Here is a 115,343-nt window from a genome sequence, read left to right on the forward strand (position 1 = left end):
GGTTGGAGCGGTGTAGAATATATTCACGCCGTATTTTTCGACCACATCCCACAAACAACCGGGGTTGGACGGACGAGGAACGCCTTCGTACATTAATGTTGTTGCCCCGTTGGATAGCGGCCCGTAAACAATATAACTGTGTCCGGTGATCCAGCCCACATCGGCGGTACACCAATAGACATCGGTTTCTTGCAAGTCAAACGCCCATTTTAGGGTAATATGACTGTAGAGGTTATAACCGCCTGTGGTGTGAACGACGCCCTTGGGTTTGCCGGTGGTGCCGCTGGTGTAGAGGATGAATAGCATATCTTCGCTATCCATCGGTTCTGCGGGACATTTGCCGGAAGCGCCCTGTTGAAGATCGTGCCACCAGTGATCGCGTCCGGGTTCCATGTGGATATCTTGGGCGGTGCGTTTGACGACTAAAACGTTATCGACGCTGGATGCACCGGCTTGTAAGGCTTTATCGACCTGTTCTTTTAAGGGGACAATGGCATCTTTTCGCCATCCTCCGTCTGCGGTAATGACAAGTTTGGCTTCGGCGTCTTCTAAACGATCTTTTAACGCTTCTGCACTAAACCCGCCAAAGACAACGGTATGGGGGGCGCCAATTCTCGCGCAAGCCAACATCGCGATCGCCGCTTCCGGTATCATGGGCATATAGATTCCCACGCGATCGCCTTTTTGAACCCCCAACTGTTTGATCACGTTCGCCATCTGACAAACTTCGCGATGCAGTTCCGCATAGGTCAAAGTTCGAGAGTCTCCCGGTTCGCCTTCCCAAATTAAAGCGGCTTTGTTGCGGCGCCAGGTCGTTAAATGGCGATCGAGGCAGTTGTAGGATATGTTGATCTTACCCCCGACAAACCATTTTGCAAAGGGGGGTTGCCAGTCCAGGACTTGATGCCATTTTTCAAACCAGTGTAGCTCTTTTTCGGCGAGTTCTGCCCAAAATCCTTCGGGGTCGGCTTGGGCTTTTTCATAGAGTTGTTTATACTCGTCTAAGCTTTTAATGTGGGCATTTTGGGAAAATTCCGCCGGGGGATGAAAGAGGCGTTTTTCCTGTAATATCGATTCAATCGTGGGTTGTGACATTTTAAATAACTGTAACTCTGGTTACGGTTCCTATTCTATTGTCTGCCCAGAGGGGTACAAATGACGCGATCGCTTTATAATTTTCTAAAGATCGGGTGTCAGAAACCGGGTTTCTTGCTGGTGCTATCAGTTGTAGCCGATATTTTTAGTTGAGAAACCGGGTTTCTCAAATGCTATTGTTTTGGGGTTTGATGCTCCTTACAAACGAAAGTATACCGATTTTGCGGTAGAATAACTGGAGGGGCATAATTATCGTTGCAGTTAAGAAAGTTTGTGGTCTTAGTCCTTATTTTTTGCGCGTGCATCGCAACGACGGCTAACATATGAACAATTCAATGCTGGTCATTTACCCCTATCGCTATCAACAAACCTGGGTGTTTGATGATGAGACAGTCGGACTGGTACGGGAACCTTTTGTTAGTGGAGTACCGGAAATGATTGATCAATTGGTTGAAAATATTCCCAATGCCGAATTTGGTTTTCGATTATTATTTTCAGCCAACCCGTTTCCCGGATATCAAGCGGAGTTGTTGTGGTTGCGAGAAGAATATGGGGGAAATTGGTATTTTTGGCAGGAAACCGCTCAAGAAGGGTGGTTATGTCCGGCATTGTTTCAATATTCTAGTGTAGCGCCTCATAAGATTTATTGTAAAGCCGAAGGGTTCAATCGTTCCGAATAAAAAAACATTCTACCCGGGTTTAAATTGGGTAGAATGAGGGGTGATAATCAAGATATTTTGCAAAATAGTGACAGCCACAATGAAAAAGTTTCTAAATTAAAAACGATTCCATAATTGTTCCTGTTTTGAAGAAATCGGCTGTTGTTTAAGAGGTGTAAACGTTCTATATACGATTTTTTTTGATTTGGCTTGTAAGATGAATTTAACTTGTTTTAAGATTTCATTGACAATTGCGAAAACTAAGATGCCGACCAGAACTAGAGCAACAGCTACCATATAAATGAATGTAACTGTAACCAGGTAGATGTGTTTGAAGATACTTTTAAAATTCACCAGTTTTTCCTTAACGAAGGGTTAGCGTCCATTCTAAATGCTCCAGAAGTTGTGATAGTTTCCCCCCCTGCATAAAGTTTAACCTTATAGCAAGGCAAAACTCAGTGAAGATATACAAAGTTAATACTAAAAATGTTAAACGAGGTCGAAGAAGTGCAGCAACACATTCCGGACAACTTTACAAAAGCTTTACAATTATAGCATCCTCAACCTGTTTCATCTTTACATAAAGGGGGTGTAGGTAAAGCAATCAAGAAAATTTGGTATCGGCTTCAAGCGCTTTAGGAGAGGATTTGGTGGTCGGTTTGGGTTGGTTTTGCTTACACGATGAAAGGAGAAAAGTCAATGGAACCCCAATCCTAACACTAGAGGTTTATTATACGAGGACAATTCAATTGAAATTGTTAAGTATTTGACAAAATTTTATCTCGGTTTGCTTTTTTTTTAGAATTGAACCCGTATTCGCAGCAGCAAAAGCCAGTTAACCTAAAATAAAGGGCGGTTCAGCAATACTAATTTTGGGAGGGATATAGGATACGGATTGATACACATTTCGAGAATTCTTTAAATATCATTAAAATAGGGTAAGCGCTGCCTACCCTAGTGATAACTTGTAATATCCAAGCGATAAACAAGTAATTTGCGATCGCCAAAATTCAGCTTTAATGGAGTAAACTGATGAGATGATCTCCGACCCGTAACGCATTAGCAATCACGGTTAAAGCGGGCATAACCCCGGAACTCGACGGGAAGAAACTGCTATCAACCACATACAAATTTTGAACATCGTGGGCGCGACAATTAACATCCAAAACCGAAGTATTCGGGTCTTCCCCAAAGCGACAAGTTCCCGACTGAATTGCCACAACTTGAACCGGAACTTCACCCCGAGGATAAACACTAGCCCGTTGTTTATCAATCGATTTTAACACATCCAACCATTTATAAACCAACCGGTCGTGAGCCTCAACATTATTGGGAGTGTAATCGAGATAAATCTTATTATCCGACACCCGCACTCTATTATTTGTATCCGGTAAAGTCTCCGTTTGCGCCCACCAACCAATCGAACGCATCGCCAATTGTTTCAATCCAAATTGCGGCATTGTTTTCGCCAAAACCGAAAAAATCGGGGGAGATTCGGCAAAAATAACATCCTGCAAAAGTCCGCCCGTATTTTGAATATGACCCATCGGATAGGCGTAATTCTCATCACCCCAATAGAAATCATTTACACTAACAGACCGGGAAAACTTACCGGAATTAGAGGCAATATCCAATTGAACAATTGCCGTCATTTGTTGTTTCATTAAATTGCGCCCAACCTGACCGGAACGGTTGGCGAGTCCGTCGGGATGTTTTTCATTGGCGGACTGCAATAATATCACCGCCGAATTAATCGCGCCGCAAGCTAAAACAACAATATCAGCAAACATCAAAAAAGATTGTCCGTTAATTTCCGCTTCCACCGCTTTAACTTCCGTTCCGGTAGAATTGGTATGCAAACAAAGCACCTTAGCAGATGTTTTTAAAGAGACATTGGGATGTTTTAGCGCCGGATTAATTCCGTAAATTTCAGAATCACTGGTCGGGTCATCATCTTGGCGCGTCCATCCCATCGGTAAAGAAGTCGGATGCAAACCTTTTTCTGCTATTGCATCAACAACTTTTTGAATACAAGGTTCGTGATTAAAAGGCGGATAAGGATATTCTGCACTGCGAGAGGGTTCGGTGGGGTCTTCACCGGCTAAACCGTGAACCTGATAAAGCTTTTCTGCTTCTGCATAATAAGGTTCAAAATCCTTGTATTTGACCGACCATTCGGGAGAAACACCATCTTGATGTTCAACCTTTTCAAAATCCCGTTCGCGCATTCGTTGTAAAGTGGCACCGTAAATTTTAGTATTGCCACCCACCGCATAGTTATTGAGGGGTGAAAAAGACTCACCATGCGGGTCATACCAGCGCTCAGGCGAACGATAGCGTTCTTTTTTGAAAATATCAACCTCAGCCCTGTTTTGATCCTTTAGCTCCATAAAGTCGCCCCGTTCAAGGAGCAGAATTTTCTTTCCGGTCGGTGCAAGTTTTTGGGCAAGTGTACCGCCACCCGCACCGGTACCAATGATAATAATGTCGTAGTGTTGGTCGTCGATAATCATAGCAGTAATTAGAACAGAAGTTCAGGAGTTCAGAAGTAAGCGCATTCGCGCTCGTTTCGCGTACAGAAGTTCAGAAATTAGGGAACAGGGAACAGGAAATTGTTTTGTAGGGGCGGGTTCCCCGTTGATATATGTTACTTACTAACAACCTTTATGAACCCGCCCCCTCGCAGTCACCAGTTCCGAGTTTTTTTCTGACTTTTAACTGTTGACTTTTGCCTCTTGCCTATTCCCTATTGCCTTTTTATTGCCAGATGTAGATAAGGATAAATAAGACAATCCAAATCACATCAACAAAGTGCCAAAATAAGGAAGTTGCTTCAAAACCGAAGTGACCTTTATCGTAGTTACCGGGAATGAAAGACCGTCCTAACATAATCCCTTGTAACAAAACACCGGTTAAAACGTGTAAGCCGTGAAAACCGGTTAACAGGTAAAACATTCCGCCATAAACACCACTGGTAAAGCCAAATTCTAAGGCGCTCCATTCAATCGCTTGTCCGGCTAAAAAGTAACTTCCCATCGCCATTGTTGCGGCGAGAAACAGGCGAAAGAAAGTTAAATTGTGGCGTTTGAGGGCGAGTTCGGCAAAGTAAATGACAAAACTGCTGGAAACCAGAATCACCGTATTAATTGCGGGTTCTCGAACTTCCAACCCTTCAACTCCGGGAGGAAGCCAGTTAACCGCAGTGGTTTTGTAGGCGATATAAGCCGCAAAGAAACTGATGAAAATTACACTTTCCGACAGCAGAAATATCACAAAGCCAAACATACTGTTGGCTTCTTCGTCGTGAACGTGTTCGCTAACGGCTTCGTGTAAATATTCTTCGATTTGTTCTGAAGTTAAAGAACTATTTGTGGTCATCTTTCTTCCTCGGTAGGGGTTGGTGGGATACACCTTTGTTATGGCGTCATTATTGTTTGTAGGGGCGTATGGCATACGCCCAAACCCGTTCAGTCAAACATACACAAATTGAGTTGAGTTTAGGGCGGGTTTATGTAAGCTATTTCTGAGAAACATATATTTTTCACAGAACCCGCCCCTACATTATTTAATGTTCAACGGGTTTCGATGCCGGGTGAGGTAATTTAACGTTGGGGTCATTGGCGGTTAAAGGTTCGGTTTTTCCATAACCGTAGGGTTCACTAATCACCACCGGAATTGACTCAAAATTTTCAACCGGAGGCGGAGAAGGTACCAACCATTCTAACCCTATCGCCCGCCAAGGATTAGCAGGAGCGGGTTTACCATGACTCCAAGAACTGACCATGTTAAGAATAAACGGTAGCGTTGACATTCCCAACAAAAATGCCCCCAAACTAGCTACAACATTCCAAAATGTAAACTCTGGGTCGTAGGAAGCAACCCGACGCAACATTCCATTTAATCCTAACGGGTGCATCGGTAAAAAGTTGAGGTTTGTACCAATAAACGTTAACCAAAAATGCAACTGACCCAACCCTTCGTAATACATACGCCCGGTCATTTTCGGGAACCAGTGATAGATGCCAGCGTACAGCCCCATCGTTACGGTACCGTAGAGAACATAATGAAAATGTCCAACAACGAAGTAAGTATTGTTCACGTGAATATCAACAGGAACCGATGACAACATAATTCCTGTAATTCCCGCAAACACAAACAAAACTAACGCACCCAAAGCAAACAACATCGGCGTATTTAAACGCAATTTACCGCCCCAAATTGTTGCCACCCAAGCAAACACTTTAATTCCCGTCGGAACAGAAACACACATGGTTGATAACATAAAAATCAACCGCATCCAGCCAGGAGTTCCACTGGCATACATATGATGCACCCAAACCAAACCGCTAACTCCGGCAATAATCATCGAAGAAATTGCAACGACTTTATAACCGAATAACGGCTTGCGAGAATAAACGGGAAAAATCTCCGAAAAAATACCAAAAATCGGCAGAATAATCACATAAACCGCCGGGTGAGAATAGAACCAAAACAGGTGTTGAAAGATAATCGGATTTCCGCCATCAGCGGGGTCAAAAAAGCTGGTTCCAACGGTGACATCAAACAACAACATTACCGCCCCTGCGGTTAAAGCAGGTAGTCCAAAAAGCTGAATAATTTGTGCAGCCCAAACCGTCCAAACATAGGCAGGCATCCGAAAATAAGTCATTCCCGGTGCCCGCATTTTCACAATCGTTGTGACAATATTAAGGGCGCCCATAATCGAAGAAACCCCGGAAATCGCCACCGCTAAAATCCAAACGGATTGACCGTTTATCCAAAATCCCAAAGGAACTTGAGTGCTAGCGGGAGGATAAGACCACCAACCGGACTGGGCAGAACCCGAAGGGAGGAAAAAACTCGCCATCGTTAACACACCGACAACGGGAATCATCCAAAATGCCGCCGCATTTAACCGGGGAAACGCCATATCTCGCGCCCCAATCATCAACGGAACGAGATAATTTGCCATTCCCGCCAAAGCCGGAAACGTCCACAAAAATAGCATCACGGTGCCGTGCATTGTGAACATTCCGTTATAGAAAGTTCGTTCGATTAAATCGGATTCCGGGGTCATTAATTCTCCCCGAATAATCATGGCAAAGATGCCACCAATTAAAAAGAAGAAAAACGACGTGACCAAGTATTGAATGCCAATAACTTTATGGTCGGTACTAAAGCTAAAGTACGTTTTCCAAGTTGTTACCGTTTCCGCGTGTGAATGACTCACAGCAGGTTTATTTTCTAGGGGAGTGCTACTCATTGATGAAATTTCCTAATGTTTATTCTCAGGAGTTCAGGAGTTCAGGAGTTCAGGAGTTCAGGAGTTAGAAGATGCGTAGGGGCGGGTTCCGAATGAATCTATGCTTCCCAGCAATAACTGATATAAACCCGCCCCGAAGTCAGAAGTCAGAAGCCACTAATAACTGATAATTCTAAAAACTGGTGACTGGTGACTGTAAACCTTTTGCCTGTTGCCTCTGTTGCCTTTTGCCTATTGCCTCTATTTGTGATAATTAACAACCGGAGGTTGAGCCGGTTTAACAGTTGGCCAGCCTAATTTAATGGTTTCGTGCTGTTCTTCGGCGTATTCGGCTGCTGCTTGGTTGGGCGCCGCCGTCGGGGTTTGAGTTGCCGCATTTGCCAACCATTCCTGATAGTTTTTGGGAGATTCTACAACCACATCCGCTATCATTGTCGCGAAATAAGTTCCGCTAAATTGAGAGTCGGTGAGTTGATAAGTTCCCTCGCGAATCGGCGTAAATTCAAAGTTGATGTTTTCGCCTGGGATAATATCTTGTTTGAGACGAAAAGCGGGAATATAAAACCCGTGCAGAACATCTTCGGATTTTAACGCCAATCGAATTCGTTTATTTGTTGGCAGATGAAGTTCGGTACTGGTAACATTTTGTTCGGGATAACGAAACACCCAAGCCCACTGTTTACCAATCACTTCGATATCTTCTGTGGGTTCTCCCATCGAGGCGATAGATTCTGCTGCATAAGCGGGTTGCATTCCCATCTGAATATGATGCAAATGAACCACTTCCATCGGCCCTTTGATTGCCATTTTCTGATAGACTTGATAACTGTATCCAGCAATCCAAAATACCAATAAAATCGGTATCGCCGTCCAAATCACTTCTAACATGACATTCCCTTCAATATGGGGGCCGTCACTCATGTCATATTTAGCCGCACGATGGAAAATAACCGAATAGGTTAACGTTCCCGTTACTCCCAAAAAGATAAACGCGCCCAACGTGACCAAAAAGCTAAATAAATCATCAATTAAGATAGATTCCGCCGCCGCCTGTGGGGGTAGCCAGGAATAGGAAAGTTTTCCAATTCCAATACTAACGACAGCCAAAACAATCGCTATTGTTGTTAGGATTAACCATTTTCGGTATTGTTTTTGAGGGGTTGACCCTCCCGTTAATTCACCAGACATAAGAAAAAACCTCTTTTACAGTAATCAGTAATCAGTAATCAGTCACCAGTTTTTTCAGTTTTCAGTTCACTGTTAGGGCGAGTTCTGTAGGGGCGGGTTCTGTAGGGGCGGGTTCGAGTTAAGTTGTAATTCCCAGGAAAAATTCTTATAAACCCGCCCCATCTTTAATTCCCAGAAAAAATTATTGTAAACCCGCCCCATCTTTAATTCTCACAAACAAGAATTATAAACCCGCCCCATCCCCACAATTCAACCCAAAAATTAGCCAACAGGCGGGTTTTTCAAGGTGATTTGTGAGAAACATACATTTGTTCGGAGGCGCGCCCCTACACTTTTCCCTGTTCCCTAATGACCAAATTTATCTCAAGACAATATTGGGATTTTCACCCATTCTTAATAATTGGTCGGCGGTGTTGTGAATTCCGAATTCTGCGGCGAGTTGGGCACCGAGTGTGCCGTGAACAAACATGATAAATAAAATCGCCATGCCTGCCATTAGATAACTCCACTGCACTTGGCGGGTTCTATCTTTTCGCCAAGAAAACCGTTGAAATGCTCTCCAAATTGTCATTCCAATCATTAGCGAAAACAGGAATACACCGCCGACTCCATGCCAAAGCATGGTTTCCATTGCTTCCATTCCCCAAGCGCTTTTAACGTTTGTGTAGGGGTTCGCCAACATAATTTCATAAAAACCCGCAGCGACGGTAAACACGGTAATAATTGCCGACGCCAACATATTGTACCAACCCACATCAAAAAAGTTGGCACGGGCTGCCGGAATCGCAAAAAATTTGAAGACGTGTTTTTCAAAGGGAAATAACACCCCAATAAAATCAAAAGCGATCGCCAGAATAAACAAACCCAAGGTAAGATGAACTAAGTTGGGATGAATGGGAATCGCATAGGGTAAGCCGTTCGCCCCGAGCGACTGTAATTGGTTCATCAGTTCAGCATCCATTACAGAATACCCTCCTTAATAGCTTCAACGACGGGAACGGTGTGCAGTCCGTAGACCCAAACCAGTTCATCGCCGAGATAAACCTGAAAGCCGACTAATACACATAGCGACAGTCCGACAGCCAGATAAGATATTGGTAATTTTTGGGGATTTTTTAGACGAATAACATACCGCCAGCCCGTAATTGCGGCGAGAATTCCCGCCAACGACCAGCCAATTAATGTATGTAAATTTAGAGTTTGTTCGACGGCGTTATAGGGTAAGGCCAGCCCCGCTTCCGCCTGACCAAAAATAATGGCGATAAAGATGGAAATTGTAGCGAAAACCAGATTCCACCAACTCACCTCGTAGAGGCGGGTATTGCGCGTGAAATAGCCAATCACATCGCACAAAACCGCAAACAATACCATTGCAATCACAAAATGCACGACGATGGGGTGCATCGTGTCGGGATAGGGTAAATTGTGATCGTTCAATGGGGGAAGTAGAGACTCGAACATGGAATTCTCCTCGGCATACCTACTCAACCTCGGTCACACCTCACAAGTAAAGGCTTGCAATAATGTATCGAGACACAACTTAATGTTGAACATTCCTCTTACAAATTTTTAATGATTATCTACAGTTTTGACAGTATCAAGATTAACATTCTGAAAAGATTGACAAACCGTCAAAGTTTACCGATAAAAATTTGTAAATTGTAGCCGATTAAACAGAATTTTGAGCCGGAAAGTTTCACCCTAATTTAATATTTTTTTCGGGATCTAGAAGAAACTGGTTTTCCCATTTTACCGCAAAATTTTTTTCTTTCCTCAAATAAAATTTAACCCGATCATTCTTAATTTTTTCTTCAAAAGTAAAATACCAAAAACCCGGTTTCTGTGAGAAACCGGGTTTTTAAAATCTCAAAAAACTATTCGCCGTAATGGGGGTTTGTGACCTTTCCTCGAAACACAAAATACTGGTAAATATTGTAAAACAACATCACCGGAATTAAAGCGCCGATAAAAATCAGCATAAACACCAACGAACTCGGGTCAGCCGCCGCCTCATAAATCGTGATTTGAGTGGGGATAATATAAGGAAATACCACCAAACCCAATCCAAAAAATGTGAGAACAAACAGCAAAATAGTCCAAATAAACGGCGTTCTTTCCGCTTCATTGTTCAGACTGCGAATTAACTGCCAAATCAATAGCACAGCCAACACCGGAATCACGGCAAAAAGATAAACCATCGGCTTAGAAAACAACCGTTCTCGGGCAAAAATAGAGAAAATCGGAGTGCCAATGGTAATAATCACCGCGCCAATTAAAGTTGTCACGGCTGCCAATTTAGCGGTTGCATAATGGGTTTTTTGCAGTTCTCCTTCTGTCTTCCAAATCAGATAGGTTGAACCAATCAAAACATATCCTTGAATTAACGTTAACGCCACTAACATCGTTTGCCAGGTTAACCAATCAAAATGACCGCCAATAAAATGACCCGCCGCATCAACTTTTATCCCTTTTAACACCCCTCCCAGGGCAAATCCTTGACCCAAAGCGGCGAGAAAACTTCCTACTCCAAAAGACACATTCCAGATAAACTTATTACGGGCTTGTTCGCGAAACTCAAACGCCACACCCCGAAAAACAAACCCAAAAATCATCATAAAAATCGGGATATACAACGCACTCAAAATCGTCGCATAAGCCAACGGAAACGCCCCAAATAACGCCCCACCCATCAAAACCAACCAAGTCTCATTCGCGTCCCAAATATTACTCAAACTGGTCATTAAAATCCCGCGACGTTCTTCGGTTGATGAGGTCAAAGACAAAATTCCGACGCCTAAATCAAAGCCATCTAACATCACATAAAGCAATAGAAACAGGGCTAAAATTCCAAACCAAACTTGAGGCAAGAAATACGTTAAAGTGTTCATGCACTCTCCTTTATTGTTGCGCTTCTACAGGACGTTCATCGGGGATAAATTCTCCGGGTTCAGTATTTAATGGGGGTTGTTCTTCCATCCCCGGAATTGGCAGGTTAAAATCAGGCCCTTTTTGAATAATTCGACTGCCAAAATAAAACGCCGCAAATAATAGAACCGCGTAGACACTGGCAAAGAGTGTTAATGTTGTTAAGACGTCTCCGGGCGGCAAATTGGAAACCGCATCTTCTGTGCGAATATAGTTATAAACCGTCCAGGGTTGACGTCCGACACAACGCACCGTCCAGCCACATTCTACCGCAACATATCCCAACGGTGCCGCTAAAATCCAACCCCACATTAACCAAGATTGTTGAGTAATCTTTTCGGCCGAAAATTGACCCCGTAGCCATTGAATTAAACTGACAAACATTAAGCCCGCAAAATAGAACCCAATGGCAATCATTATGCGGAAACTGTAATAAATTAGTCCCAACAAATGGGGGCGATTTTCTGGGGCCCATTCTTTCAAGCCTTGCACGGGTTCAGAGAGTTCTTTTTTGAATTCAAGAATGTAGCCCAAAGCATTGGGTACTTTGATTTCCCAGTCATTTTGTTGCGTCTTTTCATTGGGAATAGCAATCATACTCCAGTCGGCTGAAACCCCGGCGGGAATCGTTTCCCATTGGGCTTCCATTGCCGCTAATTTGGTCGGTTGAAAATGATAAACCTGTTCACCGCTAAGGTGTCCGATATAGAGTTGTAGAGGGGCGATAATAATCGCTGCGGCTAAGGCAATTTTGAGGGAAGTGGCGAAGAAAGCTTCATGGCGTTTTTGTAGAATATACCAAGCACTAATTCCCCCAATCACAAATAATGTGGTTTCCCAAGTTGCAAAAACCATGTGTAAAACACTATTGGGCATATAGGGGTTAAAAATGGCTTGAAAATAATCTTTGACGATAAATTCACCCTCGATCAATTCAACCCCTGTGGGATTTTGTAACCAAGAATTTGCAACTAATATCCAAAAACTGGATAAATTTGCCCCAAACGCCACAAGAATGGTTGACAGATAGTGAATGTAGGGGTTAACTCGTTGCCAACCAAACACCATAATCCCTAAAAAAGCGGCTTCTAACATAAACGCCATTGACGCTTCAAAACCGATAATACTCCCAAAAAAGTTGCCAATGGCTTCAGAAAGCGGCGCCCAGTTAGTCCCGAATTGAAACTCCATCGGAATTCCACTGGCGACACCAATACCAAAATTGAGAATGTAGAGTTTTGCCCAAAAACGGGCATGATAGTAATATTGAGGATTGCGGGTTTTCAGCCAAAGTCCTTCGACAATAACCAGATAAACTCCCATTCCTGTAGTCAAGATAGGCCACAGCATATGGAAAATCGCAGTTAATGCAAACTGCATTCGTGAAAGAACCAGTGTATTCGACAAAAATTCCATAATGACCTTTGTACATCGTGACCGAATAACAATTGTAGGGTAGACACAACCTACCCTGTTTGTGAACTCCAGTGACCGAAATAGCAAGAGTGGTCAGAAACAAGCCATGAATTGTTAAGTTCTTGCTGTGAACGTGATGACTTGCTTTCTTGATTAACTTTAGTTTCTCTTCAGCTTTTGTGGCGCTTAACCTGAGTACGGCGAGTGCAAACTACCCCAACACCAGAAACGACAAACAGCGCCAACACAGAACCCGGTTCGGGAACCGACTGAAGTTTCCCAAAAAGTCCGTCATTGCTGCCATCTTCCGGGCCGGCGGCAAAATAGAGATGATTCGCCTCACCCAGACTCGCCCCATTCCCAAAAGTTAATCCCCACAAACCAGGAATCACAATGGGATTACCTTGAGAATCTTCAAGATAACCTAAAGGCTGGCGAGTGTTCGGATCAAAACCCACAATCGTGCCATCACCAAAGTTAGCAACTAATAAGCTATTACTAAATTCACCAAAATCCGAAGGGGCGATGGCTAAACCCGCCGGAACATTCAGCAATCCCCCATCTTCCCAAGTGTTAATTAAGTTCCCGTTAAAGTCAAATTGAGCAATACGACCCAATCCGGTTCCGATTTTTTCGGAACCTAATGACTCGGTTGATTGTTGAGCATAGGTGACATACAACGATCCGTCAAAGGTTTGGATGTTATAAGCAGCATAACCTTCCGACTCAAAAGGATTAGCAAAAACCACATTTGAGGTAATCTCATTGAAAACCCGATCAAAAACTTCAATGCCTGGAGTTTCCCCAAAATCAACGGCATAAATCCGATTGTCTGAAGCCAAATCACTAACAGTTACACCGTAGTAAATCGACTCTTGAAAACGATCAACTACAATCGTTGAGACAATCGGCCAGTCATTTGTACCATCAGGCCGTTTGCGATCCGTCCAACCCGAAATCGTCCCATCGAGTGAGGCAAATAAAAATTTACTGGGAGCGGTGACTGCGCCATTGGGATGATCTAGGGTAATCACAAAGTCCTGAGAATCAATAAATACCTGCCCAGTGGGACTCGACATTCCGGAAGGATTATTCGGTGAGGCGGGAATGGTAACTACGGTTAAACCATCTTGAAATAAGGGAATATTGCCCACATCCCCAACATATTCGGTGACGGTTCCGGTATCGATATTGTTAATCCAAAAGTGTCCGCCAAACCCCGCAGTACGAATGGCAATACTACGTGAACCTTGCAAATATGGATCAAGAAATTGGGGGTTGTAAGCGGGGTTGTTGGAAACGAGGTTGGTCTGAAAGTAAGCCGCCTTGGCATCAGAAGCAATATCAAGGCAGAAAATAGCTGTTAATGCCGCTATTTTGCCTAAATTCAAAAGAGTTAATTTCATTTTTGAACCTCTGATTGACGACGAGTCGCAATCCCCAGAATTCCTATCGCCATAAACAGCAGGCCACTCGTTGCCGGTTCTGGTACGGGCGCCGTCGTTAGGGTTGCGCTATAGCCGTGGAATCCAACAATGCTAGGATCTTCAGGGGGATTACCTCCAATTGAGAGGCTGTACAGTCCGGCAGGTAAAGTCAAAGACTCAAAAACTGATATAGCGAGGTTTTCATTGGCTGCATGGGCTAGATAGGAAATTTCATCTATCCAGTCGGTATTACCTACTGTGTTGTATTGATGATCTTCTTCGCCGCTGTTTTGCCATCCTTTATAGAGTGAAAAGGCAGGATAGAGTTGATCGCCTGCAATGTCTGTTGCGGTCGGAACTCCGGGTTGTCGATCAATTTGGATGTTGAGTTGTGTCGGTTCTAGTAGTTCTAAGGCTACCCAATTCGAGGTATGAGTCCAACCCTTTAATCCCACTGGATTTGCAGGTTCATTCCAACTTTTTGCACCAACATAGTAGCTAAACTCAGCAGTGTCGTCACTATCGAGTTGGACTGTCCATTCATAACTTAAGCCTTCTTCTGGAACGGGATCGCTAAAAGAGACCGTTGCAGCCTGCACAGAGTTAGATGTTAAACTTAATGAAGCACTGAGTAGAGAAATCAGTGTCATTATTTTGCTATTGACCTTCATCGCTTTCTTCCTTGTAAAGGTTAATTGGCAGCACGATTGATTGACAACTTTATCCACAAGATTTAAGAATTATCTTGGAATTGAAAGTTGGGTCAAAAAAATGAACTGTGCATCGTACTTTATGACAGGTTTCTTCAAGTGTCAAAAGACAACAGGTCAAACTAGAATGGGTTGGATTTTCCCTCAAGAATTTATGAGTTTGGATTCAGAGCAGATTTCAGTACGATTTCCGGTAAAGTTAAAGTTAAAATGAGAAAAAAACTCCGTTCAACACCCACTTTCTTAAGCAAAATTTTAGATTGTTGTTCTGAGGTTGAACTTGAATGATGAACCCTGACCTCAGAGGTGTTGCTACTTTTTGACCAATCACTTAGATATCTTCTGTGGGTTCTCCCATTGAGGCGATAGGTTCTGCATAAGCTGGTTGCATTTGCATTATTGGCGAAGTGTAGGGATGCAAGTAGCAAGAATCATCAAAAACAGGTGATGAATTGTCAATTTCTCGTCATTGACCCGAAAACTCGCTTTTCGGATGAACTTTATTTTCTCTTCAGATTTTATTGAGCTTAACCGCTTTTCAAGGGCTGAAAAACACCGCTCAAGAAGGGGAATAGACAACTGTACCTGTACAGAATCCCTTTTTGTAGACTGAAGTGCATTTACAGCCCTTTTTGACTCACAAACTTTTTTCAAGTTGCGATAGGTTTGTTACAGTTTTTTTCAGTTACTTGAGTTTAGGAGTTTGCCATAAGTAACTCGGCTTTTTTGATGTAATCCCAACCTCTTTGATTCCAGACGTTCTTGATTCCCGTTTCTTTTTCTATCCAACGCGCCACTTGTGGGCCGCTCAACGTTTCTCCCTTTGATAATTTCGATTCTAATTCTTTCCCTAAATTTTCCAGTTGCTCTTGGGTTAACAGGGCTTTTTTCCCTCTCATGTGCTTGCTTTTTATATGCTGTACTCCCGGTTCTCCTAAATCATTATATTTCTTGACTATTTCTTTGGCATAATCATAATTAATACCGACAGCAATTGCACTCTCTTTTATGGTCCAACCCTCTGATATTTTCCACAAAAGATGCCATCTTCTTGACTCGATTATCTCTTTACTTTTCAGGTACTTTTGCTTCAGTTCGTCAGAGGTATAATGGTTTGCTAGACTGGCTTTTCGGGTCATCAATCTTTTCTCCGTTAACTTTTGGGTGCTATGCCTGGGTTTTGATAACCTGGACGGTATAAGATGAATGAAGTGTGTCGAACTCGAAATCGGACAGTTTTAACTATTCCACAGGTTTTTAAAGCAAGTATGAAGCTTTGATGAAGCTTTGATGAATTTGATGAATTTTTGATGAAGCCTTGGTCTCTCGGTTCTAGGTGCTACCCATGTCAACCGGGCTAAAATCGTCAAATTCTGCTTGGGTTGTGTCAGAACCGCATCGGCTGAAACTTAATCCCCACAGGAGTTTCAACCCTTGTTACCCCCTCAAACCCCTTCAAAAACCTCGAAAATTTCATGTCGTCGGGTCGGGCTTTTGACTCGGGAGAAGTTCGGCTAAAATATCCATACATTAAATTTGCTTTATTTTTAATAGAAAAGGTGCGAGTTGTAAACATCAGGGGGAGTGGGAATTCGTGTCAATCAATAGCGAGGGAAAAAGTTCATCAAGCAACAAGTTAAGCTTCAGTTTAAAAAACGGGTTGAGTCAGGGTTTATTTGGAGAAACTCGAACCCGAATTCTTGCTTGGTATGCGATTCTAACGGGTTCCTGCGTGGGATTGTCTATTCCCCTTTTTACTCATTTAGTGATTTGGCAAGTTGATCGAAGAGTTTCTAAAGACTTGCAGGAGGAAATACGGAATTTTAAAAACTGTGTAAACCATCACGTTTTTGTCGAAAAAAAAACCGACCCCCAAAACATATTCGATCATTTTTTATCCAAACAGATTCCCGCCAATAGAACCTTTTTGATTGCGACGATTAACGGTGAATTTTATCGCTCCAGTCCGCTGAGTTTGCCGGAGTCAATCTCTGAAACTTCTCCCCTGATTCGAGAACTTTCCCAAACCACTCAACCGATTGAAGGGCATATTTTTGATGCAAAACATCGAGAGGTTCTCTATCAGACAAAGCCTCTAATTATTAACGAAAATGTAACGGGTGTGTTGATTATTGCCAATATTTTAGGCGGAGAACGACAAGAAGCTCTAGATACATTTTATATTGTGATTAAAGCTTTATTTGTTTTGGTGATTTTTGCTTTAATCTTAGCCTGGTTTATTTCCGGACGGCTTCTGCGTCCCATTCAATCTTTGATTAAAACGGCTCATACTATTAGTGAAACTGACCTTTCTCAACGAATTTCTGTATCCGGACGAGGAGAAATGGCGGAATTAGCAAAAACATTTAATCAGATGATGGATCGTCTAGAAAAAGCCTTTGTAACTCACCGACAACTTGTCAATGATGTTAGCCACGAACTGCGAACGCCGATAGCCATTATTCAAGGAAATTTGGAGTTGATTAATTATTACGAGCCAGAAGAAAGACCAGAAATTATTAAATTGGCTCTCGATGAACTGAACCGAATGACTCGTTTAGTCGAAGATTTATTACTACTCGCTCGCTCAGAACAGCAAGATTTTTTGAGCTTAGAAACGGTAGAATTAGCCGAACTGACTCAGGAAATATACCTGAAAATTCAGAAATTAGCCAACCGAAACTGGATATTAGACGCTCAAGGAACAGGTTCAATTTATGTCGATCCTCAACGTCTGACTCAAGCCACAATCAATTTAGTTCAAAATGCCGTTCAACATACCCAAGAAAACGATACCATTGCCATCGGTTCTATTGTTGAGAAAACCTCAAAAAAACAGCAATTTCGCCTTTGGGTGAGAGATACTGGCGTTGGCATTTCTCAAGTCGATCAACATCGAATTTTTCAACGATTTGTAAGAGCAGAAAATAGTCGGAGTTCTTATGAAGGTACCGGTTTGGGTCTATCCATTGTTAGAGCTATTGCAGAAAGTCACGGTGGCCATGTAGAATTATACAGTCAACTCGGTGAAGGCGCGACTTTCACTTTGGTTTTACCGATGAAAATCAGCAATCATCAATCGATACATCAAAATTTTTTTGAAACTCCCTACTTGAGGAAGGAAACCGATTGAAGCTTAAATCAAGGATGGGATTGTAAACCTTGCTAGAATGGTAAAGTCGTGGTACTGTTCTATCAGCAAAACGAGCGATTATAACTGATACCAGATAACGGTTGTATTCAGGCCAGGTAAAGCCTTTTAACTAGCCTGGAAACGTTCATCTGTACTCAGGTAAGTCTTTCGCTTCGGGGGAACTTCTACTCTAATATCAAATCGCAAACCAGCTTCATTTTTGAGAGACAAGCTGTGAATTCAAACAGCAGGAGGAGTTGAAATAAGTGTCAACCGCTAGCGATCGCAAAAATTCACCGGGGAAGACCTTAAGTTCGGGTTCAAAAAACGGGGTGAGTCATGGTTTTTTTGGAGAAGCTCGCACCCGCATTCTGGGTTGGTATGTGATTATAACGGGCTGCTTTGTGGGATTGTCTATTCCCATTTTTACTCATTTAGTCATTCTGCAAGTTGATCGAAGAGTTGCCGAAGATTTAGAGGAAGAAATTGAGGTTTTTGAACAATCTATAAACTATCATGTTTCCGCCGAAAAACAAACCGATCCTCAAAAACTGTTCGATCATTTTTTATACGAAAAACTTCCCAGTGATAAAACCTTTTTGATAGCCACAATTGGGGGTAAATTTTATCGTTCCAGTCCGCTGAGTTTGCCGGAGTCAATCTCTCGAAATTCGGCTATAATTCAAGAACTTTCCCAAATTACTCAAACGATACGAGGGAAGATTTTCGATAAAGAAGCTGGAGAAATTCTCTATCATACAGAGCCGCTAACGATTAACGGAAAAGTAGCGGGGGTGTTAATTATTGCGAATATTCTAGCTGGAGAACGAGAAGAAGTTCTAGATACCGTTTTTATTGTTGTTACCGTTTTATTAGTTTTGGTTGTTTTCGCTTTAATCTTAGCCTGGTTTGTTTCCGGACGGGTTTTGCGTCCCATTCAAACCCTGATTCAAGCGGCTCATGCTATTAGTGAAACTGACCTTTCTCAACGAATTTCTGTATCCGGACAAGGAGAAATGGCTCAATTAGCAACAACCTTTAATCAGATGATGGATCGTCTAGAAAAAGCATTTTTGGCTCACCAACAGCTTTTGAATGATGTTAGCCACGAACTGCGAACGCCGATAGCCATTGTTCAAGGTAATTTAGAATCTCTTGATTATTACGATCCCGAAGAAAGACCGGAAATTATTAAATTGGCTCTCGATGAACTGAAGCGAATGACTCGTTTAGTCGAAGATTTATTACTGCTCGCTCGCTCAGAACAGCAAGATTTTTTGAGCTTAGAAACGGTAGAATTAGCCGAACTTACCCAGGAAATATACTTAAAAATTCAGGGATTAGCTAACCGAAATTGGATATTAGACGCTCAAGGAACAGGTTCAATTTATGTCGATCCTCAACGCCTGACTCAAGCGATAATCAATTTAGTTCAAAATGCCGTTCAACATACCCAAGAAAACGATACCATTGCCATCGGTTCTATTGTTGAGAAAACCTCAAAAAAGCAGCAATTTCGACTTTGGGTAAGAGATACTGGCGTTGGCATTTCTCAAGTCGATCAACATCGAATTTTTCAACGGTTTGTCAAAGCAGAAAATAGTCAGAGTTCTTCTGAGGGTACGGGTTTGGGTCTATCCATCGTTAGCGCTATTGCAGAAAGTCACGGAGGCTCTGTAGAATTATACAGTCAACTCGGTGAAGGCGCGACGTTCACTTTAGTTTTACCGATTAAAATCAGCAGTAATCAATCGATTTTTCCCAAGGATAAGTAAGGACTATGAACCGGATTTTAATTGTTGAAGATGAACCTCGAATTGTGATTTTTTTAGAAAAAGGATTGCGAGCCAATGGTTTTGCAACCACTTCTACATCCGATGTCAAAGAAGTCACAAATCTGGCTTTAACAGGGAATTTTGATCTGATTCTTTTAGACTTGGGTTTACCCAAAAAAGACGGGTTAACTGTACTGGAAGAACTGCGGGGTCAAGGGGTAACAATTCCGATTATTATTCTCACCGCACGAGATGATATTCGCGACAAAGTAAAAGGGTTAAGTCAAGGCGCCGATGATTACATTACCAAACCCTTTCATTTTGAAGAACTTTTAGCCCGAATTCGCTTAAGATTAAGATCCCAAAACCGCAATACCAACACCCTCAACACCAGTCCAGCAAAAACCACTTTACAAGTCGGTGAACTGGTGGTTGACTTACGCACCCGTTCAGTCAAATTAAACGAACAAGAAATTGAATTACCCGCCAAAGAATTTAACCTCTTAGAAGTCTTCATGCGTCACCCCGGACAAGTAATCACACGCCAACAAATTCTAGATCGAGTCTGGGGTTATAATTACGATCCGGGTTCTAATATTGTTGATGTTTACGTCGGACTACTTCGCAAAAAATTACCAGGTGAACTCATTGAAACCGTTCGCGGAGTTGGCTACCGTTTACGCATCTAGAAAAAGCGTTTTTGTAGCCGTCAGAAATCCCGTAGAGGCGGGTTCTGCAATTATAGATGTTACCCAGAAATAACGGATATAAACCCGCCCCGGAGTCACCGAAAAAACCCTTAACGGTCATGGGGGGTTTGTATAGGTTGTTAGAAGGATGATTTGACTTTTTGATCGGATTTTAATAGCAGCGATTTGATTAACGAGTTTAACAAAATTCAAGATTTTTCACAAATTGGGGGCGAGGGGTCGGTTAAATCCCTCCGGTGGGAATTTATAGCTAAACTTGGTCGCCGATCCGGATTCTGTGCCACAATTAACTTAAACGCTCTGTTTGTCATCGCAGAGTCCGTCTGTTGTACTGACTTCCAGTGACCCTTAACGGGGTTCGGTGAACAATCAGCCTAATTTTTTAGAGGTTGCATCAACGGTATGGTCAGGGGAAAAACTAACAAAAAACAATTAATAATTTCTCCTTAGACTCTCAATTCCCTGATTTTTTATTCCCTGAAATCTCACGATTTTTGAATTCTGAGGAAAATTCCCTTAAACAAAAAAGTGAGTTTAAAAGTAAAATAGAATCACCATTGACTGCTATTGAATTGCATAAATGCCGATTTTTTTTTAGACGCTAAACCCTCCTATGCAAATGATTGGTCAACTTTTAGATAGACGGTATCGCATCGTTCAAATCCTTAGTTCTGGGGCCTTTGGACAAACCTATTTGGCCGCTGATACTCGTCGTCCGGGTCATCCTCAATGTGTGGTTAAACAGCTTCGTCCTCCCAATAATAATTCTAAAATTTTAAAAACGGCGTTGCGATTATTTGAAAAAGAAGCGGAAATTTTAGAAAGATTGGGGCGTCACGATCAAATTCCCCTGCTTTTAGCATACTTTAAAGAAAACAATCATTTCTACTTGGTTGAAGAATATATCGAAGGGCATTCCCTAACAAAAGAATTGGTTCCCGGTACGCCTTGGCCGGAAGAACGGGTGATAAAATTATTAGAAGAAATCTTAGAAATTCTTCTATTTGTTCACGAACAAGGCGTGATTCATCGAGATGTGAATCCCTCCAATATTATTCGCCGCAGAAGTGATAAAAAATTGGTGTTAATTGACTTTGGTTCCGTCAAAGAAGTCAGCCATCAATTCTTAAATGGTAACAGTCAATCCATGCGAACGATTGCAACTGGAACCCCGTCTTATATGCCCATTGAACAGTTCCAAGGGAATCCCCAATATAATAGCGATATTTATGCGGCGGGGATGATTGCCATTCAAGCTATTACCGGGTTAGAAGCCTCAGATTTACCCAAACTTCAAGACCCAAATCTTTCTAATCCCGACGATATTACCTGGCGAAATCGCGCTCGGGTGAGTGCAGGTTTGGCGAAAATTATTGATAAAATGGTGCATCATTACCACGTCAAACGTTATCCCAGTGCGAGCGATGTCATATCGGATTTAAGAAAAATAACCGGGCGATCTGATTTTACCCACGTTCCGAATCAACAAGTCGCTTCCAACAAGGCTACAAGAATAATAAATTGGGGAAAAATAGCCGGATTAACCGCCACAGGATTGGTTGGATTATTGGTCATTTTTGGATTGATAAAAGTCTTGAATCGACCCGATCCCGTCAAAGCCGAAGCCGCTTTTTCTCAAGGGGTAGAAAAGCTGGAAAAAGGCAATCCAAAATCGGCGGTTAGAACCCTAACTCAAGCGATTAACTATAATCCGAATAATCCCCAAGCCTATCATCAACGGGGAAATGCTTACTACGATCTCGAAGAATATCAAAAGGCAATCGAAGATTATACAAAAGCCATTCAACTCAATCCCAACTACATTAATGCCTATTTTAATCGGGGATTAGCCCGTTACGATGCCGAAGATTTTTCCGGGGCGATCGCAGACTATTCCAAAGTGCTAGAATTGCAACCCCAAGATGCCGATGCCTATTATAAACGGGGATTGGCTGAATACGACCTGCAAAATTATCCGCAAGCAGTAGAAGACTTTAGCGCCGTAATTCGCTTACAATCGGATAATTCCCTCGCCTATCGCTCCCGAGGACTCTCCCGAGTCAAAGCCGGAGATTTACAAGGGGGACTCGCCGATTATACCGAAGCCATTCGACTCGATCCCAAATATGTTTTAGCCTATTACGATCGCGGTAGAACCCGGTTTCATCTGGGAGACTATCAAGGCGCCCTGACCGATTACGATCGCGTGATAGCATTAGAACCGGATAACCGTTACGTTTATGGAAATCGCTGTAGCACCCAAATCAACTTGGGTAAACATCAAGCCGCGATCGCCGACTGTACCCAAGCGATCCAACTCGAACCCAACGCCGTCGCCTACAACAATCGCTGTGTCGCCTATTTGAACCTACAAGACCTGGAAAACGCCTTAGACGATTGTAGCAAAGCCATAGAACTCAGCCCCAAAGATTACAAAGCCTACAGCAATCGGGGAATGGTTCAAGTCGCCCGTCAAGACTTGTCCGAGGCGATCGCCGACTATACCAAAGCCATAGAAATCAACCCCAATGATGCTCAATCTTACAGCAATCGGGCCGTTGCTTACTACGAACTTCAAGATTATAATCAAGCGATCGCCGATTACGTGCAAGCCATTCGCCTCAAACCCGATTATGCCACCGCCTACTACGGACGGGGAATGGTGCGAGTCGCCTTAGGGGATAAAAGCGGTGCAATTAACGATTTTCAGCAAGCCGGACAACTGTATTTAGAACAGGGATTAACGGGAGGATATCGGGACGCTCAATATCAAATTCAACAGTTGCAATAAACCCATGAAATCATATGATATCCGCTTGATTAATGCGTGTTATGGGATGTGGGGCGAGTTTAACTCAATCTCGGAGTGGTTGCCCTCGATCTTCGGCGTAACCCGCCCCTACATGACGCTCATTGATTAGTCGAACATAATATCACCGCTATTTTAAACCTTCGGTTCGCTCAAAAACCAAGCCCGTAAAACCTCCGCCACCGTCCAAGCTTGGGCGGGACATCCACAGGGACGCATGGGAGCATTTCCCTCAAAAATCTCGCTCATATTCCCGACACCCGCAGCCCACAAATGATCGGTGAGGGGTTCTAAAAACTGTCTGGCTCGGGCAGAATCTTTATAAACCCGCAAATGCGCCAAAACAAACGGCCCGATCAACCAACCCCAAACCGTCCCCTGATGGTAAGCGCCATCGCGTTGAACCAGATCGCCGGTGTAGCGTCCTTGATACTGAGGATCGTCGGCGGCCAAACTGCGGAGTCCATAAGAGGTTAACAGTTCTTGAGCGCAGATCTCAACCACTTGACGCTGACGTTTGGCATTTAACAGACAGGGATAGGAATTTTTTTCGCCAAAAGGCGGCAGAGAAACCGCTAAAATTTGATTCGGACGCAAACTGGCATCATTGCCCTCGGGCGTATCGAGAACATCGTAACAGTATTCCGCCTCTTCATTCCAAAACCGAGCAAAACCTTTCGCCGTTTGTTGGGCGAGTTGCTGGTATTCGTCGTAGGGTTTACCCAATTGTTGAGCAAAACGGATCATCATCTGGAGGGCGTGATACCAGAGTGCGTTAACTTCGACCGGTTTTCCCATACGCGGAGTAACCACCCAATCTCCGACTTTCGCATCCATCCAAGTCAGTTGAACACCCGGTTCACCGGCGTAGATCAAACCATCTTCGCGATCGAGGTGAATGTTATAACGAGTTCCCCGCTTGTACCAGTCGATAATATCGGCCAAAATCGGGAAAAGTTCCTGCACCAAGCTTTCATCGCCGCTGGCGTCTACATAAGTGCGAATCGCTTCAAAATACCACAGTGTCGCATCAACGGCGTTATAGTCGGGAATATCTCCGCGATCGGGAAAACGGTTGGGAAGCATTCCTTGATCGACGTATTGGGCAAAAGTTCGTAAAATCGAACGGGCCACATCCAAGCGTCCGGTATAGAGGGTTAAACCGGGAAGGCTAATCATGGTATCTCGCCCCCAATCCCCAAACCAGGGATAACCGGCCATAATCGTTTTGCCTTCCGGTTCATCGGCAGTGGGACGATCAACAATAAATTGATCGGCCGCCAGAACTAATTGATGAATCCATTGGGGAGTTTGTTCGCTAACGGGGGAATTTTGTAGCAGTTGTTGTTCGTAATGGCGGCGAGACTCCAAGGCAATTTCACCGTTGAGTTGGGGATCGGGTTTGGTACTGGCGACAAAGGTGATCGATTGTCCGGCTTCTAGGGTGGTGTAGAAGGTTGCCCCGTGTAAATGATCTTCGCTATCATCTAAGCCCCGTTCCCGTTCGACAGACAGATCGAAACCGTAATACCAGGGATGGGTGGCGATGGAGGTGGCAACTTTTGCCCCATCGGTGAGTAAATATAAAGGAGTTGCCAATTGAAAGGCTTTGATGCACACTCCATGTTCGATGGTATCGACTTGAATCGGCCATTGATTGGCGTGGGTGTTGTGGTGGTAGTCTCGATGATTGACTAAGGCTTTCAACGTCAGCGTCATCGGTTGGGTGGCACGGTGGAGCCTATACTGAACATAGGTGGTATTTTCTCCCTGTTGCATCCAGACTCGTTTTTCCAGCAGAGCGTCTGCACAGGCATATTTCCACGTCGGAATTGTGCCATCTAAATAAAATCGTTCCAGATGTTTAAAGCCTTCGGGATCAACTTTGCCGTCTGCCCAACGATTCGTGTAAATTGGAAACAATCGATTATCGTAGCTGACCGTCTCATCTAACTTGGCTAAGAGTAATGTCCGACCTAAAGGTGGATTGAGAGCGGCCAATAGTAATCCGTGATATCGACGGGTTAATACACCTGCAATTGTGCCTGAAGCGTAACCACCTATCCCATTGGTGACTAGCCATTCTCGCGATTCAGCAGATGCCAGATCACAACAGATTTCTCGTCCAAATGTAATAATCATGCTTGATCTCCTAACTTACACTCAGTTTATCTATCGGGTGCTGTGTCAACTTTCTGACTGTTTAGATTCATTTATAGAGACTGAGTGTTTATTGTAAATCCCACCTTAGCCTTAAAAGAGATTCTCTTTTTTCTTTTAAGAGTTGTCGGGGATGCAATAATTTTTTAAAATGCGTATTTTCAGAGAAGTGGTGAAATCACCGAATCTAAAATTAATAAAATTTCATTATTAATGAGTTTATCGAGTATGGTAATGAACCCCAAAAAAATTAAAAGAGCGATTGTGATTGGGGCCGCCAGTGGACTGTTGGTGATTAGTACAACGGTGGCTCTGATTAGTTTGCTTCCCCTTTATAGCCGGATTAAACAACAAGAAGAACAGAATTTGGTCTCGCAAACCGAAAAAAGTGCTGTCGCTCTCGATAAGATTTTAAGAACGGCTCAGGAACAGGCCGTACAGTTTTCTCAAAATCCTCAAGTTCAACAACTTTTATCTAACTCCAACCCCGTTCCGAATTCCGCCAAGCTTTTAGAAGATATTAAAGCCGATCTTCAAAATAAATTAAATCAATTTGTGGTCGGGATTGTTTATCTGAATTCTCAAAAACAGAAACAGATCGAACTGGGTCAACCTATACCCGAACCCGTTTTTGAAGATTTAATTGCTGAGGAAAACTCATCCAAGCTGAAGCTATTTTGGCTCGATAAAGACTTTTATTTTGCCGTGAGTTATCCGGTTGTTGGTTCCCGAAAATTGGGCGAAAGTATTGTTTTGTTTAAATTTACTCAGCTTGATGAATTAAAAGTTTGCAGTCAATATATAAAAGCCTGTCACGGGATTTTAGGAATTCAACAACCGGAAGGAATTCAAGCTTTTTTTCCTTTAATTCGTCCCGATTCTCCCTTTGATGACCTCTTGCTTCAAGATGAGTCAATTCGGATTGCGATTGATAAATCTATTCGCGAACAAACCGGCGCCTTATGGTGTAAAGAGTGCGACTATTTTATCGCCTACAGTCCGGTTCCAACGGTTAATGGCGGTCTGTTAATCGCCACCGGAAAAGTTAAACTTTACGCTTCGATTTATCGGCAATTTTTAACCGTTTCCGGGGCGATTGTTATTTTAATTGGGTTGGGAACGGTTGGGGTGATCTTAATTTTACGTCCCCTGACAAATCAAATGCAAACGGAAATTATCGAACGTCAAAAAGCCGAAATCGAACTGCGTAAAGAAAAAGATTTTAATCAAACTTTGTTTCATGCAAATCCGGCTTTTTTGATTGTAGTTGACCCCGAAGGAAAAGTCAAATTAATGAATGATTCGATGCTGATCGCTTTGGGATATACCCTCGAAGAAGTTGTCGGGACGGATTATTTAGCGACCTTTATTCCTCGCAAACATCAAGATTCTTTACCCTGGGTATCTGAGTTGATGATTCATCGCCGACTTCCAATTAGAACCGAAGAAAAACTATTAACAAAACAGGGAAAAGAAATTATAGTAGAATGGTACGGTCGGGCGGTTTTTAACTCCGAAACTGACGAATATGAATACTTTTTAGGCGCCGGATTGGATATTACCGAACGCAAGCAGGTAGAAGAAGAATTGCAACTCCTCCAACGCATTACAAAAGCGGTGAGTGTGGCTTCCGATTTTGACTCAGCTATTGATGTCGCCTTGCGTTTGGTTTGTGAAACAACCGGCTGGGAATTTGGCGAAGCTTGGCTTCCAAATGCCGAACAAACCTATTTAGAATATAGTTCAGTTGGTTATGATTCTAACGACCGTGCTACCGCATTTCGACAGGAGAGTTTTAGTTTCCGATTTGCACCCAATGAAGGACTACCCGGACGAGTTTGGTCTTCACAAAAACCCGAATGGATTCCCGATATTTCTCAAGAACCCCAACATCAATTTCCTCGCTCGTTAATGGCGACCCAATCGGAATTTAAAGCCGGGTTTGGCGTACCGATTTTAGCAAAAAACCAAGTGTTAGCCGTGCTGGTTTTTTTAATGTCTGTTCCTAAAACCGAAGATAAACGTTTAGTTGAACTCATTTCTTCGGTGGCGATGCAACTCGGCGCCGTTTTTGAACGCAAACAAGCCGAAGCCAGGTATCGAAATATCTTTAAAAATGCCGTTGAAGGTATATTTCAAATTAATCTAGACGGTCAATATACCAGTGTTAATCCAGCCCTGGCTACTATTTTAGGTTACGATTCTCCCGAAAACTTATTAGAAACAAAAACCAAAATTCAAGATATTTATTTAAACTCCGAGCAATATAAAAAGTTAATTAAAAGTTTGCATGAACGGGGAGAAGTTTCTAATTTTGAATCCCAAGTTTATCGTCGCGATGGACGTTTAATCTGGATTTTACAAAATGCCAGAGCCATTCGTTCGCCCAAAGGAAAGCAAGTTATCTATTATGAAGGCTCGGTGATTGATATTACCAACTTGAAAAAAACAGAAGAAAAATTGCGTTACAGTGCGACTCACGATGCTTTAACCCATTTGTGGAATCGAACCTTTTTTCTCGAAAAACTGAAAAAATCTATCGCCCACCTTCACCACAAACCTCATGTTAAATTTGCCGTCTTATTTTTAGATTTAGATGGCTTTAAATTTATCAACGATAGTTTGGGTCATGCGGTGGGAGATTTGCTATTAATTGAAATTAGTAAACGTTTGAAAACTTGTATTCGGAATCGGGACATACTCTGTCGATTGGGTGGGGATGAATTTACAATCTTATTACAAAATATTACCGAAATCCACGACGCTCAAGAAATTGCTTCCCAGGTGCTAAAATCACTGAATCAACCTTTTAATATTCAAGGTCATCAAGTCTTTATTGGGACGAGTATTGGTATTGTTCAAGGAACCCGAGAATATCATCTTCCCCCCGAGATTTTAAGAGATGCAGACACGGCGATGTATCGGGCGAAAAAACAAGGAAAAGGCTGTGCTGTTCTGTTTGATGCGGCGATGCGAACCGATGCGTTAAGACGTTTACAAATTCAAACCGATTTACGATGGGCGATGGAACGAGAAGAATTTCAACTCTACTATCAACCCATTATCGAATTATCGACGGGTAAAATTGCCGGCTTTGAAGCTTTATTGCGGTGGGAACATCCCCAAAAAGGCTTTATTTCTCCGGCTGAATTTATACCGGTTGCCGAAGAAACGGGTATAATAGTAGCACTGGGAGAATGGGTATTACGAGAAGCTTGTCGTCAGCTGCACGTCTGGAAAGAAAAATTTATCTCCCATTCCTCTTTAATGATGAGCGTCAATTTATCCAGCCAACAGTTTACCGCAGATTTGAGCCAACGCATCGATCAGATTCTCCGAGAAACTCACGTTTTAGGACGAGAATTAAAGCTAGAAATCACCGAAACCGCTATCATGGCCGATCCCCAACTGGCGATCGCCACTTTAAATGAATTAAAACGGCGAGAAATTAAAATCTGTATTGATGATTTTGGAACCGGTTATTGTTCCTTAGGCTACTTACATCAATTTCCCGTTGATATTCTCAAAATCGACCGTTCTTTTGTCAACCAAATGCAAGCATCCGACAAACGAGAAATTGTCAGAGTTATCGTTGAACTCGCTGAAAGTTTGAGAATGGATGCGATCGCCGAAGGAATAGAAACAAAAGAACAATATTTTCTCTTAGCCCAACTCAACTGCAAATATGGTCAAGGCTACTTTTTCTCCAAACCCCTCCACCCCAACGAAGCCGAACAATGGTTGATCGGAACTCGAAAAGTAGGTTGATAGAGGGAACAGGGAACAGGGAACAGGCAACAGGGAATGGGGGAAAGGGGTAAGGGGTAAAGGGTAAGGGGCAAGGGGTAAGGGGCAAGGGGTAAGGGGTAAGGGGAAAGGCAGTTGATCGAAGGCAGAGGGCAGAGGGCAGAGGGCAGAGGGCAGAGGGCAGAGGGCAGGGGGCAGAGGGCAGAAGGCAACAGGTAAAAGGGAATGGGGGAAAGGGGAAAGGGGTAAGGGGTAAGGGGAAAGGCAGTTGATCGAAGGCAGAGGGCAGAGGGCAGAGGGCAGAGGGCAGAGGGCAGAGGGCAGGGGGCAGAGGGCAGAAGGCAACAGGTAAAAGGGAATGGGGGAAAGGGGAAAGGGGTAAGGGGTAAGGGGAAAGGCAGTTTACAGTTTACAGTTATCAGTTATCACTTACCACTGGTGACTGGTGACAGGTGTTGCAGCGCGGTAAGCGCGGGTTTCCCCCATGAGCGCGAACTCGCGGCCCCGGCGGTTTCCGCCGAGAGCGAAGTTCGCAAGAGAGCGACTGCTGAACCCGAAGGGTGACTGGTGACTGTAAACCCTATTTCTTTTGATTTCCAAAATAAGCTTGAAACATCTGCTTGGCGACGGGGGCGGCGGCGACCGAACCATAACCGCCATTTTCAATCACCACAGCAATAGCAATTTCGGGATTATTCGCCGGCCCAAACCCAACAAACAGAGAATGCGATCGCTGTCCCAACACCTCAGAAGTACCCGTTTTACCGCCGGTGAGGGGAAGTGTCTCATCCTTCATTCCCTGACCGGTACCGTACTCAACCACAGCAACCAACCCCTCTTTAATCTTATTAATCGCAGCCGGATCTAACCCCGTCGGCACCGGCTTAGTTTCGGGAGTATTGGTCATCTCGGCCAATAAATGGGGTTTAACGCGATAACCGCCATTCGCCGCCGCCGCCACCATCACCGCCAATTCTAACGGAGTGACCAAAACGGCGCCCTGACCGATAGACATGGTAATGGTATCCCCCAAATACCAGGGTTCGCCGAAAATTTCTTCTTTGTTATCGGGAGTCGGAACAAAACCCCTAGACCCTTCGGTTAGCTTCAACAACTTCAAGTCTGTAGTCCCAACGCCGAAACGCTCGGCCCATTTAGCAATTTCTTCGGCACCAATTGCCATACCCAAACGGTAAAAAAACGTATTGCTACTAAACGCCAAAGCATCTCTAAAGCCAATCACGCCGTAACTGCCACTGTGTTCGTGAAAGGTAATTCCGCCGACGGTGATCGCCGCAGAGGTGGCTATCATCGAACCCGGAGTATACTTACCGCTCCCCATACCGGCGGCCGATGAGATAATTTTAAACGTGCTACCGGGAGGATATCCCTGTAGAGTGCGGTTGAGAAACGGGTTATCTTCCCCTTGCAGACGTTCCCATTTTTCGGCTGAAATGGGTTTGGTAAATAAATTGGGATCGAAGCGGGGACTGCTGGCCATCGCCAAAACTGCCCCGGTTTTTGCATTCAAAGCGACTGCGGCGCCGCGTCTGTATCCAATCCCGTTTTCTGCGGCTTTTTGGACGGCCAGATCGAGAGTGAGCTTAATACCTTTTCCGCCAATAGAGGGTTTTTCTCCCAACAGTCGCAATTCTTCGTTTCGGGCGTTAACTTCGATCAAACGCGCCCCCCAAACTCCGGCGAGTTTGTCATTAATTCCTGCTTCTAAGCCCAATTTACCGACGATCATTCCCATCGGATATTCGGGGTTTGCTTTTAAATCTTCTAGGGTGGCTTCCCCGATATAACCAATCACATGAGCGGCTAAATCGCCGTGAGGATAGTAACGGTTAGAATCGCTGCGAATTTCGACACCGGGTAACTGTAGGGCGTTTTCTCCGATCCATACAAAAGCTTCTGGGGTGACGGACGATGTAATCCGAACCGGAGCGGCTGAGTTATAGTTAACTCTTTCTAATTTAGCCAGAATTTGCTCTGCGGGTACGTTGACAATTTTGCTCAGTTTGGGAACGGTTTTTTGCCATTGTTCTTTTGTTTGTTCTTTCGGCCATAAATACACCGCCCGAGTCAGATGATTGTCAGCCAGGGGTTCATCGTTACGATCAAAAATTCTGCCGCGATTGGAGGGTATGGGTAACAGACGAATCCGATTTTCTTCGGCTCGGAGTCGATTTTGTTTGCCTTCTATCAGTTGTAATTGTACCAAACGATAGACGCTTATCCCCATGAGTGCGGTTGTCAATAGTATAAACGCTACGGCTCGATAGAGATAGCGTGAGTCCCGTTTATCCTTTTTCGGATCGGGTTGAAAGAAATTGACAGAAGACGTTTGAGTAGAAGTTTCAGAGGTGTATGACAATTGACGCACCATAGCCCTGCCGTGTCAATATTATTTAAGCGGATCTGTTCTGTGTTGCCTGCGCCTCAATTTTGAGCAAACGCTCGCGATCGCCGATTACAGGTTACTTTTGATTGAACTTTTGATTGCTCAATCAATGGTCATTTGAACACAAATCAAAGCCAATTGTAAACTAGGTTGTCTCAATTTTCCGCAAAAGATCCCAACGATCGCCCGATCGCCTGGGTTAACAGCCAGTGTCATTCTCCCATCAGCCAAGATAGCAGCAATCCCAACACCAGTAAAGCGGTCCACTGGGGCAGGTGTAACCAATGAAAAGCGTAACTCGGCCAGACGATAAACACCACACAAAAGCTAGAACTGAGGAAGACGATGAGGAGGGCGAGTAGAGTTGACATGGCTGTTGTTGTTCGCTGGCGCTTTTGGTTGCCCTATTTATTTTATACGAATTCCGCCAAAATATAGCGATCGCGTCCTTGTTGTTTGGCGCTGTACAAGGCTTCATCGGCTTGTTTAATCAGTCTGTCGGGTTGGGTTTCTGATGTGGGAATAGTGGTGCTAATTCCGATGCTGACCGTCACTCTATCGCTCACTTCGGAAGCTTGGTGAGGTATGTTTAAATTCTGGATTTCTCTGCGGATCTTTTCGGCGAGATGAACGGCTCCTTTTTCGTCGGTATTGACTAAAATAATCACAAATTCTTCCCCTCCGTAACGGGCTACCAAATCGGCTGGACGTTGGACGGATTTTTTCAGACTTTGGGCTATTTGTTTTAAACAATAATCTCCGGCCGGATGACCGTAGGTATCGTTATAACGTTTGAAATAGTCTACATCTAATAATATCACAGAAAGGGGATATTTTTCTCGAATAGAACGTTGCCATTCTTGCTGTAAATAGGTTTCAAAATAGCCCCGGTTGGCAATTTGAGTTAAGGGATCGGTGCGGCTGAGTTGTTTGAGTTGTTGGTTGACTTGGCGAAGTTCGATTTCTCGCTGACGCAGGGCGATTTCTATCCGTTTGCGATCGCTAATATCTAATATAATTCCAGACCAACAAATCTCCCCATTTTCTCGGCGTTGGGGTTGGGAATTAACTTGCAGCCATTTCTGTTGACCGGAAGGGGTGGTCATTCGCCATTCATAGCTAAATTTTTCTAAAGTTTCGGCTGATTTCATCAGGGCTTGTTCGTAGCCAATCGCATCTTCTGGAGAGATATACGCCCACAGATAATCATCGGAATTTTCTAAAAAATCCGCCACTTTTACTTCGTAAATTTTTTCTATTTCTCGACTAACAAACTCAAAATTTAGCCCCCCTTCTTTCTTAAGAACGCAAGAAAAAATAACTCCGGGTATCGCATCACATAGCGAGTTAAATCGCTCCTGATTTGCTCGTAAATCGGCTTCTATTTTATGTCGTTCTTCGATTTCTTGCTGAAGTTTTTGAGTGCGCTTTTCGATTTCATCTTCCAGTTCTTGATTATAGTTGATGAGGACTTTTTCGGCTTCTCGACGCAAAGTAATATCCTGAAAAACAACGAGGGCATGGGTAATTTCTTGTTCCGAGTTAAAAATAGGAGTTGAGCGAACTTCCAAATAGATATTAACTCCATTTCGTTTAAGCATTATATTATCCCTAATTGCCGGCTCACCCCGCAAAGCATATAAAACGGGCAATTCTTCGCTAGGATAAGGTTTATCTGTATCCGCAATGTAGATTTGATAGGCTGGAATTAACTCCGCTTCTGTTGTATGAGGAACAATATCATCACCCAAAAGTCGCTTTGCTTCTTGGTTGAGATAAATCAGTTTTCCCACGCTATTATGAATCCCCACACCCACCGGAACCGCATTTAAAAAGTCAGCCGTATTCCTCTCACTTTCGGCAAGTTGTTTATTCAATTCTTGAGCTTCATCAAAAGAAAGATTTAACTGATTCGCCATTTCTAAAAAGGAGGTCTTTAGCTGTTTCACTTCAAGGACTGGGGTTAATGGGATATTAATATCTAGTTGTAGACTGCGACTAAATTTATCCATTGCATCCCGTAAATTTAAAATGGGATTTGTCATTAATTTAGTCACAAAAATACAGATAAAAATAGAGCAAATTAACGCCAATCCCGCCCCGGCAATTGTTCTGTAAATAATAGCATTAATTTCTCCCATGTAGTCCGTTTCTGGAATGACAACTGCAATTAACCAATCCAACCCGTACTCATCTTGATAGGGGACAACCCGAACAAAATATTTCGGACTAAATAACCGGGGACGAATGGAGAATAAACTGCTTTTGTTTAACTTGATTTCTTGAATCTTAGGGGGCGTTTTAGAACGGGGTAAATGATTGATTTTATGATAATTTTGCCGGGTTTGAAAAGCGATAAACTTCTGCTCTTGAATTGAGCTAAGATTATTCCATTTTTGTTCTAGTTTTTGGGCAACGGTACGGGTTAACCAGTCTTTACTTTGGGTGGCTTCCAGACGAATTAATACTTCTCCGTCAATATTTTCAACAAAGGGTTGCTCTTGGGTGGAAGTCGCCACAATATTACCCAAACGGTCAATAATAAACGCTTGTCCGTTGGCAGAAAAATCCAACTCGGCTAAAAATAAACTAATATCCGATAATAGCATCTCCGAACATAAAACCCCTTGAAATTCTCCCTGAGAATAGACCGGAGTGACGGCCGCTAAACTCGCCAGAGGTAGCCCTGCAATTGGATAAATTGTAGCCCAAGTTTGTTTATTCAATTTGACCGCTTCTTGATACCAAGGTCGTTTTCGCACATCCCAATTTGGGAAATATTTAATCAAAGTCGTTCGATTCCCTGATTCGTCCAATAAATAATAATTTCGATTTCCGGGTGCAGTCCCTTTGAGTTCTCCTAAAAAATATTGACCTTTGGAAATCATTATTCCGTTTTTATCCTGTACGATGTCAATAAATTCTCCCTCGGGACTTGAAAAGCTAATCGCAGACGGAGAGAGAGTAAAAATCTGAAGTTGTTGCCAAAATTGTCTTTCTAATTGAGTATGATTTGCCGGGTCTACTTCGCCAGTTTCTATAGCAGCTTTATTTAAAGCAAGAACTTGATGGGGGAGTGTAAGATAGTGATTGAGGTGGGTACTGACTTGAGTTGCAACTTCTTCGGTGAGTTGATGGGCTGTCTGTTCAATGGTTTGGCGTTGACTGCGATAATATAAATAACTGACCAGACTGACCACACCCGTAACCTGTACAACAAACAGAACAGTTAACAGCGTTCGCAGGCGAATATTAATATTTAGGTTTGTTAGTTTTTGTTTGAGGTAATTTAAGAACATAACAAGGTGTGACTTTCAGAGGGTTTTGTTGCAAAAATTCGCGGGGGTGGGAGGGGTCGGCATAAAATAGACTGAGATAGTTTGATTTTTGAGAAGCGTATAAAATCTTTCAGCCCCCGAGTTATTGTACTACGTTTTACTTGATTATTTCAAGGTATAATCTGGGGTCATAAAAGTTTGTAAAGTAATTGATTAACGGCGATTCTATTCAGATTGATCATTGATCAAATAATCAGTCTAAAATAAATCAATTTTTTTTTGTATTCTTAAGACACCTATAAAAGTTTCTAAAACTTTTCAATTCCATTAGCTCAACTCATACAACCGATCAAACCTTTAGAAGATTAAAGGCCATTGTAGCAGTTGAGCTTGATTTGACCTGTCAAGACCGACGTCCGATGGAAACCCGGTCTAAAAAATTCGGATTTTCTCCCTTTTTGAGGAACGATTCCCAGACCAATATCGATTACTATAGAAACGTGATCTGTTAGACAAGAAATTAGAATCGTGTTCAAAAGCCTTCGAGCAGACTTCCGCATAATATTCGAGCGAGATCCTGCGGCTCGCAACTGGCTTGAAGTTCTATTTTGCTACCCTGGTCTTCAAGCGCTATTGTTTCATCGTCTCGCCCATTGGCTATATATTCTGGGAATGCCTTTTATCCCCCGTCTGATCTCCCATGTGGCTCGCTTTCTCACCGGAATAGAAATTCATCCCGGCGCCACCATTGGCACGGGGGTATTCATCGATCACGGGATGGGTGTAGTTGTCGGCGAAACCGCAATTGTGGGAGACTATTGTCTGATCTATCAGGGTGTGACTCTCGGGGGAACCGGTAAAGAAAGTGGCAAACGACATCCCACTTTGGGGGAAAACGTCGTTGTCGGTGCCGGCGCGAAAGTTCTGGGAAATATCCAAATTGGCAATAACGTCCGCATCGGTGCGGGTTCGGTTGTCCTGCGGGAAGTTCCTTCCGATTGTACCGTTGTCGGAATTCCGGGGCGCGTGATTTATCGTTCGGGCGTGCGGGTTAACCCCCTCGAACACGGTAGCCTACCCGACTCCGAAGCCGTTGTAATTCGCACTTTGATGGATCGCATTGAAACCCTCGAAAATGAGATTCACACCCTCAAAGATAAGCTTTCGGGAGTTCCGACGGTTGTTTTGAGTGAATCTGGTTTATCTTTTACCTCCGAAAACCATCTTGTTAACGACTCCCAAGAGTCAGAGGTTGATTGCAGTGGCCAGACAACCTGTTGCAGTCTCAAAGATAAGGAAATTTTAGAGTTTCTCGATGGTTCGGGAATTTGGCATCTGGATGAATGTTCTCGATGTTCTAAGGATTGACCGCTTGAGTTAACCAGTGATTTTCTTTTCGCCAGTACAGATAACGGTTTTGGGGTTCCCCCCGCAATTCTAAATGATCGACGTGTTCGGGTTCGAGCAACAACAGACAAAATTCAGCAGGGGGTTCTTCCGGAAACACTTCTGGCGGGGTAAACTCAGACGCATCCCTCCGAGATTCTCCCGGTGACGGCCAAAAAAATTGCGATCGCGCATTCTCAGAAATATCTTGCCAAACTTGTTGACGTTCTGATGATAAAATGCGATCGTCAGATGTGGCGGTAATTAAGGTTAGTTCGCCTAAAAAACGAAATTGTTCCCGAGTTTTGGGAAAATACCAACAAGCTTCCCCCGAGGGATTTTTGGTAATTTGTTCGACTTTTTGACTGCGGCAATCGGTGATAATTTTTAATTGATTTGTCTGATTAACAAAGCCCCGAAAAACAACGGTTCGGTTGGCGGGTCGCCCATCGTTGCGAACCGTCGCCAGTTGAAAATAGCGGTGATATTTTAAACTCCGATTTCGATGCAAAGCACGGGCTAAAGGTTCTCTCCAGGGCGCTAGTTCCATAATTAGATAATAATCTTACAGCAATAAAAAAACAACAATACAAAAATCTGTAGGGGCGGGTTCCGAATAAATCTAGACTTCCCAGAAATCACCTGTAAAAACCCGCCCCCAACCCATTACTGATCTTCCCAGAAATTACCTGTAAAAACCCGCCCCAACCGAATTATATAATGTTCGGTTGATTAATAACGTTTAAATTCTAAAGAAAATCTCAAAAATATAGGATAATTTAGAAAATTGATGATAAACTAATAGAAATTTTATGATAACATTTACCGCTCGAGTTAACAACTTAAATTGGGGGAATCTTTAAGTGCAAATTACAAGCCGTAATATAGACTTAAGAGTAGATGACAGTTTGATGCGGGTTTATATTGCCGAACCCAAACCGTCGGGCGTTTATCCGGGTATTGTTTTTTATAGCGATATTTATCAGTTGGGCGGGCCTATTATTCGTTTGGCTAACTATTTGGCGGGATACGGTTATGTAGTCGCGGCGCCGGAAATTTTTCATCGCACCGAACCCATCGGCGAAGTGATCGAACCCGATGATCTCGGACGAATGCGGGGGAATGACAACGCCCGTCGAACTGCTGTAGAAAGTTATGATCATGATGCTCGGGCGGTGATAGAATTGTTGCAGTCAGAAAGTGCGGTTGAGCGCGATAAAATTGGAACGTTAGGGTTTTGTATTGGCGGACATTTGGCGTTTAGAACTGCCTTTGAACGTGAAATAAAAGCTTCGGTTTGTTGTTATCCGACGGGCGTTCCTAGCGGTAAACTCGGTCAGGGGGTAGCCGATACTATTCAACGAGTTTCAGAGATAAAAGGCGAGATGTTAATTGTGTTTGGTTCTCTCGATCGCCACACCCCAGAAAATGACCGCGAAACCGTTAAAAATGCCTTGGAAACTGCAAATATTCCCCACAAAATTGTTACCTACGAAGCCGAACATACGTTTATGCGGGATGATGGTTATCGTTACGATCCGGTGGTGACAACTGCGGCTTGGTCGGAAATTACGGCGTTTTTAGAGCGGGTTTTTTCGAGTTAAAATTCTACTCTAGCAAGCGAGACGCTTGCACTGATATTAACTGCAATCTATTTATTCAAACTGTGATTCGCCGCAACCAAATTCCGTTGTTAGTCTACGATACCCATAAACCGGAGATAGTTCAATGGATAAAATAGATCATTACCGCCAACTGATTCGAGAATTATTGATAGAAAGATCCAAATTACGTTCTCCCAATAGTCCGATAGAAAGTCAAACGGTTTTTGATACAGAAAACGACCATTATCAGCTTGTAAAAGTCGGGTGGAGAGATAGCAGTACCCGAATTTATGGCTGTGTGTTGCACGTAGACATCAAAGACGGTAAAATATGGATACAGTATGATGGTACCGAAAATGCGATCGCCGATCAGTTGGTTGAACGGGGTGTACCTAAATCGGATATTGTACTGGCTTACCATGCGCCTCACGTGCGACAATATACAGAATTTGCAGTGGGTTAAATTTGCAGTGGGTTAAATTTGTCGGGATGCTGTTGGTTTAACCCTCAAAACGTTGAAGGGCGTATGTTTGAAGGGCGTATGCCATACGCCCCTACGTGGGATTTATATAAGATGCGACTAATCAATCATCCGCTTCGTAGGGGCGGGTTCTGCATTGATTTTGACGACCACTCCGACATTAAGATAAACCCGCCCCACCCCCATCATAAAATTAATCAACCGGACATTATATAATTTGTTTGTTGAAGGGCGTATGCCATAGGCCCCTACGTGGGATTTATATAAGATGCGACTAATCAATAATCCGCTTCGTAGGGGCGGGTTCTGCATTGATTTTGACGACCACTCCGACATTGAGATCAACCCGCCCCCACCCCCATCATAAAATTAATCAACCGGACATTATATAATTTGTTTGTTGAAGGGCGTATGTTTTTGAAGGGCGTATGCCATACACCCCTACGAGGGATTTAAGAGTTGTAATAATTCCGCTTCTGATAACTGTTTAATCCCCAATTCTTCGGCTTTGGTGAGTTTAGAACCGGCATCCTCTCCAACAACTAAATAATCGGTTTTTTTACTGACCGAACCCGTTACTTTCCCGCCGGCATTTTGAATTAATTTTTTCGCTTCATCTCGTTTTAAACTCGGTAAAGTTCCCGTAATCACAAAGGTTTTCCCCGATAACGTTAACTCTTGTTTATCCGATGAACTTTCGGGTTTAGACGGTTGAGACTCCAAATTTAATCCCTGCTGTTTTAACCGTTCAATTAAAGTTCGATTCGCCGGAACTTTAAACCATTCTTCAACAGAGAAAGCAATTTCCGATCCAATTCCATAAACCCCCTCAATTTCAGCCGGTGTTGCACTCATTAACTGTTCAACGGTGGGGAATTTTTGCGTCAACAATTCTGCATTCACACTTCCCACATGACGAATACCCAACCCGTACAAAACCCTCGCCCAAGGTTGAGTTTTTGACTCGTTAATTGCATTGACAATTTTTGTCGCCGACTTCTCGCCCATGCGTTCAAGTTGAGTAAGTTTTTCAACGGTTAATTCATACAAATCTGCCACAGAATGCACCAATTCCCGTTCAACAAATTGGTAAACTAACTTTTCCCCAACTCCGTTAATATCCAACGCATCTCGACTACACCAATGAATTAAAGACCCCCGCAAAATCGCCGGACAGGAGGTATTAATACACCGTGTTACCGCCTCGTTAAGGGGCCTGAAGACGGGTTGACCGCACTCGGGGCAGTGGTTCGGCATTTTGAAGGGTTGGGCGGTTTTAGGGCGCAATTCGGGGAGGTTACGCACCACTTCCGGGATAATTTCTCCGGCTTTTCTAACAATAACGGTGTCGCCAATATGCAGATCTAATTCTGCCACGCGATCGCTATTGTGTAGACTCGCCCGTTGGACGGTTGTTCCCGCCAGTTGTAGGGGTTCTAACTCGGCGACGGGGGTGAGGGCGCCCGTGCGTCCGACTTGGACGGTAACGGCTTTAACGGTTGTGGGGGCTTCTTCTGCGGGATATTTTAAGGCGATCGCCCAACGGGGGAATTTTTGAGTAAAACCGAGTTGGTTTTGCAGTTGTAAAGGGTTAATTTTCACAACTACGCCATCGGTCATGTAGGGTAAATTTTTGCGTCGGCTATCCCAAGATTCAAAATAGTTTTGAACTTCGGTTAACGAGGTACATTCTAAACGGTTTGGATTAACTTTAAACCCCATTTCTTGCAGGAATTCTAAACAATCCCATTGGGTTTTGAGTTCGGTTTCTTCGCCGGGTAAATGCAAAGTATAGGCGAAAAAATCTAACTGGCGTGATTGCACAATGCGGGAGTCTAATTGTCTTAAAGTTCCGGCTGCGGCGTTGCGGGGGTTGGCAAATAAAGATTCGCCTTTTTGTTGGCGTTCTTGGTTGATTTTATCAAAAATATTTAGAGATAAAAAAGCTTCGCCTCGAACTTCTACAACAGAGGGAGGATTTTCTATGTTTAATTTTAGCGGGATCGAACGAATGGTTTTAACGTTTTGGGTGATTTCTTCGCCGGTAACGCCATCTCCGCGAGTTGCACCTCGAACCAAAATTCCGTTTTCGTAGGTTAAAGCCAGGGCGGAACCATCTATTTTCAGTTCGCAAACATAGAGGGGTTCTGTTGAATTGATCTCTTTTTCTTCGGCTTTTAAAACTTTTTTCCAACGCCCGTCCCAAGCTTTGAGTTCTTCGGTATTAAAGGCGTTTTCTAAACTGTAAAGGGGGATATTGTGTCGAACGGATGTAAATTGGGTTGCGGGTTTTTCGCCCACTCGCTGCGTCGGACTGTCGGGAGTAATGAGTTGAGGGTAGTCGGTTTCTAATTGTTGCAGTTCTCGATACAGGCGATCGTAGACAGTATCTTCCATAATCGGTGCATCGAGAACATAATAGGCATAACTGGCTTGCTGTACCTGTTGCCTAAGCTGTTGAACGCGCTGTTGAATCTCTGGTGTTGGTTGTGTCACAGGATTTTTTGTTCAAACTCCCGTTAAACATTATAAATTGAGTTCGGTCAATTCGCTAAATTTGAGCAGTTCTTTAACTTCTCCGTTCCCATCTCCACCACCATTCGAGTCTATCCCCGAACTAATGTTATTGACTTCTTCAATAATTCGAGACTCATTTTCAACTTGGAAAACATTCGCATACAGGTTAGCAATAACTTGTTTTCCTTCTTGAGTCAGTCCCAAATATTTTAACGCCGCCGGGATATAAGGAAAGACTCCGTTCCAGTAAAATTTAGCGTAATTTTTGCGTAAATCACCGGGAGTTTTGTAACCGAGAAGTTTATTAGTTCCCACTTCTTCAAACTCGTAGAACAAGGCGCTAATTTTCTTTAAATAGCGGGGATCGCTGAGTTGACCGATTAAATCTGCTGCTCTTGCCAAACCGGAATAATTATTTCGATCTTGATAAGTTTCATCAGCAGGAACCGGAAAACGGGTGAGTTCAATATTACGTTTAACTTGTTCGGAGTCAATTAAATAATGTCCGCCAAATCGTTCATTAATTACCAATTTTCCTCGGTCTACATGATAGGGAGTTAAACTGGCGGAGGTGGCACCGACGGGGATAGTCACCACCCCATCGCCAATACCGGTCGCATAATGGCCGCTGGCTTCTTGATCGTAACGGCAGACGCCTTTAACATAACCGATATCGTGGCACAGTAAGGAAATAATGAAGTGGAGCCAGTCCTCAGGAGTCACACCCCCTTCGCGAATGTGTTTACCCCGCATGATTTCCTGTCCGACTAATGTCACTAACATCGTATGTTCGACATTGTGATAAAGGGCGTCGCAGTTGGCAATATTTTCTAGTGCCATTGTTCCGACCCAAGCAATAATTTCCGGGTAGTCCGGTTTATAACCGCCATAGGTGCGACGGTAGCCTGCTTGAAGCCGTTCTACAAAAGCATCTATTAGAATAGCAGTTGAATTAAACATAGTCTGAACTGAATTTAATTCTTTTAGGTTTCGAGGTTTTCAAGCATTCCCCGGTTAAAAAACTTCTGCTCAGATTGAACATCTGGAAGTGATGAATTCGGGGTCAAGATTTTTCCGGTGTTACGGGTTTATCTTATTATATTTCGACTCTGAAAATTTAGCTGTGATCCCTGTCAAAAAATCTGCTCTCGGTCGAGACGTGATTGCTCTCACCCCCCGACCACTTCACCAGTTATAAAAGGTGAGAGAGGATTGATTAAGTGAAAATACCTTCTACCCTCTCTCAATGAAGTCAAAATGAAGTCAAAATCTCCTGACAACTTAACGGCGTCGTCTCGCTCCCCCCGACGATCGATTCCGGGAACCGCTACTTCCAAAACTGGGGGTTCGTTGTGGGGTCGGGGTGGAACGCCTGGTTGAGTTGGAACGCTGTAAGTTGCTCGAACCCACACCCGATCCCGTCGAACGACTCGCATCTCTAGAAGTTGACCGGGTTGTAGATGGGGTTGACGGGGTTGACGGGGTTGACGCCGTTCCCGATCCGGTCGAACGGTTGGTATTTCTCGACGGAGAAGGCGTGCTACGGTTGTAGGAAGGCGAAGCAATATTTCCGGTGGTTCGCAACACTTGGCGGTTTCTCACCGCAGGAGGGGGCGAATTATAACGAGAACGGTAATCTTGAACGGCGCTATCGTAGGTGTTACCATAACCGCCATAACCGACTAAACTGCTACCGGGTTGATAAACGGGCGGAACGTAATAGCGGGGCGCAAACAAAGTATTGGCGATCGCACTTCCGACAAAAGCGCCCGCAAAAGGTTGCCAAAAACTGGACTGTTGACGGACAACCACAACTTGCTGTTGACCGGTCGCGGGATCGGTGCGGGTTTCGGTAACGTTGTGAACGTACTCGATCTTAAAGTCTTCCGTCAGATATAGTGTCGCTTGATCGCCTTGGATTTGAGCGTAAGTCCCTTTTCCGGCTTGAATTTGTTCGTCGGTCAAACGCGCCATTTGTAGGTTCGTTGTCCGATAAACCGGTGGGGTTCCGGGCGGCGTATTGAGTAACATTAAACTATATTCGCCGTTAGCATCGTTATATTGTGCCTGTTGTACGGGATATTCCCCTTGGTTGGTTTGGGTTCGATTTTGGCTAACGGTTTGGGTGGGACGGTTATTAGATGAGGTTGTGTTCGACGAACCGCAGGCGAGAGTTGTCCAACACAACGACAACGACATTAAAACAATGATAAATTTACGCAACATAAATCAAATTTGGATTTTCTGAAGATGGAAAGAATGAAAACAGGTTTACAGTTTGCCGATCTTAATTTTAAAGTGGAATCAATTCCGGGAAGTTCTGCAACAGTTGATCGTCGGTGAGTTCATCGCCAAAACGAGCCGGAGAGTAGTGAATTTGAATCGCCCGCAGACGGTTTTGATAATGGAGGTTGATGATCGCTTTTAAGCCTTCGTGCATCGCCTCCATACTCGCCAAATCGGTTTCGAGATCCGGAACTTCCCCTTCACAGGCGATTGTAATCATTACCACTAAATTAGCCGTCGGGCTTAACGATAACGGCACATCGGCGGTATCGGCTAAATCTTCTAAAGGTTGGGAAAGATAGCGCTGCGCCGAGTCGGTGAACAGTTCATCAACATAATCTGCTGCTTCTCCTTCATCCCAGAGAACATCACCTTCATTGCTGGCTGATTGCCAATAGATATCGTATTGCAGGAGGTTTTGACAAATTTCCACCAAACCCTCCCCCAACACTTCGAGATCCCCTTCGGCTTCAACCGCGTCGCGAGCAACTTTGTTGAGAATACCGAGTAAAGGAGAAACCTCGGTTCCTCCCAAATGAAGCAACACCCGAGAAACCACAAAGCGAGTTTTGCCTATAAATTGATTAAAACGACTGCCCAGAGAAGCCATAATTAAATTACTCCTGACCGATATTGGAGTGAATTGAGTTATAGTTCTAGGATATCGCGTTTATTTATTGATACAATCCCCCTAGAGATTCGGTTGAGAACCCCTCAAACTCTTTCAACTCTGTTGGAATTTCAATAGAACGATTATTTTTTGGAACAATTACATGACTCACGAGTCCCCCTCCTCTTCTCCTACTCCATTACCCACTGCTGAAAAACTCAGTTTTTCAACCAAACTCGCCTACGGTGCCGGCGATCTGGGTACGGCAATTACGGCCAATCTTCTGGCGTTTGTCTTATTAATTTTCTTAACGAATGTCGCGGGTTTACCGGCTGGACTCGCCGGAAGTGTTTACATGATCGGCAAAATTTCCGATGCAATTAACGATCCGATTATTGGGGTACTCAGCGATCGCACGGTTCACCCTTGGGGGCGGCGTTATCCTTGGATGGTTTTTGGGGCGATTCCCTTTGGGATTTTCTTCTTTTTACAGTGGATTGTTCCCAGTACCAATATTTGGGTTTTATTTTGGTACTACGTGATTATTTCTGTTGTTTTTAATCTCAGTTATACCACTGTTAATTTGCCCTATGCGGCCCTCACTCCTGAACTGACTTCGGACTATCACGAACGCACCAGTTTAAATAGTTTTCGCTTTGCTTTTTCTATCGGGGGCAGTATTTTTTCTTTGATTTTAGCCCTGGTGATTGCTTCGATATTTCCCGACAATCTGCAAACTCAATATCTGGTTTTGGGTTTGATTTGTGCGCTGATTTCGGTTTTGCCGATTTTTTGGTGTGTTTTGGGAACTCGCAATCGCATTCTCCAACCTCGAAATTCTGAATCTCCCGAAGACTCGGCGGCCGATTCTTCCCCGGATATTTCTTTTATTGAACAGCTTAAAATAGTCTTTAAAAACCGTCCGTTTTTATATGTTACCGGGATTTATTTGTGTTCTTGGTTGGGCGTTCAACTGACTGCGGCGATTCTTCCCTATTTTGTCCAAAATCGGATGCAGCTATCTACAATTGATTTTTATTTGGCTGCCATTGCGGTGCAAGGGACGGCAATTATTATGTTGTTTGTTTGGAGTTATGTGAGTAAAAAATATGGAAAAAAAGTGGTTTATTTTATGGGGGTGAGTTTGTGGTTAATTGCTCAAATTGGGCTGTGGTTTCTGCAACCCGGTCAGGTGGTTTTTATGTATATTTTGGCGGTGATTGCGGGTTTTGGAGTGTCTACGGCTTATCTGGTTCCCTGGTCTATGATTCCCGATGTCGTCGATCTCGATGAATTGAATACCGGAAAACGGCGGGAAGGGATTTTTTATTCTTTTATGGTCTTTTTACAAAAGTTGGGATTGGCTGTGGGTTTGTTCCTGGTCGGACAAGCTTTGGAAATTGCCGGATTTCTCGAAAGAATTCCCGGACAACCTCTCCCCCAACAGCCGGATTCTGCTATTTTTGCGATTCGGTTCGCGATCGCTCCCATTCCGGCGATTGTGTTAATTTGTGGGATGATTTTAACCTATTTTTATCCGATTACTGAAGCGGTTCATCACGGGATTTTGTTAAGATTGCAGGAACGCAAACGTCAAAGCTAAACTTATTTCCCTTTCGTTTTTTTGGCGGTGTTTCGTTTGGAATTTGTAGCCGAAGTTGGGCGACGGGTTGACGAAGGTCTGCGCCTTTTTGGGGGAGATTTTGAGGAAAAGAATCCGAAGATTTTGGCGGTTTTTGGGCGTTTATTTACCGAGTTTGATAAGAGTTTCCTTAAGCCTTGAGTTTGAATGCGTTTGTAAGCCGATCCCGTCCAGTCGCTGAGATAATGACCCATCGCACCCAATTCTAAACCGATAAAAATCGCCAACCATTCTTTAGAATGTAACGACAGCGATCGCAAAATCATCCGGGCGACTTCCGATAGACTCCATTGAACCTCCCACACCGATGGTGCCACCAAAATTACCGGCACCGCCAAAATTGCCGCCCAAACCGTCAGATACAAGATTCTCACCGCCGTCCCAATGATCGGGCCGTGAGAGAGAAACGAGCGGTGGCGGACACTCTTTTGATAGGGTAGCCACAACCAACGCAACCACCCCCACCGTTGAAAATGGTAGGAGCGGTGAATATCCAGGTCGGGGCCAAACATCAGGCCGCTAAACAGAAAACAACCGGCCACAATTAAGGTCAGGTGGCTGCTGCGAGTTTGCCCGTAGGTTAAACCCGTGACGGCAGGTAAGCACCACAGGGTAATGCGATCGTGAGTTCGGCCAGAAGGCATAGGCAACAGCTAAAAAAAATTTCCGATTCGAGCCAATAAAATTGTTCCCATTTTACATTTTTGTGCTATGATAGTGAAAGACACAAAAAACGGGCGATTAGCTCAGTGGTAGAGCGCCTGCCTTACAAGCAGGATGCCACTGGTTCAAATCCAGTATCGCCCATACAAAGACTTTCTAAACCCTAACCCTTTTAAAATTTACATCTCAAGTCGATGCGGGTGTAATTCAGTGGTAGAATGTCAGCTTCCCAAGCTGAACGTCGTGGGTTCGAGTCCCATCACCCGCTTAATCAGAGGAATGGGTTTACAGTCGTTCGATTTCTTTGGCTTTTTCTGAAAGTTTAGCTTGTTTTTGACCCCGCGAACGGGCGGTGGCATTAAACAAACCGATGGGAGTATTGAAAATATCAACTAAATCGGCTTTTTGGGCGATCGCTTTTATACTGTTAATGGGGATTTCTTTTAACAGCCAACGTCCGACACGATAGAGATAATCTTGTGGGGTTAAATCTCGCATCAACTCGACGCCATAAAGTTCGTGTAAGTAGCGGTTTGACTCGCCGTAACGTCGCCACTGACTGCGTAGTTGTCGCCAAGTTGCCCGGTGTCGATGTTTGATAATGGCTTGTTGGGCAAAATAAAGTTTATAATCGGTTTGCTGTTGAATTCGCCAACAAATATCCGCATCTCCGCCGGTGGTTAAATGGGGACGAAATAACCCCACCCGTTCAAAAATTTGGCGGCGAATGGCAAGATTGGCGGTTTGACCGTAGGGAAAAAAGTTGTGAGCGATGGTATGCTTTTGAGAAAGGGTATCTTGGCGATCGGCGTGTTTTTCGAGTAATGTTTCACCGGGTAAAGCCACAATTTCCCCGACGACAATTCCAATATTTGGATCTTCAAAAGGCTTAATTAATTCTTCTAACCATTGGGGTTCGGGACGACAATCGGCATCGGTAAACGCGACAATTTCGCCTTGGGCGATGCGTATCCCCTGGTTGCGGGCGGCGTAGGAACTTTGAATCCGATTTTCCGAGACCGGACGAATGGAGTCAGTTGCCAGGGTTTGCAAGATATCGGCAGTGCGATCGCGACTGTTGTTATCCACCAATAAATACTCTACCTGATTGGGCGGATAAGTTTGCGATCGCAGACATTGAATTAAATCCGGTAAATCTGCCTCGCCGTTGTAAATCGGTACGACGACAGAAACATTAATCATGTGCGGGAGTGTGGGATTTAGAGTGAGATGGGTGCTTCCTAGTTCATTCTAACCGCTTTGGGCGGCAAAATTTTGATTCTAAGCGATCGCCAAACTGACCAACACCAAAATCACATTAATCAAATAAAACGTTCCGACGACCTGAGTTTCTGACCAAGTACACAATTCAAGATGATGATGCAGCGGTGCCATCTTAAACAGACGCTTACCGACACCATCGGGGCCTTTAGTCGCCTTATAATAACCCACTTGGGCGATTACAGAGAGAGTTTCAACCAAGAAAATCCCGCTGATAATCAGAAGCATCCACAGACTATTACTCAGCAAAGCAACAGCCGCCATCGCCCCGCCAAGCGCCAGCGAACCAGTATCACCCATAAACACTTTAGCCGGATTGCGGTTGTGGCTGACAAATCCGAGACAACTCCCACTCAGACAAGCACAAAAAACCATCAATTCCGGGGAAGTTGGCGCGAGATAAGCCCCCAGTCCCAAGAGGGTAATCGCCCCGAGTCCGCCCATCAAACCATCAACGCCATCGGTGAGGTTGGTGGCGTTACTTTCGGCGACGGGAACAAACACCGCTAACGGCCAGAATAACAAACCTAATGGTATTGCCAAACCAAAGGGTAAAGCAACGGTGGAAATTTTGGCATCCGGTAGAGACAGACTCCCCAACCCCCGAGTTGCTAAAACGATACAAAATAGCATCGCAAAACCCACCTGCAACAGCAACTTCATTTTCGGAGAAATGCCTTTATTGGATTTGCGTCTGAGAATTTGCCAGTCATCCAACCAACCGACAAATCCGTAAGCGAGCGTTAAAATAGAAACAGCAATTACATTCGGGTCAAACCCAGACCAAATCAGAGCGACTCCCACACCCACCGGAATAAAAAAGATACCGCCCATTGTGGGAGTACCCGCTTTTTTCAGGTGTGCTTGCGGGCCGTCTTCTCGGATAAACTGTCCGGCTTTAATCCGAACCAGTAGAGGAATCACCCAATACCCTAAAGCCGCAGCAATTAACCCGCAAACAGCCAAGGGAAAAAACAGAGAGGCTTGGGGATTGAGAAAGCGATTCGTGCTGAGATCCAGGCTGATCGCGAAAGCACTCAATCCCAGAGTCAGTAACGCAAAGAGGTTGCGTCCTGATAAATTTGATGATCGAATTCGTGAAAATAGACTATCCACGGAAATAAATAAAAATAATCCTCAACACCAACTACAAACCGGGAAGTTAGGTTTTTGATCACCCGCCTGAGCGATTGCACTCTTATAATACTGTGGAAGTGCAACATTGCTTAAGGAATTTTTGCCTAATCTTCCAGCGAATCGTCATCCATATCATCATCATCATCGTCATCGTAGGAACCCTCATCAACAATCAATTCTGAGATTTCCTCTTCATCGTTGAGATATTCGCTGGATTCCTGAGTGGTATCCCGAGGGATCAAACGACCCGTTGCTTGTAGCCACTCTAAAAGCGAAATATGCTGCTTTGAGGGGATGACATCAGCGGGTTCGTGGACGGGTATTTTCCGTAAAGAGGGATTATTGTTCGTCATTGAACTGATTCGATGCTAAAGATTAGACGTAAACAGCGAGACGGTTTCTAGTTATTGCTTTCTACTCAAAGATAAGAGTAAAACCGGATGGATACCGAGCCAACCTGCAACAACCCAGAAACGATCCCCCCATAAATTAGCATAACTGGATCAAAGATTGATCAGGTTGGACTTGAAAGTTTGTAAAAATTTCGGGATGGGGAGATACAGTCACCAGTCTTTACCGTCACCAGTCACCCTTCGGGTTCAGCAGTCGCGGAAGATCGCGAAGTAAGCCGCTTCGCGGCAGGCTACGCGCTCCGCGCATAGAGGGAACAGGCAACAGGCAACAGTTTTTTCAGTTGTCAGTTTTCAGTAACCTCCCAACTCCCAACTCCCAACTCCCAACTCCCAACTCCTAACTCCTGTCTCTTGAGTAACTGCATAAATTATCTGTTTTGTCAAGATGTCTGTTTTGGGCGGTCGCTTGGCTTTTCAAAATTCGTGCGTCGGGGTTGCTATTTTTTTGTCAGAATCTTCTGATTTTTAACGAAAGAATAAGGGTTTTAGCTTCTATTTTGACGTGTAGACACAGTAAACCCTTGGGTGGTGTTTTTTATAGCCTACCAGAACCCCTATATTTTCGTCAACTTTTTGAAAATTTTTCTCAGTAAAAATTTCGATTTTTGAGCTTAACTTTTGTTTATTAAACCGAATTCGTGATTTTGATTATAAAAACTTATGGTTTTGGGGCGAAAATTGAATGCCGGGTTGAGAGTTACAAGTTAATTAATTGAGAAGTTTTGAAAAGCCTAAATTCAAGCCTAAATTATCGTGAAGCGGGGTGGAAAAAGTACGTTATAGGTCGGCACAGATTTCCATTATTCTAGAATAGGTCAAGTCGGAGGATTTGTCAATCGAAAATCGGGGAAATTTTGGGGAATTTTTTCAGGAAAATTGACGATTTTAGGAAGAAAAAAAGCGATCGCATTATTAGGGAACAGTCTTTACAGTCACTCCGATACCAGTCACTCCGATACCAGTTTCTCCCCTATTGCCTCTTTCCCCTTTCTCCTTCTGCCTGTTGCCTATTGCCTATTGCCTGTTGCCTCATCAACCCGATGAGTGATCGACTTCTAAATCATTAATCACCGTAACCGCACCGCCTTCGTAGGCTTCTTCTGTGGCTTGGGCGCGTTCATACCAACTGTCAACGCTGCCCTCCAGTCGGGCGACTCCATCCTTTACAGAAACTTCGACTTCCTGTTCATCAACAAACGGAGACCACAACAATTGAGCATCTATGGCTGTGGCGATCGCTTCATCACTGCGATCGGAGAAAATCGAGTTGTCATAATTATAGTCATAATCTTCGTGGATCGGGTCCCAATCGTAAAAAGAGGTCTCATCGGCCGGTAGGCTATAGTCAACCTCCAACTCATTAATAACCCCCGTTACACCCCCCGCAGAAGCGGCTACATCGCCGGCTTGCCATTTTTCAAAATAAGAGTCTACACTACCATTGAGGCGAACAATCCCTTCTTCGGCCGTGACTCCAATTTCTTGGCGATTAACATAGGGATCTCGTTGCAGTCGGGCGGTGACATTGTTGACAATTTGATTATCTGTAATTTCGCCTTGGGGTTGTACGTTGATATTGGTTTCCACTCGCCAAACCCCGGTTGTATTTCTGGCGTCTTGGGCGGCGGCGCGTTTGGCTTTAAGATTATCTACGGTACCCGATAACGTTACCGCCCCTTCATCGACGGCGACGTTGAGGTTATAAGCCGCAACACGCGGATCGTAAAGTAAGGCATCTTTAACGGCATCTCGAATTTCTGTATCTTGTAATTCCGGGACAATTTCCGCCCTCAACCGATTTTCTTCGGCCCAGGGTTCAACGTTTAAATTATCCGCTTCAACGGACATGACACCGATAACATAAGCATCGGTAATGGCTAAAGATTTCTCAAATGAACTGCCGACAACTCCTGATAATATTGCCTGAGTTCCATCGACTTCGACGTTAATTAATCGGCTATCAACTCGCGCATCCCATCGCAGTGCAGACTTGATATCCGCTTCTATTTCTGTGGCTGGTCGTCGAGTTTTATAGTTAATTGAGATGCCATTATTAATCTGTTTGACTCCGGCAATTCCTTTCACAAGCCGGGTCGCCAATTGTTTTTCTTGCCAAGAATCAACTCGACCGCCTAAGGTAACAATTCCATCATTAACAGCGGGTTCAATTTCCCAAACTTCTGTTACCGGATTCTCGGTTAAAGCGCTATTAATATTATCTAAAATTTCCGCATCGCTAACGGGAATGGGTTCGACGTTAATCTCGTTAACAACCCCCCGCACTCCTTTGACCATGCTGGCAATGCGTTCGGCCCGATCTTTTGCCAACATATTATTGACCGAACCGGTAATGGTGACAATTCCTTCGTTGGTGGCAACTAAAATATTACCGGGTGAAATTCCCCGACTAATTTGAAATTCTCGCTCAATGGCTTCGGTAATTTCCGGATCGGTAAACGGGTCTTCACTGACCACCATTTCGGTTTCATTGATTTCGGCTTCGGATTCTAAGGCTTCGTTATCGGCATCGGTTAGGGTTGAAGTGGGATACTGACACCCCCCAACTAATAGCGAAAAACTGGTGGCTAAAAGACCCGTATAAAATAACCTAAAAATCGATTTTTTAGAAAATATTGAAATTGAAAATAACATAAAAATCACCAACGGAGTTGAATAAATTTAATCGGTTTTCTATCGGGTTTGCATTCTGGGGTTTGTGGGGGAAATCTCTCGCGCAGAGCGTCAATTTTTCAAAAACTAAATAGAGGTATTATGGCAGCCAGAAACCGACTTTACTAAAAAAACCGTTTTCATAAGGGTTAACGCTTTGACCTAGCTATAGTTTATAAAAATAGGGGGTAATTATTCCTCTATCCCAAGAAAGAGTTATCGGACAGAGAGTTATTAAAACCCGTAGAGAAGCAATCGGAATTTTCCAGATTTTGGGCGGGTCAGTTAGACTTTTATTCAAAGTTCTATTCAAAGGTGGAGTAAAGTCTATCATTCGATAGATGAATTTTCAGCTAGAAAGACATATAATAAACCTGAAATGGTATAAATCAATATCATCAAATCAAATCATCTTAACTTGTAGATTAATTCCGGGTTTAAAAAAGCTGCAACAGCGATAAAAACCCTAAAAACTATAAAAATCTGCCAAAGTTGAGCTTCTAGAAAACAGGAGGAAAAAATGAGTAATATTACTCGAAAATTTCAAGAAGTCTTTCAATATATCTGGTTGGGCGCCAAACGAATATTTAGCGGAAATACGGATCAATATCCAGAAACAGGAGTTCAACCCTTCGAGGGAGATCCGGCGAGTGAAAACAATCCTGAATAATAGCAATAATGGAGGAGTAACTATGATTTTAAATGAAGTTAACTCCTCCTTTTATTATTAACTTTAGGATGTGTAATCCTCTGAAGTTGAGTTGAACTTGAGTTATCGATTTAACTTTCCAGAGTATCAATTTATAATCGGGGGAAAACTCCCCGAAATTTTATTCAAAATTAGACAATTTAGCGTGGAAGGGTGAAACTGTGACATTTGGGAAAACTGTGGGAATTATTTGCTTTGTAATTTCCCTGATTATTTTATGGAAAATCAGACAAGTTCTATTACTCGCCTTTGCTGCTATTGTATTGGCAACAGCAATTAACCGAATTGTTAAAACCCTGCAAAAACAGGGAATGAAACGGGGCGTTGCTGTTGGAATTTCCGTGTTTTTTATTTTGTTAGTTATCGCGGGATTTTTCTCAATAATTGTGCCGCCAGTCATCGATCAATGGCAACAATTAATTCAACAAGTGCCGGTAGGGTTTGAACAGCTAAAAACTTGGTATCTGGGTTTACAAGATTTCATTCCCAATCAATTTTTCGGGGAGTTACAAAGTCCAGAAAGTTTGTTTGAACAAATTTCAAATACCGGTTTGGGGTTATTTAATAACGTTTTTAGCTTCTTTTCCACCGGGTTAGGAATTACCTTAAACATTATTCTGGTGATGGCGGTTACGATTATGTTACTAAGTAATCCCACCCCCTACCGACGCAACTTTATTTTAATCTTTCCCGCCTTTTATCGTCCTCGGGTGAACGAGATATTAAACGAGTGCGAACAGAACGTAGTCGGGTCTTTAATCGGTCTTTTATTTAACATGACCGTGATTACAATTCTTAGCGGTGTTGGCCTGTGGATTTTAGGGGTTAGACTGGCTTTAGTTAATGCGTTACTGGCCGGATTTTTAACCTTTATTCCCAATATCGGCCCGACCATTAGCGTGATTCCGCCCGCCTTACTCGCCCTGCTAGATTCCCCTTTGAAAGCCTTGGCTGTGGTTGGTCTTTATATCGCCATTCAACAGATTGAAAGCAATATTTTAACGCCTTTAGTGATGAAACGGGAAGTTTCTTTACTTCCGGCTGTTACCCTCTTATCTCAAGTCACCTTTACCATTTTCTTTGGAACGTTAGGCTTACTTTTAGCCATTCCTCTGGTTGCGGTTTTACAGGTTTGGTTCAGAGAAATGTTGGTCAAAGATGTAATGAACCAATATGATTAATAAAACCTAAAATTTTGACAAAACCTTGTAAACAACCTCGCTTCTTCTAGAAACGGGGTTTTTCAATTCAACTTCGGATGTGAATCGGTTCCAAAAACACGGTAAAATGCTTCTGGCTTTAACCGGCTTTCCTTGTTCAACCATCACACACCCATACATTTAAAGTAATGACGACCCGTGTAATTCTAGTTCGCCATGGTCAGAGTACCTACAATGCTCAACACCGCATTCAAGGTCGCCTCGATGATTCTGTTTTAACCGAAAAAGGCTCTAATGCAGCCTATCAAGTCGGGGAGACTCTCGCCAACCTAACCTTTGATGCGATTTATTGTAGCCCCCTAAAACGCGCCAAACAAACGGCTGAACTTGTTGTTTCCCGCTTAAATAACCCCCCGCAACTTCAACCGGCCGAACTTTTGATGGAAATTGACCTGCGGTTGTGGGCGGGTTTATTGCGTCAAGAAGTGATTGAAAAATATCCCGAAGACTATCAGGCTTGGCGGGAACGTCCTCACGAATTTTTTATGGTTCTTTCTGAACCCGAAGGAGAAAAAAAGCATTTTCCAGTTTTAGCATTATTTGAACAAGCCCGACAATTTTGGCGAGAAATTTTAACCCATCATCAAGATGAAACGGTGTTAATTGTTGCTCATAATGGAATTAATCGTTGCTTAATTGCTACGGCTTTAGGAATAGAACCGAAATATTATCAATCCATTCAACAGTCTAACTGTGGAATTAGTGTATTGAATTTTTCCGATGTTCCGCCGGGAGAACTTCCCAAACCCGCATCGGTTCAACTTCAGTCGATGAACCTTACCGACCACGTTGGCACTCAATTTCCTTCGGTTCGACCCGGACATTTGGGGCCGAGAATTCTATTAGTCAGACATGGGGAAACCGAATGGAACCGCAACGGACAATTTCAAGGACAAATTGACGTTCCTCTCAACGATAACGGTCGGGAACAAGCCCGAAAAGCTGCCGAATTTCTCAAAAATGTTAAACTCGATTTTGCCTTCAGCAGTCCGTTACTTCGTCCGAAAGAAACGGCCGAAATTATTCTTCAATATCACCCCGAAATAGAGTTACAATTGGATGAGGATTTATGGGAAATTAGTCACGGTTTATGGGAAGGGAAATTTGAGCGGGAAATAGAAGAACTTTATCCCGGACTTTTACAACAGTGGAAAGTCGCCCCCGAAACCGTTCAAATGCCGGAAGGAGAAAATTTACAGGATGTTTGGCAGCGGGCAAAAGTTGCTTGGGAACGCATTGTTAAAGCCTACGATAAACAGCCCGTTACCGGAATTGTTGTCGCTCACGATGCCATTAATAAAGCGATTCTTGCCCAACTCTTTAACTTGCCTCCCCAACATTTTTGGAACTTTAAACAAGGAAATGGGGCGGTAACGGTGATTGACTATCCCAATGGAATTGATGCTGATCCGGTGTTAGAGGCTTCTAATATTACCACTCATTTATTTGAGGGAATTCTGGATAAAACCGCCGCAGGAGCGTTATAAAATATAAATTGGGGCGCTGCGGTTTGCGCCCTGAATTATTTCTTGAACTTGACCATTAAAATTGATAATTAACCCTTAAATTATGAGCGGTGAACTGCTGAAAAATGTTAGAATAATTGACCCCGAATCCGCAGCCGATACGGTTACAGATATTTTAATTCAAGACGGTGTTATTAATGCCATTCAACCGGATATTTCTCCTTCGTCTGATGTGGAAATTCAAGACGGTACAGGGTTAATTTTAGGCCCCGGTTTGGTAGACTTATATAGTCATACGGGTGAACCGGGTTTTGAAGAACGAGAAACCATTTCTTCTCTGTTAGAAGCCGCCACCGCAGGGGGATTTACTCGACTGGCGATTTTACCCGATTCTATTCCGCCTGTGGATAATCCCGCTACTGTTAATTTAATTCACCGTCTCGCTGAAAATACGCCTAATTGTCAAGTCTATCTTTGGGGGGCTTTAACTCAAGAGATCGCGGGAAAACAAATGACTCAATTGGCGGAATTAGCCGCAACCGAAATTATCGGTTTTTCCGATGGTAAACCCATTCAAGATTTAATGTTATTGCGACGGTTGTTAGAGTATTTAAAGCCGTTGAATAAGCCTGTTGCGTTGTATGGTTGCGATCGCCAACTCGCGAGTAATGGGGTGATGCGAGAAGGAAATGAATCGATTTTGAGCGGTTTACCGGGAATACCGGCTTACGCGGAAACAACAGCAATTTCTGCTATAATTGAAATGGTGGCTGCCACTCAAACTCCCGTTCATTTAATGCGGGTTTCGACCGCTCGCAGTGTAGAATTAATTCAACAAGCAAAAGCTAGGAATTTACCGATTACAGCGAGTACAACTTGGCTGCATTTATTGTTAAATACCCAAGCCATTAGCGGTAAAAATCCGCTTTTACCCTTTCAAATTATCCCCTACGACCCCAATTTACACCTCGATCCGCCTTTGGGAAACCTTGAAGATCAAATGGCTTTAATTCAAGGGGTGAAATCTGGGGTTATTGATGCGATCGCTATCGATCATACTCCCTACACCTACGAAGAAAAAACCGTTGCTTTTGCCGATGCGCCAACGGGTACAATTGGATTAGAATTGGCTTTACCGTTATTGTGGGAAACTTTTGTAAATTCCGGTCAGTGGTCGGCGTTGGAATTGTGGGAAGCGTTGAGTACAAAACCGCTAAAATGTTTGGGAAAAAACCCCTCAAAAATTGCTGTCGGTCAACCGGCGGAATTGACGTTATTTTCTCCTCAAACTTCCTGGAAAGTCGAAGCCAGTACCCTAAAATCTTTGTCTGTAAATACGCCTTGGTTGAGACAAGAAATTACGGGTCGAGTCTTAAAAACTTACACCAATAATATTAGTAATTATTTGGCTGTCTAGAATTATTGGGGGTATTAATCGGGATTAAAAACCCGGTTTCTAAGAGAAACCGGGTTTTTAGGGTCTTTTAATACGGTTTTTAGAATTGAGTCGATATAATAATTAATAACCGGAAAACTTTTTTAGAATCATCCTCAAATATTAGATGAAAAATCATGTTACAATTCTGGCAATTTTTTTTATTAACTAAAATTTACATTCCGCACGGTCACTGTTACCTGTGGCAACCTTCCCTGGTTAGCTTACATCTCGTCTCCGATGCTTTGATTAGTTTAAGCTATTACTTCATACCTATTGCTTTATTACGCCTACTCAACCAACGACAGGACGCTCCTTTTAGAGTAGTTTGGTTTCTATTTGCGGCATTTATTGTGACTTGTGGTACAACCCACTTCCTCAGTATCGTTACGCTTTGGTACCCGATTTATTGGATTTCGGGAGTGATGAAAGCTTTAACGGCTATCGTTTCTATGATAACCGCATTTCAGTTAATCTCGATTATTCCCCAAGCTTTAGCTTTACCCAGTCCGAAACAATTACAATTGCTGAATCAGGAATTAGAAGAAAAAACCCAATTTCTACAGAGTATTTACGAAGGCGTTGAACAAGGAATTTTTGTAATTAATGTTGGAGAAAATGAAAAATGTCGCTATGTAAGTTACAATCCGGCAGCCGAAAAATTATCCGGCTTTTCCACTTCAGAAGTTGCCGGAAAAACTCCCGATGAGTTTATGCCTCCTGCCGTCGTCAATTGGATAAATCAACAGTTGCGAAGTTGTCTAATTGCTAGAAAAACAATTACTTTTGAAGAATATTTGCCCTTACAAGGTAAAGACAATTGGTTTCTAACAACATTAACCCCGCTCAAAGATCGGCAAGGGAATATTAAACAAATTGTTGGAACTGCCACCGATATTAATCAACGCAAACAAGCCGAACAAAAACTTCAAGAAAGTGAAGAACGTTTTCGCAGAGCCTTTGATGATGCAGCGATTGGCATGACGCTGGTGAGTTTAGAAGGTAATTTTTTAAAAGTAAACCAATCTCTCTGTGAACTAACCGGATATCAACAACAAGAGCTACTTTCATTAACCGTTCAAAAAATTACACATCCTGAAGATTTAGAGATAGATTTAAACTATGCTAAACAGCTAGTTGCCGGAAAAATTCGCACCTATAAAATGGAAAAGCGATATTTCCATAAAAACGGAGGGATTGTCTGGATACAACTCAATGTTTCATTGGTTCGGAATGAACGGCAAGAACCCCTCTATTATATCGCCCAAATTCAAGATATTAATGAACGCAAACAGGCTGAGAAAAATTTGCGACGCTACGAACGCATTATCGCCGCAACCTCCGATGGTATTGGTTTGGTGGATCGCAACTACACCTATCAATTGGTCAATCAAGCTTATTTAAACTGGCATCATAAAACTCAAGAAGAAGTGATCGGACATTTGGTGAGTGAAATCATCGGGGAAACGGGATTTAATCAAATTGCAAAACCCAAACTAGATCGCTGTTTAGCAGGGGAAACCATTCAATATGAACGCTGGTGCGAATATCCCCAACACCAAAAACAATTTATGAGTATTACCTATACTCCCTATCGGGAATTGAACGGAGAAATTTCAGGTGTTGTTGCCAGTATTCGCAATATTACTGAACTCAAACGGGCAGAAGATGCCCTGCGGCAAAGTGAAGAACGACTGCAATTAATTGCCAGCAATTTACCGGGTGTGATGTATACTTTGGTCGCCCGGTTAGATGGTACATATGCTTTTGAGTATTTGAGCGAAGCTTGCCGCGATTTGTTCGAGGTAGAACCCGAAGAAGTCCTGGCGAATGCTAACCTATTATTGGATAAAATTCATCCGGAAGATCGTCCGAAATATGACCAAGCCGCAGCCAGGAGTATGCGAAATCTCACCCCTTTTTCTTATGAATGGCGACAGATTTTATCTTCGGGTAGAATCCGATGGATTTTGGGAAATTCTCGCCCCAAACGCCGCGAAAATGGCGAAACGGTTTGGCACGGTGTGAGTCTTGATATTAGCGAACGCAAACAGGCTGAAATTGCTTTACAAGAAAGTCAAGAAAGGCTATATAGAACCCTAGAAGCCGGACGAATTATTTGTTGGGAAGAAGATTTAATGACCCAACGAGTTAAAGGTTGGGGTGAAAATATTGCGGACAATTGGAAAGCCAATTTTTGGGAATTTCCCCTAGAATTTGCTCCTCAAGGTATTCATCCCGAAGATCGCGATCGCGCCGTAGAAGCTAAAGAAAATGCTATCAAAAATCAAGGCGAATTTCAAGTTGAGCATCGTTTAACGGGCTATCCCGAAAATATTTGGATGTTGGCTAAAGGGAAAGCAATGGTCAATTCTCAGGGGGAAGTGACTCGGCTTGTCGGGGTGGCGATTGATATTAGCGATCGCAAAGCCACCGAAGCGGAGTTAGTGAAAGCCAAAGAAGCGGCTGAAGTTGCCAACCAAGCCAAAAGCATATTTTTAGCCAATATGAGTCACGAATTACGTTCTCCTCTTAATGCAATTTTGGGTTTTGCTCAACTGATCAACGGAAGTGCCAACCTAACACTAGAGGAACAGAATAATCTTAACATTATTCAACGCAGTGGCGAACATCTTTTGAGTTTAATTAATGAGATTCTGGATTTATCGAAAATCGAATCCGGACAGAGTATTTTAATTGAAGAAGCTTTTGATTTGTGGAAGTTACTTGAAGAACTCAAAGATTTTTTTAGCTTAAAAGCCTCTCAAAAAAATCTAAGATTGACGTTTAATATTAGTCGAAATCTCCCCCGCTATATTAAAAGCGACCGGGTTAAATTGCGTCAAATTTTAATTAATTTGCTCGGTAATGCAATCAAATTTACCAATCAAGGATGTGTAACTCTGGAAGCCAAATTGAGTAAAACCTTTTCAGCCTGTTTGATGGGTGAAACCTCTAGCGTGGAACTTCATTTTAAAGTGAGTGATACGGGCGTCGGTATAGAAGCCCACGAACTCTATAATCTATTTCGTCCGTTTGTACAGACTCAATCTGGAATTAAATCTCAACAAGGAACAGGTCTAGGATTGGCAATTTGTCACGGTTATATTCAACTCTTTGGCGGTCGAATTCGGGTCAAATCTCAGCCCAAATTGGGGACAGTATTTGATGTGAAACTGCCTGTTTTACCCGTTGATGATGCAGAGATGATCCCCGAAAATGATTCCCCAACCCGACGAGTGATCGGCTTGCAACCCAATCAACCTCTTTATCGGATTTTAATTGTAGATGACGAGCAATACAATCGCCAACTCTTAGAACAAATTTTGGCACCTGTGGGGTTTGAACTGCAAATGGCAAACAACGGTTTAGAAGCCGTTGGAAAATGGCAAACGTTTCAACCGCATTTGATTTGGATGGACTTAAAAATGCCCGTGCTTAATGGTTATGAAGCTACGCGGCAAATTCGCCAACTCGAACAGCAAAATCAAGCTGATTCTTTGACTGAAACCGTAATTATTGCTTTAACCGCAAGCGCATTTAACAATCAAAAAGAAGCCGCTCTCCAAGCCGGTTGTGATGATTTTGTTCAGAAGCCTTTACAGGTGACACAGATTTTGAATAAAATAGCAGAATATCTGGGAGCGCTGTATCTTTATGAAGAGTTTCCTCTTCCATCTCAATCCTTTCGGGGAGACAATAAATTTTCAGAGATACAGTCTCAACTTGCAACTTTATCAGCGGATTGGAAATTGAAGCTAACAGAAGCATTACTCTCCCTCGATGCCGAAGAAATTAATAGCCTGATTGCAGAAATATTTGCAGAGCAAGAAGAAATTGCCAATTATCTAAAGTACCATACGGATAACTTTAACTATGAATCCATTCTCGACTTACTTGAAGCAGAGGAAGAAGATTAATGACAGATTCCGGTAAACCTTTAGACCAGGTAGAAACTCCCAAAATTCTTGTTGTAGATGATTTACCCGAGAATTTACATTTGTTACAACGAATTTTAACCAAACAAGGTTATGAAGTTCGTTTGGTGACCAGTGGCAAGTTAGCTTTATCAAGTTTAAGTCGCTTTCAACCCGACTTAATTTTACTGGATATTATGATGCCCCCAAATGAATGGCTTTGCCGTCTGCGAACAGTTAAAAGCGAATCCCGAAACCCAGAACATTCCGGTGATTTTTATTAGTGCGTTGGACGATGGCATTAATAAAGTCAAAGGCTTTCAAATTGGCGGAAATGATTATGTGACTAAACCTTTTCTAGCCGAAGAAGTTCTAGCCCGCATTCGCTATCAGCTTTCTTTGCAAACTTTACAAAGACAACTCCAACAAAAAAACCAAATGTTAATCGAGCAGAATCAACAATTACAACAGGCTCAACATGAAACCCAATTTTTACTTGAAGCAACTTGGGCGATTGAAAAATCACAAAGCCTCGAAGAAGCAATTAGTACAGTTTTAGATGTGGTCTGTCAAAATATTGCTTGGGACTACGGCGAAGGTTGGCTACCCAACCCAGCAAACGGAGTTTTAGAATATGTCGCCCAGTTTAACCGGTTTTCTCACCCGGCGCTAGAGAGATTTCAAGAGCAAAGTCGCTTAATTACCTTTGCTTTCGGTCAAGGATTACCGGGACGAATTTGGCAATCTCAGGAACCCGAATGGATAGAAGATTGTTCGAGTTGTTCGGATTCTGTTTATTTGCGGACTCAATTGGCTGTTGAAGCGGGACTAAAAGCCGCTTTTGGAGTACCGATTCTCGCCGGCGATAACTTACTGGCGATTTTGGTTTTTTATCAAACCGAGGCGAGTCCCTGTCAAAATCGGATTTTAAAATTAGTTCAAGCTGTAGCAACTCAGTTGAGTTTTCCGCTCCAACAAGCCCAACTTAAGCAAGAACTTCAATTAGCAAACCAAGAACTTCAACGATTAGCTAATCTTGATGGATTGACCCAGATTGCCAATCGTCGGCATTTTGACCATAGATTACAACAAGAATGGCTGCGAATGCAACGGTTACAGTTACCATTATCGTTGATTTTATGCGATGTTGATTATTTTAAACGTTATAACGATTATTACGGTCATTTGGTGGGGGATGATTGTTTAGTTCAAGTGGCTCAAACTCTTTATGAGTCTGTCAAACGAGCGGCGGATTTGGTGGCTCGTTACGGCGGAGAAGAATTTGCGATTATTTTACCTTATACTGATATAAAAGGTGCCGTTTCTGTGGCCGAACGGATACGCATCGGAGTTTTACAGCAACAAATCCCTCATGCAGATTCTCTGATTAGTCAGGTTGTTACCGTTAGTTTGGGGATTAGTAGCATTATTCCGACTGCTACCGATTCTCCCCAATTCCTTTTAAAACTCGCCGATGACGCTCTTTATCAAGCCAAAAAAAACGGACGCAATAGTTATAGCGTTGCTTCCGCGACTTCAGCCTAAAAAACCATTATCTTCGGACAAATCAATGAAGTTTAAAGCTGTTTAACAGCAATTTTCTTCAACCTCATCCAGTAAATTCAAGGCTTCAATATCTTCACATTGCTCTAAGAAAGCTCGAATATTATTCACTTGGCTGCCGACGAAAAAGAGTTCATCTTGTCCCATTGCTTGACGCTCAATCAATTTTATTTTGAAGTATTCTAACCAAGGACTCGCTTGGGATGAATGGTCTAGATGTTCCTGAATTCGGTCAACCAAACGGCGAGCAATGCCATCACAGTTGATGTTTTTGAAGGTGACGTAGCGATCAATTTGGTGTGAAGTCATAACGACTTTCCTTAGCTTCTCAGCTTGTTTGTTTCTTAATCCGTCAAGTTATAGCAGTTCTCATAACTCGGGAGGTACAAAACTTTATGCTTTGGGTAAAAGGCGCTTCTAGCCATAGTAAATATCGCGAATCAGTACCCTCAAGCGCGGATGAGAAACGCTATAAAATACCACAGGTTTCTATGATTTTACCCACGAAAATACTCTACCTGTGCTATGTGGTTATTGTACCAACATCTCAACAGATAGAGCAATATAAAAAAATAAAATGTTAAGAGAATAATATGAGCGTTCTCCGTTCAAGTTCCGAACCCAACAAATCCTCAAAATTTCTGGGTTTTACCGATTATTCTCGCTTGCTGATGGCGGAGAAACATACAAAGGCGCTTCATCGAGTCCGCCGACCCGGTTAGGCGGCCAAAAGCGGACGACGGCCCGGCCAATGATATTATCGCGAGGAACAAAACCCCAATAGTGGCTATCATAGCTATTGTTGCGGTTATCTCCCAAAACCAGATAACTATCTTCCGGGACTTTTTCAGGCCCCCAGTTATATTGGGGTTCTTCGGCGATGTATTTTTCGGCTAGGGGTTGACCGTTGATAAAAACCAGTCCATCTCGAACTTCGACCTCTTCACCCGGTAAACCAATAATCCGTTTAATAAAAGCGTCTTTGTACTGAGTTTTGAGTTGCTCCGTCGGCGAGAAGACCACCACATCTCCGCGATCGGGATCTTGAAACTTGTAGCCCAATTTATCAATGATTAGGCGATCGTTAATCTCTAGGGTCGGCAACATTGACCCCGAGGGAATATAGCGGGCTTCCGCGACAAAGGTACGAATCCCCAAGGCTAAAACAATACTGAGTCCGATGGTTTTAAATCCCTCAACCCAGGCATTTTCTGAATGCTCTTGAGGTGAGTGATGATTCTGTGGCTCTTGATTTGGGAGGCTACTCATAGGCCGGATGTCAAAGCAGTTAAGAATGGTTTATAAAGCGGACAAGAATTTTTAAGTTGTTAATCTGAGGTGTGAAATGAATTATAGTGCAGAAATTACAACTTTGTCGAAATTGGGACTCAATCGCAGCATAGACTTTTAACAGACTCAATCTTGTTACTGTATCTTGTACAGCTTAATCTAATCGGGTGATGTAATCCATCCTACCAAATTGAACAGGCGATCGCCCATATCCTTTTGATGCCTAACCGTTTGGAAAGGTTCCTTTTTCAGGGAATAGGGGGAAGGGGGAAGGGGGAAAGGGTAAGGGGGAAGGGGGAAGGGGGAATAGGCAATAATCGGGCTGTTTATCCGGGCGCATTGCCATGCGCCCCTACTGGTGAGGTGGTCACTGTTTCCTCCCGACTTCCGACTTGTGAACGGGTTTGCTGTAACCTGATAACTGTTGAGTGTAAAAGTAATGGTATGTCAAATCCTAGTGGTTTGTTAATCCGTCAAGCGACAATTGTTTTACCGGATGGTGAATTTTTGTTAGGAGATGTTAAGGTTCGGGGTTCGCAAATTGTGGAAGTGGGGGCGGAAGTTTCCTTCGATCCGAGCGATACCGATACGTTAGAAATTAACGCCGAAGGTTTAACCTTGTTACCAGGCGTAATTGACCCCCAGGTTCACTTCCGAGAACCGGGTTTAGAACATAAAGAAGATTTGTTTACGGCCAGTTGTGCCTGTGCAAAAGGCGGTGTTACCTCTTTTTTGGAAATGCCAAATACTCGCCCTCTGACCACAAATCAAGCCACTTTAGATGATAAATTACAGCGGGCTAGTCAAAAATGTTTGGTGAATTATGGCTTTTTTATTGGGGCAACGGGGGAAAATGTAGAAGATTTATTATCCGTCAATCCGACGCCGGGAATTAAAATTTTTATGGGGTCGATGAAAGGGGCGCTGTTGGTGTCTCAAGAAGACATTTTAGAAGAAATTTTTGCACGCGGCGATCGCTTAATTGCGGTTCACGCCGAAGATCAAGCCCGAATTAATCAACGCCGTCAAGAATTTGCGGGAATTCACGATCCGGCAATTCATTCTCAAATTCAAGATAATCAAGCCGCATTGCTGGCGACTCAACTCGCCTGTAAACTGTCGAAAAAATATCAACGAAGACTGCATATTTTACATCTATCAACCGGAGACGAAGCCGAATATTTGCGACAAGAGAAACCCGCTTGGATCACCGCAGAAGTCACGCCGCAACATTTACTCCTCAATACCAGCGCCTACGAAACTATCGGCACAAAAGCCCAAATGAATCCCCCCTTGCGATCGCCAGAAGACAATAAAATATTATGGCAAGCCTTGCGGGATGGAGTGATTGATTTTATCGCCACCGATCACGCCCCGCACACCTTAGAAGAAAAAGCCCAAGAATACCCCAATTCTCCCTCGGGAATGCCCGGAGTTGAGACATCATTACCGTTAATGTTAACCCAAGCCGAACAGGGACACTGTAACATCGCCCAAGTGGTCAACTGGATGTCGGCGGCGGTCGCCAAACATTATAAAATCCCAAACAAAGGGGCGATCGCTCCGGGTTACGATGCCGATCTAGTTTTAGTCGATTTAAACACCTATCGGCCAGTTTTAGCCGAACAACTGTTAAGCAAATGCGGCTGGAGTCCGTTTGAAGGCTGGAACCTGACCGGGTGGCCCGTTATGACCGTCGTTGGCGGTCAAGTGGTTTACGATCGGGGTCAGTTAAACACGGAAGTTCGAGGCCAAGCGTTAAGATTTGATGCGGGGAACTGACAGCAAAAAATCTGTCCGATCAGGTAAATGAGCGATCTGGGAGTAGAGATAGGATAATTAAAAGGAAGATTGGAGTTGACAATCAAAAACAGGACTCAGGCATAAACCGGGTTTTTAAAAGGAAGTTTAACGACAAACCGGGTTTCTCCGTCGAGATGTGCATCAGTCCTCCAGAAACTTTGAACTCAAGAAAGGGGAATTCTCAGCCCTCAACTGTGACTCCTGACGACCTGCTACCCAATCAATTGATCTCTTACAATCTGTTTCTATGAATAAACCCCCCTCATCCGATCTCAACTATAATTCGATTCGCGCTTTACCGGAAATGTGGCCGATTTTAGCGAAAAAAGTCGGTCAAGGGATAGCCCTCCACGATCCTCACTGTCAACCGGAAGTGATCCTCAGTTATGGTGAACTCTGGCTGCAAATTCAACAATTTGCGGGCCGGACTACAAACCTTAGGTGTCGAAGCCGTCAGCGAACAAGCCTTACCAACTCGGGTGGCTTTATTTGCCGATGATAGTCCCCGTTGGATGATCGCCGACCAAGGAATTATGACCGCAGGGGCGGCCGATGTGGTCCGGGGAGCGACGGCAGATCCGGCAGAATTAGTCTATATTCTCAAAGATAGCGGCAGTGTGGGGTTAGTCGTTGAAGATCTGAGTTTGCTCAAACGTCTGCGATCGAGTATTGAAGATTTACCCATCAAGTTTATTATCTTGCTTTCCGATGAAGAACCGGACTCCGGCGAAATACCGACTTTACCGGTGGTCAACTTTCCGCAATTATTAAATCGGGGAGGAGACTATACCCTGAGAAGACCGGCGGTATACGGTCAAGACAGTTTGGCGACATTACTCTACACCTCGGGAACCACCGGAAAACCGAAAGGGGTGATGCTGACTCACGGAAATTTACTCCATCAACTCAATAGCATTCCCGATGTCCTGCAACCGGAAATTGGAGACAGTGTTCTGAGTTTACTTCCAACTTGGCATAGCTTTGGACGCATCGGACAATATTTCTTTCTCTCGCGAGGCTGTACTCAGATTTACAGCAATATTCGCTATTTTAAACAGGATCTCAAAGAGTTTAAACCCCGTTTTATGACGAGCGTTCCCCGCATTTGGGAATCGATTTATGAAGCGGCTCAAAAGCAATTAAGCGAACAACCCGCCAGCCGTCAAAAGATTGCCAAATTCTGTTTTAACATGAGCGAACAGTATGTTTTGGCTCGTCGGGTGGTTCAGGGATTAACACTCGAAGCCACATCCCCAACGGCCCCCCAAAAAGCGATCGCCCGCTTGCAAATGTTGGTGTTAGCCCCGTTACATCAGTTAGCCAATCGGTTGGTGTACCAAAAAATTCGAGCCGCCACCGGGGGAATGTTTAAATTTGCCATCAGTGGAGGCGGTTCTCTGGCGATGCACCTGGAGACGTTTTATGAGATTGTGGGGATTGAGTTGCTGGTTGGCTATGGGTTAACGGAGACTTCGCCGGTGTTAACGGCTCGGCGTCCTTACCACAACCTGAGAGGATCGGCTGGAAAACCCATTCCCCAGACGGAAATTCGCATTGTCGATCCGGAAACTCGGCGGGTGTTTCCTCGCTTAGAAAAGGGTTTGGTGTTGGCACGGGGACCACAGATTATGAAGGGCTATTTTGAGAACCCCGAAGCGACGGCGAAGGCGATCGATCCCGATGGATGGTTTGATACCGGAGATTTGGGTTGGTTAACGCGACAAAATGATTTGGTGTTGACCGGTCGGGCGAAAGATACGATTGTGTTGAGCAATGGCGAAAATATTGAACCGCAGCCGATCGAAGATGCTTGTGTTCGCAGTCCGTATATTGACCAAATGGTTTTGGTGGGTCAGGATCAAAAGGTTTTGGGGGCGTTAATTGTGCCGAATTTTGAGGCGTTGGAAAAATGGGCGAGCGGTCAAAACCTGAAGCTGAAATTACCCAATTCGGACTCGGCTAACGATAGCGAAGCGCTCGATCTCGAAAGCCAACCCGTTCAGAATTTGTATCGTCAGGAGTTAAACCGAGAGGTGAAAAACCGTCCCAGTTATCGGGTTGACGATCGCATCGGCCCGTTTCGCTTGATTTTGGAGCCGTTCACGATGGAAAATGGAATGCTGACTCAAACTCTGAAGATCAAGCGTCCTGTTGTAATGGAACGTTACCGCGATATGATTGACGGAATGTATTAACTAGAGAGGGGAACAGGCACTCTTGAGGCAGGCAGGCTTTAGGGATTAGGGTTTTGGGTTTAGGGAAAGTGAACCCCCGCACCAACACCCAATACCCAACACCTAATATCCGCAAACCTCGATTTGCGATCGGGAGTCACTGTAAACTGTAAACTCTAAAAATCCCCAGATCATCTGTTTTTTTCGCTAGTATCCGTTATTAGTGACAGGGACAATAAACAGGCAAAATACTCATGGATATCTCGAAAAATCAACTCCTTCTGAAACGAGCAATTAATGTCAAAGCCATTGTGACACCCCGCTGGAGAGAAGAAGCTCAACAGCAACTCCAAGCTCAAATTAACCAACTTGATAGTCAGTTGCAGCAGCTAGAAATGCAAGGACAGCGGATGATTGCTGAATTAAAAAAACAAACTATTCAGCCTCCCGGCCCGGAAGTGATGCAGCAAATTGAAAGTATTCAAGTTCAGGTGAACGAACAGAAAAGTAAGTTGCTCGATCAAAAAAATCAGAGCTTACAACAACTGCAACAAATTCAAAATATGGAGCTTGAACAAGAAGTAAATCAAGGTCAAATTGAAAGTGTATTTGCCGTTGAACAGGGTGATAATCTGATTCGCAAAATGCAAGTCGAAATCTTGTTGCGCGATGGCGTAATTGAAGAAATTCGCGGCGAGATTTAATCAGTCAGCAGTGATCAGTGACCAGTGACCAGTGTCCAGTGAACAGGTGTCAGGTCTCTGGTGTCAGGTGTCAGGTGTCATGTAGGGGCGGGTTCAGAATAAATTGATCATTTCCCACAGACAACTGATATAAACCCGCCCTAACCAGTCACCAGTTATTAGGGAACAGGGAACAGAAAACAGGGGACAGTTTTTTCCCGACTCTCGACACCCGACTCTCGACACCCGACACCCGACACCCGACTCCGGGGCGGGTTTATAAAAGTTATTTGTGGGAAAACATACATTGTGACAGAACCCGCCCCTACAGCCGACTCCCGACTTTTGCCTCTTAAATGATCACTGATCACTGTAAAAACTGGTCACTGATAACTGATAACTGATCACTGATCACTGATGCCCAAACGCTTTTACAATTTTTTTGATGTTCCATTTCTAACGATTCCAAACACCACACACCTATGATTCACGAAGTTTTCATGCCGGCCCTGAGTTCAACGATGACAGAGGGTAAAATTGTTTCATGGCAAAAAGCGGCAGGCGATCAAGTTGAGAAAGGAGAAACGGTTCTCGTTGTCGAGTCCGATAAGGCGGATATGGATGTAGAAGCCTTCTATTCGGGCTTTTTAGCGACGATTCTCGTACCCGAAGGGGGAGTTGCCGGAGTCGGCGAGACTATTGCTTTAATTGCGGAAACTGAGGCGGAAATTGAATTCGCCAAACAGCAGGCGTCTAGCGGGAAGAAAGCGGAATCTGCTCCCAGTCCGGCTGAAACTTCAAAACCCGAACCCGAACCCGTCGCCGCTTCTGCGGCCGCCACGACAACCGCCCAAAGCGCCAGCCGTCGTAATGGTCGGATTATTGTTTCCCCTCGCGCCCGCAAACTGGCCAAAGAATTAAAGGTTGATTTGAGCAAGCTGCACGGTACCGGCCCTCACGGTCGGATTGTCGCCGAAGATGTGGAAGCTGCGGCGGGTAAATCGGCTCAGACGGCTCCAAAACAACCTGCGGCTACCCCCTCGGCTCCTCCCGTGTTCCATCAGCCACAGACGCAAGCAAAGCCTGCTCCTGCGCCCCAACCGGTTAGGGCGGCGGCAACGGCCGGCCAAACCACACCGATGAACACCCTGCAAAATGCGGTGGTGCGAAATATGGTGGCGAGTCTGCAAGTGCCTTCGTTCCGCGTCGGGTATACGATTACTACAGATGCTTTGGATGCGCTTTATAAGCAAATTAAGTCCAAGGGCGTGACCATGACGGCGCTGTTGGCGAAGGCGGTGGCGGTGACGTTGCAGAAGCATCCGTTGGTGAATGCCAGTTATGTTGAGTCGGGGATTCAATACAGTTCTGCGATTAATGTTGCTGTTGCGGTGGCGATGGCGGATGGCGGTTTGATTACGCCGGTGTTGAAAAATGCGGATCAAATTGATATTTATTCGCTGTCTCGCACTTGGAAAGATTTGGTTGAACGTTCGCGGGCGAAACAGTTACAACCGGACGAATATAATAGCGGAACGTTTACTTTATCGAATTTGGGAATGTTTGGGGTCGATCGCTTTGATGCGATTTTACCACCCGGTCAAGGTTCGATTTTAGCGATTGGCGCTTCTCGTCCGCAAGTGGTAGCAACTGATGACGGAATGATGGGTGTTAAGCGACAAATGCAGGTTAATATTACTTGCGATCACCGCATTATTTACGGGGCTGATGCTGCGGCTTTCTTGCAAGATTTAGCCACGTTAATTGAAACCAATCCTCAATCTTTGACGATGTAGTGCGATCGCTATAAACCGACCTCAAAAACCCGGTTTCTCCAAGAAACCGGGTTTTTAATAACCGACAATTAATTCGTAGCGTTCTTCATCTCCAAATTGCTCAATGAAGGTTTCAAACGTTAAAGATTTAGAGGATAATTGAACCATTTTTTGATTTTATACTATCTCTTTAGTCGGGTCAAGATAACTATTTTTTCAATCAATTGTTAAATCGATTTAACCCCCATCTCCAAACCATTCAATCGCTTTTTTATCCATTTCTTTAATAAAACTATCTTTTCCATCCATATAGGCTTCGATATCATGGGGATATTTAGCCGCGAGTTCTTGTTTTAAAATACTATATTTTTGAGCATCTTCTGGATGGGCGATCATGTAATCTCGAAAAGCCAGATGACGTTTAATTTCGGCTGAACCGACTTGAAACACATGAACGTGATGGGTTCTAATTCCTACCGAGTTGTCTTTGCGAAAATATCGACGCCCGACGATGCCAAACTCTCCCATTATTGTATACCCAAATGACTCCATTTCGGCATTTTTTTCGTCAACTTTTGTAATCTCTTTCACTTCCACTAACAAATCAATCACAGGTTTGGCGTAAATACCGGGAATGGAGGTGCTACCGATATGATGAATTGCGATCGCATTTTCGCCGAAAATATTAGCAATTTGTTGTGATTCTTTCTGAAAATCTTGTTTCCAGTTTGGGTTGGGCGGAACAACGTCTACTTTTTTCATAACTGTTAGATTGGGTTTATTTAGATTCAAAACCCGGTTTATCAATAGAAACCGGGTTTTTGGGATGTACAGTTATCGCGATCGCAGAGGGCTATATTCTTGGGTTTTTACCTGATAATACAAAAATACAACGCCATTCTCATAAATTTTGCTGTTAAACAGTTCTAAAGCGGTTTGTTGAATTTTACCGGAAAATAGAGGAATTCCCGACCCCATCAGAAAAGGATTTAACTTGATAATCACTTCGTCAATCAAATTTTCATCAAACAGGGTTGTCGCTAAATTCGCACCGCCACAGAGGTAGATATCTTGACCCGTTTCTTGCTTTAAACTTGTCACAAGTTCGATAATATTTTCCGAAACAATCTCAACATTTTCGTCGGGGCTTTCTTGAATGCTTCGCGAGAAAACATAACTTTTCATCATCGGATAAGGGTTCGTTTTTCCTTCTTTTAAACCGACTTCATAGGTTTTGCGTCCCATCAACACGATATCAAAATTTTTCAACGAGTCTAAATAATCGCCAACCTGTTCACCTTCAAACAGAAAACCATCAAATGAACCATCTTCGTGTGCAATAAATCCATCCAAACTGGTTGCAACATAATATTTTAATTTTCGCATTTTTAGACCTCTATTTTTCCAGCCAAAGTTAATAATAGTAATTTTTTCCTAACGGATGGGGTATCCTTGTTTTCCCGCTTCATTATACTACAGTTATATTACAATCCGTCTACCATTGGTTATCAAACTTTTTGGCTGAGTCCCCTCTACAGGACAGCGAAAAAGCGGTAGATTAATTCTTAGGTATTCTTCAATCAAAAGATAAAATCGTTATGAAAGCCATTGTGATGACGCAAGCAGGCGGGCCAGAAGTTCTCAAGCTGAAAGAGGTGTCACAACCGAAAATTAAAGCGGATACAGAACTTTTGGTTCGCCTGAAAGCCGCAGGAGTCAATCCCATAGACACAAAACTTCGCAGTCGAGGAACATTTTACCCCGAAAAAATGCCCGCTATCTTAGGATGTGACGGGGCGGGTATCGTGGAAGCAGTGGGTAAAAATGTAGAAAAATTTAAAGTGGGGGATGAAGTTTATTTTTGTGACGGTGGGCTGGGAGATGAAACAGGAAATTATGCGGAATTAACAGTTGTTGATGAAAAATTTGTCAGCAAAAAACCCGAATCAATTAGTTTTGCAGAAGCGGCGGCGGCGCCTTTAGTGTTAATTACCGCTTGGGAATCTCTTTATGATCGCGGAAAATTGCAACCCGGACAACGAGTTTTAATTCATGCCGGAGCAGGTGGTGTCGGTCATGTGGCGATACAATTAGCCAAGCTACAAGGGGCGGAAGTTGCGACAACTGTTTCATCAGAAAATGCGGATTTTGTGCGTCAGTTGGGTGCGGATTTGGTGATTGATTATAAACAGATCAATTTTGTTCAGCGAGTCTTAGACTGGACGGATGGCGAAGGGGTTGATTTGGCGTTTGATACGGTGGGAAAAGATACGTTTTTCAAAACTGTAGAAGCGGTTAAAGTTTATGGGGATTTGGTAACGATTTTAGAACCGGATACCAGTTTGGGAAATTTAAAAGAAGCCCGCAAACGGAATCTAAGAATAGGTTTGGAATTAATGCTAACTCCGATGTTACAGGGGTTGGTTGACGAACAAAAAGATCAGGCTAAAATTCTTCAGCAATGTGCGCGTTTAATTGATGAGGAAAAACTGAAAATTCATGTGAATCATGTTTATCCCCTGGCTGAAGCGATGAAAGCCCATGAAAATTTAGAAGCGGGAGGAATGACCGGGAAATATGTGTTAACAATGGATTAATTGATGTTGTAAATTTATCTCATTCAGCTTGAAAAACCCGGTTTATCCAATAAACTGGGTTTTTATCCGAATACTCAATCTGAAAATTAATGGTTGAAACGTTAGTTACAACTTATCTAGAAATGACCGATCCGGCTGAGTTTAAACCGGCTGTTATTGAAAATATTCAAGGCGTTTCTATTTTGGGCTTGGAAACTCCCGATCGCGAATTTTACCGCTTTTTATATCGGGAAGTGGGGAAGGCTTGGCGTTGGCGGGATCGGTTATTATTGAGCGATGGAGAATTAACTGATATATTGGCTAGTGCGGATACCAGTATTGATGTTTTATATGTCAATGGAGCGCCCGCAGGTTATATTGAACTCAGTCAGTGTCAAAAATCGACAGAAATTGCTTATTTTGGTTTACGTTCGGGTTATTGTGGTCGGGGCTTGGGAAAATATTTACTCAGTCATGGGATCGCGAAAGCTTGGAACCAAAATATACAACGTCTTTGGGTGCATACTTGTAATTTAGATAGTGTTTATGCTCTTGATAATTATCTTAAACGGGGTTTTAAAATCTATAAAGTTGAAGAAGAACCTATGCCGAAAAAGTATTTTTGATTTGAGTTTATTTCGGTTCGTCCGTCGCGGGATCAATTGGGCAGTTATTACTTTAATGTTTTTATCAATATCTGGGCTGTTATCTTCTCCGGTTTTAGCACAAGATTCACCCCCCGGAAAAACACCCTTAACCCTAGAAATCTTACAAGAAAAGGTTAAAAATCCCGTCACTCAAGATGGTTTTTGTTTGGTCGATCTGCAAAACTTTATTATTGATTTACAGCCCGAAAATGCTGAATTTAGCCAAGAATTTTATAAACAAATTCAAAATGTACTTAATCAATCTGAAAATTCTGAAAATACAGTCGGTTTAAATCTCAGCAATTCTATTATCAAAGGGGATTTTAACGGCAGTAGAATCGGGGTGAGAGTTCCTTTACTTCAAGAAACATTATTCTCTATTTTTTCCTCCGATGAACTGAAAATATTAAATTCGGAAGATGCCGAACTTTCCCTGCGAAATCAATCCCCAGAAAATAGTGCCGTTACCCTTCCTAAAATTACCGTTATTCGGGGTCGTTTTCAATCTAAAAATACTGAATTTGAAGGAAATGTTGATTTTAAACAAGCCTTTTTTCTGAGGGGTTTGGACGCTCAAGAGGCAATCTTTACTCAAGAAACCACTTGGACGGGAACTCGATTTAATCAAACGGCTAACTTTAACAAAGCCGTATTTAAAGATAAAACAAAGTTTAGCAATACAATATTTTTAAGTCCGGCAATATTTGATAAAACCAATTTTCAAGCCTTTAGCAATTTTGAAGATAGCCGGTTTAAAAATGTTAGTTTTAATCAGGCTCATTTTGAAGATGTTGCTAATTTTCAAAGTATTCTTTGGGATGAAGAAGCCGATTTAAGTGAATCTTGGTGGCAAGGTCGGGTGATTTTTTCTAAGTCCCGCTTTACTCATTCTGTAAGCTTTCAACAGGGGATTTTTGAAGAATCTGTTGATTTTCGAGATGCTCGGTTTAATGAAGGTTTGACGTTGCGAGAAGCCAGTATTCAAGGGGTGATTGATTTTAGTGATGCGGGATTTGGTGGATTAACCGAAATTAACGTTTCTGATTTAATGTTTGATTCAAATTCGGCTCAAATTATGGGCGATCCGGGTATTATTGGCGGGGTTATTACCGTTAAAACCTTACAAGGAAATGAAAACTTACTTCGCAATTTAATTCAAAATTTCCGCCAACAAGAACAAATCGAAGATGCCAATAAAATTGAATATTTAAAAGCTCAATTGTTACTCAAACAATTTAAACGAAATATTTTTGGCGTTGACTTAAATACCGCTTCAATATCTCGGTTAATTTACGCCGGGTTTACTCGCGATCAAGCCGATGCAATTTATCAAACCAGAATTAAACAACCTTTTCGCAACTTAACCGAAATTTTGAAATTAGATGAAATAGACTTGGCAACTTATATCAAAGTTTACGATCGCGTTGTCGCCAATCGTTATCAGGGAAACCGGGAAGATGAGGCAAAAATTGGATGGAAACAGGTCATTTTTGACCGCTACATTCTCCCGTTTTTCAAAAGTATTGACACCGCTTTACATTGGCTAGAATTGAGTGTACTCTTACTCTTAAGCGGCTATGGAACCCGTTTTGAATTGGTCGCCGGAGTCGGTATTATTGCCATTGCTTATTTTGGCTTAGTCTTTTGGTTTGTTGATCGGGTCAGACGCCGACATCCCACCCCAATTTTACCCGAATTTTCAGAAACAATTTGGATGTTAACCAGTTATGGACTTTTAACTTCTTTTGGTTTAACTCAAATCTTTAGTGTATCGACTAACCCAATTCTAACTTTACTTTGTTTGGCTGCTTTTATTGTTCCCATTCCCGGTGTTTTAGTGGGATTTCTCTATTACCGAGGACGGAATCATAACTTATTAGATTCATCTTATCTTACCGAAGATGCCAGTCAGCGACAATTGCGATTAATGATCGGTAGATTACCGTTAATGCCGAGATTTATTTTCTTTCGCGATCGCTATATGCCCATCTTGTGGGATAGGGGTTGGAGTTGGTTAAATTATTATGATTTTAGCCTGAATAATTTCCTGAAATTTGGCTTCAACGATCTCCGCCTAAGAGATGAACACCTACCCGGAATTGTTGCTAGTTTGGTCTGGTATCAATGGGGTTTAGGTGTTCTTTATCTGATTCTTTTATTCTGGACACTTTCCCGCACAATTCCGGGATTAAATCTGTTGATTTATCTCAAGTAATATCATTTCAGGTTGATTAATCCTGTTATGGGATGGGGCGGGTTTATCTCAATCTCCGAGTAGTAGTAAAGATTCCGGTCGAACCCGCCCCTACAGAATAATTATTGATTAGTCGGAGATCATATAAAATCTAGTTTAAATGAGAGACAGCCGATAATTCTCGCCTAGATTTTGAAAGAAGTTCCTGCACTTCTTCATCGGAAGTTTGCGAAAAATCTTCGTACCAAAAACTAATCGCCCTCAACAGTTGAGGCTTTGCCAAACAAACCACTTTACTCACTTGTTCTTCAAGTTGTTCACAAGTGGAAGCTTGGACAATGGGAACCGCCACCACAATTGCTTTGAATTGATGCGATCGCATGACTTCAAGGGCTGCAAAAACTGTCGAACCCGTCGCCACACCATCATCAACTAAAATCACAATTTTACCTTTTAAACTCACAGGTAAACGCTTCCCGACATACAGATGATAACGCCGTTGTAACTCTTGTTTTTCTGCGGCTAAAACTTCCTCAAAAGCCGATTGAGAAACCTGCCAAGATTCGATAATATCCTGATTAACTGTTATCGCATTTCCCTGTCCTATAGCGCCCATTGCCAGTTCTTTATGGGCGGGAACTCCCAATTTTCTCACCAAACAAACATCTAAAGGAACACAAAGCGATCGCGAAATTTCATAAGCCACAGGAACCCCACCACGCGGCAACCCCAAAACAATTACATCGGGACGATTTGCATATTCTTTCAGTTGAGATGCGAGTAAACAACCCGCTTCAGTTCGATTTGTAAATTGCACAGTCATTTTCACTTTCCTCCAGGTTTTTCTCGGTTCTTATACTGTGTTTTTTGACCGATCAATCAATTACAAAACTCCAACTCAAACCCCGGCTACCTATTCAAAAAAAACTTAATGTAGCGAACAATAACTTTAATCTGTCTCTATTTCTATTTTAACAAATTTCCATCAAAAACTCAGTCAAGTAAGAAAATGCAAAATAGAATTTACAAAATAACCCGGTTTCTCGTTGCCCGTACAACAGAAACGGGGTTTTTAGGTCTGCAACTCAGGAGAAGGTAAATTACCTCAGTTAATTAACCCCGTTCTTTAAACCTAACTTTAAGTTTTTTTAACTCAAAGTCGGCTAACACATTGGCTTTTATAATTAAAAATGCAGCGAAAAATTAACTATGGATGTAAAAGCCGCCATTGCTTGGGAAGCGGGCAAACCGTTAAGTTTAGAAACCGTCCAACTCGAAGGCCCCAAAGCCGGAGAAGTTTTGGTCGAAATTAAAGCTACAGGCGTTTGTCATACCGACGCCTACACCCTCTCCGGCGCCGACCCAGAAGGGCTATTTCCGGCAATTCTCGGCCACGAAGGGGCGGGAGTGGTCGTCGAAGTCGGGCCGGACGTCAAAAGCCTCAAACCGGGCGATCACGTCATTCCCCTCTACACGCCCGAGTGTCGCCAGTGCGAATATTGCCTCAGTATGAAAACCAATTTATGCCAAGCAATTCGTTCAACTCAGGGTAAAGGATTAATGCCCGATGGTAGCAGTCGGTTCTCGATAAATGGCGAAAAAATTTATCACTACATGGGAACTTCTACCTTTTCAAATTATACCATATTGCCGGAAATTGCGGTTGCAAAAATTCGCGAAGATGCGCCTTTTGACAAAGTTTGTTATATCGGTTGTGGCGTAACAACGGGTATCGGCGCCGTGATTTATACCGCCAAAGTTGAACCCGGATCGAACGTCGTTGTTTTTGGATTGGGTGGCATTGGATTAAATGTGATTCAAGGGGCGAAAATGGTCGGGGCGGACATGATTGTTGGCGTTGATATTAACCCCGCAAAACGAGAAATTGCTGAAAAATTTGGCATGACCCATTTTGTGAATCCCAAAGAAATTGAAGGGGATTTGGTGCCTTATTTAGTTGATTTAACCAAAGGCGGCGCCGACTACACTTTTGAATGTATTGGCAATGTTAACGTCATGCGTCAGGCGTTAGAATGCTGTCATAAAGGTTGGGGCGTTAGCGTTATTATTGGCGTCGCCGGTGCCGGACAAGAAATTAGTACCCGACCCTTTCAATTAGTCACCGGGAGAGTTTGGAAAGGTTCGGCTTTTGGAGGCGCCAGAGGAAGAACGGACGTTCCTAAAATTGTCGATTGGTACATGGAAGGTAAAATTAATATTGATGATTTAATTACCCATGTTTTACCCATCGAACAAATTAACGATGCCTTCGAGTTGATGCACAAAGGCGAATCCATTCGCACCGTTTTAACCTACTAAAAAAAGATTCATCCCCCTAAATTCCCCTTAGAAAGCGGGACTTTTATCCCCCTAAATCCCCCTTAGAAAGCGGGACTTTTATCCCCCTAAATCCCCCTTAGAAAGCGGGACTTTTATCCCCCTAAATCCCCCTTAGAAAGCGGGACTTTTAAGCTTATACCTTTCTCTTATTCCCCCCTTTCAAAGGGGGGCGAGGGGGGATCAAATGGGGCGAGGGGGGATCAAATGGGGCAAGGGGGGATCAAATAGGGCAAGGGGGGATCAAAAATCTAGAAGCACGGGTAAAAAATATTTAAGTATTTCATAGTAAAATCAACATAGACTAAAAACAACACCTAACACAAACAGGACATCAAAATGCGAATTTTAATCATGGGCGGAACCCGTTTTATCGGGGTTTACTTAACTCAAATCTTAGTCGAACAAGGTCACGAAGTCGTTTTATTTAACCGAGGAAATAAACCCGCACCTGTGGACGGAATTCAACAAATACACGGCGATAGAACCGACGCAAACCAAATCAAAGAAAAACTCGCCAACGAAAACTTTGATGCCATTTTTGACAACAACGGACGGGAACTCAGCGATACCAAACCCCTCGCCGATTTATTCAAAGGAAAAGTCAAACATTTTGTTTACATGAGTTCGGCTGGAGTCTATTTAAAATCCCCGGAAATGCCCCATATTGAAGGCGATAAAATTGACCCGAAAAGCCGTCATTCGGGCAAATACGAAACCGAAACTTACTTACAAGAACAGCAATTACCCTGGACATCTATTCGCCCAACTTATATTTACGGTCCTCAAAATTATAACCCTTTAGAATCCTGGTTTTTTGATCGGATTGTTAACAACCGTCCTATTCTCATTCCCGGTAACGGACTCCATATTACTCAGTTGGGTCATGTGAAAGATTTAGCCAACGCAATGGTTGCCGTTTTAGGGAATGAAAACGCTATCGGTCAGGTGTATAATATCTCTGGCGAACGTTACGTTACTTTCGACGGTTTGGCGGGTGCCTGTGCGGTTGCTGCGGGGAAATCGGCAGAAGATTTAAACATCGTTCATTACGACCCCAAACAGTTTGATTTTGGCAAGAAAAAGCCTTTCCCGTTGCGGGTTCAACACTTTTTTGCTGACGTTCACAAAGCGATGAATGAGTTAAATTGGCAACCGGAATTTGATTTAATTTCGGGGTTGAAAGATTCGTTTCAAAATGATTATCAGATGACAGATAAAGGTGAGGTTGATTTTAGTTTAGACGACGAAATTATCAAAGCCAATTCGTAGGGTGGGTTAGCGAAGCGTAACCCACCTTATCCAGTCAATTTTGGTGACAATTTCGGGTAAGATGATATCCGACTAATCAATAATCATTCTGTAGGGGCGGGTTCTGCAATATCTTTACTACTACTAAGAGATTTAGATAAACCCGCCCCTCCCCCATAACACACATTAATCAATCGGATATCATATAATTTATGACGTTAATTGTGGGCGCAATTTTGAGGATTTTCGGAGGTTAATTATGGGGAAATTTTGGGGATTTTCGGACGCCAATTCGGGGGCGCAATTTTGGGGATTTTCCGATGCAAATTCGGGGGCGCAAGCCTTGCGCCCCTACGGATGATTTTAGATTTATTGGGTTTAATATGAGTCAGTTTGAATTATTGAATGATGACACTGCTATCTTGATGATTAATCAGGATACATTTACTGTTGCTAGGTTGAAAGAATTAGTTTCCAAGAAACTATATCAAAAATTAGTTCAAAAACCAGGAAATACTTCGTATAGTATTCAATCATCTTTTCTTCAAGGTCTTATTATTGGTGAAGAACAAAATGTAATAATTAGTATGAGTAATTTTCAATTCACATTTCCAACCGAAGGAATGAATTGTAAACTCTTAAACTTAAACACTAAAGAATGGCAATTAGGTCAATTAAGAATATTCGCTGATGTCAAAATAACTAATAATGGGGGTAATATTAATGCTAAAATAAACGAACTTAAACTAGAATTTGCACCAGACGAACCACCATTATCAGACATAGAAACATCATTAGACGAACTTAGAAAACTCAACCTAGAATCATAAACGTTTGTAGTTGACACCTCAAAAACCCGGTTTCTTCAAGAAACCGGGTTTTTATTAAAGCTGTTGATATTGTAGGCAAAATGGAACGGGTATTAAAGCTGTTGATATTGTAGGCAAAATGGAACGGGTTTTTATTAAATTGTAGGGAAATGGAATGTAAATTCTTAGGCGGGGATAGGGCGGGTTTATCTATATTATTGTTTGGATTGAGAAATTTTTGCAGAACCCGCCCCTACGCAACTGGGTTTTTATTAAAACCGTTGATATTGTAGACGAAATTGTACAATTCCCGGTTGACTTTCTTCGATAAAAATATCCCGACGAACTTCTTGCAAACCCAACTGTTTAAACAGGGATAATTCCCCCTCCGATAACGGCCAGGGCGGGCCATCGGGTTCGGTTTCGCTATCCCGATAACGGGTAATAACAATTAATGTACCCTTCTCCCCAACTAACGAAGAAACCGCTTCAATACTATCTGAACGCATTTTCAACGGTAAAGCTTGAATTGTGCGACATTCAAACACAAAATCAAAACTATGTTGTATACTAGAATCAAGATTAAATAAATCCCCAACCAAATAATTAACCTCGGAATCGGGAAAACGTTGTTGACACCAAGAAATAGCAGTGGGAGAAATATCAAACGCGGTAACTTTAAAGCCCAATTTTGCCAAAGTTTCCGCATCATCGCCCAACCCGCAGCCAATCACAATCGCCGTTTTTCCTTCGGTATTGGGGGGATATTTCTCCAACCAATCTTGTAGATAAGGATGGCTTGTTGATTTCGCCCAAGGAACTTGAGAACTATCGCCTTTGGCGTCAGTATACACCGTTTCAAACCATCCCGTCGCATCATCTTTTTGTAGGGATTCTGTCGCGAGAGAAACAACTTTATTTCTGAGGGCTTCGAGGTTATTTTCAGACATGATCAAGTTTGAGTTTGGGTTGTGTTAGGGTCAGGGACTGAAGTCCCTGTCTAATAAGTAAAGTCCTCTCAAGAGGACTAAAACTGAATCCGATGAGATAGAGACCAGAATACCACAGAAAAAAGTTAGCTTTTCAGTCGGTTTGAACCGACTTTATTTTTTAGCCTGGGACTTGAGTCCCAGGTTAATTTAGTGAAGATTAAATGCAGCCTGAATTATCGATTATACAACTTCGTCAATTCAAGTAAGCGATCGCTAATTTCCGAAGTCAGTTGATCCGAACTTTGATAGCGCCAACGCCAATTTCCCGCATTGATACTCGGATCGTTCATGCGCCCATTATTATCCAAACCGAACAAATCTTGTAGGGGAATAATCGCTTGATTTGCGACAGATTTTAACGCTAAACGAATTAACTCCCAATTGATTTCTTTAATCTCATCGGGATGAGAATAGCCCAGATATTTAGCAACGTGTTGTTTTTCCTGTTCCCCGGCACGATGCCACCAACCGACTGTGGTATCATTATCGTGAGTTCCGGTATAAACCAGACAATTTTCGACAAAATTGTGAGGAAGATAGGGATTTTTGTCATCATCTGCAAACGCAAATAACAAAATTTTCATCCCCGGAAACTCAAACATATCCCGTAATTCTTCCACTTCGGGGGTAATAATTCCCAAATCTTCCGCCAAAACGGGTAAACTCCCAAGACTATCGCGAACGGCTTCAAAAAACTCCCGATCCGGACCTTTGATCCATTCGCCATTCATCGCGGTTTCTTCTCCTGCCGGCACCCGCCAATAGGCTTCAAACCCTCGGAAATGATCGATCCGCACCAAATCCGCATAGGCGAGCGTCGCTTTAAAGCGTTCGATCCACCAAGCATAACCCGTGCGCTTTAACTCATCCCAATCATAAACCGGATTGCCCCAAAGCTGTCCGGTGGCGCTAAAATAATCGGGCGGTACACCCGCAATATAAGCCGATTCTAAGGTTTCGGGATCGAGTTGGAAAATATTTGGCTGTCCCCAAACATCGGAACTATTATGACAAACGTAGATCGAAATATCCCCGATGATCGAAATCCCTTTATCATTGGCATAACGCCGGAGGTTCGTCCATTGTTCAAAAAACTTGAATTGGAGGAATTTATGATAGAGAATGCGATCGGCAAGTTCAGAGGCTTTGGCTTTCATCGCCTCCGGTTCCCGACGGGCGATCGCGGAGTCCCATTTATTCCAGGGTAAGCCATCATAGGCTTCAAACAGGGCCATAAATAGGGCATAATCTTCTAACCAGGCTGATTTTTCTTGACAGAAGGATTCAAAAGCCGGATTAGCATTTCCTGACAGAGACTCCCGAAAGCGATCGAAAGCCCGTTCAAGAAACTCTGTCTTATGGGGGATGACACGATCAAAATTCACCCGGTTCGGCTTAACATCTTCGCTGGGCGGTAAGGGGGTTAATTCATCCGCATTTAGTAACCCTTCTTCGGCTAATTGATCCAAACTAATTAGTAATGGATTCCCAGCAAAGGTGCTAAAGTTCATAATATAGGGGGAATGCTCATACCCTGTTGGGCCGAGCGGCAAAATTTGCCAGAGCGTTTGACCGCTTCTATCCAAGAAGTCGATAAACTCATAGGCAGATTGTCCTAAATCGCCGATCCCATAAGGACTGGGTAAGCAGGTCGGGTGCAATAAAATCCCACTTGCACGTTTAAACGTCATAACAAAATACTGAGTTTGGATTATTTCAACATCATATCTATTAAGCTCGTTTGATCGGTATATCCTCAATAAAAAATTTGGGATAAATCCTGATGCTTTTCCCCACTTTCTCCGAAAATCCCAACAACTCCAAAGGTCATCCGGAATTAGCAAGGGAAAATCGAGCCGAAAAATTCGATCCAGACTCAGGACTTGAATCTGATGTCGATTGTAATCAACAATGGCTTTTCTCAAAATCTATCTTAAGTTAGAGGAAAGTTAGGGCAAATTAACTAAAACCACACCCACGCCCTATGGGTGTATAACTTCAGGTAAGTGCAGTCAAGTCCAGCAAATTATCCGCAGAGGCATTTAAACAGTTGTGGCTTCGCGATCGCTGGATGGCTTTTCGATGATTGTGTAATTTGTAACTCAGACGAGAGAATCGAGAATATGCAACATTCCAAACTTAGTAACGATCCCCTGTGGTTTAAGGATGCGATTATCTATGAGGTGCCAGTTCGCGCCTATGCCGATAGTAACGAGGATGGTATTGGTGATTTTCTAGGTTTAACGGAAAAGTTAGATTATCTACAGGATTTGGGCGTAACGGCCATCTGGATACTGCCGTTTTTCCCTTCACCGTTGCGGGATGATGGCTACGACATCTCCGACTACATGAACGTTAACCCCATTTATGGCACCTTAGAAGACTTTCAAACGCTTCTCGATGCCGCCCACGAACGGGGAATTCGGGTCATTGCCGAACTTGTTGTTAACCACACTTCCGATCAGCACCCCTGGTTTCAACGGGCCAGACGAGCGCCCAAAGGCAGCAAAGAGCGGGATTTCTACGTTTGGAATGATACCCCGGACAAATATTCAGAAGTTCGGATTATTTTCCAAGACTTTGAAACCTCCAACTGGGCATGGGACCCGGTAGCCAAAGCCTATTACTGGCATCGGTTTTACTCCCACCAACCGGATCTCAACTACGATAACCCCGAACTCCAGAAAGCAGTGCTAGACGTTCTGGACTTCTGGATGGGGATGGGAGTGGATGGAATTCGCTTGGATGCGGTCCCCTATCTGTTTGTTCGCGAAGGCACCAACTGCGAGAACTTGCCAGAAACCCATATGTTCCTCAAGAAGTTGCGGGGCCATCTCGACTCCAAATTTGCCAACCGGATGATGTTGGCAGAAGCCAACCAATGGCCGGAAGATGCGGCGGCCTATTATGGGGAGGGAGACGAATGTCACATGAACTTCCACTTTCCGTTAATGCCGCGACTGTTTATGTCGTTGCGGATGGAAGACAGTTTTCCCATTATTGATATTCTTAACCAAACTCCCGCTATTCCTTCTAACTGTCAGTGGGCGCTGTTTTTGCGAAATCACGATGAATTGACTTTGGAAATGGTCACAGATGAAGATCGTGACTATATGTACAAAGTCTACGCCCAAGATCATCAAGCCCGAATTAACTTGGGCATTCGCCGACGGTTGGCGCCGCTACTGGGCAACGATCGCCGTCAAATTGAATTATTGAACAGTTTGCTGCTGTCTCTGCCGGGAACGCCCGTATTGTACTACGGCGATGAAATTGGCATGGGCGATAACATCTATATTGGCGATCGCAATGGCGTCAGAACACCGATGCAGTGGAGTCCCGATCGCAATGCCGGATTTAGTCGCGCCAACCCGCAAAAGCTCTATCAACCCGTTGTTGTAGATTCAGAATACCACTTTGAAGCGATCAACGTAGAAGCCCAAAGCGCCAACCCCAACTCGCTACTGTCGTGGATGAAGCGTCTGATCGCCATGCGGAAGCGGTTCCAAGCCTTTGGTCGGGGAACCTTTGAGTTACTGCACCCGGAAAACCGGAAGGTCTTGGCCTTTGTTCGGACTTATAGCGGCGAACATATTTTGGTGGTTGCCAACCTGTCCCGGTTTGTCCAAACGGTGGAATTGGATCTATCCGCCTTTCACGGGATGGTTCCGGTGGAAATTTTTGGTCGGACTCAGTTCCCCAAAATTGAAAAGTCGCCCTATTTCATCAGTATCAGTCCCTACGGCTTTTTCTGGTTCACGCTGCAACTCGATCCGAGTATTCCCAAAGAAGCGCTACCCCAGAAAAAACTCCCCGCAATGGCGGTTAGTCAAAGTTGGAAACAGGTGCTAAATTCTGAGTACAAGAGTACCTTAGAACCGATCCTCACCGAGTATTTGCTCAGTTGTCGCTGGTTTATGGGCAAGTCTCAAGTGATCCAGTCGGTTCATATTAGTGATATTATTCCCGTTCAACACAAGGAAACAGAGGCGGTGATTTCCTTGGTTCAGGTTGAATACACCGAAGGTTTTCCCGATACTTATGTACTCCCCCTGAGTTACGCCACTGAAGAACAAGCCGAAGACATTCAAGAGTCTATGCCCCAGGCGGTTGTGGCGTCCCTGAAAGTCGATGATGAAACCGGGATTTTGTTTGATGCGATCGCCTCGGAGAACTTTATGGGCATCTTGCGGGAGATGATTGTCAACCGAGGCAGTTACCCCGGCAAGCTGGGCCGTTTGGTAGCGACTACAACCGATGCGATCGAACAAGAACGGGATACCTTACAAGGTAGTTTTGAAACCTCTCTCGAAAAAGGCAATCGCATTAATACCCTAGTCGTCTACGGAGGGCGGTTTGTCTTTAAACTGTTCCGACGGGTCGAAGAAGGGATTAACCCGGAATTGGAAGTGCGTAATTTCCTCGGTTCTCGCGCTCCCCTGGCTCATATTGCGCCGGTCATTGGCGGGTTAGAATACCGTCGCAAACGATCGGAAGCGATGACCATTGGGGTGTTACAGCCTTATGTTCCCGATGCAACCAATGCTTGGCATTTTACCCTCGATCTTCTGCGGGATTATTTTGATCGGGTTGGGGTTGAACAGGCCAATTTGGAAGAAGTTCCCGTTCCGACGGAAGAATTGGTTCATTTAGTTGAACAACCCGTACCGGAGTTGGCGGCGTTGACCATTGGTTCCTATCTCAGTAATGCCGAACTTTTGGGTCAACGGACTGCGGAAATGCACATTGCCCTATCAGGAGATTATGACAATCCTGACTTTTCACCGGCACCGTTTACCTCTCTTTACCAACGTTCGATTTATCAATATTCTCGCAACCTCACCGGACAGGTTTTCTTACGCTTGAAAAAACTGCTTCCGACTCAAACTGTGGAAACTCAAACTCTGGGGCGTCAGTTACTCACTCGCAAAGACTATTTGTTAGCGCGACTGCGACAGGTTCTCAACCTCAAAATTACCGCCATGCGAACTCGCTGTCACGGTAATTATTGTCTCGATGAGGTATTATTTACCGGGAAGGATTTTGTTATCCTTGATTTTGAGGGAGAAGCCTACCGCACGTTAAATGAACGTCGCATGAAGCGATCGCCTTTGCGGGATGTGGCGGGAATGTTGCTTTCGTTTGATTATGCCACTCGGGTTGCTTTACGCAATGAAGTTGAAAATGGCATGATTCGCGAAGATAACCTCGAACAAATGCAACAATGGGCGCAGTTTTGGTCAGTTTGGGTACGCGGGGCTTTCCTCAAGAGTTATCTGCAAACTGCTGCTGAAGACTCGTTCCTTCCGAAAAGTGTGGCCGAATTAGAAGTGTTGTTAGAGTGTTATTTGCTAGAAAATGCGATTCAAGATTTGGGCATTTATCTGCAAGAACCTAACGATATGTTGGATATTTCTATTCAGCTTTTGATTGATTTGGCTCGCGCTTAATCTCTCGAAAACAGAAACCCGGTTTTTCAAAAAAACTGGGTTTCTCTAATCAATGATTGTGATGTAGGGGTGGGTTGGTTAGATAGAAACCCGGTTTTTCAAAAAATTTGTTGAATGTTAATTTGGGGGTGGGCGGGTTTATTAATGTTATTGCTGAGAATTGCAAATTTTGGCGGAGGAGCGCCCCTACAGATTAATGATTTGTTGTTGAATAAAGAAACCCGGTTTTTCAAAAAAACCGGGTTTCTCTGCACAAAAGTTTTATTCGTTGGATAATTCCGGCTCGAATTTCACCAACAAACCAACCGGAAAATGTTGTAAAATTTTACCAACCGGAATTAAACTACTGGCCGGAATTGTAAAATCTGTAATCGCTTCCCGCCAGTCAGATTCAGAACCGTGAGGAACTTCAATCACCGTATCTCCCCAAACCTCATCACCGGTGGGGAATGTTCCCAATTCCACAACACGGGTTAAAAATCGAGGAATCACAGCAATGGCTGTTTCTTGTTCGTGAATCCGAGCAAATGCAATAATTCGATCTTGATGTTTACCCATGACTTTCAAGGGCGTATAACTTCCATACTGGAATAATTCCACATACTGCTGACGAACTTCTAAAACCCGAGCGATACAAAATAACTTCAAGCGTCCATCTTCGCAGGTTGCGATCAAATCTTCTAACAAACTCATCATCCCGGTTTTACAACGGCGTTTGATTTCTTGTAAAAAAGATAGTCGTTGTTCAAAATTAACCGGACGGCGATTATCGGGGTCAACTAAACTTAAATCCCAAAGTTCCGTTCCTTGATAAAAGTCAGGTATCCCCGGAGTTGTCATTTTTAACAGGGTTTGAGACAAGGAATTAAACATTCCATAGAAAGCAATCTTTTCTTGTAAAGGTCCAAATTCCTGTAAAAAACTATTCTCCTCAGAATCCTCAAGCACTTGTTCAATAAAAGAAATAAATCCTTCTTCATAAACCGTATCAGGACGCAACCAAGCGGTGTGAACTTTCGCTTCCCGTACCGCTTTGATCGCATAATCTTTCACCCGTTGAACAAACTGGGGATATTCTTCTTCGTACCAGGGAAACGCCCCAATTATCGTTTGATACAGGAAATATTCATCATTACTATCGGGAATCAACATTCCGTCGCTTTCTGTCTTTTTATCGCGATTAAGTTGCATCCAATTTCGCACTTGAGTTTCCCACTCGTCGGGAATTTCTGAAATTACATTCAATCTCGCTCGCAAATCTTCGCTGCGTTTGGTATCGTGAGTAGAAGACGCGCTCATCGCGTGGGGCCAATTTTTCAGGCGTTGTTTATTAAATTCGTGGAATTTCGGTAGATTAATTCCAAAATATTGCGGTGAACCGCCCACTTCGTTTAAAGATAAAAACCGGAAGTAAACGTAGAATAATGTATCTTCAATTCCCTTCGCCGTTAACGGACTGGAGAACTGTTGAAACTTCATCACAAACCGCAACCACAACTGTTGATTTTCTTCCGATAGATAGTCATCATAATCGAGCAGTAAAAACTTCTCAATTAAATTCAACTCATTCAACAGTTCGGGAAGTTTTCCTTTGGCTGCTTGAACCGCTTTTTTAACATATTTGCGATCCTCTTCGCTGACGCCTTCTTCGGTAATATAAGTTCGATAAACTGGAAAACGAACCAATACTTCCATAATCGCCGTTTTCAACCCCAACAGGGTAAAATCGCGACCGTAGCGGTATTGTCCAGAAATTCGCTTCAACAAATGCGCTAAATTATCCGCATCTCCGGCTAAGTTTTTATCCGCAATTAACCGTTTATTATCGACGATAAGTTGATTGTAGGGAATGTTTAGATTGGTTAAATCGCGATAAATTTTGCTGAAACGTTTCTCATTTGAACTATCACAAAATAGCCCGTTAACATAGTTCAAATATTCATAGCCCGATGTTCCCTGAACTAACCATTTTGACGGTAATTTTTCATCGAGTTCTAGGATTTTTTCAACGGTAATATAGATATCTCCGACTTTATCCCGCAGCCAACGCAAATATTGAACCGGGTTATAAAGACCATCAATATGATCGATTCGCAGTCCGGTAAATTGACCTGATTCTACCATTTTTCCGATTAAATCGTGGGTTTTTTGGAACACTTTAAAGTCTTCCACCCGCACACAAATTAACTCGTTAATTGTAAAAAAGCGGCGATAATTTAGTTCTTCCGCTCCCACCTTCCAAAACGATAGCCGGAAAAACTGATTTAATAACAAATTATCCAGCAAATTAAAGCTTTCCGGTTGACCGACTTCCCCGTTGAAATATTCAACGTTTTGGTCAATAAATGCCGTAATTTCCGGATTATCTCGATACAACTCCCACAATAAACCCTTCACAAATAACGCCTGATCTCGACGCTGTTGGTTAGAGGTTTCGGAGGGAATATTTTTGAGCATATACAAAACGCCCAAAAGTTTCACCACATCCGGGTGTCGGCGTCCGAGTTTTTTTGATAGTTCCCCCAGTTCGTGACTGACAAACTGAGCATAAGATTCAATATTCAGGGGAATTTTTAATTCATAATAGTTAATGCTTAAACCTTCTTCATCGTAGGAAAGTTTAAGCTGTCCATTTTCCAAACACTTTCCATAAAAATCCCCCAACAAGGGCGTTAAAACTCGCTCCCGGATGTTTTCATAGGGGTGGTGCCAATCTATCTCGAAAAAGTCAAAATATTCCGAATCAGGACCATATTCCAAAACATCCATCAACAGCTTATTTTGACTACCATACGCCATGTGGTTGGGAACAATATCCTGCACCCAACCCATATCCCGATCTTGCAATTCTTCAATTAATTTGTCAAAGGTTTCTTGGGTTCCCAACTGAGGATTTAATTGATTGGGATCAACCACATCATAGCCGTGTGTACTCCCAGTTCTCGCTTTAAAAATGGGAGACGCATACAAATCAGATATCCCCAGTTCATGGAGATAGGAAACAATTTTTCGGGCTGATTCAAACCCAAAATCGGGGGTAAACTGAATCCGATACGTTGCAACTGGAATCCGCATATTTTTCTTTCAAGTCTAGAGGAGTTTAGAATTATCCAATTATAAGTTATTGACTTTACTTACTCTCGTAAAGCACAAAACTTTCAGGCGCCAGTGTTAACGTTTGAGACGAGGTAAGCGTATCGGGTAAACTCGATCCATTCCCCATCCATTGGTTATCGGTAGAATCTAACCGTTTCTGCCAATTTCCTTCGATACTGACGGCATCAGTAGTAACGGTTTCCTGATTGAAGTTCAGTATACAAAGAACTTGGCTGTCTTGACTCCATCTGCGGATAGAGACTATTTTTTCCGTCTCCCAACTCTGGACTTCTTGATCTTGGAAACTGAGATTTTTTAACGCCGGAATTTCTCGTCGGAGTTGAATTAATTCTTTATACAAATCCAACAGAACTTTATGCTTTCCTTCCCCTCGCAAATGCCACTTTAACACGCATTCTTTAAACGTTTCCGGGCTTTGGGCGTCCGGCGGATCTCCCTCAGCGTGAAAGGCTTCAAACTCCTCTTTTCGTCCCTTTCTTACCGCTTCTACTAAACCCGGATCGGAGTGACTAATAAAATAAGCAAAGGGTGATTCTTCCCCGTATTCTTCCCCCATAAATAACATCGGCACAAAGGGCGATAAAAGCAACGTCGCCGCCCCCAATTTTAACGCTTCAAAAGAAGCCAGTTGACTAATTCTTTCCCCCAACATTCGGTTTCCCACTTGGTCGTGATTTTGAATACAAACCACAAACTGAGACGCCGGGCGATCGCCTGCAAAGTTGCCATGATAGCGCTGACGGTTCGCCGAATAATGCCAGGAATAAGCAAACCCTTCTCGCAGGGTTCTTTCTAACAGTTCACACTTGCCAAAATCCAAATAATATCCGGTTGTTTCTCCCGTTAACAACGTATGAACGCAGTGATGAAAATCATCACTCCATTGACCATCTAACCCATATCCACCCACTTCTTTGGGTTTAATCACTCGGACATCATTCAAGTCACTTTCAGCAATCAAATAAAACGGACGCCCAAGTTGTTCCGATAACGCCCTCGTTTCGTCGGCAATTTCTTCTAAAATATGCTTGGCGCCGAAATCATAAATCGCATGAACCGCATCCAAACGCAACCCGTCAATATGATAATCACTGAACCAATACAGGACATTTTCAATAAAGAAATTTCGCACCCCCGGACTATAGGCATCATCAAAATTAATCGCCCGTCCCCAAGGCGTGTTATACTTTCCAGTAAAATACGGGCCGAAATCTGACGTATAATTCCCTTCCGGTCCCAAGTGATTGTAAACCACATCCAGAACCACCATCATTCCCCGTTGATGGCAAGCATCCACCAACCGTTTTAACCCCTCAGGCCCGCCGTAGGACGCCTGTACGCCGTAGGGATAGACGCCATCGTACCCCCAGTTACGACTGCCAGGAAACTGCGCCACAGGCATAATTTCAATGGTGTTCACGCCCATTTCTAACAGGTCTGGAACCCGATCGATAATTGCCTCAAAGGTTCCTTCTGGGGTGAAGGTTCCGACGTGTAATTCGTAGATAATTAAATCATCTAACGGGATAACTTTCCAGTTGCTATCGGTCCAAGTAAACCCCTGATGATCGACAACCGCAGAAGCTTTATGAACGTCATCCGGTTGATAGTGAGACGCCGGATCGGGCCTGGTAATTTCCCCATCGAGTTGAAACTGATAACGACTCCCTGGGGAAACATCTGTAGCGGTCAAACGCCAATAACCTTGGTCGTCTTTTTCCATCGGCAGAAGTCGTTCTTCTGGAGTTAAAATCTGAACAGAAACTTGTTGTCGTAACGGCGCCCAAACAATAAATTCGCACCGACCATCACCCAGATAATTTGCACCAACTCTCATAGGTTCCGTTACCTCTCCTTTTAAAGTTTGGGTTCGGGTTCCCGCAGGCGCACCTCAACAGGAATTTCAACGGGTTTGTCTTCCGATGAGTTTAGCTGTTGTTCGTTCGGGGAATTTGATTGAACCTCAGAACGGTTGAACTTCAGCTTTTCTGCTAAGGTGTCGCGCTGGTTGACCAGGTAAATACTGACCAACGTTAAACCTACCCCTAATGATTGTAACGGACTGAGGACTTCTCCTAAAAAGAGATTTCCGAATAATAAAGCAAATACCGGAGTCAAGAAGGTGAGGGAACTCAGACTCGTCAGGGAACCGCTAGAGGCAAAATAGAAAAATAAAGCGTAGGCGATCGCGCTGCCAAACACGGTAGAGTAAGCTAAGGCGAGCCAGTCAGAAGTTGCTAAGTGTATCCACTGTTCGGACTCCAAGCCGCCAGAAAGGGCAAATAGGGGTAAACCTCCGATAATCATATGCCAACCCGTCGCCACAACCGGATCGCAATGGCGACAGACCCAACGCACCAATACCGTCCCGACCGCCATTGATAGCGACGCCAACAACATTAACCATTCGCCGCTTTGGAATAAATGATCCAGTCCCCAAGCCATGCCTGCGGTTTCGAGGTTAAATCCGCTTAAAATCAGTTCATCGGGTAAGCCAATTAAACTAATTCCGCCCACTCCAATGACTAAGCCTAGCCAACCCCAAAAGCCGATTTTATCTTGAAATAGCCACAGGGATAAAATCGCCACAGCCAACGGTTGAGAGTCGATCATCACCGAACCCAACCCCGCCCCGGTTCTTTCGAGTCCTTCGGCGAGGAAGCCTTGAAATAGCGCCCCATCGACTACAGCAAATATACTAATCCAAAACCAGGCTTTCCAAGTTTTGGGTTGGGGTCTGCCTTGGAAGGTGGTAAACAGTAATATCAGTAGACCTGCGGGAACTAAACGCCAACCCGCCACAAAAAAGGGAGTTGTATGAGGTAAAACCCCCTTCATCGCTACCATTGCCGTTCCCCAAAGGAAAAACGGGGCGATTAAAAATACAGATTGAAAAGGTAATTTTATATCGGTGTGTTTAAGCTGCATTCGGCTTTCTGCAATAGATTTTACTAAATTTTTCCACAAAAAAGATTTATCCCCCCTGACCCGCCTTATTAAGGGGGGTGGCGTAGCCGTTCGGATTTATATCCTTAAAAAGGCAGTTAGCATAGTTAACAAGGATCAATTTTGATAAATCTAACATTTCTTAACTGACTATCAACTAATTTGAGTTTTGTTAACTTATCTTTACAATCATAACGAGTTGGGGAGAGGATGTCTAGGTCATATCAGTCACCAGTCACCCTTCGGGAACGTCCGTTGCTTCGCGACTATTCCGCCAAGTCAGCACTGCCTCACCAGTCACCAGTCACCAGTTATTAGAGTTGTCAGTTAACAGTTTTTCCCGACTCCCAACTCCTAACTCCTAACTCCTAACTCCCGACTCCTAACTCCTAACTCCTAACTCCCGACTCCCGACTCCCAACTCTCGACTATTGCCTCGGGCGCATTGCAATGCGCCCCTACATTTGGCTTATCCGGTCTGCTAAAATGTGATAGGATAATAGGTTCTATTTATATAGATAAAGCCCCTTCTGGATTGCACATGATTTGGCCATTTAAACCTCGATATCGCAAACAAATTGCTCGTATTGAAATTACGGGTGCGATCGCCAGTGACACTCGAAAACGGGTGCTTGAAGCCCTGAAAACCGTTGAAGAACGGAAATATCCGGCTTTGTTATTGCGGATAGATAGCCCCGGAGGAACCGTTGCTGATTCTCAAGAAATTTATAGCGCCCTGAAGAAATTACAGGATAAAGTTAAAATTGTCGCCAGTTTTGGGAATATATCCGCCTCTGGGGGGGTTTATATTGGCATGGGCGCCGAACACATCATGGCGAACCCGGGCACCATTACCGGAAGTATTGGGGTAATTTTACGGGGAAACAACATCGAACGTCTGTTAGATAAAGTTGGGGTATCGTTCAAAGTGATCAAGTCCGGTCCTTATAAAGATATTTTGGCATTTGATCGAGAATTGACCGACCCGGAAAAACAAATTTTGCAGGAATTGATCGATACCAGCTATCATCAATTTGTTAGCACAGTCGCCCAGTCTCGCAATTTAGAAGAAACGGCAGTCCGAAGCTTTGCTGATGGTCGCATCTTTACCGGAGAACAGGCTTTGGCATTGGGGGTGATTGATCGTTTGGGTACTGAAGAAGAAGCCCGTCGTTGGGCTGCCGAATTGGTTAAGCTCGACCCCGACAAAACCGAATGTGATACCTTAGAAAAACCGAAATCTTTATTAAATCGGGTTCTCAGCAGTAATAATTTAAACCCCTCGGGCGTAGTCGCCGCCCAAAATTGGCTAGAATTTGAACTGTCTACCAGTGGTTTACCCTTATGGTTATATCGACCCTAAAATTGCAGTACACTGGGGTCAAATAGCGATATTTGTTCACAATAAGGAAAACTGGAGGACTTTTCGTGGAGTGGCGTGTACGAGCAATACGTGGAGCAACAACGGTTTCGGAAAATACCATCGAGGCGATGACTGAAGCGGTGATCGAACTGCTAGATGAACTCGAAAGCCGAAACAATCTTAATCCCGAACAGATCATTAGTACAACCTTTACGGTGACTCGCGATCTCGATGCAACATTTCCGGCTGCTATTGCTCGTCGGCGTCCCCACTGGGAAAATGTTCCCTTACTCGATGTTCAACAGATGCACGTTCCGGGGAGTTTAGAACGCTGTATCCGGTTTTTGGTTCATGTCAATTTACCCGCCAGTCAAACCGAAGTTCATCATCCCTATCTGCGGGGGGCGAAAGATTTACGGCCAGATTGGAGTTTGGCTCCTGCTAGTTTATCATAACTGAAAAAAGAAAAAAATCGCCTAACTGTAGGGTGGGTGATTGGATGTTTGATTAATCAAATCAATAATTCTTCTGTAGGGGCGGGTTCCGAATTGATTTATGTTTGTTAGAAATAACCCAGATAAACCCGCCCCATCCCCATCAACTAATTAATAATTATTGTGTGGCGGTGTGGGTGAAATCAAACCCGATGCGCTACCATCAATAAAATTATGAATTTTCACCCATCCTACTACTGACTCATCAATTAATTAATAATTATTTGGGGATGGGTGGGTGAAATCAAACCCGATGCGCTACCATCAATAAAATGCTCAATTCTCACCCACCCTACTACTGAAGGAATTAATTAATAATATGATGTCCGGTTGATGAATGGATGTTATGGGACGGGGCGGGTTTATCTCAATCTCTAAGTAGTAATCAAAGATATTGTAGAACCCGCCCCTACGTTTAGGATTATTAATTAGTCGGACATGAGATTATTGAAACTTATCTTGAGACACCCAAGTTCCATGAAAACCATAGGGAACCCGTTGGGGAATAATCACTCGCGCCACCGGTTCAGACGTGATATTTTGAGCATCAACAATCACTAATTCTGACTGATTTTGATTCTCATCGTGAACAAACGTTACCAACCAACCCCCATCTTCGGCGCTATCGTCTGGATGAGGAACAAACACCGCTTCACCGCCAAAACGTCCCTCTCCAAAACGGTGAACCTGACAACTATTTTTATCAAAATCGTACTTATTAATTCCCTCAAATTTGGGATGTTCAGTCATTGCTATTTTACCCGTATAACCGTAACGGTTTTGTAGTCCGGTTAAGTGATTATTAATCGTCGGAAATTCACCCGGTGTATCATACAACTGTTCTTGTTTAACTTCGCCCGTTTCTAAGTTAAACCGCCACCGATATAATAAAGGAATATCAGACACCTCATCACCGGTCATTCCTAATATAGAAGTAGACTCCATCCGACAAGCAATTAAAACCACTTCCGAACCCTGTTCGTAGGCGTTTAACGTGTGAAAAATAAAACAAGACGGACATTCAAACCATTTCACTTGGCTATTATCACCATGACGGGGAACAATACCAAACCGACTCGGCGTTTCTTTTTCAAACCGGATGATAGGTTCGCCCCGTTGCATTCGTTCAGGCCGGAATGTTAGGGGTAAATCCATAAATATTGTATAGTTTTCGGTAATGGCAAAATCGTGCATCATCACCCCAACGGGAAGTTCTATCGGGTTAATTTGCTTCAGTTTTCCATCGGCGCCAACCCAACCATAATGGAGGTAGGGGGGGGCTGACATCGAATACCCGATAAACCTCATTTCACCGGTTTTGGGGTCAACTTTCGGATGGGCGGTAAACGGACAGGTGAGTTGACCGTCGAAGTCATAAGCCCCAACGGTATCGACTTCTGGAAGGGTTAACGCATGGGGTTTTCCACCTTCCCAGAGGGCTAAAAATTTCTCGGCGTGCCATACTAAAGCCGTGTTTCCGGTGTTTTTGCTAGGCCCACCCGGAAGGTTTTGTTGGGGCGGTTCAAAGATACCACTCCAGATGGCGGTTCCGGCTTCATGTTCGATTTTATAGCCTTGAGTGCGAACGTAGCGGTTGCGATAGGATGCTTTACCGTCTTGGATGCGAACGGCATGAATCATACCATCCCCATCAAACCAATGATACTGTCCAATGGGGGAAAATTGAGGATTCGGGCCGTTTCTTAAAAACATCCCCGACAAACCCGGCGGAAGTTCACCGATGACTTTTAAATGTTCAACGGTAATTTCATCACGAACCGGGGCAAAATTTCCTTCCAAATAAGGATTCGTTGCAACTGTTGAGGTCATATTATAAATACATGAGATGCGTCATTCTTTAAAATAGCGTAAGATTGTCATTTGTGCAGCAAAAAAGATCTCTCGGAGGTTAGAATTTTTTTAGTCAGGGTTCATGTTTTTTCCAAGTTAAAGGATTTTCGACTAACAGGAAGATGACAACCTGTTCTGATTTAACTCTGTTGTTGATGACAATCTTCCCTGCTAGTTCGAGCCAAACTACACTACAGTAGAAACAACATTGCGATTCCCACCATCACCATGATTACTATCTCTCCAAATTCAAAGGAATTGCGTTCAAAAAATTGTTTTTTACAAGTCGCACAAAACTTTTCCTGGGGACGTTCGGGATGGGAGGTGATGTAGCAAGTTGGTTGACCGAAATCGTTGCGCGGACAAGACATAAGCATTCTCCTAATCACAATTTTAACAAAGGAAGGACTTTGAGCTCTTGTAAGTTTTAAATTGAACTCGATGCTTTCATCTATTAGTGAAAGGATTCTGCTTTTGTGACTGAAGATAAATCTCCTCTACTCTCCTAAAAACCCGGTAACTCCTACGAAACCGGGTTTTTGCACTTCACTTTATGTTCAATTAAGACACAATCAACTCCAATCCGGCTACAAGCCTTAATAACGGCAATTGGGTGGATACAAGAAAGAAGACGCTTGGTTTTTACCTTCTTGTTTTGGGAAGTTTTGAGTGGAGGAATTTTCAGATTTAAACTCGGAGTTAATCGCCAAATATTCCCTTAACAAAGCTTGCTGATTTTGATAGGATGTCCGCTCTTCAGGGTTTAATAGTCCTAACTTATGTGCAATAATATGATCGATTTCAGCAATCCAAAACGTCAAGACTTCGCTCTCCGTTGCCCGTTCTAAAATCTCGGCTAATTGTTCTTGTTGTTTGTCCGAAAGATACGGTAAACAGGCGAGTTCCCAATACTGTAAGACAACCTTTTGAAGGTGAGGACTAGAATCGGGCAGAACATTTTCTAAAGAATTCGTAATCATCATAGGCTTGTGAAATTCCCTACAGTAGTTTTTATCGGACTTGCATGGAAATTTTCCATGCAGTTTCCCTCATTCGTACTTGAATACATGGGGTTCAAGTTCACGAACTGTTTCTCAGGGGGATTCATTGGCAAGAATCGGGGCAGTTTATGACTTGCAAATCAAATTTTTGGGCGTCACGGTCAAAGGTCTGCAACCCTCTGTTTTTGGATGCAGAAGTGTGAGAAGTCGAATTTAGAAGCACCCCATAGAGAATGTGAACGAACCCATCATCATGTGACAGGGCTTACTCGTTCTTCTCTACAGAAAGGAAGTGAAACTCAGAGATAAAATGTGACTACAAGGCGAAGAATCATTGATAAACCTCTAGACGAAAACATCAAAGTCACACCCGCCCGAGAAGCGTCACTAACGTTTAGGTCATGCCTAACAATATCCCGGCAAATCCAATAGGAGTCAATGCCAATGCACGAAATCTCCCCCAATAATAAAGGGACATCTGGGTCTGAAATGCCACAATTTGAGGCGCGAAAACATCAACAATCTCAATTGGATTTTGAAGCCGAGTTTCTCGAATTGTTGAATCCAAAGAGTTCTGATGGTCGTTTGATTTTTGCCTTTATTAGAGCGCGTCTGAAGCAGTTTAACATACAGCAAGCCTATTCGGAAGCTTGCATACTCAACGAAGTCTACCTGCGTGCAATGAACAAAATTCAACAGGGAGAAACCATTGCTATTCCTAACGCTTGGATTCGAGCAACTGCCTATAACTATATCCGAGAACTCAATCGAGATTGGCACAAATTAGTTCATTGTGAAAACTATCAAAATTACCACCGATTTTCCCCAGAAGTCGAGGAGACAGAACATTACCTCATCAGTTTAATCAAAAAGGAGGAATTGAAATTAGAACAAACCTTAATCCGTCAGGCTTTTAAACAATTGCCTTTGTCCGAACAACAATTATTGCATCTCAAGATTATTAATGGATTTTCCTGGAAACAAATTCAAGATTTGAGCGAGTACCAACATTGCAGTTTAGCGACTTTACGCAAGCGAAAACAAAGAGCCTTAGAAAAGCTACATCGACTTTATCACATTCTGGGTGACTCCACCGAAATTTCTTCTGCTAAAACTCCGATTTAATGCTCAAAATTCGCGAAGTTTCACGGGTCAATAATTTATTGAGTTTGCCAACACTAGAACATTGATTAAACACTAATAAATGCAGCAGCTGCTCCATTAACTGGAGAATAAGCTGACTGCTCATTCGGAGCAAAACAGTTTTTCACTTCTTTTGATGTCGAAAAACTGCAACGATCCATCAACGAATAGACCATTTTATTTATCGACTTATTTTTTGTCGAACTTTACTGATCAACAAATCAACTTCGGGCAATTTCATCTGCATGGCAAAAGTTGCAAATATCGCAAATCCGACCGTTGTTGCCAAACAAAGTTCTACTAATAAAATCAAGAAACCCTCGCTTCCGAAAAGCTGTTGAATTCCCAAAACCGTTCCCCAACAAGCCAAACCCGCAAATACACTCCCCACCGTTAAACCGAGTAACGGAAACCCCCATTCTCGCCAGGGAAGTCCGCCTAATTTGCGATCTAATAGCACTAAAAACATCAACATCGAAATTAAATTCACCCCCACCGTTGCCAACACCAAACCGGGAGCGCCAAAAGCTTTAACTAACACAAAATCTAACACCGCATTCAAGAAAATATTGAATATACTCACCCGAAAAGGCGTTTCTCCGTCTCCCAACCCATAAAAAACTCGAACTAAAACATCTCGCCCCAAATAGACAAACATTCCCACGCCATAAGCCATCAATACCGAAGCAACAAATTGAGAGGCGGCTAAATCAAACGCAAACCGTTCATAAACGACTCGAACAATGGGTAATGCCAAAGAAACCATAACCGCACTTAAAGGCAACATCGTTAAAGCGGTTAACATTAACGCCTGTCGAATTCTATTCTTTAATTCCGGCCAGTCGGCGGGTTCTCGCAGTCGAGAAAATATCGGTAAAAACGGCACCAAAATCACGTTAGAAATAATTCCTAACGGCGTTTGAACTAATAACCCCGAATAAGCCAGCGCCGCAGCAGCTTGGGGAATATAAGAGGCAAAAAATAAGTCCGTATAAACATTTATTTGCAACATTCCCGATGAAAACGTCGCCGGAAGCATGACGCGCATTACATCTTTAACCCCCGGTTGTTTGAGGTTAAATCTAAACCGCAATCTTCCGAGTTGTGATTTCCACATCGCCGGCAGTTGTACCAACCACTGCAAAACCGCCCCGACTAACGTTCCGACTGCCAACACCATTCCGCCCAATAAAGCATATTCGGGAGTAGTAATTTTCGGGCCGAGATAGACCGCCAATATTCCCAAACTGCCAATTAAAGCGACACTGGAAAATAGCGGACTAATTGACGGCAACCAATACATATCGGCCGCATTTAAGGTTCCGAAACCGATGCCAATTAACCCCGCAAATAACGCCATCGGTGCCATAATTTGCAGTTGTTGGATGGCGATCGCCCGAATTTCTAAACCCTCGGGAGTTTGGCTGAGTCCGGGGGCGACTACATCAATTAATGAACTGGCAAATGCGATTAAAAAAACCGTAATTAGCAATAATACGGCGCTGACTAGGGTGGTGATGGTTTCGATCAAAGGTGCGGCTTCACTGCGATCGCGTTTGGCGAGGGCGCTGACAATGGCGCTATGAAACGGGCCATTAATTCCCCCCAACAAAATCAACAGAAAACCGGGAATGACGTAAGCGTAGTTATAGGCGTCGATCGCCGCCCCGACGCCGAAAAGTGCGGCCATTACCTGTTGTCGAACCAGGCCAAATACTTTGCTGATCAGGGTTGCGGCTGCTACAACGGTAGCAATACTGACCAGGGAACGAGTCGTTTTTTGCGATCCAGACACAAATGTTTACAAAAGGTTAGTGGCAACCCCTAGTTTATCGGGGAATGGACAATTAGAAAATAGGGTAGAGGAAGAATTTGGTGTAGATGCGTAGATCGGGCAAAATAGGAAGGTTGCTGATGATTTTAACGGCCTGATGACTGATTTCCTCTATCAATATCCGCCATTGCAAGCGGGGGTTTTAGTTCAACGTTACAAACGGTTCTTCGCCGATATCATGTTAACATCCGGAGAAACCGTTACCGCCCACTGTCCGAATACCGGACCGATGACGGGGGTTTGCCTGTTGGGAAATGCGGTTCAAGTTTCGCCGAGTAATAATCCCAAGCGCAAGTTAGCTTATACTTGGGAATTAATTCAAATTACGGATAACGAACCGACTTGGGTGGGGGTGAATACGGGTTTACCCAATCGGGTGATAGAATTGGCTTTAAAACAGCATTTGTTTCCAGAATTGGGAAATTATAGCGAGATTAAAAAAGAAGTGGTTTACGGTTGCGATCGCAAAAGTCGGGTTGATTTTTGGTTGCGAGGGGAGAACCAAGAAATTTTTTTAGAAGTTAAAAATACGACTTGGGCAAAAGATAAATTAGCGTTATTTCCCGATACTGTTACAACACGGGGACAGAAACATTTAAAAGAGTTAACTACTATTGTACAGCAGGGCGGCCGAGCGGTGATGTTATATTTTATTAATCGGGGAGATTGCGATCGCTTTTCTCCGGGGAAAGATGCCGATCCGGTTTATGCAAAGTTGTTAGAAGACGCGATAAAAATCGGTGTTGAAGTGTTACCCTGTCGGTTTGAGGTGACGCCTTTGGGGATTCAATATTTGGGACTGGCAAAATTAGAGATTTGAAATTCCAACTCTCTTGATTAACCGAAATGATTTTGGGCGTTCTTCTTAATCCTAGCACAAAAAATATGCAAGTTCAACTTAAACAAATTATCATCTCCCCCGGTCAGCAACTCCTGATGACCGATATCAGTTGGGAAATGTACGAACAACTGTTAGAAGAATATGGAGAAAAACGGGGTGCGCGGATTAATTACAGTCGGGGAGTCTTAGAAATTATGGTGCCGTTACCGGAACATGAAGATGATAAGGTAATGATTGCTGACTTTATAAAAGTGATATTGGAAGAATGGGAGATGGAATTTCGTAGCCTGGGTTCGACTACATTTAAAAGTCAACAAATGTCACAGGTACTCGAAGCCGATGACTGTTTTTATATCGAAAATGAAGCAGAAATTAGGGGTAAAAAGCGCATTGATTTAACCTTTGATCCGCCGCCGGATTTAGCAATTGAGATTGATATTACTTCCCGAACTCGGTTGAATAATTATGAAGCATTGGGAGTCAAAGAATTGTGGCGGTTTAATGGGACGAACTTAGAAATCAACGTGTTGCAAGCGGGGCGATACGCACAAGTTAAGGAAAGTCCTCATTTTCCTGGGTTAGCGTTGCTTGAGGTGATTCCCCAGTGTTTAGAACAAAGCAAAATCGAGGGAAGAAATAAGACGATAAAAGCCTTTCGCGCTTGGGTGAAAACAATGTCTTAAATTAACACCCTAAAAAAGTAGGTTGGGTTAAACGAAGTGCAACCCAACAAATTCACAGAAAGAATGAATAAAATATCTCGTTGGGTTTCGTTATATTATATTCGACTAATCAATAATTGTGAAGTAGGGGCGGGTTCTGCATTGATCTTGAGGACTACTCCAAGATTGAGTTAAACCCGCCCCGCAACCATAACAATATTAATCAAGCGGATATCATATTACCTCAACCCAACCTACAAGAATAGTTATAGCGATATTCAATTTTTAGAGGCAACGAACCAAAACCCACTATTTTAAATTCCAATCCTCGCCACCCGGCAACTGACAAAATTCATCATCAATGATATCCCGCAAACCTTCTTTAGAATAATTGTAAGTCAAATCGATCAATCTTTTCGCCCGATTCATTACCCCAACTTTATCGACAATTTCTGACAGTTGACTCGGCTTATAAACTCCCGCCTTTACTTCTACACTGGCTTCAAAAATAGCATCTTTAAAAGCATTTTCTAAATCTTGTTCCCACCCATCGGGATTAATGTAATAAGAGGTTTTATTTGCCTTCAAATTTAAGCGTTGAATCTTTAAGACTGAATCTCGAATGGATGCCGCCCAAGAGTTCGTTAGACGCTGTTCGACTTGGTTTTTAATTAAATGAACTAACAACCTGACTAAAAAACTTTCAATCTTTTGTAAAATTTGTTCTTTACTCATCCATTCCCATTCATCCACGATCGCTAAGGCATCATCATATCGACCCTCCATGATACTTTGTCTTAAATCAATTAACTCTTGACTCATAACGAATATCTCTAGTTATTCTTTTATATGATGTCCGATTAATCAGAATTTTGTAGGGACGGGTTCAGCAAAGAAATCTATCTACCCGCAAAAATTTAGATCGACCCTCTTACCCGCCCCTATTATAACAGTAAATCATCAAACTCGCAAAAGTAGAGAAACCCGGTAACTTTGGCGCGTACCGGGTTTTTAGGGTGTATTTTTGACCCTTAATAATAGGTACCAATTTTGCGATAGTGAACGGCCGTAACCCCTTGATTACTCAATAGCTGACCGTTAGTAACGGTGGCATAAATTAACCAATGATCGCCGCATTCCATCCGCTGTTTCACCTCACATTCGAGATAAGCCAGGGCATCTTTTAACACCACACAACCGTTAGACGCTTCGCCAATTTCCAACCCGACAAACCGATCTTCTCCGGGTGCAAACCGCTTCATAAAATGCTTACGCAGTTGTTTCCCTTCTTCCAAAATATTCAACACAAATTGATCGCCGCTGTGGGTTAAAGACTCCAACGCCCGATCTTTGGCTACCGAAATGGTCAAACCGGGGGGGTTAAACGTGGCTTGAGACACCCACGACGCCAACATCGCACTTTGAACATCTTCTCGCCGACAAGACATCACGCACAGCGAACCCACCAAACGCCCGACAGCCTGGGCGGTGCGATCGGCCCCCGAGTCGGTAACAGAAGATCGGGCGCTGCGAAGTTTTTGGGTGCGTCGCAGGGTTTGGGCGAAGTCAATGGCGGCTTCTTTGCAGGTTTGTAGGGTGACGTCGGTGGGTTTAAACTTGACGCGGATCGGTTCAAACCCAAACTTATATCCGGCATCTTTTAACTTACCTTCGAGGATATCAATTGCTTCTCCACTCCAGCCAAAAGATCCAAATACTCCGGCTAATTTACTGGTGGAAGCGGTGTTTAAAATAATCCCCAAAGCGGTTTGAATTTGCGTCGGGGCGTGTCCGCCTAACGTGGGCGAACCGATAATAAACCCATCGCATTTTTCGATAGCGGCTTGAATTTCTGTGGCTTTGGCATATTCACAGTTAATTGATTCTACCGCAACGCCGGCTTTGGTTAATCCTTTGGCGATCGCTTGGGCAATTGTGGCGGTATTTCCGTAGGCCGAGGCGTATAATAAAGCCACATTAAAATCTTGAGTTTTTTGTTTATTACTCCATTCTCGGTACAGATGAGTTAACTCACTCATGCCGTAACGAACTAACGGCCCGTGACCGGTTGCGTAGAATTTAATTGGCGGTAAATCGGCAATTTTATCGAGAGTTGAAAGCACTTGACGGGCTTGGGCGGCGTGAAGACAATCATAATAAAAACGACGATCTTCGCTATAAATTGACCATCCTTCGTCAAAGATTTGATCGCCGCAAACGTGCGCCCCAAAGAATTTATCGGTGTATAAGATTTGGGTTTTGGGATCGTAAGTTAATAAACCATCGGGCCAGCGGGGTGTGGGAGCGGTGATAAATTGCAGTTGATGTCCGTTTCCGAGATCGAGGGTTTCTTCTCCTTTGACCACCCGCAGGTTAATGTTTTCGTAGTCGCTGAGATATTCTTTTAGGGCTAAAGCCGCAGGATTTGAACAGACAAAAGTTACTTGGGGCGCTAAAGTTAATAGGGCTTTAATTGTGGTTCCCCGATTGGCGTTAAAATGTCCGAGAACAATGTAATTTAATTTCGACCAATTCAACCGCATTTGCAGCGAATCAATATAGTTGCGGGTGAAAGATTCTCCAGGGGGATCGATAATGGCGGTTTGTTCGGATTGAATTAAATAACTGTTGGCGCTGGTGCCTTTTTTTAGGGAATATTCGACCTCAAATTTTAGCCGATCCCAAGTGCGCGATCGCAGAACTTTTGTATCTTCTGCAATTAAGAGCGTTTGTACGTCCCGGGGTTTTACAAGTGTAGCTACCATGTTAAATTTTGTTGAGTGAGTTGTAAAGGGTTTTAATCGAAAATCGCATCAATTAAAAACTGATTAATCGAGGTTCGTTTGACTTCATGCCAATATTTGGTATCGACAATATCAAACTTCGCCCCGACTTGGGTTAAATCATCATCCAGCCCCGTCATAAACCGTCGAGTTGTCGGATCATCTCCGATCTGAATAAAGGTAATTCCCAATTCTTCCGCGTAGTCCATCTTTTGGGTTGATTTGATAATTAATTGTTGAATCTCGCCAATGCCATCAATTCCGTGTTTATCTAGAACGACAATAATAATCTCGCCTTTGGGTTTGGTTTGATGATTTTCTTTGCGTTCAAAATAATGATTGAGAACATCGGCAATGGCTTCAACGACATTAATTTCAATAATATTTGTCACACAAGAACGGTTGTTTTCTTGTAAAAGGTCGGCCAATTGATTTATGTTGGCTCTCTTGTATTTTTTCAAATAACTAGAAGCCTCATAAATCGTCAAGCCCTCGGGAGCAAATTCCTGACATTTCTTTGCCAAATCAATCAAAGAAGCCTGAGCGTCTACCCATTCGTTGAACCAAGGATGATTTCGTTCTCGGCTCACACCACTGCGAGCAAGAATCATGCTATAACTGCGGTCTTTCAACAAATCGGTAGACATGGAATTGCACCTCGCATTTTACAGTGATCAGTTTACAGTTAACAGTGACCAGCTTTTAGCGTTTACAGATATCAATTATCAATATTATCTGTAAACTTGTCATTGTTCACTGTTCACTGTTCACTGTTTACTCTTCACGGGTGACTGTTTAGTAATGATTACCCACTTTGCGATGGTGAACCGCCGGTAAAGTATCGGGATCGCTGACTCGTCCCGCTTGTACGGTGGCGTAAATAATCCAGTGATCGCTTAACTCCATCCGACTGGCAACTTGACATTCTAAATAAGCCAAAGCATCGGTTAAAATCGGACTGCCATTGTTTGCATCTTGAGTATCAACGCCTTCAAAACGATCAGCACCGGGCGCAAACCGTTTGAGAAAATGACGCATGAGTTTTTGATAGTTATTTTCTGCCAATACGTTTAAAACAAAGGTATCATTAACCTGCATTAACGCTTCAATTGCCCGATCTTTCGCCACCGCAATACTCACACCCAACGGTTGAAAACTCGCTTGGGCGATCCAAGAAGCTAACATCGCACTGCGGACTTCTCCCTTGGCTGCGGTGATAATATATAATCCTCCGCTGAGGCGACCGAGCGCTTTATCGAGGTCATTATCGAGGGATTTCATTTGCTTGACGGCTTTTTTCAAGCCGAGCAACTGTCCCATGTCGGTTCCCGCTTCTTCGCAGAGTTTGTAGGTGTTTTCGGTCGGGGTTTCGGTCACGCGAATAGACGGAAACGCCTGTTTAATTCCGGTTTGTTTGAACTTGACTTCTAAAAGATAAACCGATAAACTACTTTCGCCGCTTTCGTACAGACCAAAAGCTTGTTTGGCGTGGGTTGAGGCTAAAATGGTGCTGATCGCTTCTTCTGCAATTTCAGCTTCCGGACCCGATACGGGCGGAGTTCCCACGATTAACCCCTGGGCTGAACTGGCCAGTTCGCGGATTTCTTGCTGATCGGCCGATCGCAAATCTAGCATTTCTACCGCTATCCCCGTTTTCGTGATCCCGTGAGCGATGGCTTGAGACAGGCGATCGCTATAGGCATAGTCGGAGTAGTAGAATACTGCTACTGTGGTTTCTCCTTTGGTTTGGGCTTGACTCCATTCGTAGTAACGCCCCACCAGTTCCCCGACGTTATGGCGCAGTAATGGTCCGTGTCCGGTGGCGATGGTGTTGACTTCTCCGAGTTTTTCCATGCGTTTGATCGCACTCAAAACGGATCGGGCGTTGGGTGCCATCAAGCATTCGTAATAAAAGCGAAAATCCGGCTCAATTTCCGCCAAATTTTCATCATAAGTGCGATCAGAACAGTAGTGCATCCCAAACGCATCGCAGGTAAACAGGGTTTGGGTTTTGCGATCGTAGGTAAAGATGGTATCCGGCCAGTGTAAGTTGGGAGCCGAAATAAATTCTAATACATGACCGTTTCCTAAATCGAGAGTATCGCCATTTTTGACTTGAATCCGTTTAAACTCAACGTGTGTCAGATTTTCGAGGAATTGAATGGCGACTTTTGCGCCGACAATGGTAATATCGGGAGCCAGTTCTAAAACGTCTTTGACCAAGCCACTGTGATCGGGTTCGGTGTGGCTGATAATTAGATAATCAATTTCGCGGGGATCGATCAACCCTTTGAGCGTATCGAGGTAAAGCTGACGGAATTTGGCGTGGGAGGTATCGACTAAGGCGGTTTTTTCGCCCCGGATGATAAATGAATTGTAGGTGGTTCCGTTTTGCAGTCCAAACTCGATATCAAAGCGATCGCGATCCCAGTCTAAGGAGCGGATGGCGGTTGTGTCTGTAACTGTCTGGCTGACTTCCATTGTCAGGCGACTTGATTTTACTTTATCGGTAAGGGCTACCATATCTAACCTCGCGCTAACTCATTATGACTTTAACTTGTGTTCTATTGTGACATGAATCAACTGTAAAGTTTTATTGAAAAACCTATATCTGAGTTAAGATCCACAAAAGGTTGCTAAATTTTCCCCTCAAATCGGGATTTGTTGCTCGGTGTGGCAGTGCCACCCCTCAGAAATTGCTGAAAAAATCTGGGGTCATCTTCTGTTTCTAACTCTCAGCTACGATTTGAGGTTTTTTTGAAGGGCAGTTTAACATGAAGTTATTGAGAGTTAAAGCTCAAAAAGTGATCTCCAAAAAAGGGTAAATTTAAGTCTTGATAAACAGTAGGGGAGTCGAGGGTAATTTGGTCGCCTAACTTGGAGTCAATCTAATAGAATTTGATTTGATTTCAAATAAATTTAATATTCTACAAGAATTGATCTGTACTGTTCAAGATCTTTTTTTATGACATTTTGTTTGAATCAAGACGCAGAGATTGGAAGGGATTGTAGTATTCAAGTTAAAATCGAGAAGAGACATCAACTAACCTCTCAAAAACAGGAGGTAATGCCACCAGCAAACGATTTCGGTTGATTGAGATGGCATGGTCGGAGATTCCCCACCATCAGTTGGGTGCAGGTGTATTGATGCGAGTTACTCAGTCGCACCACTAAGGAACATCCCATGAAATTGCGTAAGAAGACCCTATTGATTATCGGTGCAGCTTTATCTAGTCTCCTTGTGGCACTCTATGTCACAGCATCAATTGTCCTGCATAACAACTTCCATCGCTTAGAAGTGGAGTCTGTACATCAAGAAACTCTGCGGGTCGTCAATGCTTTACATCAAGAACTGCTAGACTTAGACAAACAAGCCGAACATCAAGCCCAATCCCTCAATCAAGAGGCGTCCATCAATCCTTCAAACCTGCAAACCCTCCCTTCGACGGCGATTAAGCTCGACTGGGAACGAATCGATGCCGATCTATTTATCTTGGTCAATGGCGAAGGCGAAGTGCTGTTGAGCAAACGGTTTGATCAGACTCGACAGACAGAAATCCCGATTGGAGAGGGGTTTAAACAGGTTCTCGCCTCCTGGTCGGGGTTGAGGCGTCCACTTTTGAGCGAAAAAAATAAAGCAAGACCCGAGTTTAACATTTCATTATCCCCAAGTTTAGCAGAAAAAGAGGCGACAGATTCTTTAACTTTCACCTCGGGAATTGCGGGTGTTTTAATCTTACCCGACAGTCCCTCGTTAATTGCGGGTCAACCTGTTTTCATCTCCGACTCGAAAAACCCTCAGGCGGTTGTTTGGTTGGGGCGCGATCTCAACAATACTCTCGCCAATCTTGCCAAAAAGTACCAATTATCAATCGCGGTACAACCTTGGAACCCCGAAATTTTTCCCGCAGAAAATCCCGAAAAAATTATCGTTAAACCTCTAAATTCTTCCCGGTGGGGAGGATATACAATTTTGGGGGATATCAACGGAAAAAAAGCTTTAATTCTCGAAGTTCAAGTTCAACGAATCTTTTCGCAAGCGGCTAAAGATAGCCAATATCACTTGATTATGGCAGTTTTATTCATCGGTGCAATCTTGGGGGGAATTACCCTATTTGTGATAGAAAAATTAGTTTTATCTCGTTTATCAGATTTAAACAATCAAGTGAGCCATATTAACAACAGTGGTGACTTATCTCTACAAGTTTCAATCTCAGGAAAAGATGAACTCGCCAATTTAGCAGACACGATTAACCAAATGCTTCAGGCTTTAGAAGATGCAGACTCTCACCGCCAAGAACAAGAAGAACGTTATCGTTTATTAGCCGAACATTCAACGGATTTGATTACCCGTCATTCCGTTGACGGAACGATTCTTTACGCTTCCCCCGCCTGTCGAATTTTACTCGGATATGAACCGGAAGAATTGGTCAATCGCACCCCGGCTGAGTTCCTTCATCCCAATGATATAAACGCTTTAGTCAAAGCCCACTTTTTCGTATTTCGACAAAATGTTACTTACACGGTGACTTATCGCATTCGCCACAAAAATGGGGATTATGTTTGGTTTGAAAGCACCAGCAGTGCCATTCGCACATCTGAAGATCAAGAAACTCAAGAAATAATTGGCGTTTCCCGAGATATTAGCGATCGCAAACAGCGAGAACAACAACTTCAAGAAAGTGAAGCTTCAATTCGAGCATTATATCAGGTTACATCGGCGCGAGAATTGAACTTTCAAGAACGTATCCGTCGTATTTTAAAAGTCGGTTGTTGTAAGTTTGGTTTGGAAATTGGGTTACTCTCTCGCCTAGAAGAAGTGAATAGCACTTCTCATCGATATCAATTAGAAATCCTAGCGGCTATTTCTCCCGACCCCGAATTTAAGAAAGGAAAAATACTGGAACTCACCGATAGTTTCTGTTTGATGACGGCCAACGCTAAAAAACCGCTTTATTTTGAATCCCTGCAATTTTCGGGTTTACCTTATCCCATTGATAATCAGTTTAACATCCAAGCTTATATGGGGATTCCCGTGATTGTTGAAAATCAAGTTTATGGGATATTATGTTTCTGGAGTCAACAGAGCAAAACCGAACCCTTTAAAGCCGTCGATCGCGAACTGTTAAAATTAATGGCGCAGTGGATCGGAGGGGAATTAGAACGTCAACAAACCGCCCAAGATTTAGCCAAAGCCCGAGATGAAGCCCTCGCCGCAACCAAAGCCAAAAGCGAGTTTTTAGCCACTATGAGTCACGAAATTCGCACCCCCATGAATGCGGTAATTGGGATGACGGGATTATTATTAGATACTCAACTGACTTCAACGCAGCAAGATTATGTAGAAACCATTCGCAGCAGCAGCGATGCGTTACTTTCTTTAATTAATGATATTTTGGATTTCTCGAAAATCGAATCGGGAAAATTGGAGTTAGAACGCAATCCCTTTGATTTGCGGACTTGTATAGAAGAATCTTTAGATTTGTTGGCAACCAAAGCCGCGAGTAAAAATATTGAACTCGCCTATTTAATCGATCCGTCTACGCCCTCTCAGGTGATTGGAGATGGGGCGAGACTCCGACAAATTTTAGTCAATCTTCTCAGCAATGCGGTTAAATTTACCGAAACCGGAGAAGTGGTGATTTCTCTGAAAGCAACTCCTTTAAAACCTTTGGTTTCAGAAGACAATACCGAAAATAATCAAGCCGAAAAACCATCCAAATCTTCAACTCCAGTCAACCGTTATCAGATTCAATTTGCAGTCCGAGATACGGGAATTGGCATTCCTCCCGCACGGATGAATCGTCTGTTTAAATCCTTTAGTCAGGTGGATTCTTCCACCAGTCGTCAATATGGCGGGACGGGGTTAGGATTGGTAATTAGCAAGCGACTCGCCGAAATGATGGGCGGTCAAATGTGGGTCGAAAGTCACAAAACCATAGCCGGTGAACCGCCATCCGATTTTACGCCGGCAAGCCTCAATTCTGCAAGCGATCGCCCGATACCCGATCCGGTCAAAATCGATCAAGTTCCTCAAACGTTTAAATCTTTTATTCCCAATAGATCTATCGGTTCAACTTTTTATTTTACCATAGTTGTTGAATCTTGTTCTCATCTCCAAAAAGATTGGGGTCAAACTCCAGAATTAACCGGAAAACGGGTATTAATTGTTGATGATAATGCCACAAATCGCCAAGTTTTGACCTTGCAAATTGAGTCTTGGGGAATGGTTGCCAAAACCGCAGGAAATGGATCGGAAGCCTTGGAGAGTTTGCGACAGGGTGAATCCTTTGATTTGGCGTTATTAGAAATGCAAATGTCTGATTTTAGTGGGTTGTTATTGGCGAAAGAAATTCGGAAACTGTCTCAGTATAAAAGATTGCCTTTGGTGTTGTTAACGTCGATGGGACAGCAGAGTATCGATCGCATTCAACTGTCCGATTTTTCCGCCTGTTTGAATAAGCCGATTAAACAATCTCAGCTTTATAATGTGTTGATGAATATTTTGGGCGGCGATCCGCTAGAGGTTCGTTTACCGGAGCAAACTCGGTTAAAATCAACTAAGGATATTCCGTTACTGGCGAAAACGTTACCTTTGCGAATTTTACTGGCTGAAGATCATTTAGTCAATCAAAAAGTTGCCCTACAAATCTTACAACGGATGGGTTATCGCGCCGATGTTGCGGGGAATGGTTTGGAGGTTTTAGAAGCTTTGCGGCGTCAATCTTATGATGTGATTTTGATGGATATGCAAATGCCGGAAATGGACGGTTTAGAAGCGGCGCGACAGATTAAAAAACTCTACGGCGATCGCAATAGTGACACCTCTGAACGTCCGCGAATTATTGCGGTGACGGCGAATGCAATGGAAAGCGATCGCAACGATTGTATTGCCGCCGGTATGGATGATTATATCAGTAAACCGATTAGAATGGAACAGTTAGTTGCCGTTTTAAAAGAGTGTCAACCGATCAATCCAGCCATTTTAAATAATGTGGGTGTGGCGGTTTCTGACGAGGCTTTGTTAATCAATGAAGTTGAATTGAATCAAACTGCTTTCGTCGAGATGACACCGGCTATCAGTGAAAAATCTTTGGTTCTCGATGCCAATGTGATAGAGAGTTTGCGGGAGATAGAAGCCTTAGAAGAAGCCGTCGAAATGTATTTAGAAACCACGCCGGAATTGTTAGAAAAAATCGAATCGGCAATTGCAAATTTAGACGCCGAACTGCTAAAACCCGCAGCCCATTCCCTGAAATCAATTAGCGGAACCTTGGGCGCTTTAACGTTATTTTATCTCTGCGAACAGTTGGAGATGAAAGCCCGTGCAACCCTAGAAAAAGGCTTTCCTTTATCAGAAGATATTACCACAATTTATGATCAAGTTACCGCCGAGTTGGGATGGGTAAAAGCAGCATTACAACTCGAAGTAAAACGTTCCCCGTAACGGCGCATGGCCTTGCGCCCATCAAACCCCCATCAAACGCCCATCAAACACCCATCTTATATGATATCCGACTAATTAATAATCTTAAACGTAGGGGCGGGTTCTGCATTGATGTTGACGACTACTCCGAGATTAAGATAAACCCGCCCCGCCCCATAACAAAGATTAATCAACCGGATATAATATCATGTCCGACTAATTAATAATCTTAAACGTAGGGGCGGGTTCTGCATTGATGTTGACGACTACTCCGAGATTAAGATAAACCCGCCCCGCCCCATAACAAAGATTAATCAACCGGATATAATATCATGTCCGACTAATTAATAATCTTAAACGTAGGGGCGGGTTCTGCATTGATGTTGACGACTACTCCGAGATTAAGATAAACCCGCCCCGCCCCATAACAAAGATTAATCAACCGGATATAATATAATATGACATCGAAAAAATAATGCTACACCTCAGACGGGGCGGGTTTATATAAGTGGTTTGTGGGAAATCTAAATTTGTTCTGAACCGGCCCCTACAGAATTCTACTAGAAAAACCCGGTAACTAACCGCGAAACCTCAGACGGGGCGGGTTTATATAAGTGGTTGGTGGGAAATCTAAATTTGTTCTGAACCCGCCCCTACAGGACTTACTAGGGTTTTAAAATCTCTCACGGGTTAACTTCTCGAACAATGGCTTCTATTTCCTGTCGAACTTGTTCCAGTCGTTGACGCTGTTGTTCTATCCAAGCTTGATCTTGTTGGCGCTGTTCAAGAGATTCTTGGTGCATTTTTTCATTTTGTTTCAAAAGATTCTCGTAATAAGAAATGATTGCAGTAATCTTTTCATTTGCTTCCTCAACTCTTTCATAAATAGTAGTTCCAATTATTTCATTAATGCCGTCAAATATTTTATCTATAGAATCAACAAAATGCTCCCATCCTTTTTCAAAAACTTTGGATTTAATTTTTGCTTTAACAGATAGTACATTACCTATATTCCATCCAGCAACAGCCCAAGCAATAACAGCAGCTACCGGATTACCTAAGAAAAGTAGCGGAACTAAAACTGCTGTACCCAATTCAGCCCAACCCAATGGGTTATCTATTTTAGATTTTTCATCAAACATATATATAGGAGATTCTTGAGAATTAACTTTTCCTTGATAAATTGAATTTCTAATTTCATCTAAATCTTGTTTGATTGAAAAAATTTCCTGCTCTATTTTTTGATCGATTAGAAGACTGTACTTTGTTAAAATATTAGCTTTCAACTGATTTTCTATCCATCTATTGAGTTCGTCAGAAAGATTAGTTTGAAATTGATTGAAGTAATCTTGAACTAACTTGTCACAACTGAATAACGCCGAATGCTCTGATGACCAACTTTCAGCTTGATTTGCTAAACGATCTCCTAGATTCTCTGCCCATTGATTCCACGAATTATTAACTTCATCAATGACTTCATCTAACAATTGATCTGCAAACAGCTTAATTTTAACGTCTCGCCCACTGGCTTCTCCTATCTTTTCTAAAATTGTCTGACATTCTTCTTCGGATATTTTTAACTTACCATCTAGAATGTTTTCAGTCTCATATAAATTATCCCGTGCAGACTGAATTAATTGATTAACTTCTGTCGTTGCTTTCTTAACCTCCAAAATTCCTCGTTCCTCAGTCAGAAACTTTTCTAGAGATTGGGTAAAATGAGAAAAACTTTGCAGATACTCATTCTCCGTTCCCGCTAAAATTGCATCGAGGGTTGCTTGTGCAGAAATAAAATGAATTCGGTTTTCTCCGCTAATGATGGGATTTTTCCCCATCACCAAATTTTCTATCCGTTTTTGTACCTGCTGACGACTGTTTTCGCTGCGAAGTAAATCCCAGAAATTCACCAACATAAACAAATTATTGGCGGGTTCCTGTTCATTACCATTGAGTTGATTTTTCAGACTTTCAAGTAACTCTCGTTCTCCTTGTGTGAGAGGACGCGAAGCATTCGTTACAAAAATCACAACATCCGTATCTTTTAGCAGTTTTTCAGTGATTTCGGTTCGTTCTGGATGTTCGTTCAACCCCGGAGAATCAACAATTTCAACCCCATACCGACACAACTCTAAGTTAGTGGGACTTAAACGATAAAAAGGGCAAAGATTGTGTATAATCTTGATGTTGCAGGCATTTCACGTTGAGATTACCCTGATGAGAGAAACCAGTCCCTCGGCTATGCCCCCATGTTTTGAGAAATGGTGTCAGCGTTTCGATGATTGCTTCAAAACCAAAGCCCAAAAAACTGGGTTTAGACATTATTTAGGAGGGTTGTTAGGTGAAAGTGAGAGGAAAAACCTCACACAAATGGCAGGTAATGCAGTCGGAGTGGTTTATAATCGATTGCATCATTTTTTAACAGATGCCCCTTGGGATGCTATTGAGGTGAATGAACGTCGTTTACAAGTGATGAATAAATGTTCTCAAACCCGAATTAGTCGAGGTTTTGCACTAATATTAGATGATTCGGGGCATCGCAAGAGTGGTAACTTAACTGACGGAGTAGGAAGGCAGTATCTAGGAGAAATCGGTAAGACAGACAATGGAATAGTTATAGTAACAACTCATCTTTATGATGGCAAGAAAAGCTTACCTTTAGATCTAGAATTATATCAGCACTCCACTTCACTACCCCAGGGGAAAGAAGATGAGAAATTTCAGAAGAAGCCGGAGATAGGGATAGGACTAATTGATCGCAGTTTAGACAGAGGATTTCGTCCAGGAATTGTCTTGATTGATGCAGGTTATGGTAACAATACAACATTTCTCCATCAACTCGAAGACAGGAAACTCAAATACTTAGGAGGAGTCGCCAAAAATCGTAAAGTTCTTATCAAAAATGAGTTAAGTATTGAGAAAGAAATCCGTCTTGATGAGTTGGCTCAAAGCCGATCTCAAGATAATTGGGAGCCTGTAAATCTTCACTGGGGTCAACCAAAAACAGTTTGGGTGGCGATATTTAATGCTCAGTTGTCTCGTTTAGAAGGAGAAAGAACATTTGCTATCGTGATGAATGCAAGTTCTTTTTCAGAAGCAACAGACATCGACTATTTTATTACAAATGTTAACTCACTTCAAGTAACTGCACAGTGGGTAGTAACGACTTACTCTCAGAGAAATTGGGTGGAAGTTTTTTATCGAGAAGCCAAAGGTTGGCTGGGGTTAAGAGAATACCAAGTCAGAGATAAAACAAGTCTTATGCGCCATTTTATTCTGGTATTTTGTGCCTATACTTTTATTCTTTGGCACAAGTTAACAGGAGGATTGCGAAGACGATGGGCTAATCAACCTTTGAACACTTTTACTGAAGCTTTAGAAGCATTTCGTACAGCTATGTCTTTCCGTTTCTTTGATTGGCTGACTAACAATAAAGAGGTGTTTGCTGCTTATAAAGCGAGTTTAGGCTTTATTTGGGCTTGATTTTTGTTTAAGTCCCATTAGGATGCTCAAAAATAATTTCGCTAATTTTACTAACTTCAGAATTCGCCAAACCTTCGGTAATATTTCCCAATGCAGCTTCTTCAGAAATCGCCGCTTTTTCTTGATACTGTTCTAACGGGATTTCTTCTTGTCGTTTATCTTTGTAACAACAAATCACCCGTTTTTGTTCTCCATATCTCAAAACCGTTACCGTTCCGCTACAGGGAATATCTCGAACGGGTTGGATTTCTTCACCCAGTAAAGCATTTAAAATCGTTGACTTTCCTTGACTAAATTCACCCACAACCGCAACTCGAAAACGTTGAGACTGTAGCTTTTTAGAAACTTTGTCAATTTCCTCAATTAAAGACGGAGAAAGAAACTCTCTCTCCGTACAATCCTGTACAATTTGATAAATATCAACACATTTTCGATCAAGCTGGCGTTTGTATTCTTGAAACGCTTGTAACGCCTCATAGGAAATGGTGCGATGCTGTTGACTTTTTTTCTTTTCGGAAACAACCGGAAGAACCGCCAACATTTGACTCGCCGCTTTCACAAACACGCTATCTAAATCGTGAAACCAAACCGGATCGAGTAAAAATCTGACTTTTTCTAAATATTCCTTATCGACAGAAGCGGGATTACTAAACGCCGATTCTAATACCTGTAAATATTGCGGTTCAAGTCCCAAGCGGTTCGCCACAATTTCTAAATAT

At 43.2% G+C, this 115,343-nt stretch carries 80 protein-coding genes, 2 tRNA genes and 1 pseudogene (2 of these 83 running past the window's edge); 37 read left to right on the forward strand and 46 right to left on the reverse strand.

Annotated elements, in window-relative coordinates; all coding sequences use genetic code 11:
- On the reverse strand, nt 1-1,095 hold the 5' portion of the coding sequence (gene acs, locus ACL6C3_RS01545) for an acetate--CoA ligase (RefSeq protein ID WP_413164644.1). Its footprint begins 873 nt before the window's first position; only the first 1,095 of its 1,968 coding nucleotides appear in the window; its start codon is at nt 1,093-1,095; its stop codon lies off the left edge, out of view.
- A gap of 335 nt (nt 1,096-1,430) precedes the next feature.
- Here acs and ACL6C3_RS01550 point away from each other — a divergent pair, with 335 nt between their 5' ends.
- On the forward strand, nt 1,431-1,775 hold the full coding sequence (locus tag ACL6C3_RS01550) for a DUF6717 family protein (protein ID WP_413164646.1): 345 nt from the start codon (nt 1,431-1,433) through the stop codon (nt 1,773-1,775).
- A 995-nt stretch (nt 1,776-2,770) separates the two neighbouring features.
- On the opposite strand, the gene ACL6C3_RS01555 is transcribed toward ACL6C3_RS01550, so the two are convergent.
- From ACL6C3_RS01555 to ACL6C3_RS01605, 11 genes are all read right to left on the reverse strand, one after another.
- A complete protein-coding gene (locus ACL6C3_RS01555; RefSeq protein WP_413164648.1) occupies nt 2,771-4,267 on the reverse strand; it encodes a GMC oxidoreductase in 1,497 nt (498 codons plus the stop codon).
- 244 nt (nt 4,268-4,511) lie between these two features.
- Nucleotides 4,512-5,132, reverse strand: coding sequence for a heme-copper oxidase subunit III (locus ACL6C3_RS01560; RefSeq protein ID WP_413164651.1), 621 nt, complete (start codon nt 5,130-5,132; stop codon nt 4,512-4,514).
- 187 nt (nt 5,133-5,319) lie between these two features.
- Entirely contained in the window at nt 5,320-7,017 is a 1,698-nt protein-coding gene (locus tag ACL6C3_RS01565; RefSeq protein ID WP_413164653.1) for a cytochrome c oxidase subunit I, read from the reverse strand.
- Between the two features lie 240 nt (nt 7,018-7,257).
- Nucleotides 7,258-8,205, reverse strand: coding sequence for a cytochrome c oxidase subunit II (locus ACL6C3_RS01570; RefSeq protein ID WP_413164655.1), 948 nt, complete (start codon nt 8,203-8,205; stop codon nt 7,258-7,260).
- Nucleotides 8,206-8,563: 358 nt separating this feature from the next.
- Nucleotides 8,564-9,166 (reverse strand): DUF2231 domain-containing protein, encoded by a 603-nt coding sequence (locus ACL6C3_RS01575; protein WP_413164657.1) that lies wholly within the window; start codon nt 9,164-9,166, stop codon nt 8,564-8,566.
- A complete protein-coding gene (locus tag ACL6C3_RS01580) occupies nt 9,166-9,666 on the reverse strand; it encodes a DUF2231 domain-containing protein (RefSeq protein ID WP_413164659.1) in 501 nt (166 codons plus the stop codon). The genes ACL6C3_RS01575 and ACL6C3_RS01580 overlap by 1 nt, the downstream gene beginning before the upstream one ends.
- A gap of 413 nt (nt 9,667-10,079) precedes the next feature.
- Nucleotides 10,080-11,093, reverse strand: a complete 1,014-nt coding sequence (gene cydB, locus ACL6C3_RS01585) for a cytochrome d ubiquinol oxidase subunit II (protein WP_413164662.1) — start codon at nt 11,091-11,093, stop codon at nt 10,080-10,082.
- Between the two features lie 10 nt (nt 11,094-11,103).
- Entirely contained in the window at nt 11,104-12,546 is a 1,443-nt protein-coding gene (locus ACL6C3_RS01590; protein WP_413164664.1) for a cytochrome ubiquinol oxidase subunit I, read from the reverse strand.
- Nucleotides 12,547-12,716: 170 nt separating this feature from the next.
- Nucleotides 12,717-13,952 (reverse strand): TIGR03118 family protein, encoded by a 1,236-nt coding sequence (locus ACL6C3_RS01595; protein WP_413164667.1) that lies wholly within the window; start codon nt 13,950-13,952, stop codon nt 12,717-12,719.
- Nucleotides 13,949-14,644 (reverse strand): PEP-CTERM sorting domain-containing protein, encoded by a 696-nt coding sequence (locus ACL6C3_RS01600; protein WP_413164669.1) that lies wholly within the window; start codon nt 14,642-14,644, stop codon nt 13,949-13,951. The genes ACL6C3_RS01595 and ACL6C3_RS01600 overlap by 4 nt, the downstream gene beginning before the upstream one ends.
- 734 nt (nt 14,645-15,378) lie before the next feature.
- The gene (locus ACL6C3_RS01605; protein WP_413164672.1) at nt 15,379-15,822 is read right to left on the reverse strand and encodes a helix-turn-helix domain-containing protein; all 444 of its coding nucleotides are present in this window, start codon (nt 15,820-15,822) and stop codon (nt 15,379-15,381) included.
- 455 nt (nt 15,823-16,277) lie between these two features.
- On the opposite strand from ACL6C3_RS01605, the gene ACL6C3_RS01610 reads away from it, so the two are divergent.
- From ACL6C3_RS01610 to ACL6C3_RS01625, 4 genes are all read left to right on the forward strand, one after another.
- A complete protein-coding gene (locus tag ACL6C3_RS01610; RefSeq protein ID WP_413164675.1) occupies nt 16,278-17,816 on the forward strand; it encodes a sensor histidine kinase in 1,539 nt (512 codons plus the stop codon).
- Between the two features lie 266 nt (nt 17,817-18,082).
- Complete coding sequence (locus ACL6C3_RS01615; RefSeq protein ID WP_413164678.1) at nt 18,083-19,591, forward strand: sensor histidine kinase; 1,509 nt, start codon at nt 18,083-18,085, stop codon at nt 19,589-19,591.
- 5 nt (nt 19,592-19,596) lie between these two features.
- On the forward strand, nt 19,597-20,280 hold the full coding sequence (locus ACL6C3_RS01620; protein WP_413164680.1) for a response regulator transcription factor: 684 nt from the start codon (nt 19,597-19,599) through the stop codon (nt 20,278-20,280).
- Between the two features lie 634 nt (nt 20,281-20,914).
- Entirely contained in the window at nt 20,915-23,092 is a 2,178-nt protein-coding gene (locus ACL6C3_RS01625) for a tetratricopeptide repeat protein (protein WP_413164682.1), read from the forward strand.
- Nucleotides 23,093-23,245: 153 nt separating this feature from the next.
- Here ACL6C3_RS01625 and ACL6C3_RS01630 read toward each other — a convergent pair whose 3' ends face one another.
- Nucleotides 23,246-25,252, reverse strand: a complete 2,007-nt coding sequence (locus tag ACL6C3_RS01630; protein WP_413164690.1) for an amylo-alpha-1,6-glucosidase — start codon at nt 25,250-25,252, stop codon at nt 23,246-23,248.
- Between the two features lie 231 nt (nt 25,253-25,483).
- On the opposite strand from ACL6C3_RS01630, the gene ACL6C3_RS01635 reads away from it, so the two are divergent.
- A complete protein-coding gene (locus tag ACL6C3_RS01635) occupies nt 25,484-29,038 on the forward strand; it encodes an EAL domain-containing protein (RefSeq protein WP_413164693.1) in 3,555 nt (1,184 codons plus the stop codon).
- Nucleotides 29,039-29,597: 559 nt separating this feature from the next.
- Here ACL6C3_RS01635 and mrdA read toward each other — a convergent pair.
- The 3 genes from mrdA to ACL6C3_RS01650 form a co-directional block, all read right to left on the reverse strand.
- Complete coding sequence (gene mrdA, locus ACL6C3_RS01640) at nt 29,598-31,409, reverse strand: penicillin-binding protein 2 (RefSeq protein ID WP_413164696.1); 1,812 nt, start codon at nt 31,407-31,409, stop codon at nt 29,598-29,600.
- Nucleotides 31,410-31,636: 227 nt separating this feature from the next.
- Entirely contained in the window at nt 31,637-31,795 is a 159-nt protein-coding gene (locus ACL6C3_RS01645) for a hypothetical protein (protein WP_413164698.1), read from the reverse strand.
- A 42-nt stretch (nt 31,796-31,837) separates the two neighbouring features.
- Entirely contained in the window at nt 31,838-34,723 is a 2,886-nt protein-coding gene (locus ACL6C3_RS01650) for a GGDEF domain-containing protein (RefSeq protein ID WP_413164701.1), read from the reverse strand.
- A gap of 507 nt (nt 34,724-35,230) precedes the next feature.
- Between ACL6C3_RS01650 and cysE the strand changes: the two genes are divergently transcribed.
- On the forward strand, nt 35,231-36,070 hold the full coding sequence (cysE, locus tag ACL6C3_RS01655) for a serine O-acetyltransferase (RefSeq protein WP_413164704.1): 840 nt from the start codon (nt 35,231-35,233) through the stop codon (nt 36,068-36,070).
- Here cysE and ACL6C3_RS01660 read toward each other — a convergent pair.
- Nucleotides 36,060-36,638 (reverse strand): Npun_F5749 family FMN-dependent PPOX-type flavoprotein, encoded by a 579-nt coding sequence (locus tag ACL6C3_RS01660; RefSeq protein ID WP_413164706.1) that lies wholly within the window; start codon nt 36,636-36,638, stop codon nt 36,060-36,062. The two genes, cysE and ACL6C3_RS01660, sit on opposite strands and share 11 nt — an antisense overlap.
- Before the next feature lie 313 nt (nt 36,639-36,951).
- Here ACL6C3_RS01660 and ACL6C3_RS01665 point away from each other — a divergent pair, with 313 nt between their 5' ends.
- Together ACL6C3_RS01665 and ACL6C3_RS01670 are read left to right on the forward strand one after the other, a co-directional pair.
- On the forward strand, nt 36,952-37,692 hold the full coding sequence (locus ACL6C3_RS01665) for a dienelactone hydrolase family protein (protein WP_413164709.1): 741 nt from the start codon (nt 36,952-36,954) through the stop codon (nt 37,690-37,692).
- A 124-nt stretch (nt 37,693-37,816) separates the two neighbouring features.
- On the forward strand, nt 37,817-38,155 hold the full coding sequence (locus ACL6C3_RS01670; protein WP_413164712.1) for a XisI protein: 339 nt from the start codon (nt 37,817-37,819) through the stop codon (nt 38,153-38,155).
- A 459-nt stretch (nt 38,156-38,614) separates the two neighbouring features.
- On the opposite strand, the gene ligA is transcribed toward ACL6C3_RS01670, so the two are convergent.
- From ligA to ACL6C3_RS01690, 4 genes are all read right to left on the reverse strand, one after another.
- Nucleotides 38,615-40,669 carry an NAD-dependent DNA ligase LigA gene (ligA, locus tag ACL6C3_RS01675; RefSeq protein ID WP_413164715.1) on the reverse strand — a complete coding sequence of 685 codons (2,055 nt, stop codon included), beginning with the start codon at nt 40,667-40,669 and terminating at the stop codon, nt 38,615-38,617.
- Between the two features lie 30 nt (nt 40,670-40,699).
- Nucleotides 40,700-41,650 carry an Npun_R2479 family HD domain-containing metalloprotein gene (locus ACL6C3_RS01680; protein ID WP_413164717.1) on the reverse strand — a complete coding sequence of 317 codons (951 nt, stop codon included), beginning with the start codon at nt 41,648-41,650 and terminating at the stop codon, nt 40,700-40,702.
- Nucleotides 41,651-41,971: 321 nt separating this feature from the next.
- Nucleotides 41,972-42,916 (reverse strand): hypothetical protein, encoded by a 945-nt coding sequence (locus ACL6C3_RS01685; protein ID WP_413164720.1) that lies wholly within the window; start codon nt 42,914-42,916, stop codon nt 41,972-41,974.
- Nucleotides 42,917-42,983: 67 nt separating this feature from the next.
- The gene (locus tag ACL6C3_RS01690) at nt 42,984-43,586 is read right to left on the reverse strand and encodes a DUF1517 domain-containing protein (protein WP_413164723.1); all 603 of its coding nucleotides are present in this window, start codon (nt 43,584-43,586) and stop codon (nt 42,984-42,986) included.
- 163 nt (nt 43,587-43,749) lie between these two features.
- On the opposite strand from ACL6C3_RS01690, the gene ACL6C3_RS01695 reads away from it, so the two are divergent.
- Nucleotides 43,750-45,189 (forward strand): MFS transporter, encoded by a 1,440-nt coding sequence (locus ACL6C3_RS01695; protein WP_413164726.1) that lies wholly within the window; start codon nt 43,750-43,752, stop codon nt 45,187-45,189.
- Between the two features lie 2 nt (nt 45,190-45,191).
- Here the strand turns inward: ACL6C3_RS01695 and ACL6C3_RS01700 are convergent, their stop codons facing one another.
- Complete coding sequence (locus tag ACL6C3_RS01700; RefSeq protein WP_413164728.1) at nt 45,192-45,872, reverse strand: metal-binding protein; 681 nt, start codon at nt 45,870-45,872, stop codon at nt 45,192-45,194.
- 91 nt (nt 45,873-45,963) lie between these two features.
- Between ACL6C3_RS01700 and ACL6C3_RS01705 the strand changes: the two genes are divergently transcribed.
- Nucleotides 45,964-46,035, forward strand: a tRNA-Val gene (locus ACL6C3_RS01705).
- A gap of 52 nt (nt 46,036-46,087) precedes the next feature.
- Nucleotides 46,088-46,159 (forward strand) — tRNA-Gly (locus ACL6C3_RS01710).
- Nucleotides 46,160-46,176: 17 nt separating this feature from the next.
- Here ACL6C3_RS01710 and ACL6C3_RS01715 read toward each other — a convergent pair.
- From ACL6C3_RS01715 to ACL6C3_RS01730, 4 genes are all read right to left on the reverse strand, one after another.
- Nucleotides 46,177-47,094, reverse strand: a complete 918-nt coding sequence (locus ACL6C3_RS01715; protein ID WP_413164730.1) for a glycosyltransferase — start codon at nt 47,092-47,094, stop codon at nt 46,177-46,179.
- A gap of 78 nt (nt 47,095-47,172) precedes the next feature.
- Nucleotides 47,173-48,288, reverse strand: a complete 1,116-nt coding sequence (gene mraY / locus ACL6C3_RS01720; protein WP_413164733.1) for a phospho-N-acetylmuramoyl-pentapeptide-transferase — start codon at nt 48,286-48,288, stop codon at nt 47,173-47,175.
- A 125-nt stretch (nt 48,289-48,413) separates the two neighbouring features.
- Complete coding sequence (locus ACL6C3_RS01725; RefSeq protein ID WP_413164736.1) at nt 48,414-48,662, reverse strand: DUF3134 domain-containing protein; 249 nt, start codon at nt 48,660-48,662, stop codon at nt 48,414-48,416.
- Nucleotides 48,663-49,754: 1,092 nt separating this feature from the next.
- A complete protein-coding gene (locus ACL6C3_RS01730) occupies nt 49,755-51,374 on the reverse strand; it encodes a BON domain-containing protein (protein ID WP_413164739.1) in 1,620 nt (539 codons plus the stop codon).
- A gap of 538 nt (nt 51,375-51,912) precedes the next feature.
- On the opposite strand from ACL6C3_RS01730, the gene ACL6C3_RS01735 reads away from it, so the two are divergent.
- The 7 genes from ACL6C3_RS01735 (at nt 51,913) to ACL6C3_RS01765 (ending at nt 61,684) form a co-directional block, all read left to right on the forward strand.
- Nucleotides 51,913-52,062, forward strand: a complete 150-nt coding sequence (locus ACL6C3_RS01735) for a hypothetical protein (protein WP_413164742.1) — start codon at nt 51,913-51,915, stop codon at nt 52,060-52,062.
- A gap of 200 nt (nt 52,063-52,262) precedes the next feature.
- Entirely contained in the window at nt 52,263-53,282 is a 1,020-nt protein-coding gene (locus ACL6C3_RS01740; RefSeq protein WP_413164745.1) for an AI-2E family transporter, read from the forward strand.
- Between the two features lie 167 nt (nt 53,283-53,449).
- Entirely contained in the window at nt 53,450-54,808 is a 1,359-nt protein-coding gene (locus tag ACL6C3_RS01745) for a histidine phosphatase family protein (RefSeq protein ID WP_413164748.1), read from the forward strand.
- A gap of 82 nt (nt 54,809-54,890) precedes the next feature.
- Nucleotides 54,891-56,204 carry a dihydroorotase gene (locus ACL6C3_RS01750; RefSeq protein ID WP_413164751.1) on the forward strand — a complete coding sequence of 438 codons (1,314 nt, stop codon included), beginning with the start codon at nt 54,891-54,893 and terminating at the stop codon, nt 56,202-56,204.
- Nucleotides 56,205-56,359: 155 nt separating this feature from the next.
- Nucleotides 56,360-60,142: a PAS domain S-box protein gene (locus tag ACL6C3_RS01755; protein ID WP_413164754.1), complete on the forward strand. Its 3,783-nt coding sequence runs from the start codon at nt 56,360-56,362 to the stop codon at nt 60,140-60,142.
- The gene (locus tag ACL6C3_RS01760; protein ID WP_413164757.1) at nt 60,142-60,423 is read left to right on the forward strand and encodes a response regulator; all 282 of its coding nucleotides are present in this window, start codon (nt 60,142-60,144) and stop codon (nt 60,421-60,423) included. Before ACL6C3_RS01755 ends, ACL6C3_RS01760 begins: the two co-directional genes overlap by 1 nt.
- Entirely contained in the window at nt 60,350-61,684 is a 1,335-nt protein-coding gene (locus ACL6C3_RS01765; RefSeq protein ID WP_413164760.1) for a diguanylate cyclase, read from the forward strand. Before ACL6C3_RS01760 ends, ACL6C3_RS01765 begins: the two co-directional genes overlap by 74 nt.
- Before the next feature lie 42 nt (nt 61,685-61,726).
- On the opposite strand, the gene cowN is transcribed toward ACL6C3_RS01765, so the two are convergent.
- Complete coding sequence (gene cowN / locus ACL6C3_RS01770; protein ID WP_413164763.1) at nt 61,727-62,011, reverse strand: N(2)-fixation sustaining protein CowN; 285 nt, start codon at nt 62,009-62,011, stop codon at nt 61,727-61,729.
- A gap of 339 nt (nt 62,012-62,350) precedes the next feature.
- On the reverse strand, nt 62,351-62,971 hold the full coding sequence (gene lepB / locus ACL6C3_RS01775) for a signal peptidase I (protein ID WP_413164766.1): 621 nt from the start codon (nt 62,969-62,971) through the stop codon (nt 62,351-62,353).
- A gap of 465 nt (nt 62,972-63,436) precedes the next feature.
- Here lepB and ACL6C3_RS01780 point away from each other — a divergent pair, with 465 nt between their 5' ends.
- From ACL6C3_RS01780 to ACL6C3_RS01795, 4 genes and pseudogenes are all read left to right on the forward strand, one after another.
- A complete protein-coding gene (locus ACL6C3_RS01780) occupies nt 63,437-64,774 on the forward strand; it encodes a dihydroorotase (protein WP_413164769.1) in 1,338 nt (445 codons plus the stop codon).
- Nucleotides 64,775-65,042: 268 nt separating this feature from the next.
- Nucleotides 65,043-66,990 (forward strand): annotated as a pseudogene (locus tag ACL6C3_RS01785) (AMP-dependent synthetase/ligase).
- A gap of 233 nt (nt 66,991-67,223) precedes the next feature.
- Nucleotides 67,224-67,673 (forward strand): YlqD family protein, encoded by a 450-nt coding sequence (locus ACL6C3_RS01790; RefSeq protein ID WP_413164772.1) that lies wholly within the window; start codon nt 67,224-67,226, stop codon nt 67,671-67,673.
- A 461-nt stretch (nt 67,674-68,134) separates the two neighbouring features.
- Nucleotides 68,135-69,448, forward strand: coding sequence for a dihydrolipoamide acetyltransferase family protein (locus tag ACL6C3_RS01795; RefSeq protein ID WP_413164775.1), 1,314 nt, complete (start codon nt 68,135-68,137; stop codon nt 69,446-69,448).
- A 216-nt stretch (nt 69,449-69,664) separates the two neighbouring features.
- On the opposite strand, the gene ACL6C3_RS01800 is transcribed toward ACL6C3_RS01795, so the two are convergent.
- Both ACL6C3_RS01800 and ACL6C3_RS01805 read right to left on the reverse strand, forming a co-directional pair.
- Nucleotides 69,665-70,189 (reverse strand): GrpB family protein, encoded by a 525-nt coding sequence (locus ACL6C3_RS01800; protein ID WP_413164778.1) that lies wholly within the window; start codon nt 70,187-70,189, stop codon nt 69,665-69,667.
- 72 nt (nt 70,190-70,261) lie between these two features.
- On the reverse strand, nt 70,262-70,813 hold the full coding sequence (locus tag ACL6C3_RS01805; RefSeq protein WP_413164781.1) for a dihydrofolate reductase family protein: 552 nt from the start codon (nt 70,811-70,813) through the stop codon (nt 70,262-70,264).
- Between the two features lie 212 nt (nt 70,814-71,025).
- Here ACL6C3_RS01805 and ACL6C3_RS01810 point away from each other — a divergent pair, with 212 nt between their 5' ends.
- The 3 genes from ACL6C3_RS01810 to ACL6C3_RS01820 all read left to right on the forward strand — a co-directional run bounded on the left by ACL6C3_RS01810 (nt 71,026) and on the right by ACL6C3_RS01820 (nt 74,865).
- A complete protein-coding gene (locus tag ACL6C3_RS01810) occupies nt 71,026-72,024 on the forward strand; it encodes a zinc-dependent alcohol dehydrogenase family protein (protein ID WP_413164784.1) in 999 nt (332 codons plus the stop codon).
- An 89-nt stretch (nt 72,025-72,113) separates the two neighbouring features.
- Nucleotides 72,114-72,629, forward strand: a complete 516-nt coding sequence (locus tag ACL6C3_RS01815) for a GNAT family N-acetyltransferase (protein WP_413164787.1) — start codon at nt 72,114-72,116, stop codon at nt 72,627-72,629.
- Nucleotides 72,630-72,684: 55 nt separating this feature from the next.
- The gene (locus ACL6C3_RS01820) at nt 72,685-74,865 is read left to right on the forward strand and encodes a pentapeptide repeat-containing protein (protein WP_413164790.1); all 2,181 of its coding nucleotides are present in this window, start codon (nt 72,685-72,687) and stop codon (nt 74,863-74,865) included.
- 130 nt (nt 74,866-74,995) lie between these two features.
- On the opposite strand, the gene ACL6C3_RS01825 is transcribed toward ACL6C3_RS01820, so the two are convergent.
- The gene (locus tag ACL6C3_RS01825; protein ID WP_413164793.1) at nt 74,996-75,667 is read right to left on the reverse strand and encodes a phosphoribosyltransferase; all 672 of its coding nucleotides are present in this window, start codon (nt 75,665-75,667) and stop codon (nt 74,996-74,998) included.
- Nucleotides 75,668-76,053: 386 nt separating this feature from the next.
- Here ACL6C3_RS01825 and ACL6C3_RS01830 point away from each other — a divergent pair, with 386 nt between their 5' ends.
- The 3 genes from ACL6C3_RS01830 to ACL6C3_RS01840 all read left to right on the forward strand — a co-directional run bounded on the left by ACL6C3_RS01830 (nt 76,054) and on the right by ACL6C3_RS01840 (nt 79,262).
- A complete protein-coding gene (locus tag ACL6C3_RS01830) occupies nt 76,054-77,163 on the forward strand; it encodes an S-(hydroxymethyl)glutathione dehydrogenase/class III alcohol dehydrogenase (protein WP_413164795.1) in 1,110 nt (369 codons plus the stop codon).
- Nucleotides 77,164-77,520: 357 nt separating this feature from the next.
- Nucleotides 77,521-78,453, forward strand: a complete 933-nt coding sequence (locus ACL6C3_RS01835; RefSeq protein WP_413164798.1) for an NAD-dependent epimerase/dehydratase family protein — start codon at nt 77,521-77,523, stop codon at nt 78,451-78,453.
- A 362-nt stretch (nt 78,454-78,815) separates the two neighbouring features.
- Nucleotides 78,816-79,262, forward strand: a complete 447-nt coding sequence (locus tag ACL6C3_RS01840) for a KGK domain-containing protein (RefSeq protein WP_413164801.1) — start codon at nt 78,816-78,818, stop codon at nt 79,260-79,262.
- A 251-nt stretch (nt 79,263-79,513) separates the two neighbouring features.
- Here the strand turns inward: ACL6C3_RS01840 and ACL6C3_RS01845 are convergent, their stop codons facing one another.
- Both ACL6C3_RS01845 and malQ read right to left on the reverse strand, forming a co-directional pair.
- A complete protein-coding gene (locus tag ACL6C3_RS01845; protein ID WP_413164804.1) occupies nt 79,514-80,191 on the reverse strand; it encodes a class I SAM-dependent methyltransferase in 678 nt (225 codons plus the stop codon).
- Between the two features lie 215 nt (nt 80,192-80,406).
- Nucleotides 80,407-81,924, reverse strand: a complete 1,518-nt coding sequence (malQ, locus tag ACL6C3_RS01850) for a 4-alpha-glucanotransferase (protein ID WP_413164807.1) — start codon at nt 81,922-81,924, stop codon at nt 80,407-80,409.
- A gap of 432 nt (nt 81,925-82,356) precedes the next feature.
- Here malQ and treS point away from each other — a divergent pair, with 432 nt between their 5' ends.
- A complete protein-coding gene (gene treS, locus ACL6C3_RS01855) occupies nt 82,357-85,683 on the forward strand; it encodes a maltose alpha-D-glucosyltransferase (protein WP_413164810.1) in 3,327 nt (1,108 codons plus the stop codon).
- 261 nt (nt 85,684-85,944) lie between these two features.
- On the opposite strand, the gene treY is transcribed toward treS, so the two are convergent.
- The 3 genes from treY to ACL6C3_RS01870 are packed head-to-tail and all read right to left on the reverse strand — an operon-like array spanning nt 85,945 to nt 91,728.
- On the reverse strand, nt 85,945-88,758 hold the full coding sequence (treY, locus tag ACL6C3_RS01860) for a malto-oligosyltrehalose synthase (protein ID WP_413164813.1): 2,814 nt from the start codon (nt 88,756-88,758) through the stop codon (nt 85,945-85,947).
- A gap of 55 nt (nt 88,759-88,813) precedes the next feature.
- Entirely contained in the window at nt 88,814-90,637 is a 1,824-nt protein-coding gene (gene treZ, locus ACL6C3_RS01865) for a malto-oligosyltrehalose trehalohydrolase (RefSeq protein ID WP_413164816.1), read from the reverse strand.
- Nucleotides 90,638-90,657: 20 nt separating this feature from the next.
- Nucleotides 90,658-91,728, reverse strand: coding sequence for a DMT family transporter (locus ACL6C3_RS01870; protein ID WP_413164818.1), 1,071 nt, complete (start codon nt 91,726-91,728; stop codon nt 90,658-90,660).
- A gap of 559 nt (nt 91,729-92,287) precedes the next feature.
- On the opposite strand from ACL6C3_RS01870, the gene sppA reads away from it, so the two are divergent.
- Both sppA and aroH read left to right on the forward strand, forming a co-directional pair.
- Nucleotides 92,288-93,109 (forward strand): signal peptide peptidase SppA, encoded by an 822-nt coding sequence (sppA, locus tag ACL6C3_RS01875; RefSeq protein ID WP_413164821.1) that lies wholly within the window; start codon nt 92,288-92,290, stop codon nt 93,107-93,109.
- A 65-nt stretch (nt 93,110-93,174) separates the two neighbouring features.
- On the forward strand, nt 93,175-93,564 hold the full coding sequence (gene aroH, locus ACL6C3_RS01880; RefSeq protein WP_413164824.1) for a chorismate mutase: 390 nt from the start codon (nt 93,175-93,177) through the stop codon (nt 93,562-93,564).
- A gap of 483 nt (nt 93,565-94,047) precedes the next feature.
- On the opposite strand, the gene ACL6C3_RS01885 is transcribed toward aroH, so the two are convergent.
- The 3 genes from ACL6C3_RS01885 to ACL6C3_RS01895 form a co-directional block, all read right to left on the reverse strand.
- The gene (locus ACL6C3_RS01885; RefSeq protein ID WP_413164826.1) at nt 94,048-95,433 is read right to left on the reverse strand and encodes a carotenoid oxygenase family protein; all 1,386 of its coding nucleotides are present in this window, start codon (nt 95,431-95,433) and stop codon (nt 94,048-94,050) included.
- 212 nt (nt 95,434-95,645) lie between these two features.
- Nucleotides 95,646-95,825, reverse strand: coding sequence for a hypothetical protein (locus tag ACL6C3_RS01890; protein ID WP_413164829.1), 180 nt, complete (start codon nt 95,823-95,825; stop codon nt 95,646-95,648).
- A 225-nt stretch (nt 95,826-96,050) separates the two neighbouring features.
- On the reverse strand, nt 96,051-96,437 hold the full coding sequence (locus ACL6C3_RS01895) for a hypothetical protein (protein WP_413164832.1): 387 nt from the start codon (nt 96,435-96,437) through the stop codon (nt 96,051-96,053).
- 462 nt (nt 96,438-96,899) lie between these two features.
- Between ACL6C3_RS01895 and ACL6C3_RS01900 the strand changes: the two genes are divergently transcribed.
- Nucleotides 96,900-97,580: an RNA polymerase sigma factor gene (locus ACL6C3_RS01900; RefSeq protein WP_413164834.1), complete on the forward strand. Its 681-nt coding sequence runs from the start codon at nt 96,900-96,902 to the stop codon at nt 97,578-97,580.
- Nucleotides 97,581-97,779: 199 nt separating this feature from the next.
- Here the strand turns inward: ACL6C3_RS01900 and murJ are convergent, their stop codons facing one another.
- Nucleotides 97,780-99,393: a murein biosynthesis integral membrane protein MurJ gene (gene murJ / locus ACL6C3_RS01905; RefSeq protein ID WP_413164837.1), complete on the reverse strand. Its 1,614-nt coding sequence runs from the start codon at nt 99,391-99,393 to the stop codon at nt 97,780-97,782.
- A 136-nt stretch (nt 99,394-99,529) separates the two neighbouring features.
- Between murJ and sfsA the strand changes: the two genes are divergently transcribed.
- Nucleotides 99,530-100,252, forward strand: coding sequence for a DNA/RNA nuclease SfsA (sfsA, locus tag ACL6C3_RS01910; protein ID WP_413164840.1), 723 nt, complete (start codon nt 99,530-99,532; stop codon nt 100,250-100,252).
- A gap of 65 nt (nt 100,253-100,317) precedes the next feature.
- Nucleotides 100,318-100,956, forward strand: coding sequence for a Uma2 family endonuclease (locus ACL6C3_RS01915; RefSeq protein ID WP_413164842.1), 639 nt, complete (start codon nt 100,318-100,320; stop codon nt 100,954-100,956).
- A 288-nt stretch (nt 100,957-101,244) separates the two neighbouring features.
- Here the strand turns inward: ACL6C3_RS01915 and ACL6C3_RS01920 are convergent, their stop codons facing one another.
- The 4 genes from ACL6C3_RS01920 to ACL6C3_RS01935 all read right to left on the reverse strand — a co-directional run bounded on the left by ACL6C3_RS01920 (nt 101,245) and on the right by ACL6C3_RS01935 (nt 106,241).
- Nucleotides 101,245-101,757, reverse strand: a complete 513-nt coding sequence (locus tag ACL6C3_RS01920) for a DUF29 family protein (protein ID WP_413164844.1) — start codon at nt 101,755-101,757, stop codon at nt 101,245-101,247.
- 209 nt (nt 101,758-101,966) lie between these two features.
- On the reverse strand, nt 101,967-103,700 hold the full coding sequence (locus ACL6C3_RS01925; protein WP_413164847.1) for a diflavin flavoprotein: 1,734 nt from the start codon (nt 103,698-103,700) through the stop codon (nt 101,967-101,969).
- 32 nt (nt 103,701-103,732) lie between these two features.
- A complete protein-coding gene (locus ACL6C3_RS01930; RefSeq protein WP_413164849.1) occupies nt 103,733-104,365 on the reverse strand; it encodes a hypothetical protein in 633 nt (210 codons plus the stop codon).
- Between the two features lie 148 nt (nt 104,366-104,513).
- Nucleotides 104,514-106,241, reverse strand: a complete 1,728-nt coding sequence (locus ACL6C3_RS01935; protein WP_413164852.1) for a diflavin flavoprotein — start codon at nt 106,239-106,241, stop codon at nt 104,514-104,516.
- 661 nt (nt 106,242-106,902) lie between these two features.
- Here ACL6C3_RS01935 and ACL6C3_RS01940 point away from each other — a divergent pair.
- Nucleotides 106,903-111,165 (forward strand): response regulator, encoded by a 4,263-nt coding sequence (locus ACL6C3_RS01940; protein WP_413164855.1) that lies wholly within the window; start codon nt 106,903-106,905, stop codon nt 111,163-111,165.
- Between the two features lie 662 nt (nt 111,166-111,827).
- Here the strand turns inward: ACL6C3_RS01940 and ACL6C3_RS01945 are convergent.
- The gene (locus tag ACL6C3_RS01945) at nt 111,828-113,231 is read right to left on the reverse strand and encodes a hypothetical protein (protein ID WP_413164858.1); all 1,404 of its coding nucleotides are present in this window, start codon (nt 113,229-113,231) and stop codon (nt 111,828-111,830) included.
- A gap of 127 nt (nt 113,232-113,358) precedes the next feature.
- Here ACL6C3_RS01945 and ACL6C3_RS01950 point away from each other — a divergent pair, with 127 nt between their 5' ends.
- On the forward strand, nt 113,359-114,624 hold the full coding sequence (locus ACL6C3_RS01950) for an IS701 family transposase (protein ID WP_413168235.1): 1,266 nt from the start codon (nt 113,359-113,361) through the stop codon (nt 114,622-114,624).
- Between the two features lie 7 nt (nt 114,625-114,631).
- Here ACL6C3_RS01950 and ACL6C3_RS01955 read toward each other — a convergent pair whose 3' ends face one another.
- On the reverse strand, nt 114,632-115,343 hold the 3' portion of the coding sequence (locus tag ACL6C3_RS01955; protein WP_413164860.1) for a dynamin family protein. It continues 392 nt past the right edge of the window; 712 of the gene's 1,104 nt are visible here — the last part of the coding sequence; its start codon lies beyond the right edge, outside the window; the stop codon is at nt 114,632-114,634.

It is taken from the genome of Capilliphycus salinus ALCB114379, from assembly GCF_047276495.1.
Taxonomy (GTDB): Bacteria; Cyanobacteriota; Cyanobacteriia; order Cyanobacteriales; family Microcoleaceae; genus Capilliphycus; species Capilliphycus salinus.

Bases quoted from the DNA above. Each gene is read 5' to 3' on its own strand.
- ACL6C3_RS01830 (WP_413164795.1), top strand. From the start codon at position 76,054: ATGGATGTAAAAGCCGCCATTGCTTGGGAAGCGGGCAAACCGTTAAGT.
- ACL6C3_RS01895 (WP_413164832.1), bottom strand. From the start codon at position 96,437: ATGATGATTACGAATTCTTTAGAAAATGTTCTGCCCGATTCTAGTCCT.
- ACL6C3_RS01645 (WP_413164698.1), bottom strand. From the start codon at position 31,795: ATGTCAACTCTACTCGCCCTCCTCATCGTCTTCCTCAGTTCTAGCTTT.
- mrdA (WP_413164696.1), bottom strand. From the start codon at position 31,409: ATGGTGCGTCAATTGTCATACACCTCTGAAACTTCTACTCAAACGTCT.
- ACL6C3_RS01735 (WP_413164742.1), top strand. From the start codon at position 51,913: ATGAGTAATATTACTCGAAAATTTCAAGAAGTCTTTCAATATATCTGG.
- ACL6C3_RS01600 (WP_413164669.1), bottom strand. From the start codon at position 14,644: ATGAAGGTCAATAGCAAAATAATGACACTGATTTCTCTACTCAGTGCT.
- ACL6C3_RS01560 (WP_413164651.1), bottom strand. From the start codon at position 5,132: ATGACCACAAATAGTTCTTTAACTTCAGAACAAATCGAAGAATATTTA.
- ACL6C3_RS01780 (WP_413164769.1), top strand. From the start codon at position 63,437: ATGTCAAATCCTAGTGGTTTGTTAATCCGTCAAGCGACAATTGTTTTA.
- ACL6C3_RS01765 (WP_413164760.1), top strand. From the start codon at position 60,350: ATGAATGGCTTTGCCGTCTGCGAACAGTTAAAAGCGAATCCCGAAACC.
- ACL6C3_RS01555 (WP_413164648.1), bottom strand. From the start codon at position 4,267: ATGATTATCGACGACCAACACTACGACATTATTATCATTGGTACCGGT.
- ACL6C3_RS01835 (WP_413164798.1), top strand. From the start codon at position 77,521: ATGCGAATTTTAATCATGGGCGGAACCCGTTTTATCGGGGTTTACTTA.
- ACL6C3_RS01745 (WP_413164748.1), top strand. From the start codon at position 53,450: ATGACGACCCGTGTAATTCTAGTTCGCCATGGTCAGAGTACCTACAAT.
- ACL6C3_RS01940 (WP_413164855.1), top strand. From the start codon at position 106,903: ATGAAATTGCGTAAGAAGACCCTATTGATTATCGGTGCAGCTTTATCT.
- cydB (WP_413164662.1), bottom strand. From the start codon at position 11,093: ATGAACACTTTAACGTATTTCTTGCCTCAAGTTTGGTTTGGAATTTTA.
- ACL6C3_RS01795 (WP_413164775.1), top strand. From the start codon at position 68,135: ATGATTCACGAAGTTTTCATGCCGGCCCTGAGTTCAACGATGACAGAG.
- ACL6C3_RS01580 (WP_413164659.1), bottom strand. From the start codon at position 9,666: ATGTTCGAGTCTCTACTTCCCCCATTGAACGATCACAATTTACCCTAT.
- ACL6C3_RS01870 (WP_413164818.1), bottom strand. From the start codon at position 91,728: ATGCAGCTTAAACACACCGATATAAAATTACCTTTTCAATCTGTATTT.
- ACL6C3_RS01810 (WP_413164784.1), top strand. From the start codon at position 71,026: ATGAAAGCCATTGTGATGACGCAAGCAGGCGGGCCAGAAGTTCTCAAG.
- ACL6C3_RS01820 (WP_413164790.1), top strand. From the start codon at position 72,685: ATGTTTTTATCAATATCTGGGCTGTTATCTTCTCCGGTTTTAGCACAA.
- ACL6C3_RS01575 (WP_413164657.1), bottom strand. From the start codon at position 9,166: ATGGATGCTGAACTGATGAACCAATTACAGTCGCTCGGGGCGAACGGC.
- sppA (WP_413164821.1), top strand. From the start codon at position 92,288: ATGATTTGGCCATTTAAACCTCGATATCGCAAACAAATTGCTCGTATT.
- ACL6C3_RS01590 (WP_413164664.1), bottom strand. From the start codon at position 12,546: ATGGAATTTTTGTCGAATACACTGGTTCTTTCACGAATGCAGTTTGCA.
- ACL6C3_RS01730 (WP_413164739.1), bottom strand. From the start codon at position 51,374: ATGTTATTTTCAATTTCAATATTTTCTAAAAAATCGATTTTTAGGTTA.
- cowN (WP_413164763.1), bottom strand. From the start codon at position 62,011: ATGACTTCACACCAAATTGATCGCTACGTCACCTTCAAAAACATCAAC.
- ACL6C3_RS01680 (WP_413164717.1), bottom strand. From the start codon at position 41,650: ATGTTTAATTCAACTGCTATTCTAATAGATGCTTTTGTAGAACGGCTT.
- ACL6C3_RS01650 (WP_413164701.1), bottom strand. From the start codon at position 34,723: ATGTTCTTAAATTACCTCAAACAAAAACTAACAAACCTAAATATTAAT.
- treS (WP_413164810.1), top strand. From the start codon at position 82,357: ATGCAACATTCCAAACTTAGTAACGATCCCCTGTGGTTTAAGGATGCG.
- malQ (WP_413164807.1), bottom strand. From the start codon at position 81,924: ATGACGTTTAAACGTGCAAGTGGGATTTTATTGCACCCGACCTGCTTA.
- ACL6C3_RS01815 (WP_413164787.1), top strand. From the start codon at position 72,114: ATGGTTGAAACGTTAGTTACAACTTATCTAGAAATGACCGATCCGGCT.
- ACL6C3_RS01595 (WP_413164667.1), bottom strand. From the start codon at position 13,952: ATGAAATTAACTCTTTTGAATTTAGGCAAAATAGCGGCATTAACAGCT.
- ACL6C3_RS01570 (WP_413164655.1), bottom strand. From the start codon at position 8,205: ATGTCTGGTGAATTAACGGGAGGGTCAACCCCTCAAAAACAATACCGA.
- ACL6C3_RS01565 (WP_413164653.1), bottom strand. From the start codon at position 7,017: ATGAGTAGCACTCCCCTAGAAAATAAACCTGCTGTGAGTCATTCACAC.
- ACL6C3_RS01900 (WP_413164834.1), top strand. From the start codon at position 96,900: ATGCACGAAATCTCCCCCAATAATAAAGGGACATCTGGGTCTGAAATG.
- ACL6C3_RS01635 (WP_413164693.1), top strand. From the start codon at position 25,484: ATGAGTTTATCGAGTATGGTAATGAACCCCAAAAAAATTAAAAGAGCG.
- ACL6C3_RS01755 (WP_413164754.1), top strand. From the start codon at position 56,360: ATGTTACAATTCTGGCAATTTTTTTTATTAACTAAAATTTACATTCCG.
- ACL6C3_RS01625 (WP_413164682.1), top strand. From the start codon at position 20,915: ATGCAAATGATTGGTCAACTTTTAGATAGACGGTATCGCATCGTTCAA.
- ACL6C3_RS01800 (WP_413164778.1), bottom strand. From the start codon at position 70,189: ATGAAAAAAGTAGACGTTGTTCCGCCCAACCCAAACTGGAAACAAGAT.
- ACL6C3_RS01950 (WP_413168235.1), top strand. From the start codon at position 113,359: ATGAGAGAAACCAGTCCCTCGGCTATGCCCCCATGTTTTGAGAAATGG.
- ACL6C3_RS01920 (WP_413164844.1), bottom strand. From the start codon at position 101,757: ATGAGTCAAGAGTTAATTGATTTAAGACAAAGTATCATGGAGGGTCGA.
- ACL6C3_RS01750 (WP_413164751.1), top strand. From the start codon at position 54,891: ATGAGCGGTGAACTGCTGAAAAATGTTAGAATAATTGACCCCGAATCC.
- ACL6C3_RS01550 (WP_413164646.1), top strand. From the start codon at position 1,431: ATGCTGGTCATTTACCCCTATCGCTATCAACAAACCTGGGTGTTTGAT.
- sfsA (WP_413164840.1), top strand. From the start codon at position 99,530: ATGACTGATTTCCTCTATCAATATCCGCCATTGCAAGCGGGGGTTTTA.
- ACL6C3_RS01915 (WP_413164842.1), top strand. From the start codon at position 100,318: ATGCAAGTTCAACTTAAACAAATTATCATCTCCCCCGGTCAGCAACTC.
- ACL6C3_RS01840 (WP_413164801.1), top strand. From the start codon at position 78,816: ATGAGTCAGTTTGAATTATTGAATGATGACACTGCTATCTTGATGATT.
- ACL6C3_RS01805 (WP_413164781.1), bottom strand. From the start codon at position 70,813: ATGCGAAAATTAAAATATTATGTTGCAACCAGTTTGGATGGATTTATT.
- ACL6C3_RS01930 (WP_413164849.1), bottom strand. From the start codon at position 104,365: ATGTCTACCGATTTGTTGAAAGACCGCAGTTATAGCATGATTCTTGCT.
- ACL6C3_RS01715 (WP_413164730.1), bottom strand. From the start codon at position 47,094: ATGATTAATGTTTCTGTCGTCGTACCGATTTACAACGGCGAGGCAGAT.
- ACL6C3_RS01620 (WP_413164680.1), top strand. From the start codon at position 19,597: ATGAACCGGATTTTAATTGTTGAAGATGAACCTCGAATTGTGATTTTT.
- ACL6C3_RS01685 (WP_413164720.1), bottom strand. From the start codon at position 42,916: ATGTTGCGTAAATTTATCATTGTTTTAATGTCGTTGTCGTTGTGTTGG.
- treY (WP_413164813.1), bottom strand. From the start codon at position 88,758: ATGCGGATTCCAGTTGCAACGTATCGGATTCAGTTTACCCCCGATTTT.
- ACL6C3_RS01670 (WP_413164712.1), top strand. From the start codon at position 37,817: ATGGATAAAATAGATCATTACCGCCAACTGATTCGAGAATTATTGATA.
- ACL6C3_RS01890 (WP_413164829.1), bottom strand. From the start codon at position 95,825: ATGTCTTGTCCGCGCAACGATTTCGGTCAACCAACTTGCTACATCACC.
- ACL6C3_RS01690 (WP_413164723.1), bottom strand. From the start codon at position 43,586: ATGGCTTCTCTGGGCAGTCGTTTTAATCAATTTATAGGCAAAACTCGC.
- ACL6C3_RS01935 (WP_413164852.1), bottom strand. From the start codon at position 106,241: ATGGTAGCCCTTACCGATAAAGTAAAATCAAGTCGCCTGACAATGGAA.
- ACL6C3_RS01630 (WP_413164690.1), bottom strand. From the start codon at position 25,252: ATGATTATTACATTTGGACGAGAAATCTGTTGTGATCTGGCATCTGCT.
- ACL6C3_RS01885 (WP_413164826.1), bottom strand. From the start codon at position 95,433: ATGACCTCAACAGTTGCAACGAATCCTTATTTGGAAGGAAATTTTGCC.
- ACL6C3_RS01825 (WP_413164793.1), bottom strand. From the start codon at position 75,667: ATGACTGTGCAATTTACAAATCGAACTGAAGCGGGTTGTTTACTCGCA.
- ACL6C3_RS01845 (WP_413164804.1), bottom strand. From the start codon at position 80,191: ATGTCTGAAAATAACCTCGAAGCCCTCAGAAATAAAGTTGTTTCTCTC.
- ACL6C3_RS01790 (WP_413164772.1), top strand. From the start codon at position 67,224: ATGGATATCTCGAAAAATCAACTCCTTCTGAAACGAGCAATTAATGTC.
- lepB (WP_413164766.1), bottom strand. From the start codon at position 62,971: ATGAGTAGCCTCCCAAATCAAGAGCCACAGAATCATCACTCACCTCAA.
- ACL6C3_RS01660 (WP_413164706.1), bottom strand. From the start codon at position 36,638: ATGGAACTAGCGCCCTGGAGAGAACCTTTAGCCCGTGCTTTGCATCGA.
- treZ (WP_413164816.1), bottom strand. From the start codon at position 90,637: ATGAGAGTTGGTGCAAATTATCTGGGTGATGGTCGGTGCGAATTTATT.
- ACL6C3_RS01725 (WP_413164736.1), bottom strand. From the start codon at position 48,662: ATGACGAACAATAATCCCTCTTTACGGAAAATACCCGTCCACGAACCC.
- ACL6C3_RS01605 (WP_413164672.1), bottom strand. From the start codon at position 15,822: ATGACCCGAAAAGCCAGTCTAGCAAACCATTATACCTCTGACGAACTG.
- ACL6C3_RS01925 (WP_413164847.1), bottom strand. From the start codon at position 103,700: ATGGTAGCTACACTTGTAAAACCCCGGGACGTACAAACGCTCTTAATT.
- ACL6C3_RS01695 (WP_413164726.1), top strand. From the start codon at position 43,750: ATGACTCACGAGTCCCCCTCCTCTTCTCCTACTCCATTACCCACTGCT.
- ACL6C3_RS01700 (WP_413164728.1), bottom strand. From the start codon at position 45,872: ATGCCTTCTGGCCGAACTCACGATCGCATTACCCTGTGGTGCTTACCT.
- ACL6C3_RS01760 (WP_413164757.1), top strand. From the start codon at position 60,142: ATGACAGATTCCGGTAAACCTTTAGACCAGGTAGAAACTCCCAAAATT.